The sequence below is a fragment of the Thalassolituus sp. ST750PaO-4 genome, from assembly GCF_020320405.1.
In the GTDB taxonomy this organism is placed as follows: Bacteria; Pseudomonadota; Gammaproteobacteria; order Pseudomonadales; family Oceanobacteraceae; genus Venatoribacter; species Venatoribacter alkanivorans.
Genome location: NZ_JABVCB010000008.1, coordinates 87,662 through 187,027, shown reverse-complemented (window position 1 = coordinate 187,027; position 99,366 = coordinate 87,662). Strand labels below are relative to the sequence as shown.

Sequence of the window (99,366 nt, the reverse complement as noted above, 5' to 3'; positions counted from 1 at the left end):
TCAGAACAAGGAGAGAGGAGTGATATTAGCGGGCTAAATGAATGACGAACGACGACGTTAATGGGGAACACTGGCCTCAGCCCGCAGGGTTATGGCTAAAATTCCCTCATACTGCGTTACTGTTCGTTCGCTTAACCCGTTACCAATCTGTCTGGAACAGATTGGCGTGCCAACCCCGAAGGGGTGAAGCACAGGGATGTGCTGAACATCCCACACTCTCAGCGCCTTGTCTGAGGAAATTTTAGCCAATAACAGGCCTGTTTAATTAGTGTTAACAGGCCCTAAGACTTCTGAATCCGTGAAACGGCCAACCAATTTGATCAAATCTGTTATCCGCCTGTTCGGCAAAAAGAAACCACGTACCGATGTGCAGCTGACCATCGTGCCACGTGACGAGCACAGCATCAGTCGCAGCAACATCAGCGAAAATGCCCTCAAAGTACTGTACCGGCTGAACAAAGCCGGACACCAGGCATTGCTGGTTGGCGGTGGCGTTCGTGACACCCTGCTGGGCCTGCATCCAAAAGATTTCGACGTAGCAACCGACGCCACCCCCGAGCAGGTTAATCAGCTATTCCGTAATTCCCGTCTTATCGGTCGTCGTTTCAAGCTGGTGCACGTGGTCTTTGGCCGCGACGTGATTGAAGTAGCCACATTCCGCGCCCCGCCCACGGAGGAACACTCCAGTAAGATTGCCGCCAAGGGCGATCAGGGCATGATTCTGCGTGATAACGTTTACGGCAACAAAGACGAAGACGCCGTACGCCGCGATTTCACCATCAACGCTCTCTATTACGATATTGCCGACTACAGCGTGCATGCTTATGCCGGCGGTTGGGATGACCTGCAAAACCGTCGTCTGCGCCTGATCGGCGATCCGGAAACCCGTTACCGCGAAGATCCGGTGCGTATGCTGCGCGCCATCCGTTTTGCCGCCAAACTGGATTTCAGCATTGAGGCGCATACTGCTGAGCCAATCCCGGTGATGGCCCCATTGCTGGAACAGATTCCGGCCGCACGTTTATTTGAAGAGATTCTCAAACTGTTTCTGCACGGCAAGGCGCTGGATACCCTGCGCCTGCTGCGTGAGTATCAGCTGTTTGGCCCGCTGTTCCCGGCTACTGAGCAATGCCTGCGCGATGACCCGCAGGCACTGACCATGGCAGAGAACACCATGCGTAACACCGATGAGCGCATCCGTGCGGGTAAATCGGTAACACCTTACTTCTTCCTCGCTGCCCTGCTCTGGCCACCACTGGTACGTATCCAGAAAGAATTCGAGGCCAAAGGCATGCCACCGCATCCGGCACTGCAGAAAGCGGCTGACCGGGTTCTCGCACAACAGATTCAGAGCACCGCCATTCCCAAGCGCTTTTCTATCCCGATGCGTGAAATCTGGGAGATGCAGTTACGTCTGGCACGTACCCAGAGCCGCAAGGCTGAAGACCTTCTGACCCACCCGCGCTTCCGTGCCGCTTACGATTTTGTACTGCTGCGCGAGCAGTCCGGTGAAAACCTGAATGGTATCGGTGGTTTCTGGACACGCCTGCAGCAGGAACATCCTGATCTGGTACAGAGCCGCCCGCCACGCGATTTCGAGCGCACAGGCGACGCTGACGGTCAGGGCGAGTACAAAAAACGCCGCCGCCGTTCACCGCGTAACCGCAACCGCCGTCCTCCCCAGGCGAACTGACGGCGGCCGTTCATTCTCATGATTCGCTGCTTTATTGGCCTCGGTGCCAACCTTGACGATCCTGCCGCGCAGATCACTATCGCTCTGCGCGCGCTGGCTTCATTACCGCACAGCCGCCTGCTGCGTTGCTCCTCACTGTACGGCAGCAAACCATTAGGGCCGCAGGATCAGCCGGATTACGTAAATGCCGTTGCTGAGCTGGAAACCAGTCTCGAACCGCTGGCCCTGCTGGATGCCCTGCAGGCTCAGGAGCGCGAACAGGGCCGCATCAAACGCCGCCACTGGGGAGAGCGCTGTATCGATCTTGATCTGCTGCTGTATGGTGATCTGACCATGTGCAGCGAACGCCTGAATATTCCCCATCACGAGATGCATAAGCGCAGTTTTGTACTGTTGCCGCTGACTGAAATTGCCGCCGATCTGCACCTGCCCGATGGCCGCGCCATTGCTGGGCTGACGCCGGAATTCGGTGGTGATCTGCAACGCATCGGGCCACCGCCACAGGTTTGTTGACTGCTCTGACAGTTGACTTATAAGCGCCAATCCGCACCATACGCCCCAGATTTGTTTCTAAACGAAACGCTGTAACCGGAGAATGACCATGAGTCCCATCAGTATCCGCTCACTGCAGGCAATGAAAGCCGGGCAGGAAAAATTTTCGGTCCTGACCGCCTACGACGCGACCTTTGCCCAACTGGCAGCCGATGCCGGTGTCGAAGTGCTGCTGGTCGGCGATTCCCTCGGCAATGTGATTCAGGGCCAGGACAGCACACTGCCGGTTACGGTTGAGCATATGGTCTATCACACCGAAGCCGTTGTGCGTGGTAACCGTCGCGCCAAGCGCCCGGCATTCATCATGACCGATCTGCCGTTTATGAGTTACGGCACGCTGGAACAGGGGCTGGAAAGCGCCCGTAAAGTGATGCAGGCCGGTGCGCATATGGTCAAGCTGGAAGGTGATGACTGGCTGATCCCGCTGGTTGAGTCTCTGGGTCGCCAGGGCGTGCCGGTGTGCGTACACCTCGGCCTGACACCGCAATCGGTCAACAAATTCGGCGGTTACCGCGTACAGGGCCGTGAAGACGATAAAGCCGAAGCCATGCTGGCCCACTGCATCGCGCTGGAAAAAGCCGGTACCGACCTGCTGCTGCTCGAATGTGTACCCAGCGCCCTTGCCGCCCGTATCAGCGCCGCGGTATCCATTCCGGTGATCGGCATCGGCGCCGGTGCCGGCACCGATGCACAGGTTCTGGTGATGCACGATATGCTGGGTCTGAATTCCGGTTTTACTCCTAAGTTTGTGAAAAACTTCCTCACCGATGGCCGCAACGTGCAGCAGGCCTTTGCCGCTTATGTTGAAGAAGTTAAATCCGGTCAGTTCCCGGCCGCCGAACACGGATTCAGCGCATGATTACCGTTCATACCATCCGCGAACTGCGCGAACATGTGCGCAATGCCCGCAACAGCGGCCGTCGTATCGGGTTTGTGCCAACCATGGGCAATCTGCACGAAGGCCATATCAGCCTGATTGAATGCTCTCTGGCGGCAGACTGCTTTACCGTTTCATCGGTATTCGTCAACCCGCTGCAGTTCAATGATAAGAGCGATCTGGCACGCTACCCGCGCACCCTGCCTGCCGATCAGGAAAAGCTCGCCGCCGCCGGCTGTGACCTGCTGTTTGCGCCCGATGTCGATGAAATGTACCCCAACGGCCAGGACGCACAGAGCATCGTGCATGTACCGGTCGTATCTGAGGGGCTGTGCGGCGGCAGTCGTCCTGGCCACTTTGATGGCGTATCGACGGTGGTCAGCAAACTGTTCAATCAGGTACTGCCGGATATGGCCTTTTTCGGTGAAAAAGATTTTCAGCAGGTAGCGGTAATCCGCAAGATGGTGAACGACCTGTGCATGCCGGTGGAAATCGTCCCGGTACCGACCAAACGCGCAGCTGATGGCCTCGCCTTAAGCTCCCGCAACGGTTATCTGAGCGCTGAAGAACGGGCGCTGGCCCCGGGCCTGTATCAGACCCTGAGCGAGATCGCTGACGACTTCAAAGCCGGAAAAGATCTTTCCGACAGCCTGAAAAATGCAGAAGAACGCCTGAATCAACGTGGTTTCCGTACCGATTATCTGGAAATCCGCCGTACTTCAGACCTGGCTCCGGCAACACTCAATGACCACTCTGTAGTCGTTTTAGGCGCGGCTTTCCTTGGCTCAGCACGCTTAATTGATAATCTTCAGGTGACATTGAATCAGGCGAATGATTGAGGCATACTTCGCCGCCTTGCGCCCATATGGGTGATAAGTGAACAATTCCGGCGCTGCAGGACCTGCTCCCACAGTGAAGAATCGTCCGAATAGTAAAGAAAGGGTTTACCATGCAATCCATCATGCTCAAAGCCAAGCTTCATCAGGCTCGGGTTACGCACTCGGTGCTGAACTATGAAGGCTCTTGTGCCATTGACGGCAAATTGCTGGATCTCGCGGGTATGCGTGAGTTTGAACAGATCCAGATCTATAACATCAATAATGGCAAACGCTTCACCACCTATATTATTCGTGGCGAAGATGGTTCAGGTATCATTTCCGTAAATGGTGCTGCAGCGCATATGGCTGATGTGGGCGACCGCATTATTATCTGTGCTTACGCTAACTATGACGAAAAAGAGCTGGCCACGTTCAAGCCTAAGATGGTGTACCTGAACGCCGATAACAGCGTCAGCCATACCAGCTTCGATATTCCGGTCCAGGTAGCCTGAGCCTGTCTCACTGCCAGACCAATAAACGCCGCTTTATGCGGCGTTTTTTTATGGCCATTGCCAACCCAGCCCTCAGCGCAAGTTTTTTGCCCGTTGTTGCCGCCTTCCGTATACTCGCCGCATCTGACTTGTCGTTGTCATCCGAACGTATTTAAGGAAAGTTCATGGCCGTAACAGGAAGCCTGACCCAGTCCGAAAGCTGGAAGTTGCTGCAGCAACATTATGCCGGACTCAAAGACCAGCATATGCGTGACTGGTTTACCGCAGACCCATACCGCTTCGAACGTTTTCACCTGCAGGCTGCCGGCCTGAATCTGGATTACTCCAAAAACCGCATTACTGAAGAGACCATGCGTCTGTTGGTACAGCTAGCACACGAGCGCGAGCTGCCGCTGCATATCGACAGTATGTTCAGCGGCGAAGCCATTAACCGCAGCGAAAAACGACCAGCCCTGCACACTGCCCTGCGTAACTTCAGCGACCGTCCGGTGCTGGTTAACGGCCAGGACATCATGCCGGAAATCAAAGACACCGTACGCCGCATGGAAGAGTTTTGCTGGAAAATCCGCCGCAACCAGTGGCGCGGTTATACCAACAAAGCCTTTACTGATGTGGTCTCCATCGGCATCGGTGGTTCTTTTCTGGGCCCCAAGCTGGCATCCGGTGCGTTAAAACCCTACTGGGACAGCCGCCTGACTATTCACTATCTGGCCAATATCGATGGCTCTCATATCACCGAGATCCTGAAGCGCCTCGACCCGGCCACCACGCTGTTTATCATCCAGTCGAAGTCATTCAGTACTCAGGAAACCCTGAAGAATGCCATGGCCTGCCGCCAGTGGTTCCTGGATAACGGTGGTAACGAAAGCGACCTGGCCAAGCACTTCACCGCGGTGTCTTCCAATATTGAGAAAGCGGTTGAGTTTGGCATTGCCGAAGAGAATATTTTCCCGATGTGGGACTGGGTCGGCGGCCGTTATTCGCTCTGGTCAGCCATTGGTTTACCGCTGGCACTGGCGATTGGTATCGACAACTTCCGCGACCTGCTGCGTGGCGCCTTTGAAATGGACGAGCACTTCCGCACCGCGCCGCTGGAGCAGAATATGCCGGTGATCATGGCATTACTGGGAATCTGGTATGTGAACTTCTTCGGGGTGAACTCCCACGCCATTCTGCCGTACGACCACTATCTGCGTACCCTGCCGGCCCACCTGCAGCAGCTCGATATGGAGAGTAATGGCAAGTCGGTCACCGCCGATGGTTATCAGGTCGATTATCAGACCGGCCCAATCATCTGGGGCGGCGTTGGCACCAATGGCCAGCATGCTTTCCACCAGCTGCTGCATCAGGGCACGCATTTCTCGCCCTGTGACTTCATCATGCCGATGTGCAGCCACAACCCGATCGACAATTTCCACGCTATGCTGGTCTCCAACTGCCTGAGCCAGAGCCAGGCGTTGCTGCAGGGCAAATCGGAAGACGAAGCCATCGAAGAACTGATCGCCGCCGGCATGAGCAAAGCTGAAGCTATCGTACTGGCACCGCAGAAGGTCATTCCCGGTAACCGTCCGAGCAATACCCTGTACTTCCCCAAATCCAAGCCACAGACCATTGGCGCACTGATCGCTCTGTACGAGCACAAGGTCGCGGCCCAGGGCATGCTCTGGGGCGTAAACTCCTTCGATCAGTGGGGCGTGGAACTGGGTAAACAGCTTGGTAATAAAGTACTGGAAGCACTGGAATCACAGCGTATTCCGCAGCATTTTGACGGTTCTACCAACGGCCTGGTGCGCGCTTACCAGCAAATGCAGGATATGCTCTGATCCTGTCTGATGCCGGGGTATGAGCCTCCATTCATACTCCGGCATGACTTCCGACTCTTGAGTGTGGGTGCTTTCAGTTATTCCCATAAGGACGTACTGACTATCAGGTCAGGCAACTTGTCGCATTCCGACTCCTAAGCTATTCCTAATCCTGAGTTTTCAATCAGGATGATGCTGAATGACGCTGTTTAACGGACTATCCCTGCGCTACAAAATTTTTGCCATTGCCCTCACCGGTGCCGCCGGTTTTCTCATTTACCTGGGTTATTCACTGCTCGCGCAGCAGCGCATAGAATCCAACCTGAAGCATATGGAGCAGGTTGCTTTCCCGTTAACCGAAAAAATCGACCGCAGCGGCCTGCTGCTGTTTAAAGTCCGCAATGAGCTGGCCAATGCCGTCGCCGATCTGGATGAAGACCGGATCGCCGAAGCCCGCCGTCATCATCAGGATATGCTGACAACACTGGATGCTATCCGCCAGCTGCTGCCTCAGAACCAGCAAATCCAGCAACTCAGCGATGCCTATAAACAGTACTGGCAAAGCGCCAGTCAGATGGCTGAGGGCATGATTAAAGGCTCTATAGAGCTGGCCCAACTGGCACAACGTGCTCAGCAGGCAAACCAGACTTACGATGCCTTCAGCACCATGCTGGAGCAGCTGCGCCAGCAGAATTACCAGAACTTTTCTGCAGAAATTCAGGCCACCAGCGATGAAAGCTCGCGCACCCTCAAGGTCGGCCTGATGATTGCGCTGATTATGATCGCCATGCTGCAATTCACCGCCTGGTACATATCCAGCCTGATTACCCGGCTGGTTAACCGTATTGTTCACTCACTGGGCTCAATGGCTACCGGCCACGGCGATCTGACCATCCGCCTGCAAACCCGCGCTACCGATGAAATCGGCAAACTGGTCACCAACTTCAATGGTTTTATCAGTCACCTGCAGCTGCTGGTACGGGTAATGGCTAACTTAAGCCTTGGTGTATCTGCCGGTTCAGAAAAGGTGCTGACCATCGCCACCGCCACCCGCCGTGGCATCCAGCATCAGCAGGATGAAATTGAACAGGTAGCCACTGCGGTCAACCAGATGTCCGCCACCGCCTCCGAAGTCGCCGAGAGCGCCGAATCCGCCGCCGATGCCACCCGCAAAGCCAGCGAAGAAACCAGCGCCTCGCAAAAAGTGATGGAAGCCAATATCCGCGCCATTACCGAGCTGGTGCAGGATGTACAGCGCGCCCGTGACGTTATCCAGACTCTGGCGAAAGAAAGCGAACAGATCGGCAATGCCTCCAAAACCATTCAGGGCATTGCCGAACAAACCAACCTGCTGGCACTGAACGCCGCCATTGAAGCCGCCCGCGCCGGCGAACAGGGCCGTGGTTTTGCCGTGGTCGCCGATGAAGTCCGTGCACTGGCCGCCCGCACCGAAGAAACCACCAGCGATATCCAGAGTGTTACCGAACGACTCAACCGCAATATGAAGGAAGCCGTTCAGGTGATGGAGCTCAGCCAGGGCAATGCCCAGAAAGCAGTGGAACAGTCACGTCAGGCCGAAAACTCACTCAACAGCATTATGCAGCACGTTGCCACCATCAATAATATGAACGCTCAGGTTGCCACTGCCGCGGAAGAACAAAGCCAGGTGGCGGCCGAAATCAGCGCCAATATCGTGCGTATCAATGAGGTGTCCGAGAATACCGTACGCGAGGCCAGCAACACCGCCAGCGCCTCCGAACAACTGGCCGAACAGGCCGAACAACTGCGCAGCATCGTAAACGAGTTTAAAGTTTAGGATCGGGTGTCATTCAGCTAGAATAGCCGCCTTATTTTAAGTGCGTGGCAGAGTGTTACCGCTGCCCGCACCTTGTTATCAGGACGGCCATCATGTCTGCACATTCTGCACCCGCACACGCTTCTTTCCATGCCATCGAATGGCGCCAGCAAAGCCTGCATCTGCTTGATCAGCGCGTACTCCCGCACGAACACCGTGTACTCGAATACACCACCGCCACCGAAGTCGCCGATGCCATCCGCGCCATGGTCGTACGCGGTGCCCCGGCCATTGGTATTGCCGCAGCCTATGGCTATGCCCTCGACGCTCTGGCCGGCCGCGATCTGCAGCAGGCTTACCATGTTCTGGCAGAATCCCGTCCGACTGCCGTTAACCTGTTCTGGGCACTTGAGCGCATGGCCGCGCTGAACAGCGCCGATGCGCACACCCTGGTGGCCGAAGCCCGCAAAATTCACGAAGAAGATATCGCCGCCAACCTCGCCATGGGCGAGTTCGGTGCCTCGGTGCTGCCGGAAAATGCCGTGATCTACACCCACTGCAACACCGGCGCACTGGCCACCGGTGGCCACGGTACTGCCCTTGGCATTATCCGCAGCGGTTACGCCGAAGGTAAGGTTACTCAGGTATACGCCGGGGAAACCCGCCCGTGGTTACAGGGCGCGCGTCTGACCGCCTGGGAACTGATGCAGGATCAGATTCCTGTCTCGCTGGTATGCGACGGTGCCGCCGCGCAGCTGTTCCGTCAGGGCAATGTCGACTGGGTGATTGTCGGCGCCGACCGTATTACCGCCAATGGCGATGTAGCCAACAAAATCGGCACTTACAGTCTGGCGGTACTGGCCAAACACCATGGGGTCAAAGTGATGGTTGCCGCCCCGACCACCACCTTCGACTTAACCCTCGAAAGCGGTGAGGATATTCCGATCGAGCAGCGACCGCAGGAAGAAGTGACCAGCCTCTTTGGTCAGCCGATTGCACCGGCCGGCTGTCAGGCCATTAACCCGTCATTTGATGTTACCCCGGCTGGCCTGATCGATGTCATCACCACCGAAAAGGGCCTGATTATGCAACCCGACCGCGACAGCGTTGCGCTGTTGCTGACACGCTGAGGAATGGCCATGTTTAATCAGCAGGATTTTGCCCGCGCCGCCCAGGCACTGTGCGATTATGGCCGCATCCTCTACAGCCGTGGCTGGTCACCGGCCACCAGTTCCAACTATTCCGTACGCCTGAATGAGCAGTACTGTGCACTGACCAGTTCCGGTAAGCACAAGGGCGAGCTGACACCGGCGGATATTCTGGTGGTCGACTGGAATGGCCACGCCCTGACTCCGGGCAAGCCTTCCGCCGAAACCCTGCTGCATACTCAGCTGTACGAACGTGATCCGGCTATTGGTGCCGTGCTGCATACCCACTCGCCGGTGGCGGTGGTGCTGTCGCAGATCTGGCCACAGGATCAGCTGCAGCTTAACGGCTGGGAACTGCAGAAAGCCTTCGCAGGGGAAACCACCCACGAAGACACCATAAGCTTTCCGCTGTTTGCCAACGATCAGGATATCGCCCGCCTGGCCGCTCTGGTCGAACAGCATATGAGCGCTCAGGGTCAGGGCCACGCCTACCTGATACGCGGTCACGGCGTGTACACCTGGGGCAAAGATCTGGCGGAATGTTTCCGTCATCTGGAAGCGCTGGAAAACCTGTTAGGCTACCAGCTCGAATTGCTGAAACTCCGTCAACTCTAAGGGACTGCCATGAGCATTATCCGCATCTATACCGACCACGACACAACGAATCTGTTGTTTACCAGTGATAACAGCAGCAAGATTCAGGCGCGACTGGCAGAGATTGGCGTACGCTTCGAACAGTGGCAGACCGGCAGCGATCTGAGCGCCGGCGCCCAACCGGAAGAAGTTATCAGCGCCTACCGCAAAGACATCGACCGCCTGATGCAGGAAGATGGCTATCAGACCGTTGATGTGGTCAGCCTCAGCGCCGATCATCCGCAGAAAGCCGAACTGCGGCAGAAATTTCTCAGCGAACACACCCACAGCGAAGACGAAGTGCGTTTCTTCGTCGCCGGTGAAGGTCTGTTCACCCTGCATGCCGACAACAAAGTGTTTGAAGTCCTGTGCAAGAAAGGCGACCTGATCAGTGTGCCGGCCAACACCCCCCACTGGTTTGATATGGGCCCGAATCCGGGCTTTATTGCCATCCGTCTGTTCAACAACCCTGACGGCTGGGTCGCCAACTTCACCGGCAGCGACATTGCCGAACGCTTTAACCGCCTGGAAAACTGAGCCGCCACCCTGATGACCGTAAAACTGATTCTGACCGATATTGAAGGCACTACGTCTTCCATCTCTTTTGTCAAAGACGTGCTCTTTCCGTACGCCGCACAGCACCTGCCGGATTACGTGCGCAGTCATCTGCAGGATGCTCAGGTGCAGCAGCAACTGACACAGACGGCGCAGCTGGCTGCCGCCGAAGGCATCGACGTTGACGCCAAAGATCATGAAGCACTGATCACTCTGTTACTGCAGTGGATCGCCGCCGACCGCAAAGTAACACCGCTGAAAGCCCTGCAGGGACTGATCTGGGAAGCCGGCTACAAAAACCGCGACTACGCCGCGCATATGTATGCCGATGCCACCGAATACCTGCAGCGCTGGCATGCCAGCGGCATTCCGCTGTATGTCTATTCTTCGGGCTCAGTACAGGCACAGAAACTGTTTTTCGGTTATTCACAGGACGGTGATCTGCTGCCGTTGTTCAGCGGTCATTTCGATACCCTGGTCGGCGGCAAACGGGAGGCCGGTTCCTACCGTACTATCCTCGCCGAACTGCAGAAGCAGCATGATATTCAGGCGGCGGATGTGCTGTTTCTGTCGGATATCGCTGAAGAACTGGATGCCGCGCGCGCAGCCGGACTGCAAACCTGCTGGCTGGTACGTGATGCCGCCCTACCGCAGAACCCCACTCATACCGCCGTCAGTAGCTTTGCGGATATTGTTTTAAACTGATCGCTTAAGACAAACATGGCATCTGGCCCGATACGCCAGATGTCAGAATTATCCCCCTCCGTTAAAGTGGTACGCTCTTACAATTATAACGAGCTCACCATGAAATCCGTTCTTCCTCTGTTGTTCCTGCTGTTGTTGGGCATGCCCGCTCAGGCCAGCTACAACGATCTGCGTGTTCTGACCCATAACGTGTATCTGCCGGTCTTCCTCTGGGGACTGGGCACCGGCCCGGGTACCGATCAGCGTGCAGCGCTGGTCGCCCAGGCAGACTATATCCGCGGCTACGATGTGGTCGCGCTGAATGAACTGTTCGAACTGAACTACGACGGCAGCGGCCCGGCCAATGTTATTCTGCAGGGGCTGGCAAACGACTATCCGTATCAGACGCCGGTGATCGCCTCCGACCTGAATGCCAGCCAGTGGGATGACAGCATTGGTTATATTGATCCGGTTAAAAAGAATGGCGGTGTTGCCATCCTCAGCCGCTGGCCGATTGAGTATCAGGCGCAGGTGATGTTTAACAACAGCTGCGGTGACGACTCTCTCGACAACAAGGGCTTTGCCTATGCGCGCATTCTGCGTAACGGTGAACGCCTGCACCTGATCGCCACTCACACCCAGTCAGAATCATCCAGCTGCGGCGGTACGCCAAAAGGCTCGGCGGAGCGTCTGGCACAGTTCGGAAAAATCCGCGATTTTATTGCTGCGCAGAATATCCCTGCACATGAACCCGTGATTATCGCCGGCGACCTGAATGTTAAAACCCAGGGTCCGGAATATCAGAACATGCTCAGCGCACTGAACGCCCGTGCTCCGCAATACCTGAATGATATCCCCAGCTGGAACCCTGAGCAGAACGACCTCGCGGCCAAACAATACCCCGGCTACGCCCCCGAACACCTGGATTACCTGTTGCTGTCGGACGCCCATGCAGACATCCCGGGCTGGGGCAACGCCACCCTGCCGGTTGCGGCAGCCAGCACCTGGCGGGATACCGTCATTATTCCCGACAGCTACCATTATGAATCGGATGAATATTCCGACCACTTCCCGGTGGTGGGTTTAGGCGCCGCTGCCAGTCAGCCGGACATCAGCCCGCGTCAGGTGCGTTATCGTCAGGTGCGCTTCAAAGCGCTGAACAGTGGCGGCTATCTGGGTCTGAGCAATAACAGCGACGGCTGGCTGACCACCAATCACAGCGCCAGCGATGCCAGCAGCAGTTTCCGTATTGAAGGCTGGGGAACTCAGTTTACCGACCTCTATTGCCTGACCAGTAATAACTATAAAGATGTCGGCGGCTGGCCCGGTGCCTATATCAAGCTGCGCAGCAACCAGAACGGCCGCTATATGAATTACTGGCGCGGCGGCGATGGCGACTACGGTTATTACGCCGCCAGCAGCCCGTCGGAGAACCTGTATTTACGTAAAGTCGGACCCGTCAGTGATGGTTGCCTGAAAGACGGCGATGAAGTGGTGTTCGGTGATTTCGGCGGCAGTTTCTGGTACTACGTACGCAACTGGCAGGGTGGTAACTGGCACAACCACCTGTTCCTGTGGGATCGCAGCTACGGTAACGATCACCGCTTCCGCGTTGAAATAGATTAAGCGCCAAACAGTGCCATGCGGTTATTCCGCATGGCACTGTTTTTTTAAGGCATGTTCTCTTTAAGATAAATTTCCCTTACGGAGCCTGCTCTTTACAGAACGCTCCCTCAGGAAGGAGCTTTTATCCCGGCTGCCAGATAAGGCTCCAGTGCCAGAATGCTGTCTGCCAGCCCCTGCGGGATATCACAGGGCTGTCCGGCCTTGTAATCAAAGAACACCAGCAGACTTTCACCTTTCGCCACCAGGCGTGAGGTTTCATGACTCCAGACCGCGTACTCCTGGGTAATACGCCCGCTTTCCAGACGCAGACTGCGGATACCGACACTCAGTGTATCCGGGTACTTTACCGGCGCCAGAAACTTAGCATTAGTGGAAGCCAGAATTGGCCCGCGGGCATAGTTGTTCATATAATCGAGAATCTTCAGATTATCGAAATACTGCACTCTGGCGCTTTCAAAATAGCGGAAGAACTGGGTGTTATTCACATGCTGAAAAGCATCCATTTCCCCCCAGGCTACCGGTACTTCAATGACGACCGGATATTCATACAAATCCTGCATAGCATTTTCCTGTAGTTAACGTGGTGACGACCGGCCTCTCTGTGCCGGTTTTCTGACAATCATCAATGTCTAAAAAGTCAGAAAAGACACTTTAGCAATAGACATGCCTTTATTGCCGTTAAATCATCGAAAATACTAAAAACAGGAAATTGATGAATATTATTCAGCTCATTTAAGGGCCGGTGACACCAATCATAAACAGCAGGTACAAAAAAAAACCCCGGAGCCTGAGCTGCGGGGTTTCTTTGCTGCACCAGATGCGGATTACAGCTCGAAGCTGTGACGCAGAACGATGGTTTCTACACGGTCAGGTCCGGTGGAGATAATATCGATCGGTGCATTAATAGCCTGCTCGACAAAACGCACGTAGGCACGGGCATTTTCCGGCAGATCATCAATGCTCTTGGCACCAAAGGTCGATTCAGTCCAGCCTGGCAGCTCTTTGTAGACCGGTTTGATCTTATCGAACTGATCAGCACTGGCCGGTACATTCACAGCATTGCCATCGGCATCTTCGTAACCAACACAGACTTTGATGGTTTCCAGACCGTCCAGCACGTCGAGCTTGGTCAGACAGATGGTGTTGATGGAGTTTACACGGATCGCGTGTTTCACCAGCATCGCATCGAACCAGCCACAACGGCGGTCACGGCCGGTGGTGGTACCTTTTTCTTTACCAACAGTCGCCAGGTGTACACCCACCTCGTCGAACAGTTCGGTCGGGAACGGGCCAGAACCTACACGGGTGGTGTAAGCCTTGGTGATACCCAGAATCTGATCCAGATACAGCGGACCAACACCGGAACCGGTCGCTACGCCACCGGCAGTGGTGTTGGACGAGGTTACGAACGGATAAGTACCGTGGTCGATATCCAGCAGAGTGCCCTGCGCACCTTCGAACATGATGTCGCCACCACTTTCGCGGATCTCGTGCACCAGGTTCACAGCGTCAACAACAACGTCTTTGATCTGTGCTGCCCAGTCCATGCAGGACGCCAGGGTTTCTTCGTAGCTGACTTCGTCAACGCCGTAGTAATTTTTCAGCGAGAAGTTATGGTATTCCATCACTTCTTTCAGTTTGTCGGCGAACTCCGGCTGATACAGATCGCCAACGCGCAGGCCGCGACGGGATACTTTATCTTCGTAAGCCGGGCCGATACCACGACCGGTGGTACCGATCTTGGCATTGCCACGCTTGATCTCACGAGCCTGATCCAGAGCGCAGTGGTACGGCAGAATCAGCGGACAGGCATGGGAGATACGCAGACGTTCCATTACCGGTACGCCACGCTCTTCCAGTGCCCGGATCTCTTTCAGCAGAGCATCCGGTGCCAGCACCACACCGTTACCGATGATACAGGTCACGCCATCACGCAGGATGCCGGACGGAATCAGGTGCAGTGCGGTTTTCTCACCGTTGATTACCAGTGTATGACCAGCATTGTGACCACCCTGAAAGCGCACTACAGCGGCGGCTTTTTCAGTCAGCAGGTCAACAATCTTACCCTTACCTTCGTCACCCCATTGGGTGCCCAGAACAACAACGCTTTTGCCCATCGCGGTATCAATCACTCTAAAAAATTAAGCTTCGACCAGCTGCCACTGGCCATCCAGTTTTTTCAGATACAGATCCGCCCGGATCGCATCATCGTTCAACGGCACCAGAACCCGTTTGCCCTGCTCGCGCAGTTGCGCAATCAGTTGCCATAAGGCCGGGTCATTATCATTGGGTGCAACTACTGTCTGTTTTGCTTCTGCCTGATAGGTTCCGAAACGGGCCAGTACCTTCAGATCAGCACTGAAGCCGGTTGCCGGACGGGCACGGCCGAACACCGCGCCGGTTTCGTCATAACGGCCACCCTGAGCGATGGCATCGCCATAGCCAGGAATATAAGCAGCAAACACCAGACCGGTGTGATAGTTATAGCCGCGCAGTTCGGTCAGGTCGAAATACAGCGACGTCTGCGGGAAACGCTGCGCCAGCTGCTCTGCAACCTGCTGAATATGCGCCAGCTCGGCGGAAGTTTCCGGTACCAGCTCTGCCATACGGCTGATGGCGGCATCCAGTTTCTGACGGTCGCCCTGCAGGCGGATCAGCAGTGCAAAGGCTTCAGCCAGTGCGGCATCCTGAATTTCGCGCGCGGCCCAGGCTTCAAGGTCGGTGGCGCATTTCAGTTTCAGCAGATCAAACAGCTCGCGCTGCTGTTCAGAACTGATACCGGCTTTGGCTGCCAGCGCACGGAATACGCCGACATGACCCAGATCCAGATGCACCTGTTGCACACCGGCGGACTCAAGCAGGGTCAGCATCAGGCTGATGATTTCAACGTCGGCGCCAACACCGGCTTCACCGTACAGTTCAGCACCAATCTGAGTCGGGGTGCGGCTGGCCAGCAGCGAGCTGGCCTTGGCATGGAATACGGTACGGCAGTAGCTCAGACGACTGATGCCTTCCGGAGCCAGACTGTGGGCGTCGATACGGGCAACCTGAGGCGTGGTATCGGCACTCAGTCCCATCAGACGGCCAGACAGCTGGTCGGTCACTTTAAAGGTACGCAAATCGAGATCTTTGCCAACACCGGTCAGCAATGAGTCCAGATATTCAAGCGCCGGTGGAATCACCAGGTCATAGCCACAGTTATCCAGCAGGTCGAGCAAACGGCGACGCAACTGTTCAATCCGCCGCGCCTGTGGCGGCAGCACTTCTTCAATACCATCCGGCAATAGCCAACGGTCAGCGCTAGTCATCGTCCAGCCTTTTAATTGATTACGTAAAGTAAACCCAGCCCGATCAGCATACTGATCAGACCGGTCATGCGCATCGTGCGATCATCGACTGTGGCCAGCTGAGCGACCAGCTTGCGCCACCGGGCGGGGTAGAGAAACGGCATTACCCCTTCAAGAATAAACACCAGGCAGAGGGCGATAGCGAATTCGCGCCATAAATCAGGCTGCACCGGAGGTCCTCAAAAGAAAATCGCACAAAAAAACCGGGCACCAGGCCCGGTTGCAGGATTCTACCAAAGCCGCTGCGCCTTGAACATGGTTAAGGCGCGGGCATTGGTTATTGCTTACTTGCCTTTTGCGTCCTTCATATAACGGAAGAAGTCGCTGTCCGGCTCCAGCAGCAGCACATCGCTCTGGCTGAAGGTCTGGGTGTAAGCTTTCAGACTACGGGTAAAGGCATAGAACTCAGGGTCTTTGTTGTAAGCAGACGCATAAATACGCGCAGCCTCAGCATCGCCCTCACCCTTGGTGCGTTCAGCATCACGGTAAGCTTCAGCTTCCAGAACGGTTTTCTGACGATCAGCATCGGCCTGAATACCTTCTGACAGCTCTTTACCCTGTGAGCGGTGTTCGCGCGCTTCACGCTCACGTTCCGCCGACATACGGTTATACACCGAGGCACTGAGGTCATCCGGCAGATCGACGGCTTTAACGCGCATATCAAGAATCTCAATACCCAGATCATCCTGAGTCTGAGTATTCAGCGCCGCAGTCAGCTTGGTCATCAGCTGATCACGCTCACCGGATACCACTTCATGCAGGGTACGGTTGGCGATTTCATCACGCAGACCTTTGTTGACCAGGTTAGCCAGCAGGTTAGATGCTTCCTGACGGTTACCGGAAGTGGCTTTGTAGTAGGAATTCACATCCTTGATACGCCACTTGGTGAACGAATCGACGATCACATATTTTTTACCGGAGGTCAGGAAGTGCGATGGATTGGTATCCAGCGTCAGTACCCGTGCATCAAAACGCTTAACGTTCTGCATAAAAGGCACTTTCCAGTGCAGACCCGGTTTGATGTCATTGTCGACCACTTCACCGAACTGCAGCTTGATCGCGCGTTCAGTTTCGTTGATGACGTACAGGCCCTGACTGGCGACCAGCAGCAGCACACCCAGAACGATCAGACTCAATAAAGCTTTCGGAGACATTAACGACCCTCCCTGCGAGTAGTGTTGCCAGTGCTGTTCTGACGGGTGCGGACTTCATTCAGTACCTGATCAGTCAGACGGGAAATATCACCGCTGCTCAGAGACGCGCCGTCGCCTTTGGCTGTCGGCAGGTTCTGCATCAGTTTATCCAGCGGCAGATACATCATGTTATTGCCGCCCTTAACATCCACCAGCACTTTGCTGGTATTGCTGTACACATCAGACAACGCTTCGATATACAGACGCTCGCGGGTAACCGCCGGCGCTTTTTTGTATTCGGAATAAAGATTGTTGAAACGGGCTGCCTCACCTTCTGCGCGGGCGATGATGCGGTCTTTATAAGCACTGGCTTCTTCCAGCTGACGCTGGGCGCGACCACGGGCTTCCGGTACAACCGCATTGGCGTAGGCTTCAGCTTCGTTGATAAAACGTTCTTTATCCTGTTTGGCTTTCTGTACGTCGTCGAATGCCGCTTTCACCTGAGCCGGTGGGCGGGCATCTTTAATGTTGACGTTGGTCAGCACCATACCGGTCTGGTAACGGTCGAGGTAATCCTGCAGACGGATCTGTACTTTCTCAGCCAATACCGCACGGCCGGTGGTCAGGATTGGGTCCATCGCCGCAGAACCGACTTCATGGCGCAGCGCACTTTCCGCCGCAGACAACAGGGTACGTTCCGGCAGCTCAACACGCAGGGCGAAAGCAATCGGGTCGGCCACACGGTATTGCGCGTTCAGTTCCACTTCGACGATGTTTTCGTCTTCGGTGAGCATGCGCTCTTTAATTTCGGCTTCACGCACCTTGGTGGTGTTTACAGGAATCACCTGATCAACCAGAGGCACTTTAAAGTGCAGACCCGGATTCTCAGTTTTCAGGTATTTACCCAAACGCAGTACAACACCACGCTCCTGTTCATCCAGGGTGTAGAAGGAGTTAAAAGCCAGCATAACAACCAGAATCGCCGCAGCAATACCAAAGAAACCGCCGGCACCACTACCGCTGTCACCGCCGTTATTGTTATTGCCATTTCCCTTGCCGAACAGACCATTAATCTTGTCCATCAGCTGTTTCAGGGCATCATCCAGATCCGGTGGCTGATTGCCGCGATTTTTATTACCGCGGTTGTTGTTACCCCAGGGATCATTGGGATTGCCCTTTCCGCCGGGCTCATTCCAGGCCATAAGTCACTCCAGTTAGGCAGACAATTCGATGCGCACGTCCGTATGACAACGCATCCTGAAAAATATCAGAACCGGTTGCATTGAGTAACATCGTCACTCAGTGCCAGGCTTCCTGTACCGGTTCAAGAAAACGGCTTTCGGCCATATCAGCGCGCGCCAGAGCACGTTTGAAATCCTGACGCTGCATTCTCAGGGTCAGTACCATATCACCGTTTTCAGCATAGTGTTCTTTCTGTATCGCACCCAATTCGTAAAGAATTGCACGTAACTTGGCTTCCGCCGGGTGCAGACAGATATCTTCATTGAAGACTTCCGTACTCAGCAGTTCGCCAATAGCCTGGTTCAACAGATCCAGTCCAAGGCGCTGCTGTGCCGATACCCACACCGCCACCGGTTTGCCCTGATCGTCGCGGTCAATACGGGCTTCGCCGTGTTCCAGCAGGTCAATTTTGTTGTAGACCCGCAGTTGCGGCACCACATCGGCTTCAATTTCTTTTAATACCAGCTCAACCTGCTGAATATTGCCTTCGCGTTCCTGTGCCGCACAGTCGATCACATGCACCAGCAGATCCGCTTCGGCCGCTTCCTGCAATGTGGCCTGAAAGGCCTCAACCAGTTTGTGTGGCAGGTGGCGAATAAATCCCACCGTATCGGCCAGTACCACTTCGCCGACGTTATCCACCGCAAAGCGGCGCAACGTTGGGTCAAGAGTGGCAAACAGCTGATTGGCCGCATACACATCGGCGGTGGTCAGGGTATTAAACAGGGTTGATTTACCAGCGTTGGTGTAACCGACAATGGCCACACTGGGAATCGATGAACGCTTACGCGCACGGCGGTTCTGATCGCGCTGGGCATGAACCTTTTCCAGCCGGGCGTTGATATTTTTTACCCGCTCACGCAGCAGACGACGGTCAGTCTCAAGCTGGGTTTCACCCGGCCCGCGCAGACCAATACCACCTTTCTGGCGTTCAAGGTGAGTCCAGCCACGGATCAGACGGGTCGACTGAAACTGCAGCTGCGCCAGTTCAACCTGCAGCTTACCTTCGTGGGTACGCGCACGCTGGGCAAAAATATCGAGAATCAGACCGGTACGGTCGAGAACACGGCACTGTAATGCCCGCTCCAGGTTGCGCTCCTGGCTGGGTGACAATGCGTGATTGAAAATAACCAGTTCTGCGCCATGCAGGCGCAGAGCCTGACCGATTTCCTCCACTTTACCTTTACCGATAAAGGTTTTGGGATCGGGGGTTGAGCGTTTGGTGGTTACCAGATCCACCGGATCGGCACCTGCCGAAATAACCAGTTCCCTGAACTCGTTAAGGTCCTCACGGTTGAGGCCCTCAGGAAAATCAATATGAACCAGTACTGCGGTTTCGCCGCCATTATCCGGGCGTTCAAAGAACAAATCAGCGGCTCCTGCGTTTACTCGTCGCTGCTGCCATCAACTTCGCCGGTATCTGCAGGCTGCAGACGCACATTGCGGGATGGTACAACAGTAGAAATTGCGTGTTTATAAACCATCTGACTGACCGTGTTTTTCAGCAGAATAACAAATTGGTCGAATGATTCGATCTGACCTTGCAGCTTGATGCCGTTTACCAGAAAGATAGACACTGGAATACGTTCTTTGCGCAGCTGATTGAGGTAAGGGTCTTGTAGAGAATGCCCTTTTGACATAATGGTCTCCTTAAATGAAGGTGTGCCGTCCAATGTGGGGACAGCCAAGAAAAATAATAAGCCCCAGTTCGTCCGGAGCGACGCGAATGCGATAAAGCTGCGAAATCAGGACGATGCGCTAAATATGGCGTTGGCATGCAGGATTTTCAAGGCGCTTTGCAGAAGATTACTATCCTCTGTCTCCAGCCAGTACAGATCGGGCCAGCTGCGCAACCAGGTTACCTGCCGCTTCGCCAACTGGCGCGTGGCTATAATGCCACGCTCAATCATTTCCTCATAATCATATTTGCCGTCCAGATAGTCCCATACCTGGCGGTATCCGACGGCCCGCACGGAAGGCATATTGACGTTCAGATCACCGCGCGCATGCAGCTTTTTTACTTCATCGATAAAGCCCTGCTCCACCATCTGGCGGAAACGCAGCGCAATGCGTTCATGCAGGGTACTGCGTTCACGCGGACATACGGCCAGATTGACCACATGATAAGGCAGTGGTTCGCTCTGCTGCTCAGCCCAGAACTCGGTCAGGGTTTTGCCCGATACTTCATACACTTCCAGTGCGCGCTGAATACGCTGTGAATCCATCGGTTTTAACCGCTCAGCCGATTGCGGATCGATGGCGGCGAGTTTTTCGTGCATATGCGGCCAGCCATATTGCAGCCCTTCGGCCAGCAGACGCTCACGCACGGCTTCATCGGCCTGTGGCAATTGCGCAGCGCCATCACGCAGAAATTTAAAGTACATCATGGTGCCGCCGGTCAGCAGTGGTACCTTGCCGCGGGCGGTGATATCAGCCATTTCGCGCAGCGCATCCTCACGGAAATTTGCCGCGGAATAACTCTCTGCCGGATCGATCAGATCAATTAACCGGTGCGGTGCACGCTTCTGCATTTCTGCGTCGGGTTTGGCGGTACCAATATCCATACCTTTGTACACCAGCGCCGAATCAACACTGATAATTTCGCACGGATATTTTTCCACCAGTTCCAGTGCCAGTGCGGTTTTGCCGGAAGCGGTCGGCCCCATCAGAAAAATGGCCGGCGGTAATTCATGCACAGTGCTCATCAGCGGCCCCGTAAAAACAGTTTATCCAGTTCACCCATGGTGAGCTGAGTCCAGGTCGGACGGCCATGATTGCACTGGCCACTGCGCTCAGTGGCTTCCATATCACGCAGTAATGCGTTCATTTCCGGAATACTGAGTTTGCGGTTTGCACGTACCGAGCCATGACAGGCCATGGTGCCGAGTAATTCGTTACGGTGCGCAAGAATACGGTCGGAGGTGCCGTGTTCAAGCAGGTCGCCCAGCATGTCAGTAATCAGCCGTGGAACTTCCGCCTGCTGCAGCAGCACCGGAATCTGGCGTACAACCACGCTTTCCGGCGCGACCCGCGCAAGCTCAACGCCGAGCAAGCGGAATTCATCGGCAAATTGCTCGGCGGCATCAGCTTCGCGCTCACTCACCGCCAGCGTCACCGGCACCAGCAGCGGCTGACTCTGCACCCCCTGCTGATCAACGGCGATCTTTAACCGCTCATAGGTAATACGCTCATGGGCCGCATGCATATCAACCACCACCATACCCTGTGCGTTCTGCGCCAGAATATAAATACCGTGCAGCTGCGCAATGGCATAACCCAGAGGCGGCATATCGGCGCTGGGCGTTTGTGGTAACGGCTGTGGCTGACCCTGCCGTACTTCCTGTCCCCAGGGCGCATCATCGAGCGGCTGACTGAGCGAGCGCAGGCCGTCCAGTTGCGCACTGACGGCCCCCTGTTGCGGCACTGCATTAAATGCAGGCTGATAGCTGCCGGCATTTTCCTGTACCGCCTGCGCCTGCCAGTCGAGGCGTGCCTGCTCCTGAAATTCACCGGCCTGCACTCCACTGAGCGGCGCCGTCTGTGGCACCAGCGTCGCCGGTGTGCTGCCCGCCAGACGATCATCCGGACGCACATCACCCAGCGCTTTATGCAGGGTACGGAACAGGAAATCGTGTACCAGCCGGCCATCGCGAAAACGCACTTCATGCTTGGTCGGATGCACGTTCACATCCACCAGTTTCGGGTCCAGCCAGAGGTAAAGTACAAAGGCCGGATGACGACCGTGATACAGCACATCGCGATAAGCTTGTTTAATCGCATGCACTACTAATTTATCGCGTACCACGCGGCCATTGACAAAGAAATACTGCATATCCGCCTGTGAGCGGGAAAAGGTCGGCAAGCCGACCCAGCCCTGCAGTTGCAGACCCACAGCTTCGGCATCGATATGCACCGCGCTGTCGATAAAGTCTTTATTAAGCAGGCTGGCAACGCGTTTTTCGCGATCAATAGTGCGCTCGGCACTGCGCAACTGATGAATCACCCGGCCATTATGGCGCAGCGAAAATGCCACATCGTAACGGCTTAACGCCAGCCGCTTAACGGTTTCTTCCAGATGGGAAAATTCGGTTTTTTCAGTGCGTAAAAACTTCCGCCGCGCCGGGGTATTAAAAAATAAATCACGTACCTCAAGCGTGGTGCCCACCGGATGCGCCGCCGGAGTGACACTGGCGGCCATATCACGGCCTTCGGCATGCACACTCCAGGCTTCTTCCGCATGTTGCGCTCTTGAAGTCAGGGTTAACCGTGTGACCGAGCTGATACTGGCCAGCGCTTCGCCGCGAAAACCAAGACTGGCAACCGCTTCCAGATCATCCAGCGTGGTGATTTTACTGGTGGCATGACGGCTCAGCGCCAGCGGCAGATCATCGTGTTCAATGCCATGACCATCGTCGCGGATGCGCAGCAGCTTGACCCCGCCCTGCTCAGCATCAATTTCGATGCGGGTTGCACCGGCATCCAGGGCGTTTTCCACCAGTTCTTTAACGATATTGGCAGGACGTTCGACTACCTCACCGGCGGCGATCTGGTTCGCCAGGCGCGGTGACAGCAGATGAATTCGACTCATAAAAATACAGCCCGGAAATCAGGTATTAGGAATTTTGATACGCTGGCCGATGCGCAGCTGATCATTTTTCAGTTCGTTGACGCGACGCAGCTCATTAATCGCCACACCATTTTTAACGGCAATATCCGACAGGGTATCGCCACTGCGGATTACATAGGTATTAAATACCGGCGCACTGCTTTTCTGCACGGCAAGCAAGGTTCCCCGTGGCGGATGCTCACGGAAATATTCGGTAATACCGGCAAAAATCGCCCGTGCCATTTTTTTCTGATAATTACTGGTGGCCAGCTTACGCGCTTCATCCGGGTTGGAAATAAAACCGGTTTCTACCAGCAGCGCTGGCATATCCGGAGCTTTTAACACCACGAAAGCCGCTTCTTCCACATGGTTTTTGTGCAGCCGGGAAACGTTACCAATATTGTCGAGAATATGGGTACCGAGTTTCACGCTTGAATTGCGTTTGGCGGTCATGGATAAATCCAGCAGTGTCATCGCCAGATGATCTTCTTTATCTTCCAGGCTGACACCACCGATAAGATCCGATTCATTTTCTTTATCGGCCAGCCAGCGCGCCGCCTCTGAGGTTGCGCCACGTTCCGACAGCACAAATACCGAGCTGCCATGGGCGCTCGGATGTTTGAACGCATCAGCATGAATCGACACAAAAAAGTCGGCATTGGCTTTACGTGCTTTTTCGGTACGTTCACGCAGGCCGATATAGTAATCGCCGGTACGTACCATAAAAGGGTGGAAACCGTGCTCTGCGATTAACAGTCGCTGTAATTCTTTGGCAATGGCCAATACCACATTTTTTTCCCGCGTGCGGCCATGACCAATCGCGCCCGGATCTTCGCCACCGTGACCGGCATCGATAGCAATAATAATGTCGCGTTTGTTGTCGGTATAAATATCGGCTTTTTTAACCGGCGCCACGACCTGAGCACCGACCTCACGCTCCAGATCAACCACCAAACGGTGATTGGCATACACATTATTCGGCGCCAGCGGAAAGCTTTTCGGGTTCAGCGGTTCCGTTACATCGAGCACGATGCGCACGTCATTACCATTGCGCTTGCCACTGCGGATACCGCGGATGGACGTGGACTGCAGATCAACTTTCGCCAGATCGTTCAGCACTTTGGAGTCGGCCAGATCGATCACGACCCGGTCAGGGTTGCTGAGGGTAAATATTTTATGTTCCGCCGGGCTGGATAAATCAAACACCAGACGGGTTTTATCCGGCGACTGCCAGACCCGCACATCTTTAACGTCGGCATGCAGTGCCGGGCTGAGCAACAGCGGCAATATCAGCCCCAACAGGAAAACAGGCAAAAAAACAGGTTTCATGTCTGCTCAAACTCCTGCGCCAGCGTATCCAGAGACTGCACCCAGCGTTGACCACGTTCACTGCCGGCCTGCCAGCTCAGTTCGCGGCTGTCGCCCAGATCATCAATATGCAGTACCAGATCGGCCGCAGGCAGAACACCGCGGCCTTTTTCGGCCCACTCAATTAAACACAGCGCCTGGCTATCGAGATAATCGCGGATGCCCATAAATTCCAGCTCTTCAGCATCGCCCAGACGATACAGATCGAAGTGGCAGACATGGCAGGCCGCCAGCGGATAATCCTCAACCAGAGTATACGTCGGGCTTTTCACCGCGCCCTGATGTCCCAGCGCCTGAATCAGGCCACGGCTGAAGGTGGTTTTACCCGCCCCCAGCGTACCTTCCAGAAACAGCAGGCCGCCTTCGCTTAATACCGGCGCACAGGCCGCCGCAAAGGCCGTCATGGCGGATTCTCCGCACAGGCGAATGGTCATCAGTTAATCAGCTCCCGCAACATCATCATTAAATCGCTGGCCAGTAAACCACGCTGACCGTAACGTGCCGCCACCATATCAGCCGCAGCACTGTGCAAACAAACGCCATAACGTGCCGCCGCCCAGGGAGTCATGCCCTGCGCCAGCAACGCGGCAATCACACCACTGAGCACGTCGCCCATGCCGCCGCTGCTCATACCCGGGTTGCCATCGGTACACAGCGCCAGACGACCATCAGGCGCGGCAATCAGCGAGCCCTGTCCTTTGAGCACCACCACCGCCTGATATTCCTGCGCCAGCTTGCGGGCCGCAGCAAAACGGTCGGCCTGCACTTCGGCAATGCTGCAGCCAAGCAGCCGTGCCGCTTCACCCGGATGCGGTGTGAGCACAGCATCACGTCCGGCAAAATCACAGCGCCAGCCCGGTGATGCAAGAATATTCAGGGCATCGGCATCCAGCAGCAGCGGTCGTTCATCACCTAAAACCTGCTGCAACAACAACTCTGACCAGCTGCTCTGCCCCAGCCCCGGCCCGACCGCCAGTACCGCGGCACGGCTGAGCAATGGCTGCAGTTCCAGACCGGATTCAACAGCACGTACCATCACTTCGGGACGACGCATCAGCAGTGGCGCCACATGTTCGGTACGGGTCGCACAACTGACCAGGCCGGCACCGCAGCGGACTGCCGCTTCCGATGCCATGGCCACCGCACCGCCCATACCCTGATCGCCACCGATCACCAGCACATGGCCGAACTCGCCTTTATGGGCATTGCCGAGCCGCGCCGGTAAGCGCTGACCCAGACGGTCCAGGCGATCCCAGCTGATACGTTCGGCATCGGCCGGCAACTGGCGGTACAGCAGCGGATCGACGGCCAGTGAAGCAAAGGCGATCGCGCCACAGACATCCGGTCCGGCCGCGGTCAGCATGCCGCGCTTCATACCGATAAAAGTCACCGTCAGGCTGGCTTCCACCGCATTACCCATAATGCGGCCAGTATCGGCATTCAGGCCGGAAGGCAGATCCAGCGCCAGTACATCAGCCCAGTGTTGGTTGATGGCGGCAATGGCCTGAGCATAATCACCACGAACTTCGGCATTCAGTCCGGTGCCCAACAGCCCATCAACAATGACCCGCCCTTCGTAATCCAGTTCCCCACTGAAGACCTGCGGCTGCACGCCGGCATCCAGTGCCATTGTCCGCGCCTGTTGCGCGCTGTCCGACTGCTGTTGCAGATCGCCCAGGGTATAAAAGCAAACATCCATGCCGTGGTAACAGGCCAGTGCCGCCAGCACCCAGGCATCACCACCGTTATTGCCCGGTCCGGCAAAGACGCAGATTTGCTGCTCATCCGGCCAGCGTTCCAGCAGGCAGGCAAACGCCGCTTCACCGGCACGCGACATCAGTTCAAAACCACTGATGTTTTCCTGTTCTGTTGCCAACCGGTCAAGCTCGCGCACCTGATCGGCGCGGTAGAGTTCACCCGGCAGATGATCCCTGGCGGTGTAAGGTCGATTCATCCCTTGGCTGCCTAATATGTTAAATTGCGCAAAATTATATAGAAGCTGAGCCTGAAGACGAACCCATGACAGAAAGATCGTCGGACAATGCACCGGATTGCACAGATTTATCGCCGTCATGGGCCACATTACGCGCCCAGCTGCACAGCTGGGCAGAAGAACTCGGCTTTCAGCAACTGGGCATTACCGGGGTCGATCTGGGCGAGCATGAACAGCGCCTGCAGCAATGGCTTGCCGCCGGTTATCACGGTGAAATGGGCTATATGGCCGACCATGGCAATATGCGCTCACGTCCGGCGGAGCTGTTGCCCGGTACCCTGAGGGTAATCAGCGTACGTATGGATTATCTGGCGCCGGATATCCGCATCACCGATCAGCTGAGCGATAAAAATCAGGCCTATATTTCGCGTTACGCCCTCGGCCGCGATTATCACAAGCTGGTGCGCAAGCGCCTGACCGAACTGGGAAAGCGCCTGCAACAGGCCGCTGGCGAGATGGGCTTCCGCGCCTTTGTCGACAGCGCGCCGGTACTGGAACGGGCGCTGGCCAACCGCGCCGGACTCGGCTGGATCGGCAAGAACACCATGCTGATCAACCGCAAAGCCGGCTCGTATTTTTTCCTGGGCGAAATCCTCACCGACCTGCCGCTCCCTCTGGACGAGCCCTACACACAGGATCATTGCGGACGCTGCACAGCCTGTCTGGATATCTGCCCGACCCAGGCTTTTGTCGGCCCCCACGTGCTGGATGCCCGGCGCTGTATTTCTTATCTGACCATCGAGCTGAACGGGCCGATTCCTGAAGACCTGCGATCCGGCATCGGCAACCGTATCTTCGGCTGTGATGACTGCCAGATCGGCTGCCCCTGGAACCGTTTCAGCAACGCCAGCAAAGAAGGCGATTTCAGCCCGCGCCACCAGCTCGACAAGGCCAGTCTGTTGCAGCTGTTCGCCTGGGATGAAGCCACTTTTTTAAAACGCACCGAAGGCATGCCCATCCGCCGCACCGGTTACGAAAACTGGCTGCGCAATATCGCCGTTGCCCTGGGTAACGCGCCGCGCAGTCTGGAAGTGGCCGACGCCCTGCAACGCCGGCGGCCGCAGGTCAGCGCTCTGGTGCAGGAACATATCGACTGGGCATTACAGCAACAGCAAACCCCATGATGAGCCACACAATAAACCCGTGGGCAAACAACACCTGTCTGATACCGTCAGACTGTCTAAACTTCAGAATTACCGGGCGATTTTGCAGACGCCTCAGCTGTTGGAGACCTTTATGACCGTTGCCTCACATCCGGCCCGCGAACATCAGCGCCTGCAGGCATTAAAGGAACTGGATATTCTCTACCTGCCGCTGGAAGACCGCTTTGATCGTATAACCCGTACACTGTGCCGGTTATTTGATGTCCCGGTTGCGTATCTGTCGCTGATTGATGACGAAACACAGTGGTTCAAGTCGATTCATGGCCTCGACCTGATCAGCACGCCGCGCTCTGATGCACTCTGCCAGCACACTCTGCTGGAAGACGAATATCTGATCTGTGAAGACATGACTCAGGACCCGCGCTTCGCCGACAACCCCTACGTTACAGGCGCGCCTTATGCGCGTTTTTATGCCGGTTACCTGCTCAAAAGCCGTGAACAAAATGTCGGCACGCTGTGCATTGTTGATACCAAACCACGAACTTTCAGCGAGGACGATCTGTCTGCCCTCGCCGATATCGCCAGCTGGGCGCAAACCGAACTTAACCTGACCCAGATAAGCGATGCTCAGGTACAGCTGATCAGCGAGCTGGACGAAGCCTATCAGCAGGCGCGGATCGACAGCCTGACCCGGCTGTGGAATCAGGGCACCATCAAACAGATTCTGCACCGTGCCTTTCAGCGCCACCTGCTGAATCTTACGCCGCTATCGGTGCTGATGATCGATGCCGATCACTTCAAAAAAGTGAACGACACCTACGGCCATACTACTGGCGATAAAGTTCTGCAGAACATCGCTTCAGCCTTGCGTCAGGCATTGCGGCCGCAGGATGCGATTGGCCGTTACGGCGGTGAAGAATTTCTGATTATTCTGGATGACTGCGAACCACGACAAGCCGCAGAGTTGGCCAAACGCATCCTCAGCCGGGTGCGTAACCTCCGCTTTCCCGATGTTGCTCCGGATCTGAAAATTACCCTCAGTATTGGTATTGCCGGCTCATCTGCACGCGGACTGGAGAGCGAAACCGATCTGATGGATCTGGCCGATCGGGCGTTATACCGGGCCAAAAATAATGGCCGGGATCAGATCTGCCTGCTGCATAGCACAGAGGCGCAAGACTGAGCGCTCCTGCCGGTTATAAAAAAGCCCCGCGATTGCGGGGCTTTTTTTTATTGCACAGGATCTGGCCTGCCAAGCTCTTACAACGCCAGAAAGTGCTCACGGTAGTGCTGCATTTCAGCAATCGACTCTTTGATATCATCCAGCGCCTGATGGCTGCCTTTCTTCTGGAAAGATGACACCGCCGACGGTTTCCAGCGCTTGGCCAGCTCTTTCAGCGTGGACACATCAATATTGCGATAGTGCATATAGGCTTCCAGCTCCGGCATATATTTCACCAGAAAGCGGCGATCCTGATGAATGCTGTTGCCGCACAACGGTGAAGTGCCCGGTTTCACATGCTGACGCAGGAATTCCAGCGTTAACCGTTCGGCTTCGCGGGCATTGGTACTGCTGTTGCGCACCCGCTCGGTCAGGCCAGAGTTGCCATGGGTTTTGGTATTCCACTCATCCATGGCATCGAGCAATACATCGGGCTGATGAACCGCCAGCACCGGGCCTTCGGCAATAATGTTGAGGTTGCTGTCGGTGACTATGGTCGCGATTTCGATAATCACATCCTGCTCTGGCTCCAGACCGGTCATTTCCAGATCCATCCAGACTAAATTTTCGTTTTGGCTCATAACGGCTTGCTCATAGATACATAGCGGCAGTTTAGCAACTTGCGCCAGCCCCGGCCAACACGGACAATGGCCGCCTTGCCCTCACTACAGCGAAGATTGATGAGCAAACGTAAACTGACCAAACGCCAGGCCTGGCGCGTGGAGAAAATCCAGGAAGAAAAAGCCAAGCGCGCCCAGCAGAAAGAAAGCGGAATTGCCGAGCAGCTGAACGCCGGCGAACTAGGCGATGAATGCGAAGGTCAGGTGATTGCGCACTTCGGCACTCAGGTGGAAATCGAAAGCCGCGCAGAAGGCGCTCAGCGTTATCGCTGCTACCTGCGCGCGAATCTGGGCTCTCTGGTCACCGGTGACCGCGTAGTATTCCGCCCGGGCGCTGAACATAACGGCGTACACTCCGGGGTTGTCGAAACGGTACTGAAGCGCAGCTCCGAATTATCCCGCCCCAACCCTTATAACGAAATTAAGCCGGTAGCGGCCAATATCGACTTTATTGTGCTGGTTGTGGCACCGGAACCTGAAGCACACAGTAACCTGATTGACCGCTATCTGGTGGCCGCCGAAAACTGCGATATCGAGCCCATTATTCTGCTCAATAAAACCGACCTGTTGAATGACAGTAACCGTGGTCATTTTGAGCAGCTGCTCGGTGCTTATGAAGATCTGGGCTACCGCACTCTGCGGGTATGCAGCAAAGACGACAGCAGTCTGGGCGAACTGAAAGAATTCCTGAATGGCCGCATCAGTGTTTTTGTCGGCCAGTCGGGGGTTGGTAAGTCTTCATTAATTGCCACCCTGCTGCCGGGTGAAGAATTAAAAGTCGGTGCCTTGTCAGAAAATACCCGCAAGGGGAAACACACCACCACCACCGCGCGCCTGTATCACTTTCCGGCTGGCGGTGATCTGATTGATTCCCCGGGAATCCGCGAGTTTGGTCTGTGGCATATGAGTGAAGATGAAGTTTTGTATGGCTTCCGCGAATTACGCCCACTGGCCGGTTATTGCCGCTTCCGCGACTGCGCCCATAATCAGGAGCCGGGCTGTGCGATCCGTACGGCGGTTGAAGAAGGTAAGGTAAAACCCGAACGTTTCCAGAGTTATCAGCGTATCCTGCAGACACTGACCGAACTCTGAGTATGCAATGCATATAAAAAACGGCAGCCTCAGGCTGCCGTTTTTTTATGTTGTTTCTGATGGATCGGTAACTACCAGAACGCCTCATTTTTATTCGGTGGATTATCGTAGGTATTATCTTTTGATTCGCGTTTTTTACGCAGCTCTTCCAGTAATGACCCCGCTTTATTAATAACCGGCTGACGGGCGTCACCCGGAGCCTGATTATTACTGTCGATAAATTCCACCTGTGGCTCACCACCGGAACGGTCACGCACAGTCTCTTCCGATTTTCTGTTCAGCAGTGTAATGGAAATACGACGATTCACTTCATTACCCGGATCATCCGGTTTCAGTGGTGCGGTATCCCCCATACCAATCACCTGCGCGATCTGCGATTTAGGTACGCCAGCTTCCATTAATGCCCGGCGTGCCGAATCTGCCCGCAGGGAGGATAAACCCCAGTTAGCATCATCCTCATCGCGGGTACCGCCGGCACGGGATGAATCGGTGTGACCGGCAATGGATAAACGGTGCTCCATGGTGGCCAGTAACGGCGCCAGTTCCCACAGAATATCTTCAGAATAATATTTAAGCCGTGCACTGCCGGGATCAAACATCGGACGTTTGGTCTGATCGACAATCTGCAGACGCAGACCTTCGGTGGTGATATCCAGCAGCAACTGATTTTTGAACGGACTGAGAGTAGGACTGGCGTTAATCTGCGCTTCAATCTGCGCTTTCATATCTTCCATCCGTTTTTTCTCAATCGCTTCGGCCAGACTTTCAATTTCTTCGGCCTGTAGAATATCTTCCGGATCGATGGTTTCCGATTCAGAGACGTTATCCGACACAGAAGGTGAACCACCCAGATCGATGACGTATTTAGACGGTACTTTTTTGCCATCTTCAAAGGCCTTCGGATCCTGAAAATACCCAGAGATAGCCGCGCGTTCCTGCTCATTGGACGAGTTAATTACCCACAGCACCAGAAACAGCGCCATCATCGCCAGAGCAAAGTCAGCCATAGCGACTTTCCAGGCGCCGCCATGGTCGTCATGCCGGCCCTTTTTCTTACGCCGGACAATAATATTCTGGTGAGGACCTAGATTTTCCATCAGCGACCACGAACCTTGCTTTCAACTTCGGTAAAGCTCGGACGGCCATGGGTAAACAATGACTTACGTCCAAACTCAACCGCAAGCTGTGGTGGCAAGCCGTTAAGAGAAGCAATGATGCAGGACTTACTGGCTTCGTAGAGCTTAATTTCTTCTTCTGCCAGATGACGCATCACCGCGCTCACCGGGCCAACAATACCGTACGCCAGAAATACCCCACTGAAGGTACCGACCAGTGCGGCGGCAACGTGCGCACCAATCTCACTGACCTCGCCACCAATGGCACCCATGGTGATTACAATACCCAGTACTGCCGCCACGATACCAAAGCCCGGTAACGCATCGGCAACTTTACCCACCGCATTACCCGGTAATTCCAGTTCGTGCAGACGGGCATCAATTTCCTGATCCATGAGAGCTTCCAGTTCAAATGAGGTCAGGTTGCCGGCCGCAATAATACGGAAATAATCGGCAATAAAATGTGCCAGTTCTTCGTTCGCCTGGATCGCCGGATAACGGGAGAACACTGCGCTGGACGCCGGGCTTTCAACATCAGCTTCAATCGCCATAATGCCTTCACGCCGGGCTTTATTCAGGATGTCATAAATCAGGCCGAGTACATCCATATACATCGCCTTATTGACCTTGCTGCCCATAATGACCTGTGGTGTCAGTTTGAAACACTGCAGCACCACATGCCACGGATTCGATAGCAAAAAGGCTCCGAACGCGGAACCACAAATAATCAGAATTTCGAAGGGCTGCCATAGCGCCAGCAAATTGCCATGAGACATGACATAGCCGTACAGCACACTTCCGATTACGATAACCAGCCCAATTAAAAACAGCATTCACTAGAGTCCTTGGTGCAACAACTCCCGGAGGGAAGGATTAAGACTACAGGAGTCTCTGAATAACCCGGAAAGACTCGTACACGACGGCAGAGATACAGGATGCCGAGCAAAGCCGAATGCCAGAGCCGAGAGCTGTGCAGGTTTATTCAGACACTTCTATAGTTAAGTAAAGGCTACAAACGGCTGTTACACAAACAGGGTCATGACACACTTATCGATAGCAAAACCACCGGCAACACTCTGGCAGACGCTCGCAGACTGTCATGACTTTCCCGTTCTGGAGGAATCGCGTGAGCGTATCCGCCAGCAAATGCATAACCGCAGCGTCAGCTTTGAAGACCTCGCCAGCTCAATTGAGCGTGATCCGGCGCTTTGCCTGCATTTATTACGCCTTAGCGTGGAGCGCCATCCCGGCTGCAACGAACAGATTTCAGGGGCTGCCAGCTGCCTGTCTCTGCTGGGTATGCAGGAACTGGTTAAGCTGATGAAGCAGCTGCCTGTCGTCTCAGCGGAGACTGAAGACCCCGCCGCTCAGCTTTACCGCAATGCACTGTTAACGGCCCAGCTGGCGGGCAATCTGGCCGCGGTATGGGCCGCCAGTAAAGGTAATACCTCCGTCAGCTATGCCCGCTGGAGCACCATGCTGACCTCTGCTCCGCTATGGCTGGCACTGCTGAACTACAAACCGGCGCAGAACTGGCTGCACCTGCTAAGTCGTGGCTGTGAGCTGGCCGAAAGTACCCGGGCTATTTTCGGCAGCCAGCTTTCTGCCATACAGAAACTGAATAAACAGCTGTCGCTACCCGTTATGGCCACGGCAGTATTCAACAAAGAAAACTGGCCAGATGCCGAACAATGGCGGGTTTTGCGTCATCATGACCCTCGCGATCTGGACAATCAGCGCCCGCTGCTGCATCACTGCCAACAACCAGCGATGATCAGCCTGATGGCAAACAGCCTCGCCTGGCATTGGCATATTGCCCCTGACGGTCGTCACAGCAAACGCTGGCAAACTCTGGTCAGCCATTGGCTTGGCAAACCGCAGCACATGCTGCAACCGGAACTGCGCCAGCTGCAGGTGCAAACCAGCAAGCAACAGCACAGCGGTATTTCTACCGGCCTGCAGCTGCTGCTCAGCCCGCAACCAGCCGTCCACGAATACCCCTGGATTGATACAGAAAATGCCGCACCTAAGCAGCCAGTGCACGAGGAGCAGGCACAGCCTTATCATGAGCGCAGGGCAACACCAGCGGTTAATGCAGAGCCGGAAGAGCGCCACAGCGACGATAAATATATGAAGAAGCTGCTGCGCCAGCTGCAGCAGGAACCGGACAGCTTCGGCGACTGGCACTATCTGATGCGTGGCATGCTGAAAGGAGTTTGCGAAGGTATCGGTCTGTCGGCGGCCTGCATTGCTTTGCTGAATAAAGACAAAACCGTGCTGAAGGTGTTTTATGCTGAAGGCATGAGCGAACAGGCGCCGATGCGGCGTTTTGTGGTCGACCTGCGTAAGCCTTCGTTGTTCAACAAATTGCTGGAAAAACAATCCAGCCTGTTGCTTAACAGCGACAACCGCCAACGTTTTCTGCAGCATCTGCCAGCAGCCACCAGCGAGCTGATTCCACAGCAGACCATGATGATGTCGATTGACGCCGGCGCAGCTCCGATAGGTCTGGTAATGGGTTTTGCCGCCGAACATCAGCCGGAATTATCCCAGGCGGAATACATCAGCTTTAAAAACCTCTGTCAGGTTACCAGCCAGAGTCTGGCAACCCTGAAAGCCAACACCGAAAAACGGCGCCGCGCAGCCGCAAACCACGGTCAGCCATAAGCGCTGACGCAAGCGGCGCCTGACATCCGTCCCCGGCTTGGATAAACTCTCGCCTTTATTATTCACACTGGCGGAGTTTTCCATGGCAGATTTTCCTCTGTTGCTGGAACCGGAAGCGCTGGCGGCGCAATTACCCCTGACGCCGGCCCAGGGCAAAGTACTGATTATTGAGCAGGCGAAATACGAAGATTACCTGCAGCAGCACATCCCCGGTGCCGTGCATCTGGATTTCAAACGTCTGCAATGCAGCGGCCAGCCGATTCCCGGCAAGTTACCACCGGTTGAGCAGCTGTCCGAAGTATTCAGTGAACTGGGGCTGACCCCGGATACCCATGTTATCTGCTCCGACGATGAAGGCGGCGGCTGGGCCGGACGTCTGATCTGGGTACTGGATATGATTGGCCACCAGCACTATTCCTATCTCAACGGCGGCATTGTTGCCTGGCGTGAAGCCGGTCTGCCGACCGAAAGTGGTGAGCATAAAGTACAGGCGTCCGGCTATCAGGTGGGCGCACTGCACCATGAATTTGCACTGGACAAAGATCAGATTATTGCCCGTATCGGCCAGCCGGATTTTGCTATCTGGGATGCCCGCTCTGCAGCGGAATACAGCGGCGAAAAAGTAATATCACAACGCGGCGGACATATCCCCGGCGCGGTGAACTACGAGTGGACGCTGGGAATGAATAAATCCCGCGGTCTGCGCATTAACGAACTGAACGGCTTCCGTCAGTTGCTGGCAGAGATGGGCATCGATAGCAGCAAAGAAATCGCCACCCACTGTCAGACCCATCACCGTTCCGGCTTTACCTATCTGGTCGGAAAAATTCTTGGCCTGAACATCAAAGGCTATGCCGGCTCCTGGTCCGAATGGGGCAACGACCCGGCCACTCCTGTCAGCACTGGCAGCCAACCCTGAGGAATCCCATGTCATTTAAAGATCAAGCCTTTATCGGCGCCCAGTATCTGTTACCACAACACCTGTTATCCCGTGCTGTTGGCTGGCTGGCCAGCTGCGAAACCAGCTGGATCAAAAATCCGCTGATCCGTGCCTTTATCGATCAGTACGACGTCAACATGAACGAAGCGCAGCGTAAAACCGCCGAGGAATTCCGCTGCTTTAACGACTTCTTTACGCGCGAACTGGAAGACGGCGCACGCACCATCGCCAGCGGTGATGATGTGATCGTTTCTCCGGCCGATGGTGCGGTGTCCCAGCTGGGGCCAATTGAAAACGGCCGTATTTTCCAGGCCAAAGGTCAGGACTACTCGCTGATCGAACTGCTCGGTGGTGACACCCAGCGTGCAGAACCCTTTATGGGCGGTGAGTTCGCGACTATTTACCTGTCGCCAAAGGATTATCACCGCGTGCATATGCCGGTGACCGGCACCCTGCGTGAAGTGGTTTATGTGCCGGGCGACCTGTTTTCAGTGAACAAAACCACCGCCGAAAATGTTCCGCGTCTGTTTGCCCGTAATGAGCGTCTGGTTGCCATCTTCGATACCGAGCATGGCCCGATGGCTATGGTTCTGGTTGGTGCCATGATTGTGGCCGCGATTGAAACCGTCTGGGCCGGACTGATTACCCCGCCGAAACGTCAGCTGAAAGTCACCGACTTCACTAACCCGCAGCCTGTTACCCTGCAGAAAGGTGAAGAAATGGGTCGCTTCCTGCTCGGTTCGACCGTTGTTCTCTGCTTCGGCAAGGATAAAATCGACTGGCTGGATCAGCTCAAAGCCGACTCGCCGCTGCGCATGGGCGAAGCCATCGCCAAAGCCGACTGATATATCTGTCAGCTCCGGGTTGCATAAAACCCGGAGCTCCCTGACAATTCCTTACATTGCCGGATGCCGGCATATCCTTCCAGCCGTGGTTAACACCGCCGAAATGGATCTTCTGACTTTAACTATCTCCGTGTAAGGAAATACGATGTTTAACCGTCTGCTTGCCAGTATCGTACTGCTGGCTGTATCCCTGTTTGTCTGCGCTGAAGAAGAAAGCGGCATGACTGCCCAGCAATTCTGGGACTCCCTTAACCGCCAGCAAGGCGACATTCCTCTCTATGGCACCGGCGCCACCCTGCATGTACCGGAAGGTTTCTACTTTCTTGATGGCAATGACAGTGAGCGTGTACTGGTAGATGTCTGGGGCAATATTCCGGGCCAGAATGTTCTCGGCATGCTGTTCCCTGCGGATCAGACGCCGTTTGATGACAATTCCTGGGCAGTAACCATTGAATATGAAGAAGAAGGCTACGTTTCTGACGAAGACGCTGCCGACATCGACTACAGCGAACTGCTGCAACAGATGAAGGATGATATCCGCGCAGAAAACAAAGAACGCGCCGCTATGGGTTATGAATCCATTGAGCTGATCGGCTGGGCTGCCACGCCTTATTACGATGCCAGCGCAAAGAAACTGCACTGGGCCAAAGAGCTGCGCTTTGGTGATGAAGAGCTGCACACGCTGAACTACAACATCCGCGTGCTGGGCCGTAAGGGCGTTCTGGTTCTGAACTTTATTGCCGGCGTTGACCAGCTGACAACCATCGAAAGCAATCTGAACAATGTGCTGAATATTGCCGAATTCGATCAGGGCTCAACCTATGCCGACTTTAATCCGGATATGGATAAGGTAGCGGCCTACGGTCTTGGCGCCCTGATCACCGGCAAGGTGCTGGCAAAAACAGGCTTCCTCGCACTGGCACTGGTATTCCTGAAAAAATTTGGTGTCTTTATCGTGCTCGGCCTTGCCGTTCTGGGCCGCAAGATGTTCAGCCGCAATAAAGAAGCCTGATGCTTTCCGGGTAGCGCTTCTGTGCGCTGCCCTTAACCTCCTGGCCCGGTTGGACAAATTGCGAAGTTCAGCACGGCTTCTCCAATATCACCGCGATATTATGACCAACGGCAACAATGCCTACACATTTATCAGCAATTGTCTGGGCAAGCACCTTTTATCCGGGGTAAGCTTCTGCATTCCTGATCAGTTTATGAATTACTGCAGCGGTGGGTAGACGATGTATATCGATACGGCTTCAACTTCAGATATATCTGCACTTTGTGACCTGGCGTCGCTGCTGGAAACACAGGAAGGTGACTTTTTTGGCCGCCGCCATCAGCAGGTACGCCGTCTGGGTAATCTGCTGCTGGCAAAAGAACATGCCCTGGTACTCTGCATCCGCGATCAGGAAGAAGTCATTGCCATGCTGACCCTGAGCAGCCTCAATCCCGGCAGCGACCAACCGGCCATTATGCGGCTGAATGATATGGCGGTACTGCCGGCGTATCAGGGTCAGGGAGCAGGCAGTATGCTGTTACAGGCCGCGATCAATCAGGCACGCCAGGCTGGCTGGAGCAAAATTGTTGTCCATCAGACCGATATAAACCCCACCATACAGCAGCAGCTGTCACGCTTTGGCTTTACTCCGGCCGGTCAACAGATACAACTGAGCCTGAGAGCCGATAAAGCTTCTCTCTCTGTTGCCTGATTCAGGCACGGCTCCAGTCAAAACTCAGCACATCAGCAATATTGCCGCTGTCCTGAACCAGCATTAATAAACGGTCGAGCCCCATTGCCACGCCGGCACAGTCTGGTAAGCCATGCTCCAGTGCCGCCAGTAAATATTCATCAATCGGACGGCCACCGGCTTCCTGCACAAAACGCCGCCGCTGCTCTTCTGCATCGGTCAGTTCGTGATAACCATTAGCCAGCTCAGCACCGTTGAAATACAACTCGAAACGCTGTGCCACCGCGACACCCTCAGTGTTGTTACTGACCCGCGCCAATGCCGCCTGTGAGGCCGGAAAATCATCGATAAACACCAGAGTATCTGCCGGCAGGGACGGTTCGACCTGATGACTCATAATCACATCCAGCCAGCCATCGCGGCTGAGCTGCAGATCCTGCCCCGCTAACTGCTGGCCCAGAACAGCGATCTGCTCATCGCTGGCAGAATGAACTTCCAGCCCGGCATAACGGCTCATGGCATCGCCATAGCTCAGGTTAAGCCGTGGCAGTTGCGGGTAACGGGCTGACAATAACTGCGTCACAAGCTCAGCAACTTCATCCATCAGCCGGCGATGATCAAAGCCTACCCGGTACCATTCCAGCATGCTGAATTCCGGATTATGACGCCGCCCGGCTTCACCACGGCGAAACACCCGCGCAATCTGAAAAATATCGCCACTGCCGGCACACAGCAGGCGCTTCATCGCATATTCAGGGGAAGTCTGCAGCCAGCGCTGTTCGCTGGTGCACATGGGCTCGATATTCGGATCAGAGACCGGTGCTGAGGCCAGTACCGGGGTTTCGACTTCGAGTACATCGCGGGCAGCAAAAAACTGCCGGATTTGCTGATTCATCCGGGCACGGGCACGCAGCGCATGCATTTCGGCAGAAGGTTGCCAGTTCATGGGTTACCTGTTGATGTCGGTATAAAAAAGACACAAAAAAGGGAGCCGTAAGCTCCCCTGTAACAGCGCCGAGGACTCAGGCGCGGCTGACGTAGTCGCCGCTGCGGGTGTCGATACGCAGCTTGTCACCGATATTAATAAACAGCGGCACTTTAACCACAGCACCGGTGGTCAGCGTGGCAGGCTTGTTACCGCCCTGAGCGGTATCGCCTTTCAGACCCGGATCGGTTTCCACCACTTCCAGCTCAACAAAGTTTGGCGGAGCGACGGTCAGTACAGCACCGTTGAACAGAGTGATGGTGTAGATTTCCTGTTCTTTCAGCCACTTCACCGTATCGCCCAGCGCTTCCTGAGAGGCGGCATGCTGTTCAAAAGAACCGTCGGTGGCCATGAAATGCCAAAATTCACCGTCGTTGTAGAGATATTCCATCTCCAGTTCCATCACATCGGCGCCTTCCAGCGAATCACCCGACTTGAAGGTTTTTTCCACCACACGGCCATTACGCAGGTTGCGCAATTTAACGCGGTTAAACGCCTGGCCTTTACCCGGCTTAACGTATTCGTTATCCAGAATGGAGCAGGGCTCGCCATCCAGCATGACTTTAAGACCTGATTTAAATTCGTTGGTAGAATAATTCGCCATGTAATAACCCGTTTTAAATTAATCGCTTCTTAGGAATTCATATCAAGTTGCCTATCATAACGCGATCTGCCGCCGCTGTTGAGGGCGAAGACTGGCAGCAGATTCTGGCTCAGGCATTCCGCCGTCCTCAAGAACTGCTGGAATACCTCGATTTGCCACTGTCAGAGATGCCTGAACGCCTGCAGGCCTGTCAGGAATTCGGCATGCTGGTACCCCGGACTTATGCCGCACTGATGCAGAGGGGCGACGCCGCCGATCCCCTGTTATTGCAGGTGCTGCCGCAGGCAACGGAAAACGAACACCGGCCAGGCTATATCACCGACCCACTGGCGGAAAAAGACACCAATATCCAGCCAGGGATTATTCACAAATACCGCGGCCGGGTACTGCTGCTGGCCACCAGCGGTTGTGCCGTTAACTGCCGCTATTGTTTCCGCCGCCACTTTGCCTATGGCGACAACCGCATCAGCCGCAAGCAGTGGGCAGAAGCGCTGAATTATGTCGCGACGGATAGCAGCATCAGCGAAGTGATCCTCAGTGGCGGCGATCCTTTACTGCTGCAGGATGATGCTCTGCAGGAACTGGTTACCCTGATAGAAGCCATTCCACATGTGCGTCGCCTGCGCATTCACAGTCGCCTTCCAGTCGTGATTCCGCAGCGTCTGACCCCGGCACTGCAAAGCCTGCTGAGCAACAGCCGTCTGCAGGTCAGCATGGTTCTGCATATCAACCATCCAACCGAACTCAGTGACGCCCTGCGCCTGCCATTACAGGCACTGCGTCAGAGCGGTATTACCCTGCTGAACCAAGCCGTATTGCTGAGAAAAGTGAACAACACGCTCGGTATTCTGTCTGATTTAAGCGAACGGTTGTTTGAATTTGGGGTGCTGCCTTATTACCTTCACCTGCTTGATTCAGTCCGGGGGGCTCATCATTTTGATATCAGCGAGCAGGAGGCCGTGTTTTTGTACCGGCAACTACTGGCTGAATTACCCGGATACCTGGTTCCACGCCTGGTTCGCGAGGAAGCAGGCAAAGCGAACAAGTCCCCAATCAACCTCGACAGGTAAACGGATATTGCCTATAAGGAAGTAGGCTTTTGCTATGAATCACATGCACTTACGGCAAAGTCGCTATACTGTGTATGAGGTTCGGCAAAAATCCGCCGGATGAAAAACTTTGGTTTAATCACAGCAGGATTGCATGGAAAGCCCGAAAACACCGATAAAACTGCACATACCGACAACGCCTCTCGCGCAGCCATCATTTTGTGCGGGCAATGTTGAGGGCGTTACCCAGTGGGCCAAAGAATTACCTATGGCCAACACCGGTGAAGCTGCACGTCAGTTATATCAGGCTATCCGCGAGCTGAATCAATGGAACACCGACCCGTTGCTGCGCTTTAAAGTGCTGGAAGTGGTGCGTCCTTACATCTATTCCATCTGCACCCTGCTGAATAAACACTTTCTGCAATCGTCTATATCACTGAACGATAAACAGCTGAAAATCGCCAATCTCAGTCAGGCGCTGCAGGGACATCTGGCCACCGGTTATAAGATGGTTGTGGCGCACAGCATCAGCCGTGTTGCACCGGCAGACAAGCCCTCCAAAGTGGTTACGCTGGCTATCCACCGCGCGATTTCCGATACCAATCAAACCATACTGCGTGCTTTCCAGCTGTATTGTCAGCCGCCGGAGCACGCCTGGCTGGAGATTAATCAGCTTTATCTGCTGGCAGAAATGCACAAATTGCTGACCTATAAAGTCAGTGACCGCCAGACCCGTTTCTTATCCACATCCACTATTCAGGATGTGTATATCCGCGCTCACCTGCTAGGAACCGCCAAGCCTAATAACCTGCGCCAGCAGGATCTGGCTCAACTGTACGATGCCAGCGAGCTGTGGGCGGAATCTGCTTCTCTGTCTGCCGCCGACGATGAGAGCGCTCTGTTTATTATTAATCTGCACCGTGATCGTCCGGGACAGTACCGCCAGCACCTGCGTGATGCACAAAAGCCGTTGTTCCGCAGCCTGAATACCGCGCAGCTGGTGCAAGCACTGAAACACTGGGCAGCCAATCCTAATGGCACCCATCAGATTACCGTTCCCGGCAAGCTCAGCGACAACCTGCTGTCCCACGCCATTCAGTCCTGGGGAATCCACTGGCAGCGCTCCTTCCGCCGTGCACATACCGAAGGCCAGCTGCGTATTTGCATCGGGCTTTCTGCAACCCACTATTACAGCGGTGGTCAGCAGGATTTCGAAAAGATGCTGGCCTCAGTTAAACCCAAGACTCTGGAAGGCGAGGTTGAGCGCAGCGTTGATGTCGGCAAAGCCAGCAGCGAAGGCGATGTCTGGGCTAATGCCTTCGATGCCGGCGGTGCCCGTATTGCCGAAAATACCGCACTGAATATTGATGCCATTGAGTTCATCAATAAACACAAGGCGCAGGAAGAAAGCAGTGACGAAGTCACCACAAAATACCCTGCACATCAGGTTGATCTGATTAATACCAGCCCGGGCGGTTACTGTATTCACTGGAACGGAGAAGTGCCGGCCAGTATTCAGGCCGGAGAATTATTAGGCATTCAGGAGCGCGGAGTTAAACACTGGTCCATCGGTGTGATCCGCTGGATTCGTCACCTGCGCGATCAGGGTACACAGCTCGGCGTTGAACTGTTAGCCCCAAAAGCCGAGGTCGGCGCAGCGCGGTTACTGCAGAAAACCGGCAGCAACGGTCCCTATATGAGAGCGTTGCTGTTGCCCGCAATCAAGGCCATTGCTCAGCCTGCAACACTGCTTCTGCCGCGCATCCCCTTCCGCACAGGCAATAAGGTCGAATTAATGTATCCTGAATTACAGGGTCGTTATCAGCTGACCAAGCGACTGACATCAACCAGCAGTTTCAGTCAGTTTCAGTTCCGCAGTGCCGGTGCAGCCAGTCAGGCTCAGTCATCAGGGATGCAGCAAACGCCGGGACTGGGTGAAGATGACTTTGATTCCATCTGGAACAAACTCTGATCCTATATACCACCATCTGATCGTTTTAAAATGCCCTTCTGACCGTTTTGTCACACCCGGTCATTTTTTTTTTACTCACGGGCTCTATAATCGCTTTTTTATTTACCAGAGGTTGGCATGTCGACAAGTCGGGACACATTGCATCTGCTGTTGCTCACAGAAACCCAGAATGATGCCGAAAGCCTGGTGAGTCTGATGCGTAATTCCGGCAGCGCCACCCGGGCGCATCAGATTACCTCACTGGCAGACCTGAACGAACAGCTTCAGGAAAAATCCTGGGATCTTCTGGTTGCTCAGCCAGACGTTAATGGCATCAGCTATGATGATTTGCTGAAGCAGATCAAGCGACTGAATAAAGACCTGCCCGTCATTCTGATCACTGAAGATGTCGATGCCATGATTATGGAAGCGGCCATCAAACGTGGCGCCTGTACCGTGGTTCCCATTGACGAAAGCAATCTGCTGCTGCTGGTTATCCAGCGGGAATTACGCCATTTGCGCACCCGTCGTGAACTGCGGACACTGGAAGTTCGTATCCGTGATGCCGAAAAGCGCTGCCAGAATCTGCTCGAAAGTTCAAAAGATGCGGTGGCCTATATTCACGACGGTATGCACGTCTACGCCAATCAGGCCTATCTCGAACTCTTTGGTTATGCGTCAGTAGAAGAGCTGGAAGGTATGCCGATCATGGATATGGTCGACAGCTCAGGTCAGGCCGGATTTAAAAGCTTTCTGAAAACCTATCATGCCGAACAGGGCAGCAGTCAGGAGCTGAAAACCACCGGCATCAACGACAAGGGCCACACCTTTCCGATGCTGATGACCTTCTCTGCGGCCACTTATGGTGATGAACGCTGTACTCAGGTCGTTATCCGCACTAATGCCGATAACAGCGAACTGGAAGCCAAACTGAAAGAAATCAGCAGCCGTGATCTGATGACAGGCTTGTACAACAAGCCCTACTTCAATGCCCGTCTGGAAGAAGCCGTCGACAGCGCTGTATTAAAAGGTGCTAAAGGTGCAGTGCTGTATATCAACATTGACCATTTCGGCAAAATCAAAAGCGAAATTGGCATCAGCAACGCCGATACCGTGATCAGTGAAATTGGTAACTGCCTCAAAGCACAGATCAATGAGAAAGACGTACTGGCCCGTATTGGTGAGGATATTTTCACCTGCATGCGTATGGGCGCCGATGCCGAATCCGCATTGCAGTTTGGCGAGCGCCTGCGCGATAAGATTGAGCATCTCTTAATTGATATCGGCAACCGCACCGTTACAGTGACCGCCAGTATCGGCCTGTCACTGATTACCGAAAACAGTTCACGGCCGGAAGATATTCTGCAGCAATCGCATCATGCATCCGATGATGTGCGTAAGCAGGCTGGCCATGAGCGTGGCAATGGCGTTCATCTCTTCCTGCCAAAAGAAATGGACGAGCCGCAACAGAGCAGCAACCTGCAGCAAACGCTGACTGACGCCATCCGCAATAACAGCTTCCGCCTGCTGTTCCAGCCGATGATCAGCCTGCGCGGCGAAGAAACCGAACACTATGAAACCTTACTGCGTCTGCATCATCCGAATGGCGATGAGTTGTCTGGCGGTGATTTCCTGAACAACACTGATATCAGCGATGATCTGAAGCGCAAGATTGACCGCTGGGTTATTCTGCACACCACTAAATTACTGGGTGAACATCGGGCGAAGGGGCATAACACCCGGATGTTTATCAACCTGTCAGCCGCATCCCTGGCCGATGACACTCTGCCCGGCTGGATTGGTGTCGCAATCAACGCCGCCAAGCTGCCAAAAGGTTCGGTGATCTTCCAGTTCAATGAAGAAGACGCCAGCCGTCTGCTGAAACAAACTCAGCAATTCAGCCACTCGCTGATGGAAAAAGGCATTCCGGCGGCACTCAGCCGTTTCGGCTGCGCGCTGAATCCGATGCAGACCCTGAAACACCTGGCGGTTGATTACGTTAAAGTTGATGGTTCCTTTACTCAGGAACTGGGACAAAACCCTGAAGCGCAGAAACACCTGAAAGCCCTGCTTGAAGGTCTGCACGAAGAAGAAAAACGCACCATTGTGCCATTGGTTGAAAGCGCAAACTCTGTTGCTTCACTCTGGCAGCTGGGGGTTCACTTTATTCAGGGCTACTACGTTCAGCCACCACAGAGCGCAATGAGCTACAACTTCAGTGACGAAAATGAAGAGTAATCACTGAGTCACAAAAAAGCCCGGCAAGTACCATGATACTGAGCCGGGCTTTTTTTGTGGCTGTTGCGGAGTGTTTTACTCAAGAATATCGCGGTCGCGATAGCCCAGCAGGTACAGAATACCATCCAGCCCAAGCGTCGAAATCGCATTCTTAGCGTTTTCCCGCACCAGAGGTTTGGCGCGGAATGCAATGCCCAGACCAGCAATGCTGAGCATCGGCAGGTCGTTGGCACCGTCGCCGACAGCGATGGTCTGCTCCAGACGAATGCCTTCTTTCTCCGCCAGCTCACGCAGTAACTCGGCCTTACGCTGACCATCCACCACACGCCCGGTCACCCGGCCGGTGACTACACCATCTTCCATTTCCAGCTCATTGGCATACACATAGTCGATGCCCAGCTTGTCCTGCAGATAACGGCCAAAGTAATTAAAGCCACCCGACAGAATGGCGGTTTTATAACCCAGCGCTTTCAGATTACGGATCAGGCGCTCAGCGCCTTCGGTAACCGGCAGTTGTTCGGCAATTCCCTGCAGCACATCGCCACTCAGGCCTTTGAGCAGCGCCACACGCTGTTCGAAGCTCTGGATAAAGTCCAGTTCCCCCTGCATGGCACGCTCGGTGATTTCCGCCACCTGCTCACCCACACCGGCCGCCCGGGCCAGCTCATCAATCACTTCTGCTTCAATCAGGGTTGAATCCATATCGAAGCAAACCAGACGACGGGTACGACGGTAAACGTTGTCTTCCTGGAAGGCGATATCCACGCCCAGTTCATTGGCAACCTGCAGAAACTGAGCGCGCATCACGCTTTGTTCAGCATCTCCACGCACCGAGAACTCGACGCAGGCACGGGTGTTCTGCTCAGTCTGCACCAGAGGAACACGCCCGGACAGACGGTTAATCTGATCAATATTCAGACCATGCTCAGCCACAATCGCCGTAATACGGGCAATAGCATCGGCTTCAATGGCACGGGCCAGCAGCGTAATAATATGACGCGGCTTGCCCTGACCATTAACCCAATGCTCGTAGCTTTCCGGTGTAACCGGCGTAAAACGGACAGACAGGCCCAGCTCGTGAGCCTTAAAGAGCACATCTTTTAATACCGGTGCCGATTCGGCACGGGAAGGAATGGCGGCCAGGATCCCCAGCGACAAGGTGTCGTGGATTTCGGCCTGGCCAATATCAAGAATGGTGACATCATATTGCGCCAGAATGGCGCTGATGCTTGAGGTTAACCCGGGCTTATCGGCCCCAGTCACTCGGATTAGAACCAATTCAGTCACGGACGTTACACCTGCAGGCAGATCAGTTTGATGCAATTACAGTTTGCCGGCGTCAGCTTTGGCAGCAGCAACAACCGCACGCAGCTCTTCGATCAGCTCAACGGTTTCATGTACAGACAGCGCGCGTACGCGGTCAACGCTCATCAGGTACAGACCTTTTTCCAGTTGTTGCAGCTTATCTTGCAGAGACTGTTTCACGTCGCTCATGGTGAATCCCCATTCATCAAAATTATAAATTCGGTTTACAGCATGCCGGATGATCATCCGCTGTCCTCAAATAAGAGGACTGACAATTGCCGTTTCGCCCTAGCGTTACTGCAGGCGGCGCATATAATACCACCAATGTTGAGGAAATCTTCGTTTGTTTGAGTAATGTGATGCGGATCGCCAGCCTGATTGGGCAAAAGTTGAATACAAGTCAAATTTGCGGCCTGCTCGCAGCCTTTCTGATTTTACTGACAGGCCTGTTGATCAGCAGCCTGACATACACCCATCTGGAAACTCAGCTGTCTGCAAAGCTGCGTCAGGATGCACAGCGCCAGTTACAGCGTCTGACCGTTGCCCTCGCACCCAGCCTGCTGCGTCAGGACCGCATCAGTATCAGCCTTACCCTGAGCGACTGGAGTAAGGGACCCGAAATCGATGCCATCCGTGTACTCAATGCCAGCCAGCAGGTCATCGCCGAAAGTGGCCGGCCATCACCGGACAGCATTGAGATCAGCCAGCCGGTTACTCAGGACAATCTGTCCATTGGGCTACTGCGCGCCGACATCAATCTCAGCAGCGCGGAACAAACTGCCCGCCGCTATTTTGCCCTCGGATTAATTGCCAGCGCATTGGCAGCACTGTTGGCAGCTCTTGTCGTGTATCAGCTGAGCGAACGCTATCTCCATTATTTACGCCAGTTACAACAACGCCTGTCTAACTGGCAGGAAGGCAAAGACCTGCTGCACCTGCCACCACCACCGCTTTTGTCCGACCTGAAACAGCTGCACAGCACCCTGAATAACATTGCCATTAAAGAGCAACAGCAACGTGCGATGCAGGAAGCGCTGGGACGTTTTATTTCTGCTCCGCCGGCCACAGGTGAGCTGCTGCGTTACCATGAATGCGCACTGCTGTTTATTGAGATTCAGGATCTCGAAATTCTGCAGAACCGTCTGAGTGCTGAGCAACTGAGTAAAACCCTCAACCAATATCACCGGCTTTTGTCCCATGCGGCCAAACTTTATAACGGCAAGCTGGATCGTTATCTGGGAGATGGTGTTGTAATGCTGTTCGGTATGTCACGCGACCCGCAATCAGGACACGGTAATGAAGCCCTGCACTGCCTTTATGCCGCGCAATTATTCCTCGGCCTGATCGCTCATCTTCGCGATCACGACAGCAAAACACTGCCGGTCGAATTCCGCGTTGCTGCCCACTGGGGCCCGGTACTGATGGCACCATTAAGTGATGATGAGCAAATCCAGTGCAGCCTGATCGGCGATACAGTGCACTGGGCTTCCCATCTTGCTACCAGTGGTGAAGAACGTCGCCTGCTGGTCAGTCAGGAGCTGCTCAGCCATATCCCTCAGGATGCAGGTATTGCCTGGGAAGAAGGGCCGATGGTATCCGATTTACACGGACGTGAGCAGGCCAGCTATTGGCTTAACAGTCTGGCCGAAAAGAACCAATTGTTAATTCAGCGGCAGATCAAACATATCACCGCAATGACAGAAAATGCCTGAAGATCTTTTATTCCCCAAAACACAAAAGAAAATAAAAACATTGCCAATTTGAACTATTCCAGACCTCTACTAAGGTTATCTGTGAAACCAACAGTAGAGGATACTATCCATGGTTCTTCGCAAATCTGGCCTGGCAGCGGCAGTGCTGCTGGCCTGCAGCCCCGCTGCTTTTTCTGACGATTTAAATATTAATGGCTTCATGAATGTAACCGCCGGCAATCTGTCCACCGAAGATATTTCACTGGATGGTTACGATGACGGCGTTTCATTCGATGTCGGCACAGTGGTTGGGCTACAGATGTCCAAGCAGGTCAACGACACAACATCAGCCACCGTCCAGTTAATATCCCGCGGCAGCGATAACTACAGTACTGAAGCATCCTGGGCATATGTTACTTACGCAGCCAATGAAAATACCGACATCCGTATGGGTCGTCTGCGTACACCATTTTTCTATTATTCAGACTTCCTTGAAGTAGGCTACGCCTATAACTGGGTGCGTCCGCCTTCAATTGTTTATCGTCTGGATGCATTTTCATCCATCAGTGGTGTTGATGTGACACACCGCTTCGCCATCGGCGGCATGGACGGTTCTATCCAGGCTTACACCGGTCGCTACAATGACGACTTTACGCTGAGCGGCGACACCTACCACATTGAACTGCGCCGCGCGGCGGGCTTGGTTTTCAGTCTGAATTCCGGTGATTTCGGTGCCCGTCTGAGTTATCACCAGGCAGATCTGACTTTAGATGTAGATCCTACTGGTGGTCGTGCACTGGATAACCTTGCAGCAGGCGGTGCTCTTGCTGGCGTCGGTGATGAGTTCACTGCCGATGAAGATAAAGCCAAGTTCTATCAGGCATCCGTGTCATACGATAACGGCAGTACTGCGGTAATTGCTGAATGGACTGCATTGGACCAGACCACCGCATTACTCAACGATGACAGCGCCTATCTGATCAGTGCTGCCCAGCGCTTCGGTGATGCAACAGTGCACCTGACCTATACCGTTGCAGAAGATGATCTTGAGTCTGGTGTTGTCGGTCAGGTCCAGAAAAATGCAGAGTCCAAAGAAAACAGTATTATCCTCGGGATGCGTTATGACTACGACAGCAGTACAGCGTTTAAAGTCGATATTCAACAGCATGACGAAGAACTGGTTAATGGTGCAAAAGGTGAATCCGGCCTGCTCTACAATGTCGGTATGAGTCTGGTATTTTAAGGAGAGAGTATATGAATATGTTTAAAGTGATCTCCCGACTTGCCATTGCCATGACGTTCTTTGTCACTGCTCTGGCCAATGCCGAAGTTGCTGTGATTGTCAGTGCTTCCAACGCCAACTCTGCACTGGATCAGGATACCATTTCACGGGTTTTTCTGGGAAAGACGTCGAACTTCCCCGATGGCAGCCAGGCGATTCCCGTCGATCAGAACGAAGGTTCTGCCAGCCGTGAAGCCTTTAACGATAAAGTGCTGGGCAAAAGCTCCAGCCAGTTAAAAGCCTACTGGTCACGACTGATCTTTACCGGTAAAGGTACTCCGCCAAAAGAATCTGGCTCAGATGCCGACATCAAAAATCTGGTCGCTAAAAACCCTAACCTTATCGGTTATGTCGACTCATCTGTCGTGGATAGCTCGGTTAAGGTTGTCTTTAAATTCTGATTTTATTCAGAAGTTAAAGACACTAAAAAGGCGCTTCGGCGCCTTTTTTATGTCCGTAAATAAAAACCAGGAATATTCGCTGCACTTTCAGCCCTTATGACCGAAACCCTGCTGAACTTCGACCATTCTGTTCAATACCCGTAAAACAGGCTGATAATCCTGCGACGGATCAAGCCATTGCAATGCACTGACACCGGCCTCAATAGTCGACAACCCACCACGTTGCTGTGATGCACGTATTGCATAACCACTGGGTTGCTGTGGTGTTAAAGCGATATGAGGTAAATCATTCAGCCAGGGATTCAGGTGCAATAAACGCCGGACTTTACGCCAGGTTCCATCCAATATCAGTAATTGCCGAATTTGAATACGCGCGTCTTCTGCCAATGCGGGTTTATGTGTAAACGGATACAGCAGAGCTGTTGCACTCTGCTCACCTGCAGCAAAAATATCCTGTGGTTGCAGACAATCAGCCACCAGTAAACGACTGCCGGCAATGCTTTTATGCAGTAAGGGGGCGGTTGATAAAGGATGACGCGCCTCGGTAGGATCCTGCCAGATAATCAGTTCTACCGGACTGGACAAAACGTGGATGTACGGACACAGACAAACCGACAGAGGACGCCGGCACTGTTCACAGTGCCGGCGCTTCTGAACAAACTCTGAGCTCATTTTTTCCGCGGTTTAAGCAACGATTTAAGAAAGTGACCGGTGTGTGAAGCTTTATTCTTCACCACCTCTTCCGGCGTTCCTTCGGCAATAATATAACCACCTTTGGAACCACCTTCAGGGCCAAGATCAACAATCCAGTCGGCGGTTTTAATCACATCCAGATTATGCTCAATCACCACAATGGTATTGCCGTCATCGCGCAGGCGATGCAATACCGCCAGCAGCTGCTCGATATCATGGAAGTGCAGGCCGGTGGTCGGCTCATCCAGAATATACAGCGTTTTACCGGTATCGCGTTTCGATAATTCCTTCGCCAGTTTTACCCGCTGAGCTTCACCACCAGACAAGGTTGTCGCTGCCTGGCCAAGGCGGATATAACTCAGGCCAACATCCATCAGCGTCTGTAATTTACGCGCCACCGCCGGAATAGCGTCGAAGAATTCACGTGCATCTTCAACCGTCATATCCAGCACTTCGTGGATATTTTTACCTTTATAACGGATATCCAGCGTCTCGCGGTTGTAGCGCTTGCCTTTACAGATATCACAGGGAACGTAGATATCAGCCAGGAAGTGCATTTCTACCTTAATAACGCCATCACCCTGACAGGCTTCACAACGGCCACCTTTCACGTTGAATGAAAAACGTCCGGCTTTATAACCACGGGAACGGGATTCCTGCGTACCGGCAAATAATTCCCGTACCGGGGTAAAAATACCGGTGTAGGTTGCCGGGTTGGAACGTGGTGTCCGTCCGATCGGGCTCTGATCAATATCGACAACTTTATCCAGCTGCTTCAGGCCAACGATCGAATCGTACTCAGCGGCTTTCAGGGTCGTGGCACCATTTAACGCTGTTGAAGCCAACGGGAATAATGTGCGGTTAATCAGAGTGGATTTACCTGAACCCGATACTCCGGTCACGCAGGTCATCAGTCCCAGCGGAATGGTCAGGTCGACATTATTCAGGTTATTACCACGGGCGCCTTTTAACTGCAGAACCTTATTCTGATCATAAGGCGTACGTTTTTCCGGTACATGGATAGAACGCTTGCCGGATAAGAACTGTCCGGTAACCGAGTTCGGATTAGCAAACACCTGCTCCGGCGTGCCCTGCGCAATCACTTCGCCACCATGCACACCAGCCCCGGGACCGATATCAATTAAATAATCGGCGCTGCGGATGGCATCTTCATCGTGCTCAACCACCAGTACGGTATTTCCCAGATCGCGCAGGTGAAACAGGGTCTTCAGCAGGCGGTCATTATCGCGCTGATGCAGACCGATAGAAGGTTCATCGAGAATATACATAACGCCAACCAGACCGGCACCAATCTGCGACGCCAGACGGATACGCTGCGCTTCACCACCGGATAACGTATCCGAGCTGCGGTTCAGCGTCAGGTATTCGAGTCCGACGTTAACCAGAAAACGCAGGCGCTCGCGGATTTCTTTCAGGATTTTTTCGGCAATTTCACCACGATGGCCAGCCAGGTGAAGCTCCGTAAAATAATCAAATGCCTGCTCAACCGGCATCGCTGTACAGGCATGAATGGTTTTATCGCCGACAAACACATTACGTGCTTCAACCCGCAGACGTGAGCCTTCACAGGATGGGCATGGCTGTACACTGAGATATTTACTCAGTTCTTCGCGCACCATCTGCGAATCGGTTTCGCGGTAGCGACGTTCGAGGTTTGGCAGCACACCTTCAAAAGGATGCGCCTTGATAATCTGGTCGCCACGGGAATTGACGTAATTAAAATTCACCGCTTCATCGCCACTGCCGTAGAGCAGCAGGTCGCGTTGTTTAGCGGTTAATTTGCCGAAGTTTTTCTCAATATCAAAACCATAGTGCTCAGCCACCGAACTCAGCATCTGATAATAGTAAATGCTGCGTCTGTCCCAGCCGCGGATCGCACCTTCGCCAATGCTCAGATTCTGATCGTGCACCACCAGCTCCGGATCAAAATACTGTTTTACACCCAGACCATCACAGCTGGTACAGGCACCGGCCGGATTGTTAAAGGAGAACAGACGCGGTTCCAGCTCGGATAAGCTATAACCACAGTGCGGACAGGAAAATTGTGACGAAAACAGCAGAGGCTCGGCTTTGTCGTCATCCATCGAGGCCACAAGAGCCAGGCCACCGCTCAGCTCCAGACAGGTCTCCAGCGACTCTGACAAACGCTGTTCAATACCTTCTTTCACCTTAAAACGGTCAACCACAACTTCTACGCTGTGCTTACGGCGTTTATCCAGCTCCGGCGTATCGTCCAGGTCGCACACCAGACCATTCACCCGTACGCGGATAAAACCCTGCGAGCGCAGGCTGTCGAATACGTGCAGATGCTCACCTTTACGGTCACGCACCACCGGCGCCAGAATCATATGCTTACTGTCATCCGGCAAATCCATAATGCTGTCGACCATCTGACTGACAGTCTGAGCTTCCAGCGCAACTTCGTGATCAGGGCAACGCGGCACACCGACACGGGCAAACAGCAAACGCAGGTAATCGTAGATTTCGGTAACCGTACCAACGGTCGAGCGGGGGTTGTGTGAAGTGGACTTCTGTTCGATGGAGATAGCCGGTGACAGACCTTCAATCAGATCAACATCGGGCTTTTCCATCATCGACAGGAACTGACGGGCATAGGTCGACAGAGACTCAACGTAACGGCGCTGCCCTTCGGCGTAGAGCGTATCAAATGCCAGAGAGGATTTGCCCGAGCCACTCAGCCCCGTAATAACAACCAGCTTGTCACGGGGAATATCCAGATCGATATTTTTGAGATTGTGGGTACGGGCCCCTCTCACCTGAATCTTATCCATAGACGGCTCATCACATCAGAGAAAAGCCGCCATTGTAGTTCAGGCAGAGGTTGAGTTCAGCCGCTTATTCAACTGATTCGTGCAACAGCTCTTCCATATACTCTTTAGCCCAGTTCACAGCCTGAATACGGTTGCCCGCACCAATCTTTTTGAACAGGTTATAAATATGGGTTTTAACTGTATGCATGCTGACGTTGAGCTTGTCCGCAATTTCGATATTAGTCGCGCCAGTCGCAGTTAAACGCAGGATCTGCTTCTCGCGCTTGGTCAGTACCGTGGTGGTGGTGGTCATTTTACGCGGCTTATGGCGGGTGCGTTCCAGATACTGCCCAACCAGCTGACGCGGCAGCCAGTATTCGCCTTCAAACAGGCCAACAATGCCTTTGCTCAGCTGTTGTTGTGAACACTCACGATAGAACAGACCATTGACCATTGGCCAGGCCATCAGGCGTTCAACCGGATGATTATGCGGAGTATTGAAGAAAGCCACCTTGATATCCACCGGCTGCTCGTACACCTGCTCCAGTAAATCATGCAGTTTTTCCGGGCGTGCGCATTCAGCGTCAACCAGCACAAGCGTTTTACAGGGGTAACGATTCCAGTCTTCACGCCATTCAGGCACGCTGACCAGCTGGCAGTCGATATTTGTACGCTGGTGAATGTAACCAATGAGAATGGAATTCTGCAGATTTTGTTGGCCGAATAAGATAATGCGACGACCTGGGAGGCTTGCCTGACGATCCATAACATAACTCCTTTATGCCTGTTGCTGATCCTTAACCGGTCTTCCAAAACCAGTGCTAAGAGTGTACGCAATCCAATGCAAATTGCCACTTGAGCATGACTTTTTTTCGTAGTTTTACGGATTGACCCACGGCTTTTTGAAGAACTTCCGTACCATTCCCGGGTCTGTCCGAAGCAACCGTAAACAAGCAATCTGCAGATAACCGTGCTTAAGACTTAATCCACAGACGGCATTGCTGTTAAACTGGCGCACTTTTTAGCTGTACCAACCGGAATACCAGTGAGTATGTCGAGTTCTACCTCTCCAGAAACTGAGCACAGCGGCATTTCTGCCGTCGAACAGCGTGCAGTCGTCTCCCTCGCGTCACTCTATGCCCTGCGTATGCTGGGGCTGTTTATGGTGCTGCCGGTGATGATGATCGAAGGACAGAAGCTCGATGGCGCTACGCCACAACTGCTTGGTCTGGCGATGGGGGTCTATGGCCTCACTCAGGCGCTGCTGCAGATTCCCGCCGGAACCCTGTCGGACCGCTTTGGCCGTAAACCTATTATTATTGGTGGCCTGCTGATTTTTGCTCTTGGCAGTCTGATCGCCGCCAGCGCCGACAGCGTGTACGGTGTTATTCTTGGCCGCGCGCTACAGGGTGGTGGCGCCATTGCCAGTGCGATTATGGCACTGGTTACGGATCTGACCCGCGAAGAGAACCGCATGAAAGCGATGGCGTCTATTGGCGCCAGCATCGGCCTGTCTTTTTCTGTCGCATTGGTACTGGGGCCATGGCTTGCCGGATTAGGCGGTCTGAGCCTGATTTTTGGCCTGACCGGCGTACTTGCCCTGCTGGGCATTCTGGTAACGCTGTTTGTTATTCCAACACCACCCGTTTTGCCCCATCGCGATGCCTCAGCGGTACTGAGCGAAGTCGGTGTTCAGCTGCGTAATACCCAGCTGTGGCCGCTCAATCTGGGAATATTCCTGCTGCACGCCTTAATGGTGGCTATTTTTATCGCCATTCCCGGACAATTGCTGAAGCTGGACTTACCGGCAGAGCATCACAGCTGGCTGTATTTACCGGTACTTCTCAGTGCCTTTGTATTAATGGTGCCCTTTATCATCATCGCCGAGAAACGCCGCAAAATGAAAAGCGTAGTGATTACCGGTGCCTGTGTTATTGCCCTCAGCCTGTTTGGTATGTCAGCCGCCGCTGAAATGTGGCATTGGGTGGTGCTGCTGTTGCTGTATTTCTGGGGATTTAATCTGATGGAGGCCAGTCTGCCATCCTGGCTGAGCAAGATTGCTCCGGCCGGCGCCAAGGGCAGCGCCATGGGCATTTATTCCAGCATGCAGTTCCTCGGCGCCTTTGCCGGCGGCAGCCTCGGCGGCTGGCTGATGAGCCAGTACGGCAGCAGTGCATTATTTGTCGGACTGGGGGCATTAGTGATACTTTGGGTGCTGCTTATGTCACAGTCTTCCGCCCCGCAACACCTTACCAGTGTTCGTCTGGACAGCACGGATGGCTGCAGCGAACAACAACTTGCACAATTGATGGCACTGGCCGGAGTCTCGGAAGTCAGTCTGCTTGCCAGTGAAGGCGCAATCTATTTAAAAGTCAGTGCTGATGCCTTTGATCGAACACAGGCATTGGCCATCATTCATTCCACAGGAGAAGAGCATGGGTCGCAGCGTTAATAAAGTGACACTCATTGGTACTCTGGGTCGTGACCCTGAAGTTCGTTATATGCCGAATGGCAACGCCGTGGCCAATCTGACACTGGCCACCGACGAAAGCTACAACGACAAACAGACCGGCCAGAAAGTAGAATCCACCGAATGGCACCGTATTACGGTATACGGCAAGCTGGCAGAAATTATTCAGCAATACCTGAAAAAAGGCTCAAAAGCCTACTTCGAAGGTAAACTGCGTACCCGCGAATGGGAAAAAGACGGCGTTAAACGCTACACCACCGAAATCATCGCCAACGATATGATGATGCTCGATGGCCGTGGCGACAATATGGGGTCTTATTCAGCGCCATCGCAGACAATGAGCCAGCCTATGGGCATGAATGCACCACAGGGTTATCAGCAGGCTCCTCAGGCAGCACCACAGCAAGCTCCGATGGCCGCACCTCAGGCTCCGCGTGGCTATCAGCAAGCTCCGCAACAGGCACCGCAGCATGTTCCGCAACAGGCTCCACAGCATGCTCCGCAACAGCCGGCCTATCAGGGTGGTTACCAGCAGCCAGCTCAGGCTCCGGTGCAACAGCCGCAGCACGCACCACAGCCAAGCAACAGCTTTGACGATTTTGATGACGATATCCCGTTCTGATTAACCGCCCCGGCGGTTATAAGAGCAATAAAAAACCCTGCCAATGCAGGGTTTTTTATTGTCTGTCAGCGGGGCCGTCCGGTTATGGCCGTTGCAACTCAGCCGGCATGGGCGCAGTAACCGCCTGCAGGAAGGTCTGAATGGCCTGATTATCATCGTCACTCAGCGTTCGCCCTAACTGCACTTTTGCCATGATGTCGATGGCGTCCTTCAGCTCTGCCACAGAACCATCGTGAAAATAAGGTGCGGTCTGTACCACATGACGTAACGGTGGCACTTTGAATACCCGGCGGTCGCTTTCCTTACCGGTAAATGCCATACGGCCAATGTCTTCCTGCGAGCCGGTATGCTGCGTGTAGTCGGCCACAATGCCAAACTTCTGGTAAGAGGTTCCGCCCAACAAACGGCCATTATGGCAGCCTGCACAGCCGGTATTGATAAAGGTTTTTAACCCCTCTTTCTGTGCTGCGTTCAGAGCCTGAGCGTCGCCCTGCAGATAGCGGTCGAAAGCCGAGGTGGTTACCAGATGCTCCTGATATGCGCTTAACGCTTTACCCCAGTTGGCGGCGGTGACGCCATCATCGTACAGCGCATTAAAACCTTCGTTCAGATCTGACAGAGCCTTAATAACCGCCAGCGCTTCATCGGTCGAAGCATGAGCATAGGCCGGTGGCGCCGTCAGTGCGCGTATCGCCTGATCCGCCAGAGATTCCCGGTCGCCGGTCCAGTGCATGCTGATCTGCGGCACGATATCGACAATGGTCGGCGTATTCCGCTTACCTTGCCGGCCGAAGGCTCCCAGCGCGGTTTTGCGTCCATCGGCCCCGCCTTTACTCTGTTCATGACAGGTACCACAGTTAGTGCCATCGCGACCGATACGGGTATCAAAGAACAGCACCCGGCCCAATGCTGCTTCGGCTTTTGAAAAATGCGGTTTGGGCGCTTCTCCTGAGCCAAATACAGCCTGAGCCTGCTGTTGCAGAGCATCTGCACTGGCAGGTGCCGATAACATGGCGCTCAAAGCAGCAAAAGCCATCAGGCCCACTGTGAAAGGGGTCGCTGCGACCCGGCGGATTGTCGGGATCATAAATTACTCTTCATCAGGTTAAGTGCAGTAAGCGGCGTAGGACGGAGACGACTCATGAGAGTTCCACCGGCTGCTGAACAACACTATCCCAGTAAAGCATCAAAAGGCTCGATCATAACGCTCTCACCTTCTTCGACCCGGCCACGCATCTGCTCCAATACGATGTAGCAATTAGCCTGACTCATCGAACTGAGCACACCGGAGCTTTGCCCACCGGTTGGCCGCACCACTATCTGGCCCTGTTCATTCAGTTGCCAGATACCACGCTGAAAGTCCGTACGTCCCGGACTTTTGCGGATAACACTGGCGGCAACTGCCGGCAGACGCAGCGCTGCTGTCTGTGTTTCACCGACCAGTTTGCGCAGCATCGGCACCGCCAGCTGATGCATGGTCACCAGTGCCGATACCGGATTACCGGGCAAGCCGATAAATACGCTGTTGGGCAGACGGCCGCTGGCAAAGGGCTTACCCGGTTTAATCGCCAGCTTCCAGAAACTGATTTCGCCAAGCTCGGCGAGAATATCTTTGGTGTAGTCGGCTTCACCCACCGATACACCACCAGAGGTAATGACCACATCGGCCTGACGATCGGCCTGAATAAAGGCCTGACGCAGTGCTTCGGGGTTGTCATCCACTTTGCCCAGATCCAGCAGGTCACAGCCAAGGCGTCTGGCAACAGCCGCCACGGTAAAGCTGTTGCTCTGATAAATCTGCCCATCTGCCAAAGGCTCACCCGGCATCACCAGCTCATCACCGGTCGCCAGCAATGCAACTTTCAGTCGCGGCCGCACACTGACCCCGGCAATGCCAATACTGGCCAGCAGGCCAACGTCCGCCGCACGCAGACGCCGCCCGGCATGCAGAATCACCTGCCCTGCACGGATATCCTCGCCGCAATAGCGCACGTTATCGCCCTGTGGCGCTGAGGCCTGAAACTGCACCCGGCCGTTTTCCAGCACGGTGGCATTTTCCTGCATGACCACGGTGTCGGCTCCGGCAGGCAGCAGTGCGCCGGTCATAATACGGACACACTCCCCCTGACCAACGCTGCCGCTGAAGGGATGACCAGCCATACTTTTACCCAACAGGGTTAATTCGCAACCGGCATTTAAATCGGCAGCCCGCACGGCATAACCATCCATTGCGGAGTTATCTGCCGGGGGAACATTCAGTGTGCTGCAGACATCATCAGCCAGCACCCGACCCAGCGCCTCCTCCAGCCTGATGAGCTCTTTATCGCTCCGTGTTTCGATACCGCCCAGTAAGCTTTCCAGTGCCTGATCCAGCGGTGTCAGACCCGGCATATCACAGGATGCCATCAGCCCATCTCCTCAACACTGCAGTGCACACTGAGCCAGTCCTGCAAACGGGCTTCCAGCTGATCGCCGGGCAACAGAGGTCCAACACCAGCCGGGGTACCGGTCATAATGATATCGCCCGGATTCAGCGTGAAAATCCGGCTCATATGGGCAATCAGCGGCAGCAAAGGGAACAGCATATCGGCACTGTTCCCCTGCTGTTGCACCTGACCATTACGCACCAGGGTCAGACTCAGCTGCTGCCAGTCTTCCACCCGCGAGGCGGCAACAAAATCACTCAGCGGACAGGCGCCATCAAAGCCCTTGGCGATTTCCCAGGGTTGGCCTTTCGCTTTCAGTCCGTCCTGCACATCACGCAGGGTCAGATCCAGGCCAAGGCCCACACCAGCAATAGCGGCCGGAACGTCATCTTCAGCGGCATGACATAAGCGCTGACCAATCAACACCGCGATTTCCAGTTCGTGATGCACAGCCCCCTGCCCCTGTGGGATACGGAACGATGGCGCCATAGACACCGCAGCGTCAGCGGGTTTGATAAACAGAATCGGCTGGCTGGGAATGGGGTTATTCAGTTCACGGGCGTGTTCAGCATAGTTACGTCCGACACAGACAATTTTGCCGGTTAAATGGGTAAAGGGCTGACCTTCGAGGATGGGGAAATACATAAAAAAACGGCCTGATCAGGATCACAGGCCGTTACTATCCCTTGTCACCCGGCTCGCCGGGAGAAGGATCTAGTCCGCAGGACTCGGGCGCACCAGTTCGGCCAGCTCGCGATGTACAGCCTGCGGATCGGCCAGATTAAGCTCCAACAGACGGCGCAATGCGGTCATGCTGTCGAGATCCATCGAATCACAGGCACAGCCGACAACGTCATCGTCGATATGCACCAGCGAGCAGCGCATTTCGATGGTTTCCTGCGGTGACAAAACCAGGGTTACCACCAGTTGCTGCTCCAGGCGCCAGTTAACATTTTCCGGACGCACCAGTAACACACCACGCAAACTGATATCCAGACAATGGGTTTCAAGCCGCTCCCCATCGGTTTCAACCTGAACCCGCTGAAGGAAATGCACACGTTTGAACTGCCGAGAATCCATGACTTACCTCTGTCATATTCCGGGGCATTATGCCCACAGATGTATAAAGGTTTAGTCCGTATTGCTGAGATCGCAAACCGCTGAGGCTGACGTTTATGACAGAAAAGAAAGAGAACGCCGGAAGCCAGATGCTGACAGCAGCTGGCTTCCGGCAACGATTTACGCCAGACGCTTGTACTTCATACGCTTAGGCGCGGCATCGTTACCCAGACGCTTCTTACGGTCGGCTTCATACTCGGTGTAGTTACCTTCAAAGAAAGTTACTTTGGAGTCGCCTTCGTAAGCCAGAATATGGGTGGCAATACGGTCGAGGAACCAGCGATCGTGGGAAACCACCATCACTGCACCCGGGAAGGCCAGTACCGCTTCTTCCAGCGCACGCAGGGTTTCTACGTCGAGGTCGTTGGACGGTTCGTCCAGCAGCAACACGTTGGCGCCCTGCTTCAGGGTATAGGCCAGCTGCAGACGACCACGCTCACCACCGGACAGTTCACCAACACGCTTCTGCTGATCGCCGCCTTTGAAGTTAAAGCGGCCGATGTAAGAGCGGCTTGGGTAGTCTTTACCGTTAATGTTGATCATATCCAGACCGTCGGAAATGGATTCCCATACGGTTTTCTTGTCGTCCAGTTCATCACGCAGCTGTTCAACAAAGGCCAGCTTCACGGTTTCACCGATCACCACTGAGCCGGAATCCGGCTGTTCAGTACCGGCAATCATGCGGAACAGGGTCGATTTACCGGCACCGTTACCACCGATAATGCCGACGATGGCACCCGGCGGTACGGTAAAGCTCAGGTCATCGATCAGCACCCGGTCGCCATAGGCTTTGGTAACGTTATGGAATTCAATCACCTTATCGCCCAGACGCGGGCCGGGTGGAATGTAGATTTCGTTGGTTTCGTTACGGGTCTGGAATTCGCGAGAGTTCATTTCCTCAAACGCAGCCAGACGCGCCTTGCTCTTCGCCTGACGGCCCTTAGCCCCCTGACGAACCCACTCCAGCTCATGTTTGATGGCTTTGGAGTGTGCTTCTTCCTGTTTCTTTTCCTGCTCTAAGCGTTTTTCTTTCGCTTCCAGCCAGGTGGTGTAATTGCCCTGATACGGAATGCCGTGGCCACGGTCCAGTTCCAGAATCCATTCCGCACAGTTATCGAGGAAGTAACGGTCGTGGGTAATGGCCACCACGGTGCCCGGATACTCTTCCAGGAACTGCTCCAGCCAGCCCACGGATTCGGCATCCAGGTGGTTGGTGGGTTCGTCTAATAACAGCATATCCGGCTTGGACATCAGCAGACGGCACAATGCCACGCGGCGGCGCTCACCACCGGACAGTTTGGTCACATCGGCGTCCCAGGGTGGCAGACGCAGCGCATCGGCGGCGACTTCCATATGGCGCTCCATATCATGACCACCAGCCGCTTCAATAAAGGCTTCCAGCTGCCCCTGTTTTTTCGCCAGCGCATCGAAGTCGGCATCCGGCTCGGCGTAAGCGGCATACACGGCATCCAGTGCTGCGCGGGCATCAATCAGCTCACGCAGGCCATCTTCGACGTTACCTTTAACGTCTTTGGCCGGATCAAGCTCCGGTTCCTGCGGCAGGTAGCCGATTTTCAGATCAGGTTGCGGACGTGCCTCACCGATAATGTCGGTATCCAGACCTGCCATAATTTTCAGCAGGGTGGATTTACCGGAACCATTCAGACCCAGCACGCCGATTTTGGCGCCAGGAAAGAACGAAAGGGAAATATCACGCAGAATCTGGCGTTTGGGCGGAACAATCTTGCCCAGACGGTTCATGGTGAATACATACTGTGCCATGGAAAAATACCTCGTATCAGATGGCGGCAAAGCTACTGAAAAGCGTCGCCAATGGCAACATAACAGGCCGTTCTCCGGGCTTTTTCTGCCTGTACACGCGATTTGCTGCGGGCAAAGTCACAGAAATGTCATCAGCGCCATATTAAGTCGCCTATCCCACCTTAAGCTGTCTATACTTCGGCCATGATGATTAATAAAGATAAGATTCATTAACCATGCTGTTTCGCCTGTTACAGCGGGCCGGCCAGGACGACCTGCGCCGTTCAACGCTGATTAACTTCCCGCTGTTTCTGCTCAGTTTTGTCTTTCTGGCACTGGTGTTGGCCGGTAACGGCTATCGTCAGTGGCACCATGATCAGCAGGCATTCAGTAAAGAAGTGGCGCTGACGCTGGAAAACTACGTCCAGCAATCCGGGCTGCTGGCACAGGCCGGTCTGGCCGCAAACACCATGTTCAGCCATGGCTATGCCGCTTTGCTGGAACAGTCGGCCAGTGGCAACGAAGCGGCTGCCGTCCGGCTCTGGCAAGAGATGAAGCAATCCTTCTTCAACCTGACCGGCTTTGTGCTGTTTGATGATGATGGCCATTATCTGATGCATCAGGGCGCGCCGCTGCACGCCGATGAAACCCGCGACATCTATGCCAATATTCAGAGTCTGGGTGGCGAAAAAGGCATGTTTTCCCTGCGCTATGGTGGCAAAGGCGGCTATTACTTTTACACCCGTTTTCAGGCCCCCAGCGGCCATCACTATATGTTTGTCAGTCGCCGTTCCTACAGCAAGCTGTCGAGCATTATTTACAATGGCGAATTTCCCGGCTTCGAGATGTTGCTGCTGGATACCCGCGATAATTCCATTGGTATCCGTGAACACTACTACGCCGACTCATCCCATCAGCCCAGGCTGACTAAAACCGAAGAACAACAGATTCTGTACCGTACCAACATCCCCTTCACTCACTGGGATGTTATTGCCCTGCCGGTTGCTAAAGACGCCCGGGCCCAGTTATGGAGCCGCATTCATCCTCCTCTGGTGGTACTGGCAACTTTCTCGGTGCTGGCCGGCATACTGTGGATATTCCTGCGCCGTCAGGAGCGCCGTGCCGCCGAGCTGGAAATTATCCGCCGTCAGACCGAACAACGCGCCGACCGGGTGCTGATGTCAATCGATGATGCCCTGATCTCCACCGATGCTTTTGGCCTGATCAACTACGTTAACCCCAAAGGGGCTGCACTGCTGATTGAGAACGGCCAGCGCGACTTTATTGGCGAAAGTCTGGCTGATGTCTGGCCTGACAAACAGGCGCTCTGGAACCGTGGCCTGACCGCCGATGAACTGGAGCTGTTGCAGGATAACGGCCGCCAGCTGACCGTCCGCATTGGTGAAGAACAGCGCATTCTTGAGCAGGGATATAACCCGCTGTACGAAGGCCGGCGCATTACCGGCATCGTCTGGCTGCTGCGCGATATTACCGATGCCGTACATGCCACCAGCGCGCTGGAAGAAAGCCGTTCACGCTATAAAGCCCTGTTTGAAGAAGCCGGCGTTGCCCATTGTCTGCTGGATATCTCTCACTTTGATGGTCAGCTGGAAAGCGTCCGTCTGGTGAATATCAATGATGCCGCCGTGCGCATGACCAAAGCCCGCGACCGCCAGCAACTGCTGCAGGATTACAGCCACTTACTGGTACAGGGCAGCCGCGAACTGCGCTCTGCTCTGCAACGTGCGGTTGATCTGAAACTGAACACCACCGAATTTGAATTACCGCTGCGCATCTTCAGCGGCGAGCAGCGTGATTTCTGGGTCAACCTCAGCCTGCGCTCCGGCACTCCGGGTCAGGCCCTGATGACCGTTCTGGATGTCACCGAACGCAAAAAAGCCAACGAAAAAACCCGTGAGCGTGAAGCCTTCTGGTCAAAGGTGATGGCCGCCATGCCGGATCTGGTTTACGTCGTAGAGCTGACTCCGGAACTCACTCATAAAGTCATTTACCACAACCGCACAATCGGTGAAGTGCTGGGTTATCCGCCCGATCTGCAACTTGAAGCTGACGACTGGATTCGTTATGCCGAACCGGAAGAAGAAAGCCAGCTGGCTATTGCTCTGAATAAAAACCGCACGCTGGAAATGGGCACTACGCGCGAAGCTACCGCCCGTTTCCGCCACTACGACGGCAGCCTGCGAATTCTCAAATTCCGTGATACCCCGTTCGCACTGGATAAAAACGGTAAAGTTGTACGCTATATCGGTACCGCCCGCGACGTAACCGGCGATATTGAGAAACAGGAACGCATTGTCGAATCCGAACGCCGCTACCGCCTGCTGGCAGAAAATATGAGCGACGTTATCTGGGCCACCGATATTGATCTGAATTTTAATTTCGTCAGCTCGTCGGTAGAACGTATTCTTGGTTATAAACCGGATGAATTATTACGTGAAGGCGTCGGTGCTATTTTTAAACGCCGGGATATCCGTACCCTGTTCCGGGCCATGCACCACGAGATACAACAGGCATTGCTCGATCCGGCCAATGCCCAATCGCGTAATGTGATGATCCGTAAAGACGCAGTCGCTACCAGCAAAAATGGTAAAGAGATTTTACTCGAGTTGCAGGCCAGCCCGTTATGGAATGACAAAGGTGAACTGCAGGGCATGCTCGGCATCTCGCGTGATGTCGGCGAAGCACGCAAAATCGAGCGCGAATTACAGTTAGCGGGGGAAGTATTTGCCAACAGTAACGAAGCCATCTTAATTACCGACCGTACGCTGAACATTGCCAATATCAACCGCGCTTTCAGTTCCATTACCGGTTACAAAAATGAAGAAGTCATCGGCCGCACACCGGATTTTCTTATTTCACCGGAACGCCATGGCATCACCTTCTTTGAAGAAATCGGCGAAGCTCTGGTTACTGAAGGCTACTGGCAGGGCGAGATTTTTTATCAGCGAGCCAGCGGAGAAATACGTACCGGCTGGGCCGGCGTCAGTGCGATCCGCGACCACGACCATGAAGTTCAGAGTCTGATTATTATTATGTCTGACATCACCGAACGTAAGGTGATTGAAGAACGCATCCATAAGCTGGCTTATTTCGATCCGCTCACCGGCCTGCCCAACCGCAGCCAGATGCATGAACGTCTGGACGTATTACTGAAAACCGCCGCACGCCATGATCAGTGTGTTGCACTGTTATTTATCGACCTCGACCGTTTTAAACCGATTAATGACTCTATGGGACACCCGGCCGGTGATCAGGTATTAAAACAGGTCGCTCAACGCCTGCGGAACTGCACCAAGAAGCAGGATCTGGTCTGCCGCATCGGTGGGGATGAATTTACGGTTGCCCTTGGCGAGCAGACGGATAACGAAAAAGCAGCAGATACCGCCGTTAAAGTGGCCGAGCGCATTCTGCATGCATTAAACCGTCCTTATATTCTTGGTCAGCGCGAAGTCTTTATCAGCGCCAGCATTGGTATTTCTATTTATCCGCATGATGGCGTCAGTGTTATTGAACTGCTGAAAAACTCCGATATGGCGATGTATCACGCCAAAGATCTGGGACGTGACAACGTGCAGTTCTTTAACGAAAAAATGAATCAGAAAGCGGTGGAGTTGCTGGAGCTGGAAAACGATCTGCGCCATGCCTTAAACCGCAACGAACTGGAGCTTTATTACCAGCCGCAATACCAGTCGGGCACAGGAACGGCCGTCGCTGCCGAAGCTTTATTACGCTGGAATCATCCGACCAAGGGACTTATATCCCCCGGATTATTTATTCCCATTATTGAAGATACCGGCCTGATTGTTCCTATCGGCCAGTGGGTGCTGGAACAGGCTTGTCAGCATTTCTCAGACTGGCAGAAAAACGGACTGGAACTGCAACGCATCGCCGTCAACGTTTCCGCCCGCCAGTTTAAACAGGACGATTTCCTGCAGATTGTGAAAGATGCAATTTTCAAAGCCGGTATACGCCCCGACCAGCTGGAACTGGAGCTGACCGAAAGTATCCTGATCGATGATATTGAACACACGCTGGAAGCACTCGATGGTTTACGCAAACTCGGCGTACGCACAGCTATCGACGATTTCGGTACCGGCTATTCTTCACTGAATTACCTGAAGCAGTTCCCGGTCGATACCCTGAAAATTGACCGCAGTTTTATTCAGAATTTACCCGACAACTCCGATGATGCTCAGATTACCCGCACTATTATTGCCATGGCGCACAACCTGGGTATGGGCATTATTGCCGAAGGGGTAGAAACCCGTGAGCAACTGGATTTTTTAATTTCTGCCCGCTGTGAAGAGGTTCAGGGTTTCCTGTTCAGTAAACCGCTTCCCCAACAACAATTCCTGCAACTACTGCAACCTTATGAAACCCAGAGCTAAAAGCGCACTTCTGGCTCTGGCCGCAGTGGCACCTGTTCATGCACTTGCACCGCCACAGGAAGCACAGCTGCAATACCGCGTGAGCCAGTATCAGGAAAACGATATGCCTGCTAACCGGGTGGCCAGCGGTTCCACAGAACGCTATCAGATTTCTGTGCAGCAACTGCAATGGCAAACCCCCGTCGCCGGCCAGTGGCTGCTGAATATGCAGGGCAGCTACGAAACGCTGAGCGGTGCCTCACCTCTGCAGACCTTTGAAAACAGCAGCGGTCAGAGCGAAGTGATCATGAGCGGCGCCTCCATCGACGAAAGCAGACAGGATGCACAACTGCAGCTGACCCGTTATTTCAGCAACAGCACGCTCGGTGGCGGACTCTATTATTCCAGCGAAAATGACTATCAGGCGCTGGCCTGGAATCTGGCCGGCAGCCTTGAGCTCTGGTCAGGAATGACGACCCTCAATGCCGGTATCAGCCAGTCTGATGACCGCCTGAACCCCAGCGACAGCAGCCTCTCGGTCAACCGCCAACTGGCGGATGACCAGAGCCGAAAGCGTCAGGAAGGTTATCTGGGCATCAGCCAGATTCTGAATAAATACGAACTGCTGCAACTGACCCTGGGCTACAGTCAGAGCAGCGGCTATTTATCCGACCCATACCGCAATATCGATCTGCGCCCGGATAACCGCGATGCCCAGACCCTGAGCCTGATGTACCGGTTTTTTATGAAGCCCTGGGATGGTGCGGCTCACTGGAATTACCGCTTTTATCACGACAGCTGGGGCGTGGATTCCCACACGCTGGAGCTGCGCTGGTATCAGAACCTCGGACGCTATTGGCGCGCCACGCTGGGCAGCCGCCTTTACCGCCAGCAGGCCGCTGACTTCTACTCTCTGGCCAGTACCGCCAGTGGCAATGCGCAAAGTAATGATGCGCGTTTATCCGCTTACGGCGCCATAACCCTTGAACTGGGTGTAGACCTGCTCTGGTCTCAGGCACTGCAATTCAGCATCAGCGGACAGAATTACCGCAGCCGTGAATCCTGGGGACCGGATGGCAGCAAAGCGCCTGAAGCACCGGCACTGGTGAATTATCAGCTGCTCAGTGCCGGTATTCTTTACCGTTACTAAGGGCCTGGCCTGCTACATCTGTCACGGAACAAATAAACGCCAGACATTACTGGCTGTCAGCCGTTGTCTATACTGCTCTCCAGCGCCTGCAAACACGCAGAGGTCTGCTCTATGAACAGCCAGATCAACGACCTTCTTTACCGCCTGCTGGATGAAACACCCAACGCTTTTGGTGTCTTCGACAGCAACAATCAACTGCTCTACTGCAACGCCAATATGGCTAATGTGTTCGGTCTCAGCCGTCAGCAGGCCACGGGACTGACGCACCGGGAGCTGATGCGTAATGCCTACAACAACGGCCTTGGCGTCCGTACAGACAGCGAAGACTTCGAACAGTGGATCAGCGATGTGGAAAGCCGCCAGCGTCTGGACCCGGTTCGCACTTTTGAATCCGACCTGTTCAATGGTGAGTGGCTGAAAATTACCCAGGTCACCATCGATGATCATCTGGTCCTTATCGGCACCAATATCACCGAGCTGAAAGATACCGAAGCGCGCCTGCGCACCGCACTGGAAGAACTCAACGACGTCGCCAATACCGATGTGCTGACCAGCGTCGCCAACCGTCGCCACTTTTTTGCCCGCGCCGGAGAAGAACTGGCGCGCGCCCAGCGCTATCAGCATCCGCTGTGCCTGATGTTGCTCGACATTGACTACTTCAAACAGGTAAACGACCAGTTTGGCCATCACGCCGGCGATCAGGTGCTGCAGTTTTTTGCCCGTTTCTATGAAAGCGGCCTGCGTAAAATCGACTTTTTTGCCCGGCTGGGCGGTGAGGAGTTTGTAGTTCTGCTGCCGGAAACCCGCCTGCCCGACGCCATGAATCTGGGTAACCGCCTGCGCGAACAGCTAACCCGGCAAAGCATTTACACCATGCCGGAAGAGCAGCAGCTGCGCATCACAGTCTCGGCTGGTATCAGTCAGTTTGAAGGTAGCGGTGATTCGGTTCAGACCTTACTGAGCCGCGCCGACGAAGCCTTATACCGCGCCAAAGCCCACGGTCGTAACTGCTGCGAGGCAGCCGCCCCCTGGCCAGCTGTCGGTTAAACCTGCCGTCGTCAGAGCAGACCAAACAGATTGACCGACTCCGCATTCAGCGGAAAACGCTGGCTCAGCTCGTGCCCGGCAATTCCCGCCAGCTCGCGCATTGCCTGCTGTATATGCTTGGGCTGCAGCAAAATGCCGTTGCTGTCCGGAGCCAGTGTTTGGGCATTAACGGTCTGAGCTTCATGCGTGGCAGTGGTTAAGCCGACACTGCGGTTTGCCCAGCTGGCATTCTTACTCATAAAAATCGTGCTGCCGATTGGCCAGTGGTCTTTACCATTACCGTCGTTATAGCCCGGTGTACGGGCAAAGTCAGAGCTGATCATCACCACCAGCTTATCGTCGATACCCAGCCGCCCGGCTTCCGCCCAGAGGTATTCCACACCATTCTGCAGACGCATCAGTGCCGCCGCATGATCAGCATCGTGATTAGCGTGAGTATCAAACCCCCAGGCCACCAGATCGGTGCTGACACATAACCCCGACTGATACGCCGCCAGTGCAATCTGCGCCTGGCGTAACAAGGGGTTCCAGTAACCATCGGCATCGGTGTAATCGACCAGCGTCTGGGGCACGTACTGCGCCAGCAACTCCAGCAATTGCTGGCCATCTTTGGCCGCCGCAAACTGATTCAGCGCCGCCTGCATTCGCGACGCCATATGCGGCTGTGCGGCCTGCAACCGCGCCAGACGTTCCGCACGGTGGCGGTTGATGATGTCGCGTGTGCTCTGACGATGAAAATACTTTGCCGCATCCCAACCGCTGCCGCCGTCGAGAAACTGATCCTGATACACCAGCTTATTAAGCGCACCGGGGTCCTGCATCAGGGTGTAATTAATAATGCCTGCCGTCTGGTTGTAACCGCCATTACTGAGATATGCCAGCGGCAGTCCGGCGCCATACACCGCCGCTGCCAGCGCCGCAAACGACGGATAACCTTCCGCCAGCCGGCCACTCCAGTTGTAACGCTGGCCGGCCTGATGCGCGTTGGTCTGGGCATCAATACCGTTGACCACCAGCATGTGGGGATGCAGGTTGCTGAAGAAGCGCTGATTGTGGGCAAAGGGCGCATAGGTAACAGAGCTGCCGCTGATGGTTTGCACGCCCTGAGTACTGGCCCAGTGATTGATCGCCGGATTGGCTTTCGGATCGCAGAAACTGGTGACATCCCAGCCGCCGCCAGCCTCGATACTGACAAAAAACGGGCCGCTGTAAGGCGTGAAATTACCCTCTGCCGCACGCGCGCGCAGTGACACCGGAAGACCGGCAGCCAGACCGGAAGCAACCAGCAACTGCAGGAAACGGCGGCGATTCATCCCATTATTCATAAAGCATCCTGAAATCACTGAGCAGATACGTCAGCACAGCCATCCAGCTGCGCAGGGTGTGGTTCGGGTCCTGTTTCAGGGCCGCATCGTTGTCCCAGTCGAGCAGACAGAACTCGTCCTGCTGATCATCGCTGGTGTCGTTGTGGTAAAGCCAGTCGCTGGGCGCATTGGCCACCCGCTCGCTCCAGACTTCGTTAAACAGGTTGTAGGTACTGTTCTGCTCCACCGCCAGATCGGTCAGCGGATCGCCCCAGATCACCTCAATCAGCCGGTTAACCTGCGCCTGTACCTGTGCCGGAGCGTTGGCCGGGGTATCGGTCATCTCCACCAGCGTAAACAGTGTGCGCTGTGCTTTAGGTAATTCAAATTCGGCCACCACCCGCTGGCACACCATTTCCTGCGACATACGACCGGCCACGGCATACATCAGGGTGTTCAGGCTTTGCCCGCGCTGCACCACGGTATCGCTGTCGATGCCGCCATACAGGCCATAATAATCCCGCGCCAGCAGGTCATAGTTTTCATCCCAGGTGTGATGCCAGAGGCCACCACTCACCGCCTGAATCTTACGGCTCAGCTGCTCAGCACTGAGCAACTGACCGGCGCCCATATCACCGTAATACGCCGTTGCCGGTGCATGCGAGGCGCGGAACACCGGGCTCATTGCCATATCGGCCAGCAGATCTTTCAGCTGATAGCCGCCGCTGCGGAAGGCAGTCGCCAGTTCACCAAGCATGCGCTGCTGTTCGCTGTAACGGGCCAGCTTGTCGGCGTAATCAACGTCGCTCGGTTCGGTTGGTTGCGGCAACAACTCACGCCCAAAGACCGCCGGCCACCAGAAGGCGACCGTACCTGAAGCAAAGCGCTCATCGGCCACCATCTGCTGCGCCAGCCACTGCAGGCTGTTGTCGTTACTGGCTGTCGGCAGTGTCTGCCCGGCAAAGCCCGGTGCGCGCATATCGCGGTACCAGAGATCACCCTGCTGATAGAGACTGCCGGCTTTGTAGGTGTCCGGCAGTGAGTCATCACCATCCCAGGCATCACGGTAATGGCCGTTGTCGCCATAGTTCTGAAAGGCTCCGGCCACCGGGTCCATCATTTCGTGGCAGACCGCGCAGGATGGGTTATTCAGCGTCGGGTTGTTGGTATCCGCCAGATCAGCCGGGTCCATAGAGCGCAGCGCCAGCCCTTCGATATCCACATTCAGGAAAAAGTAATACGCCCAACGCGCCCGCGCGCGGTTGCGGTTGGTATCGGTTGAGGGATAACGCGCCAGAAACATCTGTGAGCTGAGCAGACCGGCCTGGGGCAATGGCCCACCGGCATAGCCATCGATAATCTGTGCCGGGCGCCAGTCGTCCGGATCATTGGCATCCGGGAAACTGATACCGGTGTGATACACGTCGTTGGAAAATGGGTTCACCATCAGATAGGTGGCGGTCAGCACTTCGCTGTAGGGGCGGTCGTGGGTGACGACATAATTAATCAGCTGTAGCGGTGCGGTGGCCACGGCCCTGTTGGTATTGGCCCAGGCAAAACCAAAGGCTTCATTGGCGGCCTGACGCTGTTCATCAGTGGTGGCATCGTTGATCGCCTGCTGCAGCGGTGCCAGACGGGATTCGATATAGGTGAAGCGTCCGCCTTCATACAGCAGATCCAGCCCCGGCGTGCGGTTGTTGGCGAATTTATTGGTGAGTAAGCGGTCATTCGCGCTTTCCATCAGGAAATTACTGAAGTGCTCACCGCTCATTAAGTAGCGGATCGCATTGCGCAGGCTGACTTCGGTACCATCAGCAATCGAAGCCTGCTCTGCGGCTGTTGGCAGGCGTCCGGCAAACAGCAGTGCCGCCTTACGCAGTGTGGCGTTGTTATCCAGCAAGACGGCCTCGTCCCAGAACGCCGACAGACTGACACTGCCATCGCTGCCATCACCGTCACTGCAGCTGGCAACCGGGCCGGCCAGCCAGCCCTGCAGCGCCTGATGAGCGGCCGACCCCGCAGCAAACACACGCCCGCCACCGTGCACGACCTGCGCCAGTGGCTTGGCTTCTATATTGGCCAGACCAGACTCAGAGGCGATGTAAGTATTTACTGCGCTGAGATTATCAGCCAGATAAGAGCTCACGGAGGCGGGCTTCAGCACCAGTCCGGACTCTGCCGCAATGCCACCAGTCTGGTGGCACTGCATACAGGATGGCGCCAGTACGGGCGCCCATAATTCAGCATTGAAACGTTCCAGCTCAGCCGCACAGGCCGCAGCCCCATTACCATCTGTCGGAGTTTTATCCGGGGTATTGTTCTGTGGATTGCTGTCGCTGACCAGTTCGCCGGCGTATTCATTACCGGGACCGGAGCAGGCGCTCAGCAGCCAACAAAGCAGAATCAGGGGGAAACCAGCACGCATCAGAGATGTACCATGATCAGTGAAGCCTTGAGTATGGAGCAGCCGCGAAGCTTTTCCGTTAAACGATGTAATAAGTTGTTGTAACCGCGTTGTTAGCGCGTTGTTAGCGCGTTTTTCTGACCATATGGTCACATTTTTCCTTCCTCAGATGAGCGCAGTTCACGCCGATAATGACACCTTCTCAAGTGCCAGACGGCGCAGTTTGCGCTAGAATGCCGCCCTTCTGATTTTAACCCCCTTTTCTACCACCCTGTGTGAGGAAGCTCTGATGTTTAGCCGTGATATGAACATAGCGGATTTTGACCCGGAACTGTGGTCAGCGATGAAAGCCGAAGATGCCCGTCAGGAGCATCACATTGAGCTGATCGCCTCCGAAAACTACACCAGCCCACGGGTAATGGAAGCTCAGGGCTCCCAGCTGACCAACAAGTACGCAGAAGGTTATCCGGGCAAGCGTTACTACGGTGGTTGTGAGCACGTTGATGTGATCGAACAACTGGCCATCGACCGCGCCAAAGAACTGTTCGGTGCAGGCTACGCTAACGTACAGCCACACTCCGGTTCTCAGGCCAACGCGGCGGTTTACTTCGCCCTGTGTCAGCCTGGCGATACCATTCTGGGTATGAGCCTGGCACACGGTGGTCACCTGACTCACGGTGCATCTGTATCTTTCTCGGGCCGCGTTTATAACGCTGTTCAGTACGGTCTGAACCCGGAAACCGGCGAAATCGATTACGCCGAAGTTGAGCGTCTGGCGCGTGAACACAAGCCAAAAATGATCGTTGCCGGCTTCTCTGCTTACAGCCGCGTGGTTGATTGGGCGCGTTTCCGCACCATCGCCGACGAAGTGGGCGCTTACCTGTTCGTTGATATGGCCCACGTTGCCGGTCTGATCGCCGCTGGCGTTTACCCGTCTCCCGTTGGCATTGCCGACGTGGTAACCACCACCACTCACAAAACCCTGCGCGGTCCGCGTGGTGGTCTGATTCTGGCCAACGAAGACGAAGAGCTGAACAAGAAGCTGAACTTCGCGGTATTCCCTGAATCCCAGGGCGGCCCGCTGATGCACGTTATCGCTGCCAAAGCTGTGTGCTTCAAAGAAGCGATGTCTGACGAGTACAAAGCCTATCAGGCGCAGGTAGTTAAGAACGCTCAGGCCATGGCCAAAACCTTTATCGAACGCGGTATCAATGTGGTATCCGGTGGCACCGATGACCACCTGTTCCTGGTTGACCTGATCGGTAAAGAGTACACAGGTAAAGACGCTGACGCCGCTCTGGGTCGCGCCAACATCACTGTGAACAAAAACTCAGTACCGAACGACCCACGCTCTCCGTTCGTAACCTCTGGTCTGCGTATCGGTTCTCCGGCCATCACCAGCCGCGGCTTCAAAGAAGCTCAGGCAACGGAACTGGCTGGCTGGATCTGTGATGTACTGAACGGTCTGGAAAACGGCAACTCCGACGCCGTTGAAGCCGAAGTAAAAGCCAAGGTTGTTGCCCTGTGCGAACAGTTCCCGGTGTACAAATAAGCCCCGACTGATACTTCCGCTGTAAACAAACCGCCCGGTGCCTGCGCCCGGCGGTTTTTTTATTCTGCCGTTATGCCTCTTCTGCCCTGAGTACGGGGTGCCATATGTGACTTTTATAAAACAAAACCGCTCTTTACCGACAACAGAAACGGCACGGGTAACAGCCTGACCTAAGCTTAAAGTACGAATTCAGATTACGAGACATCCATGCCATGCCACTACCGGCTCTGATCCCCTGCCTGTTGCTGCTGTTGCTCTGTGGTCATCCGGCGCAGGCCCGTCCGTTAACCCTGGCGATGCCGCACTTCCCTCCCTATACCTACATCAATGCTGAGGGCCAGGCTGACGGCATAGCGCTTGCCCGCCTGCAACAGCTGCTGACCCGCGCCGGAGTGGAATTTCGCATTGTGCCCGTTCCCAATTACGGTCGTGCGCTGGCGGAGCTGGAGGCTGGTGATGTCGACGGTTTTTTTCTCGCCTCGCCAAACAATAAGCGCAGCGAACACGCACACTTTTTCGGACCATTGATGTTCAACCGCTGGAGCTGGTTTTACTTTGCCGGCAAAAAGCCCGGACTGTGCCAAAGCCCGACAGCGACCATCATTAATACCAACACCCAGTATTGGCTGGAACAGCAGGGATGCGGTCCGCTGCATACCGTGCATCAGGCCGCTGACCTGATCAGCCTGCTTACTGACGGGCGCGTCAGTGCCGCCTTTGTTGCGCGCCGGGTGATGCTGGAAGAAATCCGCCGCCAGGGGCTGCCGGTCACGCTGTTTACGGAGCAGCCCGAATTGGTACAGCCTTTCGGTCTGTATATCGCCTATACCCTGTTGCAGGAGCAACCGGCGCTGGCCCGGCAAATCAATGATGCCCTGCTGCAGTTACCTCCGCTGGATACCGATTAAGCACATAACACTGTCATCTGTCTGTCACAGCTTTGTCATAGGGTGCTACATAAGCAGGCAGCACCTTGCTGTATCCGTTATCCACAGAGAGATGCCATATCATGAGCAAGCACTGGACTCCGGTAACCGAACGGCACCTGGCCGCCATGCTTCGTCATGCCGAGCAACAGATGGACCCCGCCCTGCACCAGATCTGGCAACTGATCCGGCTGCCATTACCGGAACTCTGGCAACAGCATCCCTGGGGCGATGAAGGCTGTGGTTTCTGGGTGGTGGCGGTGTTTGGCAAAACCTGTGTCTATTTCAACGACATCAGTCAGGGCTTTAACTCCAGTATATTTATGAGCTGGGGCCATATCGAAGACTACCAGACCCATACCGACGCTCTGGACGTCCATCTGGAACGCCTGTTTCAAAGCCACCCCGACCTGACCTCCGCCGCTAACTGATAAAACAGGAGGCGGGGCGTTTGTGCCGTATCTCGGTCAAAACCGTCATTGGCTGATTTGAACCCGGGAACAATCCAGACAGCTGTACCAGAAGATGGTGTAAATAACGCTGAAAAGAGCCGTTCTGCGCCTTTCATCCACAGCCCGGACAACTCAGGGTGATTTTCTGCCAGAACAGCCAAATATCCTGTCTGACCCGCACCAGCCCCCCCTGTTAAATATTGACCGATTGCTACCTTCAACCCTCCGACCCGCAGGCGTTTAATACGCTGACATTGATCAGGGCCTGCCGACAGGCCCGAACATCCGAACAACAATAAAAGTATCAAAGGAATCAGTTATGACTCATGCAAGCACTGCCGATGCTGGCACTGTCCGTCAGACTGCCGGAGCCAAGGCTAACATCCCGCCACGTCGTATGGACTTCGAATTCGCAGATGACACCAAACGCTACTGGTACAAAGACAGCCCGTTTCTGACCACCTTCTGGTCAACGCTGTCGACCCTGTTTCCGGAAGGTGAAACCTTCTTCGTTGACTCTGTGCGCAACTACCGCAAAGACATCACCGACCCGCTGCTGAAAGCCCAGGTATCCGGCTTTATCGGTCAGGAAGCAATGCACAGCAAAGAACACAAAGCCTTTAACGATCTGGCCGAAAAACACGGTTTCCCGGCCAACAATCTCGACCGCGACCTCGGTATTCTGCTGCGCTTTGCGCGTAAAACCCTGCCAAAGAAAATCCAGCTGGCCATTACCGTGGCGCTGGAGCACTACACCGCGATTCTGGCTGAACAGCTGCTGCGTGACCCATCGCATCAGGCCAACATTCAGGACCCGGAAGCCCTGAAGCTGTGGATGTGGCACGCGCTGGAAGAAAACGAACACAAAATCGTGGCCTACGATGTGTACAACCTGGTTGGTGGTGGCTACTTCACCCGCGTACTGACCATGCTGATTGTTACCTTCTTCTTCTTTACCGTGGTGGGCATCGGCCATATCCGTATGCTCTGGGCCGACCGCAAGCTGTTTGATGTCTGGAACAACCTGAAGGGTTTCTGGTATCTGTGGAGCCCGAAAGGCCTGTTCCCGAAACTGCTGCCGCAGTATCTGGACTTCTTTAAGCCAGGCTTCCACCCAAATGATCACGATACCGTGCAGCTGCTGGACGACTGGCGCGAGAAACTGCTGGGTAAAGACGGCATGCTCGCCGATCAGATCAAAAACCCACAGCGCGCTTAAGCCCTGCCTTAAGCGTTGCCACAGACAGCCGCCGTTAACCCGGTGGCTGTCTGTGTATCCGGAAAGCGCCCGGCCTCTGGCGCCGCCAGCGCAAATCCTTTAGAATCCGCCCTCTTTAAGCTCACCTGAGTCGCTCTTTACCAGTTATGTATTGCCCGTTCTGTACTCACCCGGAAACCAAAGTTATTGATTCACGCCTGGTTGCCGATGGTGAGCAAATCCGACGCCGACGGGAATGCATCAGCTGTGGTGAACGCTTTACCACCTTCGAAAGTGCCGAACTGGTGATGCCACGCATCATCAAACAAGACGGTACCCGCGAACCCTTCAACGAAGACAAACTCCGTTCCGGTATCCACCGCGCGCTGGAAAAGCGCCCGGTCAGTGTCGAAGACGTTGAAGCCGCCATCGTCCGTATCAAACAAAAACTGCGCGCCACCGGCGAACGTGAAGTCCCCAGCCGTATTCTGGGCGAATGCGTGATGGCCGAACTGCGTCAGCTCGATCAGGTGGCCTATGTACGCTTTGCCTCGGTATACCGCAGCTTCCAGGATCTGGATGAATTCCGCGCCGAAATCGAGCGCATCTCCTCACCGTTAAGCCCTCTCGCTGACAGTAAGGAAGAAGAAGCATGAACCACGAATTTTATATGGCCCGTGCTCTGCAGCTGGCCGAACTCGGGCGTTACTCCACCAGCCCGAATCCGCGCGTCGGCTGTGTGATTGTGAATAACGGCGAAATCGTCGGCGAAGGCTGGCATCAGAAGGCCGGCGAGCCCCATGCCGAAGTGCATGCCCTGCGCATGGCCGGCGATAACGCCCGCGGTGCCACCGCCTACGTCACCCTCGAACCCTGCAGCCACCATGGCCGCACCCCGCCCTGCGCCGAAGGCCTGATTAAGGCCGGTGTGGCACGGGTAGTCGGCGCCTGTTCTGACCCTAACCCACTGGTTGCCGGACGCGGCTACAACCTGCTGCGCGATGCCGGTATCGAGGTGATTACTCCCTGCCTTGAAGCTCAGGCCATCGACCTGAACAAAGGTTTTATGCAGCGTATGCGCAGCGGTATGCCCTGGGTTCGCGCCAAATTAGCGCAAAGCCTGGATGGCCGCACCGCCATGGCCAGTGGTGAAAGCCAGTGGATCACAGGCGCTGCAGCCCGTGCCGATGTCCAGCGCCTGCGCGCGCAAAGCTGCGCGGTGATTACCGGCGCAGGTTCCGTATTAACCGATAACCCATCGATGACCGTACGCCCGGCTGAGACCGGCATCGAACAGGAAGAGCGCCTGTGGCGCCAGCCATTACGGGTGATCATTGACGGACAGCAACGGCTGAGCGGCAACGAACAGATATTCTCCCTGCCAGGCGATATCCTGCTGGCTGTCAGCAATGCTGCGAGCTGTAAGGTGCGCCGCGATGAGTCGCTGGGCACACTCAGCATCTGGCAGGCACCGCTGACCATGGCGAATAAAGTCGATCTGCCGGCACTGCTGGCGGAACTGGGCGAGCGTGGCTGCAACGAAGTATTGCTGGAAAGCGGCGCCCAGCTGGCGGGGGCCTTTGCCGCCGCCGGACTGATCAACGAGCTGGTGCTCTACTGCGCACCGACTATCCTCGGGAGTGAGGCGCGACCACTGCTATCCTTAGGGCTTGAGCGTATGGAGCAGCAGCTGCGCTGGCGCTGGCAGGATGTACGCATGGTCGGCGGCGATTTAAAACTGGTGCTGACACCAGACGCATAACAGAGCCCTGCCGCGAGCCGGCAGCGCATTAAGAGAGTGACGGAAAGTCCATGTTTACCGGAATTATTGAAGCCATCGGCACCGTAGCCGCGGTTAAAAACCAACAGGGCGACCTGACGCTGCAGATCAACAGCGGCACACTCGATCTGGCCGATGTAAAACTCGGCGACAGCATTGCCACCAACGGCGTCTGTCTGACCGTGGTTGGCCTGCCCGGTAATGGCTTTATTGCCGATGTGTCGCGCGAATCACTGGCGCACACCCACATTGAGCGCTGGAGCGCAGGCACCAAAGTCAATCTGGAAAAAGCCATGCTGCCGACCACGCGCATGGGTGGCCATCTGGTTACCGGCCATGTTGACGGCGTCGGCATCGTGAAAAAACGCAGCGCCGATGCACGCTCGATCCGCTTTACCATTGAAGCACCGGCGGCACTGCGTAAATACATCGCCGCCAAAGGCTCGGTCACGGTTGATGGCGTCAGCCTCACCGCCAACGCGTTAAGCGCCGAAGGCTTTGAACTGAATATCGTGCCGCACACCGCCCAGCAGACCACGTTAATCGGTCTGCAACCCGGCAGTGAGGTACACCTGGAAGTCGATATTATTGCGCGTTATCTGGAGCAGTTACTGCGCCCGGACAACAGCGCCGAACAGGCACCGGACACTGGCATCAGCCAGGCGTTTCTGGCGCAAAACGGATTCTGGAAATAACAGGCTGAACACATGGCACTGAATAAAATCGAAGACATTATCGCCGATATCCGCCAGGGAAAAATGGTCATCCTGATGGATGATGAAGACCGCGAAAACGAAGGCGACATTATTGTTGCCGCCGAAAAAGTAACGCCGGAAATCATCAACTTTATGGCCAGCGAAGCGCGCGGTTTAATCTGCCTGACCTTAACCGGTGAGCGTTGTGATTACCTCGGCCTGCCGGCCATGGTAACCGGTAACGGTGCAAAATTTTCCACGCCTTTTACCGTCTCTATTGAAGCGGCCGAAGGTGTGACCACCGGTATTTCCGCGGCTGACCGTGCGCACACTATCCGTGTCGCCGTTGACTCCTACACCAAGCCGGAAGATATCGTGCAGCCTGGCCATATATTCCCGCTGCGCGCCCGTCCCGGCGGTGTATTAAGCCGTGCCGGTCATACCGAAGCCGGTTGCGATCTGGCGCGTCTCGCGGGCCTGATTCCGGCGGCAGCCATCGTCGAAGTGATGAATGCCGACGGCACCATGGCCCGCCGTCCGGATCTGGAAGTGTTTGCCGCCAAACATAACCTGAAAATCGGCACCATCGCCGATCTGATTCACTACCGCATCGCCAACGAAAAAACCGTGGAAGTAATCAGCCGTGACAGCGTACACACCGAATTCGGTGAATTCACCCTGCACACTTTCCGCGACACGATTCAGAACGAAACGCACCTGGCACTGACCATGGGCGATATCCGCGCTGATGAGCCCACCCTGATCCGCGTGCAGACCAACAATATGCTGCGCGACGTACTGGGTCTGCGCAAACCGGAATCCGACAGTTGGTCATCGACCCAGGCACTGAGCCGTATTGCCGAAGAAGGCAAAGGTGCACTGGTGCTGTTGTCCGCCGGTCAGAGCGAATGCGTGAGCGACAGTCTGGATGATTTCTTCGGCCGTGCGCGTCCGCTGCGCAGCCCGAATAAAGACAGCTCCGGCGCCTTTTTAACCATTGGTACCGGCTCACAGATTCTGCGTGAACTGGGCGTGCAGAAAATGCGCCTGCTCAGCTCCGAAATGAAATACAGCGGCATTTCCGGCTTCGATCTGGAAATTGTCGAGTACATCCCTTTTAACGAATGAATGGATAAAAACCATGAAACACATTAATACCATTGAGGGGAACCTGACCCCGAACGACGGCAAATACGCCATCGTAGTTGGCCGCTGGAATGCCTTTGTTGTTGAAAGCCTGCTGGAAGGTGCGGTGGATTCGCTGCTGCGTCACGGCGTGGACGAAGAAAACATCACCATCATCCGTGCGCCGGGTGCTTTTGAGATTCCACTGGTTGTGCAGAAAGCCGCAGCGACCGATAAATTCGACGCCATCATCGCACTGGGTGCGGTTATCCGTGGCGGTACGCCGCATTTCGAATACGTGGCCGGTGAATGTGTGAAAGGTCTGAGCTCTGTATCTCTGGAATTCGGTATTCCGGTTTCCTTCGGTGTACTGACCGTCGATACCATCGAACAGGCGATCGAACGTTCCGGTACCAAAGCCGGTAACAAGGGCGAAGAAGCAGCCATGTCTGCCTTCGAAATGGTTGCCCTGCTGAAAGCCATGGAGGCCTGATTTTCATGTCCCGCACTTCCGGCAATCAGAAAGCCAGCCCGGCAGCCCGTCGCAAGGCTCGCCATTACGCTGTTCAGGCTCTGTACCAGTGGCAACTGGCAGGCGCGGATCTGTCTCAGATTGAGGCCGAATTCCGCACCGATAACGACATGAGCAAGGTGGATCTGGAATATTTCCACGACATTCTGCACGGAGTGCCCCGCGAGAAAACCCTGCTCGACGAAAAAGTAGCACCGCTGCTCGACCGCCGCATGGACGAAATGACACCGGTCGAACTGGCGATTGTGCGCCTTGGTGCTTTCGAAATGCTGCGCCGCATCGACGTGCCTTATAAAGTCGTGATTAACGAAGCGATTGAGCTGGCCAAAACCTTCGGTGCTACCGACGGTCATAAGTTTATCAACGGTGTTCTGGATAAACTGGCCCAGCGTGAACGCAGCGTTGAAATCCGCGGACCACGCGCTGCCCGCGACTGATCGTTAAACGGAGGCTGCCATGAGCAAAGCAACTGGCTCCGGTGAATTCGCACTTATCCGCGAATTTTTTGCCTCCGGTTTTCCGCGTAATCAATACACCCGTCTGGGCGTGGGTGACGATGCCTCCATCGTTATGCCGCCCGCCGGTTGTGACCTGCTGCAAAGCATCGACACCCAGGTGGCCGATGTGCACTTTCCGGCGACCGCTCCTGCCCATTTAATTGCCCAGCGCGCGCTGCGTTGTGCCGCCTCCGATCTGGCTGCCATGGGCGCTGAGCCGCAGGGATTTCATCTGGCGCTCACCTTACCTAATGCAGAGCATAAATGGCTGGCTGATTTTGCCAGCGGTTTGCGCGATGCTGCCCACGTACTGGATCTCGATTTACTCGGTGGCGACACCACCTCCGGCCCCTGTCTTGTTATTACCATTCAGGTTCAGGGCTGGGCGCCGGCAGGTGCCGCACTTACACGCGCAAGTGCACAGGCAGGCGATGATGTCTGGGTGTCCGATACCATCGGCCGTGCCGCTCTGGCCCTGCCACAGGTGTTGGAAAATCCGGCGCAATTCAGCGGTCTGGCACGGCATTATTATTTTCCGCAGGTGCAGACGCCGCTGGGGATTAAACTGCGTGACCTGGCCAGCAGCTGCATGGATATTTCCGACGGTTTATTACAAGACGCCGGGCATATTGCCCGCGCCTCCGGCGTCACCCTGGAATTAGATGCCGCTGCCATTCCGACCATTGCCGAACGCACTGACAGCCGCTGGCTGCAGTGCATTACCGGTGGCGATGATTACCAGTTGTTATTCACCATACCGGCGGAGCGGCGTAAAGAAGCGGAAGCGTTACGTGATGAGTTTTCCGGTATTGCCCGTATAGGTAAAGTCATTACCCATAACGGAGAGGATGTACTGGTGCAGGAAAATGATCATATATTAACGCTGCCGGAGCACGCCGGTTTTCAACATTTCTGATCCTGATAAGAACGAAAGGGAATTTTTATGGGTTATGAACGCGTAATGGGACTTCACGTTACTGACGACGTGGGCTATCAGCAATACCGCGATGCCATGCTGCCGATCCTGACGGCCTACGGCGGATCTTTTGGTTACGATTTCCGTATCGCTGAAGTGCTGAAAACGAAAACAGCCGATAATATCAACCGGGTTTTTACCATTGAATTTCCCGACCAGAAAACTATGGAAGCTTTTTTTGCTGACCCCGAGTATCTGGCAATAAAAAGTCGCCATCTTGACCACTCAGTCGCCAGCCGGACCATAATCGCAATGTATAACAATGCGACCGAACTGTAATTTCAGAGTGTTGCTACATAGTAAAAAGCCCGGAAAAATCCGGGCTTTTATTATGAACGAACCATTACTGATCTGGACGTTTCTGCCGTTTACGCTCATTAAGAATGCGCTTATGCAGCTTACCAATTTCCCGCTCACCGGCACGGCGTTGTGCCAGGGTTGCGCTGTTCAGCTGCTGCTCACGCTGCAGTTTTTCATAATGGCGTAAACGCCGCTCATCCAGTACGCCGTTGTGCAGCGCCTGACGTACCGCACAACCGGGTTCATTGCTGTGTCCACAATCGGCAAAACGGCATTGTCCGGCCAGCTCTTCAATATCTGCGAAGGTCTGTGCCAGACCATCGGCGCAATCAGCCAGCTGCAACTCACGCATGCCCGGTGTATCCAGAATCATCGCCCCACCCGCCATACTCAGTAATGAACGCCGGGTCGTGGTATGGCGGCCCTTACTGTCGTCCTCGCGGATAGCCGCAGTAGCCTGTATCTCCTGCCCCAATAACTGATTACTGAGGGTCGATTTACCGGCACCGGATGAACCCAGTAAGGCAACGGTTTTACCACAACCACACCAGGGCATTAATTGCTGAATACTGTCCTGCGCAAACGCACTGACACTGACCACCGCCAGCAGAGGGTCAAGCTTTTGTACCTGCTGACGATAGTCTTCTGCCTGTTCACACAGGTCTGCCTTGCTGAGCACCACCACGGCTTCCGCACCACTTTCGTGGACAATGCTGAGGTAACGTTCAATACGGTTCAGATTAAAATCATCATTTAATGAGCAGACGATAAACGCCGTATCCACATTAGCGGCAATTAACTGCATTCCGGCTTTAATGCCTGCTGCACGGCGCTGAAAACAACTGAGCCGTTCAAGCCGGCGGATAATCTGTGGTTGCTCACTGTTATCCAGCAGCAACCAGTCACCGACACACACAGCGCCATGCTGACTGAACGCCGCGGGTGTAAAAGGCAGACGAACAATGCCCTGCCCGCCACTGACTTCCAGCAATGTTTTATGTTGCTCCAGCACCCGCACTGGATGGCCATGCTGCCATTCTTCGAGGCTGAGTTGTTGTTGAAAAAATGCCTGCCAGCCAAGACCGGCAAGAGAAGGTTGAGATGTCATATGAACCCCTGACGCCAGGCGTCATCATGCTCTGCAGGTCTGCGCCGGATAACAGGCAGCATAAAGCCTTGCAGAGAAGCATGTAAAAAATACAGGGGGGCATTTTTGCCCCGGTTTAAAAGTTCAGTAAACCGGGCGGGGAAAGCAGAAAACAGCGTTGATGCGAAGCATCAGATTGTGCGGATTAAGCTGCAATACAGGCCCGGTCAGAAGTTACGACAATCATCAAATATTCTCCTGACGGTTAAAAAAGGTGGTTCACTATATTACGTAATAAACAACGCAACAAGCCTGCGACATCGTTTACACTGAGTGCTTTGCCATCGTTATGGAGACATTTATGACACCCGACCAGCAAACCGCCATTGAAGCTGCCGTGCTGCGCCGCCTGCTTAAGCATCTGGACGAGCGTAAGGATGTACAGAATATCGACTTAATGAACCTCGCCGGTTTTTGCCGTAACTGTCTCGCCAAATGGACCGTCAGTGCCGCGGAGGAGCAGGGAGCAGAGATGGATTATGACGCCGCCCGGGAAAAAATTTATGGCATGCCTTACAGCGAGTGGAAAGAAAAGTACCAGCAGGAAGCGACAGCCGAACAATTAGCAGCCTTTAATGCCGGCCAGGAAAACAAGTCATAATGTTTCCCCTGTACCTTATCCTGTAACACTGCGGCGTAAAGATCAGGCAAAGACCCGCCATCTACCGAACCGCTGGCAATATGCTGTATCGAATACGCCTAATAAACCGTCCTTCAGGAAATAACCATGAAACTGAACACCGCTTCTGCCGCTTTACTGTTTTCTGTCTGTGCTTTATTCAGCGCTCAGCCTGCACTTGCCGGTGACGACCGCTATATCGATGTTACCGGTCAGGGCGAAGTGGCAGCTTACCCCGATTATCTGCAGCTTAATCTGACCGTCAGTGACACCCAGCCGACTGCTAAAGCGGCCAAGGCCAAAGTAGATACGGCGATGAACAATGTACTCGCCATCAGCAAAAAGCTCGGTATTAAAAAAGAGGATATCGACGCCGCACACATCAGCAACCAGCCGGTATTTGAGTACGACTACAGCGTTGGCCGGAATAAGCGTGAATATAAAGGTGAACAGGTCAGCCGTAATGTCAGCCTGACGCTGCGTGATATGGAGCAATACGGTGTACTGGTACATGAGTTGCTGCAGAATTCGCTGGTAAAGCTCCATAACACCGAACTGCGCTTTAACGACCGCGCCGCTCTGGAACAGCAGGCGATGACGCTGGCACTGACCAACGCCCGCAATAAAGCCAGCAGCATGGCCAAAGCTCTGGATAATAAACTGGGTAAAGTCCTGCACATCGAAGAACAGGGTGGCGGTGGCCAGCCAATGTTTGAAATGCGCGCTATGAGTATGGCTAAATCGGATTCAGCGCCTGCTCCGATGCTGATCCAGAAGCAAAGCATTAACGCCAGTGCCGGCGTACGCTTTGAACTGAAATAATTATTTACAAGGGATACCAATGAGCGCACAAGCCGCAGCCCCGCAGATTACTCCGGGAATTTACCGCCATTACAAAGGTAACGATTATCAGGTGCTGGGACTGGTGCGCCACAGTGAAAATGAAGAGTGGCTGGTGCTGTACAAAACGCTGTATGGCGATTTTTCCAGCTGGGTGCGGCCGTATGCGATGTTTGTTGAAAACATAGAGCACAACGGCGTACTCCAGCCTCGTTTTCAGCTGATCAGCCCGGAGGCTTGCTGATGACACCCGCGATTAATTGCGCCAAAAAAGCCGGTATTACTTTTAATGTGCATGAATATCAGCACGACCCCGCGGCCGAATCCTACGGCGAAGAAGCCGCCGAAGCGCTGGGGCTTGATCCTTCACTGGTATTCAAAACCCTGCTGGTCAGCTTAACCGGTCATAAAAGTACGCTGGCCGTCGCGGTGCTGCCGGTAACCCATATGCTCAGCCTGAAAGCCATTGCCAAAGCACTGGGCGCCAAAAAAGCCGAAATGGCCGACCCTAAACTGGCCGAACGCACCACCGGCTATATTGTCGGTGGCATCAGCCCTATCGGTCAGAAGAAAGCCCTGCCAACAGTGATCGACAGCAGCGCAGAAGCCTTAACAGCGCTCAACGTCAGCGCCGGTCGTCGTGGTCTGGAAATTGAACTGGCTCCGGAAGATCTGGCTAAGCTCACGCGCGCAGTCTTCGCTCCTATTACCAGCGAATAGCCGCTGCCAGCGACTAATAACCAGCAACTGACGACCTCCCCTCAACATATCGCCAGCGCACATCAGGTGCTGGCGGTGATCCCTCCCGGCCAGCAGGGCCACTGCCACTGTTATTCTGTCGACTGCAACACAGCTTTGCACGTTTATGGCAGAACTTTTGTCGCGGGCCGCTGGACGTGAGCGGCAAGGCTGTGCAGAATTCCTCCCCTTGCGGCCAACAGGCCGGATAGCACCAGACTAAAGCACCCTGACCACCAACCACAGATCAGCCAATCACAGACCAGCCAGCATGAACGAGCCGAACCACTCCGTTTTACATCCAGTCACAGCCCTGCGCTCAGTCATCGCCTTAAGCCTGACCACACTGCTGGCTGCCTGCAGTCCTGTCGCTTATAAGCCGGTACTGAACGATGGTGTGGAACAGCAGAATGGTTATCTGGATAAAGAAATTGCTCCTGGCGTCTATGTGATTGAAGTGCGCCAGATCGGCGGTTATCAGTTTATTCTGAATTACGACGACACCATCACGACGTTTAAACAACACTGGCGCCGCCGCGCGACCGAACTCTGCAGCGCAGGCTATGTTGGCGAGCCCGAAGTGCTGTTGCCCGCAGAGGCGCGCCTCGAAGAGTTTCATTGCAACCTGCGCTACTGCCAGGATTACCCCATCGTCTCTGGCGTAGCCTACTGCCACCAGCGCTACTCTCTGTAATCTGTTCCGGCCCTGACCTGCCCGGCCTCTGATCCGCCCTGACGCCAATCCACGTCTATACTTCGGACACTCAGGTGGGAGAGGGACCCATGCGCCATTCCATTATTCATTTTTTGATCGCAACTCTGAGCTATGCCATTGCCGCCCGCTTTGGTCTGGCACTGGCAATTCCGCCAGGCTTTGCCTCTGCCGTCTGGCCGGCGGCCGGCATTGCTCTGGCAGCAGTAACAGCCCTGCGCCTTTGGCCTGCATTGCTGGGAATTGGCTGCGGTTCATTTCTGATTAATCTGGCAATCATCAGCGGTGATTACCACAACCTGACGGCCACAGCCCTTATTGCACCGTTATGCATTGCCAGTGGTGCAATGTCACAGGCGGCTGGCGGTTATCTGTTACAGAATCGTTTTATTGGTAAAGCCCGACTGCTGGAATCGCCCCGCACCATTCTGTTATTTACCCTGATCATCGCACTCGGTGGCTGCCTGATTGCCAGCACTATTGGTGTAACAACGCTGCTCTTTAATGGCATCATTACTGCCGACCAGTATTTTTTCACCTGGTTAACCTGGTGGATTGGCGACGCCATCGGTGTATTGCTGTTTACCCCGCTGCTGCTCAATATTTTTTATTACCGTAAGCAGCTGACACGCAGTCGTCTGTTGCAAAGTACGGTGCCAACCACAGTGATTTTTCTTCTGGTATGGGGAATTTTTTATATTTCGATTGGGCACCGGCACTATGAAAATCAGCAAGTTATTTCCGGAAAATCAGACAACATCGCCCGCGAGCTTGATGCTCTCCTGACCACCGCGGAGCATAAGCTCGTTGCTTATGCAGCCCTGTTCAATGCATCTGAACATGTCTCTTTCACTGAATTCAACGCTTTTTCTAAAGTCATTCTGGATGATGACCCGGTGTTCTATGGTGTCGGCTGGACACCCGTTGTGGCACAGACAGAGCGCCAGGAGCTGGTTAACGACATGCGTCAGCAAGGATACCCTGATTTTGAACTGACTGAGTTCAAAGCCGATGGATCATTAGCAAAAGCTGCAGACCGTGACGAGTATTACCCTGTGTATTACCTCTATCCGCTGGAGCAAAACCGCCGGGCATTTGGCCTTAATCTCGCTGCGAATCCGGAGCGGCGGGAAGCTTTGATGAACGCCCGCAAGCTGCGCCATCCTGTTGCTACAGCCCCTATTGTTCTGGCGCAGGAATCAGGAGAGAAAAAAGCCACCATTATTTACATGCCGATATTCGATACAACAGCAGCGCTGCGCGATAGCAAAAAAGAGAATTATTCTGAATTTATTGGTTTTGCCAGCGGAGTACTGAAAATTCACGGGCTGCTGGAAAACATCTGGCAGGAAGCCCTGCGACTTGGCTTATCGATTCAGATAACCGACGTCACTGACAAAGAAAGACCACAGGAACTTTTTACCGCCAATACTGAACCATTGCCAGGTTATCAGAAGAAGAGTTACCTCAATTATTTTTCCGGACGTACTTACCACATACAGATATATGCCAACAAAGACTACGTTATCGATGATAAAGACTGGGCCAGCTGGGTTATTTTAACCGGCGGTTTCTTGCTGGCTGCTATTATGCAAATGTTTATTCTGGTCGTTACGGGATCGCTGGAATACATCAGGGATCAGGTACGGATAAAAACCGAAGATCTGACCATCGCCATGCAAAAGGCCAACGCCGCTAACAAAGCAAAGTCACAATTTCTGGCCAACATGAGCCATGAGTTCCGCACACCGTTAAATGCCATCATTGGCTTTACTCAGTTATGTCTGAAAACCCTGTTAAACGATAAACAGAAAGACTATCTGACAAAGGTACAGCTGTCTTCTCAAACATTATTGGCTCTGATTAATCAATCCCTGGATTATGCCAAGATAGAATCCGGAAGAATGGAGCTGGATAACGCCAGATTTTCACTGGAAAATATCCTGAAAAAAATCGGCGCACTGTTTTTATTGCCAACCAGAGATAAAAATCTGGAATTCAGTATCATTCTGGAAACAGACATTCCGGCCTTTTTTATGGGAGACGAACTGCGGGTTGAACAAATATTAATAAACTTACTCAGTAACGCATTCAAATTTACATCCACAGGCAATATCTGTTTACGCCTGAATTACGATGACAGGAAGCAGTGCCTGCATGCCAGGGTCAGTGATACCGGCATAGGCATCAGCGCCAATCAGATAGAGTTTTTATTTGAGGCTTTCCGCCAGGCTGACGCATCAACCAGCCGCCGTTTTGGCGGTACCGGCTTAGGACTGAGCATCAGCAAAGAACTCGCTGTACAGATGGGTGGGGATATCACCATCAGCAGTCAGGAAGGTGTTGGCAGCGAATTTCATCTGTGGTTGCAATTACCGCCGGCACAACCCGAAGGAGCGCTGCTCAGTAGCGGAATTTTTCCATGCACAGAAAGCAATGACTCCGAACCAGCCGGCCCGGCAGAAGTTCCGGCAGATGTTCCGGCTGAATCTGCCCTGAATCTGCCTCTGCAGGGTAAGCATATCCTGCTGGCAGAAGATGCTCTGATGAATCAGTTACTGGCGCAGGAGCTGCTTGAAAGCTTTGGTGCCCGGGTAACCATTGCCAACCATGGCCAGGAAGCACTGGACCTTCTGCAGCAGGAACTGAACCCTGATCTGATTCTGATGGATATTCAGATGCCGGTTATGGATGGACTGCAAACCAGCCGCACCATCCGTCAGCAGCCACAGTATTCCCATATTCCTATCATCGCGATGACCGCCAATGCCATGGAAAACGATGTGACTGACTGTCTGGACGCCGGTATGCAGGCCCATATTGCCAAACCGATTGATGCTGAAAAACTGCAGGCGTTATTACTCTACCACCTGCATCTTCACTGATTACTCAGCGGGATGCCGTACGTTCCGCAGAACCAAACAACTGTTGTAACCAGCGGCGCCAGACCGGTTGCGCTGAACCCGGTTGAGTCTGTTTATCCTCGCTGTCACTGCCGCTGCGAACCTGCAGCTGATGGAAAAACTGCACCAACAGATCAAGATCATCCTGACTTAATTCAAACGGATTGAAGTAGTCGTAGCCACGGGAGCGCAGGAAAGTGCGTACACTTTTTTCAGCCGGAATATATTTCATCGACCAGTTGCGGAATAAGCGCTTTTCAATAGTGCTACGGCTGAGAATAACCTGATTATGATGGCGACTGTCTTCACAGATACGCTGATACAAAGCATCAACAGCATCAGCCTCCCCTTCCAGGCACTGCAGAAAAAAGCCATCGCCAAGGTACAGAACGCCTCCGATCTCGCGCCGCGCGTTATTACTGCGCGATTGCGTCAGAATCCGCCCCAGACGGGGATCAATCCGGTCGTTACCAACAGAGAAGGATGCGTGGCTGGCATATACAAGTCGGATCAACATACAACTGTCCCACAAAAAAATGTCAGACTATTTTCTTCATCCCTCCCGATCGGCACCAATAACAATTACCGATACAGGCTATAGGCGAAATTAATCACCCGGAAAAGGAGCCTCACCCGGCCTAATCCGTTCGCTGCTAAGCCGGCAGCTGCTCATTAACAGCCTCCTGCAAGGCCATCACCAGGGTATCAATCTGTTCGCGCGAAATGGTTAAGGGCGGCGAGATTGCCAGGGTTGCCACGCTGGGCAAAGGCCGCACAATCACACCCCGTTCGCGTACGGCATTACTGACCTTAAGCGGCCATTTTTCACCGGCATCCGGCAATATTTTCTGCGCTTTATCGGCCACCAGCTGCACCCCGGCGAGTAAACCGCGACCGCGGATTTCACCGACATAGGGGTTGCTGTCTAACACCGCATGCAACCGCTGATGCAGGTAAGCACCGTTTTCCCGCGCTTTCTCCACCAACCCTTCGCGCTCCAGCAACTCAATATTCGCCAATGCTACCGCCGCGCCGACCGGATGACCGGAGTAGGTATAGCCGTGGGAAAAGGCGCCGAGTTTATCGGAGCCCTGTTTCAGCACCTGCCAGATATCATTGGTAATAAAAGCCGCCGACATCGGAAAATAGCCACTGGTCAGACCTTTGGCCGTGGCCATCATATCCGGCTCCAGCCCCAGCTGGGGCGAACCGAACCAGCTTCCCAGCCGGCCATAACCGCACACCACCTCATCGGCGACCAGTAAAATATCGTGATCGGCCAGCAAGGTTTTCAGCTTTTGATAATAACCGGCAGGCGGCTCGATAATGCCACCGGCGGCATGAATCGGCTCGGCAAAAAAGGCGGCGATATTCTCAGCCCCGGTGGTGTTGATTAACTGCCGTACTTCGTCGATTAAACGCTCACAGAATTGCGCTTCGTTTTCACCGGGCAAAGCGCGGGTGTAAAAATGCGGACACTCGACCCGCAACACAAAATCCAGCGGCAGCGGAAATTCTTTATGGAAACCACCCAGCCCTGTCAGGCTGGCGGTGCTGACCGAGGTACCGTGATACGCCTGCTGACGGGCGATGACTTTGATTTTTTTATGCTGGCCGCGCAGCGCATGATAATGCCAGGCGATTTTAATCAGCGTGTCGTTGGCATCGCTGCCACCACTGCCAAAAAATACTTTACCCAGGCCGGCCGGCGCGATACTCAGCAGTTTTTCCGCCAGTTGCACCTGCCAGGGGTTCGAGGCGTTGCTGAAGGTGTGGTAATAGCTGAGTTTTTCTGCGGCCTCTTTCATAGCCTGCGCCAGCTCGGCACGGCCATAGCCGGCATTCACACACCAGAGTCCGCCGACCGCATCCAGATATCGCCGCCCCTGCGCGTCTTCAATCATGCAGCCATCGGCGGCGCAGATCATCTGCGGGCCATTGCTGAGCAACGCGCTGATGGATGATGCCGGGTGCAAGATGACGTCCGCATCTTCAGCGATCAGCTTTTTCAGGTCAGAATCGTCCATAAGGCACTCCTTTAATTTTTAAAGCGCATAAAAACAGACAAACCGGTCAGGCTGTATTTTCAGTGTAATCCGCTTCTGAGAAAGTAAACGGATTGCGGTAATGGTCATTGCCGATGCGTTAATGCTATACCTGTCACAGGACGAATGAAGGAGGCGTATATGCCCCTCACAGGCAATGCTGAGCGGCAAGCGCTGCTGGCCGCACTGGAAGCCCGCACCGGCAGTATGGTTGATACTTTGCGGGCGTTATGTGAAATCAACTCCGGCAGCCGCCATCTGAGCGGCATCCGCCAGGTACAGGCTGGCCTGCATCAGCTGTTTGCACCGCTATCCGATACGGTGGAATACCGTGAACTGGCGCCCCTCAGCCAGATTGCCGATAACGGCAGCCTGCTCAAATCCCCCTGCGCACCAATGCAGATCTTCCGCGCCCGCCCCGACGCCGCGCTGCAGATTCTGTTTACCGGCCACAGCGACACCGTCTTTCCGGCCAACAGCGCGTTTAACCAATGCGAAATCCGCGCTGACCGCCTGCACGGCCCCGGTACCGCCGATATGAAAGGCGGACTGGTCATGCTGGCCGAAGCCCTGCACTGGCTGCAGCAGTCGCCATTAAAAGAACATTTTGGTTTTACCCTCGCCATATCTCCCGACGAAGAAATCGGCTCACCCTCGTCCGCGCCGGTATTGGCCGAACTGGCCACGCAGGCCCATGTCGGCATGACCTACGAACCGGCGCTGGAAGACGGCACGCTGGCCGGAGCGCGCAAAGGCAGCGGCAACTTTACCCTCAGCGCCCGTGGCCACAGCACCCATGCCGGACGCGATTTCTTTTCCGGCCGCAATGCCGTGCTGGCCATTGCCGACGCCGCACGGCTGCTGGCACAGCTCAGCGATCAGCAACAGGGCATCACCGTCAACATTGGCCAGATCAGCGGTGGCGGCGCGGTGAATGTGGTACCGGATCAGTGCATCTGCCGGTTTAATGTCCGCATGGATGAAGCCTCACAGATGGCCGTGCTTGAACAACAGATGCAGCAGATCGTGCAAAAAGTGCAGGCCAGCAGTGGCTGCGAGCTGACCCTGCACGGCCACTTTAACCGCCCGCCCAAGCCGATGAACGAGCGCCAGCAGGCGCTGTTCAGCCTGCTGCATGAATGCGGTGCTGAGCTCGGGCTGGAGATCCGCTGGGTCGCCACCGGCGGTTGCTGCGAAGGCAATAATCTCGCCGCCGCCGGTCTCGCTAATATTGATACCCTCGGGGTGCGCGGTGCCAATATTCATACCGAACAGGAATACGCCTGCACCGACAGCTTTGCCGAACGCGCGGCGCTGACGGTGGTCTTTATCGAAAAGCTGATTCAAACAAACAAGGAGAACCCCGCCTTATGCTGATTGTCCGGCCGGCCATCGCCGCTGATGTACACGACCTGCTGGAACTGGCAGAAAAAGCCGGTGAAGGTATGACCTCACTGCCGCAGGACGAAGGCGCCCTGCTCGACCGGATTCAGCTGTCCTGTGACAGCTTCGAACGTCAGGACAAACACCGCGACGACTTCTTTTTCCTGGTAATGGAAGACAGCCGCCACAACAAGGTGGTCGGTACCGCCGGCGTACACGCCATGACCGGTGCGCGTCAGGCGTTCTATGCCTACCGTCTGATGAGCCTGACCCACCATTCCCACTCGCTGAATAAGCAGGTCCGCAGCCAGCTGCTGCACCTGACCAACGACTACACCGACTGCTCCGAAGTCGGCGCACTGTTTCTTGACCCCGCCTACCGTGGCAACGGCCACTGGCTGGCACGCTCGCGTTATCTGCTGATGGGTCTGTTTGCCGGACGCTTCGCCGAGTCGGTTATCGCCGAGCTGCGCGGCTGGACCGACGAACAGGGCAACAGCCCGTTCTGGGATGCCATCGGCCGCCACTTTTTTCAGATGGAATTCGATGAGGCCGACACCCTGTGTGGCATCGGCTCTAATCAGTTTATTACCGAGCTGATGCCCAAATACCCGATCTATACCAGCCTGCTGCCGGAAGCGGCACAGGCGGTGATCGGCAAACCTGCCGACGCCGGCCGGCGCGCCAAACAACTGCTGGAACTGGAAGGTTTCAGCTACGACCGGGTGGTGGATATCTTCGACGCCGGGCCATTGATGCGCGCCGAGCTGAGCAATATCCGCAGCGTACGCGCTATCCGCCAGCTGAGCAGTGCACTCTGCGCCGACACCACCGACGATGAAGACGCCGATGACAGCCAGTCGCTAATCATCGCCAACCCCAGCTGGCAGCAGTTCCGCGTGATCTGTACCGAAGCGCAACTGATAGCGCAAAACGGCCAGCAGCGGCTGGCTCTGAGCGCCAGCGCTCTGGGTCATCTCGGCGTACAACCCGGCCAGCCATTGGCCTTTATCCCGGAACAACTGGGGGCATGATGAGCCTGTTAATCAATGGCCAGTGGCTTGCCGGTGAAGGCCCGGAATTTGAATCCTTAAACCCGGCCGACGCTACACCGGTCTGGCGTAAGGCCAGCGCCAGCGCCGCTCAGGTTGCTGCTGCCGTTGCCGCCGCCCGCACCGCCCAACCGGCCTGGGCCGCTCTGGGTTTTGAGCCGCGCCTGCAGATACTGCAGGCCTTCGCCACACAGCTACAACAACAGCAGGAGGCTTTGGCCGGCACCATCAGCCTCGAAACCGGCAAACCGCACTGGGAAGCCCTGACCGAAGTCAGCGCCATGATCAACAAGGTTGATATCAGCATCCGCGCCTATCAGCAGCGCACCGGCAACAACCAGCCCGGTCTGCAGCATCATGCCCACGGCGTCATGGCCGTATTCGGCCCTTATAATTTTCCCGGCCACCTGCCCAATGGCCATATTGTTCCGGCGCTGCTGGCGGGCAACACCCTGGTCTTTAAACCCAGCGAAGAGACGCCGTTATGCGCCGAAAAAACCGCAGAACTGTGGCAGGCCGCCGGTCTTCCGGCCGGCGTACTGAATCTTCTGCAGGGCGGGCGTGAGGTTGGCGAAGCTCTGGCGCAGCAGCCTATTGATGGCCTGCTGTTTACCGGTTCATCGAATACCGGGCGCCTGCTGCACCAGCAGTTTGGCGGCCGTCCGGAAGTGCTTTTGGCGCTGGAGATGGGTGGCAACAATCCGTTAATTGTCGATGGCAACGTGCATGCGCAACACGCCGCCGAGCTGATTGTGCGCAGCGCTTTTATCAGCGCCGGACAACGCTGCACCTGCGCCCGACGCCTGATTCTGACGGGCACAGCCGCGCAGTGCGACGCCATCGTAAAGGCACTGCAGGGACTCTGTGCGCGGCTGATTCTGCAACCAAAGGGCGATGAGCAGGCGTTTTACGGGCCGCTAATCAGCGCCCGCGCGCAGCAGCAATTGCTGGCCGCGCAACAACAGTTAATCAGCCTCGGCGGTAAAGCATTACTGAGTATGAGCGCCCTTGGCAGCGCCGGTTTTTTACTGTCGCCGGGACTGATCGATATGACCGGCGCCCAGCCCGCGCCGGATGAAGAATGGTTCGGCCCGCTGCTGCAGCTGTACCGCACGCCCCACTTTGACGACGCTATCAGACTGGCCAACAACAGCCGCTTTGGTCTGGCCGCTGGTTTAATCAGCGATGATCCACAACAGCAACAACAGTTCCGCGCGCAGATCCGCGCCGGGGTGATCAGCATCAACGCACCGACCGCCGGAGCCTCCAGCGCACTGCCCTTCGGCGGTATCGGTGCCAGTGGCAACCACCGCCCCAGCGCCTTCTATGCCGCCGATTACTGCGCCTGGCCACAGGCCATCAGCACAGGCCCGTTAACCCACGATTACGTTTCCCCTTCAGGTACAGGTTTCCGTCCATGAACACCCAGACTGCCCAGACTGCCCAGGAACAACAGGAACAACAGACCGTACAGGAAGTTAACTTTGACGGACTGATCGGCCCGACTCATCATTACGGCGGTCTTGCCAGCGGTAACCTGGCCTCCAGCCGCAATGCCCTGAGCCGTTCCAGTCCGAAACAGGCGGCATTGCAGGGGCTGGAGAAAATGCGCACGCTGCTGAACATGGGTTATCCACAGGGCTTTATGCCACCGCAGATGCGCCCCGACCTGAGCGTGCTGCGCCGCCTTGGCTTCAGCGGCAGCGATCACCAGCTGCTGAACCGCGCTGCGAAAGAAGCTCCGGCGCTGTTGTCGATGGTGTATTCCGCCTCCTCCATGTGGGCTGCCAATGCCGCTACCGTCACACCATCCGCCGACAGCAACGACGGCCGGGTGCACTTTACCCCGGCCAACCTGCTCACCACCGCCCACCGCGCCATCGAACATGAACAAACCTTCGTTACTTTAAATGCCATGTTCCCTGATAAAGAACGCTTTGCCGTGCATCCGGCGTTACCGGCGATTCACCGCTTTGCCGACGAAGGTGCGGCCAACCACACCCGCCTGAGTGCCGATTATCAGAGCCCCGGGGTAGGCTTATTTGTTTATGGCCGTGATACCAATACCGATCTCGCCGCGCTGACGTTTCCGGCACGACAAAGCCGTGAAGCCTGCGAAGCCATCGCCCGCCAGCACGGGCTGCGCCATGCCGTTTTTTTACAGCAGAGCCGTCATGCGATTAATGCTGGTGCGTTTCATAACGATGTAGTGGCCGTCGGTAACGGGCCGCTGCTGTTTTTTCATGAGCAGGCCTACGAAGACAAAGCACGCGACCGCGCCTTCAGTGAATTAAATCAGTGGCTGCCACTGCAAAGCCTGTGCGTACCGGCCAGCAAAGTCAGCCTCAGTGACGCCATCAGCAGTTATTTATTTAACAGCCAGCTGCTGGCCGCCATTAACACTGACGGCAGCGCCGATATGAACAACATGTGTTTAATAGCCCCTTCAGAATGCGCCGGTAATCAGGCCGTAAAAACCTATCTGAATGAACTGCTGACCGATCACAGCCAGCCTATCCGTCAGGTGCAGTTTGTTGATGTACGCCAGAGTATGAGCAACGGTGGCGGTCCGGCCTGCCTACGTCTGCGGGTGATATTAACGGCCCGCGAACAGGCGGCGGTAAATCCGGCCTTTATGCTCAGCGACGAAAAAATCAATACCTTACAGGATTGGGTAAAACGCCATTACCGCGACGAATTAGTGCCTGCGGATCTGGCCGACCCTGCCCTGTTTGATGAATCACAGAATGCTCTGGATGAGCTGACGCAGATGCTCGGACTGGGAAGTTTTTATGGTTTTCAGCAAGCATAAAAAACGCTGAAAATAACTGGCGAGGCTATGAATATGCCGCGCAGATTTAAACTCTCATCTGCCTGTTAACAGCTTCGGATCGAGCAAACGCTCCAGCTCTTCCCGGCTGAAATCGGTATGTTCCAGTGCCACATCAATCACCGGACGGTTTTCTTTATACGCCTGCTTGGCGATGTCGGCGGCTTTCAAATAACCGATTACCGGATTTAATGCGGTTACCAGAATCGGATTGCGTGCCAGCGCTTTATTCAGATTATCTTCATTTACCTTAAAACCGCTGATGGCGTTATCAGCCAATAAACGGCTGACGTTGGCCAGCAGGCTCAGACTTTCACACAGATTACGCGCCACCAGCGGCAGCATGACATTTAACTCGAAATTACCGGACTGACCGGCAATGGTAATCGCGCTGTCGTTACCGATCACCTGCGCACAGACCATCGCCACCGCTTCCGGAATCACCGGGTTTACCTTGCCCGGCATAATAGACGAGCCGGGCTGCAATGCCGGTAATTCAATTTCGCCCAATCCTGCCAATGGCCCGGAATTCATCCAGCGTAAATCATTGGCGATTTTCATTAATGAAACCGCACAGGTTTTTAACTGGCCCGACAAGGCCACGGCAATATCCTGGGTCGCAATATGAGTAAAGGGATTGTCTGCCGGGGTAAAAATCGTACCGGTTAATACCGATAATTCGGCACAGAACGCACCGGCAAACTGTGCATGGGCATTCACCCCGGTACCGATGGCGGTACCGCCCTGTGCCAGTGACTGAATCGCCGGCTGCTGCATTTTTAAGGCGTGAATATTCTGCGCAATCTGTGTAGCCCAGCTGTTCAGGCTCTGATCCATACGCAACGGCATGGCATCCATTAAATGGGTGCGACCGGTTTTAACAATATGCGCAAGACTCACGGCTTTGCGTTCGATACTTTGCTGCAGATGCTCCAGCGCCGGTAATAATTGCTGCTGCAACAATAAAGCGGCACTGATATGAATCGCCGAGGGAATGCTGTCGTTACTGCTCTGTCCGGCATTAACGTGATCGTTCGGGCTGACCGTTTTCTGTAGAGTGCGGGCAGCCAGCGTGGCCAGCACTTCGTTGGCATTCATATTGGAGCTGGTGCCGGAACCGGTCTGAAATACGTCCAGCGGAAAGTGCTGCATCATGTCAGGACTCTGCAGCAACGACTGCACCGCCTGTTCAATGGCGGCGGCGATATCCTGATCCAGTTCGCCCAGCTTACTGTTGGCGCGCGCTGCGGCGGCTTTTACCAGTAACAGTGCACGGATAAATGGCTCGGGCAGAGTCTGACCACTGACCGGAAAATTATTGATCGCCCGCTGGGTCTGGGCACCGTAGAGAGCATCAGCCGGTACCTGTAACTCGCCCATGCTGTCGCGTTCGCTGCGGAAGTCACTCATGCTGTATTCCTCTGTCATTAATACGGTCTGTATCCTTTGACCATAAAGAAGCAGAGCCTGTTCGGCCAATACTGATTGGTTATCAGCCCGATAAGAATAACGCTGAGCCGCGTTGCCATACCCACAGAACAATCAGCCCCACAGAACGATCAGGGCCGCAACACATCCTGCTGCCAGTGCTCCGCAGCAAAATCAATAAAGGCACGGATAACCGGCTGCTGATAACTGCGCGATAAATACACCGCCCACAAAGCATGCTGCGGCAGCGGATAGTCTTCCAGCAACGGTTCTAATGCCCCACTGACCAGCAACGGATTGCCGAGATCACAGGGCAGCCGGGCAATGCCCATACCCTTGCAGGCGGCACGCACCAGCACGCCCATATCGTTAGCGAACAGGCTGCCGTTCACCTCCTGCTCCAGCAGCTGACCGTTATGCAGAAACTGCCAGCGCTGCTGCACCAGATGAATCAGGCAGTTGTGGCTGGCCAGATCCGCCGGTGTTACCGGCTTGCCGTAACGGGCCAGATAGTCCGGGCTGGCACAGAGCATGGAATCCACCGCCATCAGCCGCCGGGCAATCAGGCTGTCATCCGGCTGCACGGTATAACGCAGGGCAATATCGACCCGCTCGTCCACCAGTTGGGCATTTTTATCCGACAGCAACAGGTGAAAACGCACCTGCGGATGCTGGGCGCTGAAGCGTTCAATCAGATCAAGCAGCAGGTTCTGACCCAGACCAATCGGGCTGGCTATGCGGATATCGCCCACCAGCTCGGCCGTATGCAGGCGCGCGCGGCTCTCCAGTTCGGCGGCTTCGCTGAGAATGCGCTCGCAGTAACGCAAGGCTTCTTCGCCGGCACCGGTCAGACTGACCCTGCGCGTGGTGCGGTGCAGCAGGCGCAGTTGCAGCCAGTCTTCCAGCTCCTGTACATCGCGGCTGACACGCAGCCGGCTCTGGCCAAGCTGCTCAGCCGCTGCGGTAAAACTGCCGCAGGCGGCGACTTCAACAAAACTGCGCATGGCATTGAGTTTATCCACAGCCGCCCCTTATTTGATCAGTATCAGATACAAACACGATCATATACGAATATTTATCGCCACACACCGAACCAATAGACTGGTCGCATTCAAACACAGATAACCGCTTTCAAACACACGAGGACAGATTATGAAACTTGCCATTATTGGTGCGACCGGCTGGATTGGTTCAACTCTGGTAGCAGAGGCACAAAGCCGCGGCCACGACGTCATCGCCATTGCCCGTGACAGCAGCAACATTGCGGCGACGGGTGTGGAAAAACGCAGCCTCGACCTGACAGCCGGCGACAGCGCCAGCATCGCTGCGGCAGTTGCCGGTGCCGATCTGGTCATCGCCAGCATCGGTGGCCGCGCCGCCGGTAACCATGAGATTGTTGCGGCGTCAGCTCAGCGTCTGCTCAATGAATTACCGGCAGCCGGGGTTAATCGTCTGCTCTGGGTCGGCGGTGCCGGCAGTCTGGAAGTTGCGCCTGGCGTCACTCTGTTATCGCTGCCGGAATTCCCACAAGCGTATAAAGATGAAGCTGCAGCTCAGGGTGAAGCGCTGGCGGTATTCCGCAACAGCCACAGCGCCGTGAACTGGACCTTTATCAGCCCGGCGGCAGAAATTTTCCCCGGTGAGCGCAGCGGCAACTACCGCACCGGCGGTGACAGTCTGGTCAGCGATGCTGAAGGTAACAGCCGTATTTCAGTACAGGATTATGCCGTGGCAATGATTGATGAAGCCGAAAATAATGCTCATCCAAAACAGCGGATTGGTGTTGCTTACTGAGAGTCGTAACCAAAATAAAAGGAGGCTTTGCCTCCTTTTATTTTTCCATTAATTACTTGCGGTTTGTCTGAAAAAAATCCGTAAAAAACACCTCATAACCCACTGCTGTCCCACAGTTTTTAATCAGCACCATAGCTGACAAAACAGCATTTTTTAACATCAAGGCCTGCAGCCTCCCAGGGGAACTTATCCCCTTGCCGGCGGGCTTTATACCTGACCGCCATGGATGGCGGAAATGCATGTTTTGCAGGAGCAAAAACAGGCCCAGCTTCGCGCTTTCTGGGCCGTCACCCTTGAAACCTTGATATTTACTGGCCGCGTGCCTCATCGGCCATCCATGGCCGGAGCCACTTGTCCGCATCCCTGCGGACAGACCAGACATATCAGCAGTTTCTGCGGCGGCCCCAGAGGCGCAGAAAACCGTCACCGCAATGCCGCGTTTCAGATCAAACGTTTTCTTTTAAATATCATGTCTCAAGCACGGTTTCTA

The 99,366-nt window shown here is 54.7% G+C and carries 90 protein-coding genes; 55 read left to right on the top strand and 35 right to left on the bottom strand.

What is annotated here, in order from left to right:
* Positions 1-316 precede the first annotated feature (316 nt).
* The 12 genes from pcnB to sph all read left to right on the top strand — a co-directional run bounded on the left by pcnB (position 317) and on the right by sph (position 12,695).
* Positions 317-1,693 (top strand): polynucleotide adenylyltransferase PcnB, encoded by a 1,377-nt coding sequence (gene pcnB, locus HUF18_RS10275; protein ID WP_255606067.1) that lies wholly within the window; start codon positions 317-319, stop codon positions 1,691-1,693.
* Positions 1,694-1,711: 18 nt separating this feature from the next.
* Positions 1,712-2,206, top strand: coding sequence for a 2-amino-4-hydroxy-6-hydroxymethyldihydropteridine diphosphokinase (gene folK, locus HUF18_RS10270; RefSeq protein ID WP_225692129.1), 495 nt, complete (start codon positions 1,712-1,714; stop codon positions 2,204-2,206).
* An 88-nt stretch (positions 2,207-2,294) separates the two neighbouring features.
* Complete coding sequence (gene panB, locus HUF18_RS10265) at positions 2,295-3,104, top strand: 3-methyl-2-oxobutanoate hydroxymethyltransferase (RefSeq protein ID WP_145469846.1); 810 nt, start codon at positions 2,295-2,297, stop codon at positions 3,102-3,104.
* Positions 3,101-3,961 carry a pantoate--beta-alanine ligase gene (gene panC, locus HUF18_RS10260; RefSeq protein WP_225692128.1) on the top strand — a complete coding sequence of 287 codons (861 nt, stop codon included), beginning with the start codon at positions 3,101-3,103 and terminating at the stop codon, positions 3,959-3,961. The genes panB and panC overlap by 4 nt, the downstream gene beginning before the upstream one ends.
* Before the next feature lie 110 nt (positions 3,962-4,071).
* Entirely contained in the window at positions 4,072-4,452 is a 381-nt protein-coding gene (panD, locus tag HUF18_RS10255; protein ID WP_145469848.1) for an aspartate 1-decarboxylase, read from the top strand.
* Between the two features lie 164 nt (positions 4,453-4,616).
* Positions 4,617-6,275, top strand: a complete 1,659-nt coding sequence (pgi, locus tag HUF18_RS10250; RefSeq protein WP_225692127.1) for a glucose-6-phosphate isomerase — start codon at positions 4,617-4,619, stop codon at positions 6,273-6,275.
* A gap of 178 nt (positions 6,276-6,453) precedes the next feature.
* Positions 6,454-8,070, top strand: a complete 1,617-nt coding sequence (locus HUF18_RS10245) for a methyl-accepting chemotaxis protein (protein ID WP_225692126.1) — start codon at positions 6,454-6,456, stop codon at positions 8,068-8,070.
* 92 nt (positions 8,071-8,162) lie between these two features.
* The gene (gene mtnA, locus HUF18_RS10240; RefSeq protein ID WP_225692125.1) at positions 8,163-9,179 is read left to right on the top strand and encodes an S-methyl-5-thioribose-1-phosphate isomerase; all 1,017 of its coding nucleotides are present in this window, start codon (positions 8,163-8,165) and stop codon (positions 9,177-9,179) included.
* A 9-nt stretch (positions 9,180-9,188) separates the two neighbouring features.
* Positions 9,189-9,812 carry a methylthioribulose 1-phosphate dehydratase gene (locus HUF18_RS10235; protein ID WP_225692124.1) on the top strand — a complete coding sequence of 208 codons (624 nt, stop codon included), beginning with the start codon at positions 9,189-9,191 and terminating at the stop codon, positions 9,810-9,812.
* A gap of 9 nt (positions 9,813-9,821) precedes the next feature.
* Positions 9,822-10,367, top strand: coding sequence for a 1,2-dihydroxy-3-keto-5-methylthiopentene dioxygenase (locus HUF18_RS10230; protein ID WP_145469853.1), 546 nt, complete (start codon positions 9,822-9,824; stop codon positions 10,365-10,367).
* A 12-nt stretch (positions 10,368-10,379) separates the two neighbouring features.
* Positions 10,380-11,090, top strand: a complete 711-nt coding sequence (gene mtnC / locus HUF18_RS10225; RefSeq protein ID WP_225692123.1) for an acireductone synthase — start codon at positions 10,380-10,382, stop codon at positions 11,088-11,090.
* Positions 11,091-11,189: 99 nt separating this feature from the next.
* The gene (gene sph, locus HUF18_RS10220) at positions 11,190-12,695 is read left to right on the top strand and encodes a sphingomyelin phosphodiesterase (RefSeq protein ID WP_225692122.1); all 1,506 of its coding nucleotides are present in this window, start codon (positions 11,190-11,192) and stop codon (positions 12,693-12,695) included.
* A gap of 107 nt (positions 12,696-12,802) precedes the next feature.
* Here the strand turns inward: sph and HUF18_RS10215 are convergent, their stop codons facing one another.
* The 13 genes from HUF18_RS10215 to HUF18_RS10155 form a co-directional block, all read right to left on the bottom strand.
* Positions 12,803-13,255 carry an acyl-CoA thioesterase gene (locus HUF18_RS10215; RefSeq protein ID WP_225692121.1) on the bottom strand — a complete coding sequence of 151 codons (453 nt, stop codon included), beginning with the start codon at positions 13,253-13,255 and terminating at the stop codon, positions 12,803-12,805.
* A 264-nt stretch (positions 13,256-13,519) separates the two neighbouring features.
* Positions 13,520-14,812 (bottom strand): adenylosuccinate synthase, encoded by a 1,293-nt coding sequence (locus HUF18_RS10210; RefSeq protein ID WP_225692120.1) that lies wholly within the window; start codon positions 14,810-14,812, stop codon positions 13,520-13,522.
* Between the two features lie 24 nt (positions 14,813-14,836).
* Positions 14,837-16,003: an ATP phosphoribosyltransferase regulatory subunit gene (locus HUF18_RS10205; RefSeq protein WP_225692119.1), complete on the bottom strand. Its 1,167-nt coding sequence runs from the start codon at positions 16,001-16,003 to the stop codon at positions 14,837-14,839.
* Between the two features lie 11 nt (positions 16,004-16,014).
* Positions 16,015-16,212 carry a DUF2065 domain-containing protein gene (locus HUF18_RS10200; protein WP_145469859.1) on the bottom strand — a complete coding sequence of 66 codons (198 nt, stop codon included), beginning with the start codon at positions 16,210-16,212 and terminating at the stop codon, positions 16,015-16,017.
* Between the two features lie 114 nt (positions 16,213-16,326).
* Positions 16,327-17,196 (bottom strand): protease modulator HflC, encoded by an 870-nt coding sequence (gene hflC / locus HUF18_RS10195; RefSeq protein ID WP_225692118.1) that lies wholly within the window; start codon positions 17,194-17,196, stop codon positions 16,327-16,329.
* Positions 17,196-18,377, bottom strand: a complete 1,182-nt coding sequence (gene hflK, locus HUF18_RS10190) for an FtsH protease activity modulator HflK (RefSeq protein WP_225692117.1) — start codon at positions 18,375-18,377, stop codon at positions 17,196-17,198. Before hflK ends, hflC begins: the two co-directional genes overlap by 1 nt.
* A 97-nt stretch (positions 18,378-18,474) precedes the next feature.
* Positions 18,475-19,785: a ribosome rescue GTPase HflX gene (gene hflX, locus HUF18_RS10185; protein WP_225692116.1), complete on the bottom strand. Its 1,311-nt coding sequence runs from the start codon at positions 19,783-19,785 to the stop codon at positions 18,475-18,477.
* Between the two features lie 17 nt (positions 19,786-19,802).
* A complete protein-coding gene (hfq, locus tag HUF18_RS10180) occupies positions 19,803-20,057 on the bottom strand; it encodes an RNA chaperone Hfq (RefSeq protein ID WP_145469863.1) in 255 nt (84 codons plus the stop codon).
* Positions 20,058-20,162: 105 nt separating this feature from the next.
* Positions 20,163-21,122, bottom strand: coding sequence for a tRNA (adenosine(37)-N6)-dimethylallyltransferase MiaA (gene miaA, locus HUF18_RS10175; RefSeq protein ID WP_225692115.1), 960 nt, complete (start codon positions 21,120-21,122; stop codon positions 20,163-20,165).
* A complete protein-coding gene (mutL, locus tag HUF18_RS10170) occupies positions 21,122-23,005 on the bottom strand; it encodes a DNA mismatch repair endonuclease MutL (protein ID WP_145469865.1) in 1,884 nt (627 codons plus the stop codon). Before mutL ends, miaA begins: the two co-directional genes overlap by 1 nt.
* An 18-nt stretch (positions 23,006-23,023) precedes the next feature.
* Entirely contained in the window at positions 23,024-24,352 is a 1,329-nt protein-coding gene (locus HUF18_RS10165; RefSeq protein ID WP_145469866.1) for an N-acetylmuramoyl-L-alanine amidase, read from the bottom strand.
* On the bottom strand, positions 24,349-24,825 hold the full coding sequence (tsaE, locus tag HUF18_RS10160; RefSeq protein WP_225692114.1) for a tRNA (adenosine(37)-N6)-threonylcarbamoyltransferase complex ATPase subunit type 1 TsaE: 477 nt from the start codon (positions 24,823-24,825) through the stop codon (positions 24,349-24,351). The genes HUF18_RS10165 and tsaE overlap by 4 nt, the downstream gene beginning before the upstream one ends.
* On the bottom strand, positions 24,825-26,345 hold the full coding sequence (locus tag HUF18_RS10155) for an NAD(P)H-hydrate dehydratase (protein ID WP_225692113.1): 1,521 nt from the start codon (positions 26,343-26,345) through the stop codon (positions 24,825-24,827). Before HUF18_RS10155 ends, tsaE begins: the two co-directional genes overlap by 1 nt.
* Positions 26,346-26,410: 65 nt before the next feature.
* Between HUF18_RS10155 and queG the strand changes: the two genes are divergently transcribed.
* Both queG and HUF18_RS10145 read left to right on the top strand, forming a co-directional pair.
* Positions 26,411-27,508 carry a tRNA epoxyqueuosine(34) reductase QueG gene (queG, locus tag HUF18_RS10150; protein ID WP_225692112.1) on the top strand — a complete coding sequence of 366 codons (1,098 nt, stop codon included), beginning with the start codon at positions 26,411-26,413 and terminating at the stop codon, positions 27,506-27,508.
* 112 nt (positions 27,509-27,620) lie between these two features.
* Positions 27,621-28,670: a sensor domain-containing diguanylate cyclase gene (locus HUF18_RS10145; RefSeq protein WP_145469870.1), complete on the top strand. Its 1,050-nt coding sequence runs from the start codon at positions 27,621-27,623 to the stop codon at positions 28,668-28,670.
* A 77-nt stretch (positions 28,671-28,747) separates the two neighbouring features.
* Here the strand turns inward: HUF18_RS10145 and orn are convergent, their stop codons facing one another.
* The gene (gene orn, locus HUF18_RS10140; protein WP_145469871.1) at positions 28,748-29,290 is read right to left on the bottom strand and encodes an oligoribonuclease; all 543 of its coding nucleotides are present in this window, start codon (positions 29,288-29,290) and stop codon (positions 28,748-28,750) included.
* Positions 29,291-29,389: 99 nt separating this feature from the next.
* Between orn and rsgA (HUF18_RS10135) the strand changes: the two genes are divergently transcribed.
* A complete protein-coding gene (gene rsgA, locus HUF18_RS10135; protein WP_225692111.1) occupies positions 29,390-30,421 on the top strand; it encodes a small ribosomal subunit biogenesis GTPase RsgA in 1,032 nt (343 codons plus the stop codon).
* A gap of 71 nt (positions 30,422-30,492) precedes the next feature.
* Here rsgA (HUF18_RS10135) and motB read toward each other — a convergent pair whose 3' ends face one another.
* Together motB and motA are read right to left on the bottom strand one after the other, a co-directional pair.
* Entirely contained in the window at positions 30,493-31,518 is a 1,026-nt protein-coding gene (gene motB / locus HUF18_RS10130; RefSeq protein ID WP_145469873.1) for a flagellar motor protein MotB, read from the bottom strand.
* On the bottom strand, positions 31,518-32,369 hold the full coding sequence (motA, locus tag HUF18_RS10125) for a flagellar motor stator protein MotA (protein WP_145469874.1): 852 nt from the start codon (positions 32,367-32,369) through the stop codon (positions 31,518-31,520). Before motA ends, motB begins: the two co-directional genes overlap by 1 nt.
* A gap of 205 nt (positions 32,370-32,574) precedes the next feature.
* Between motA and HUF18_RS10120 the strand changes: the two genes are divergently transcribed.
* From HUF18_RS10120 to HUF18_RS10100, 5 genes are all read left to right on the top strand, one after another.
* Positions 32,575-34,203, top strand: coding sequence for an HDOD domain-containing protein (locus HUF18_RS10120; protein ID WP_145469875.1), 1,629 nt, complete (start codon positions 32,575-32,577; stop codon positions 34,201-34,203).
* 82 nt (positions 34,204-34,285) lie between these two features.
* Positions 34,286-35,122, top strand: coding sequence for a sulfurtransferase (locus tag HUF18_RS10115; protein ID WP_145469876.1), 837 nt, complete (start codon positions 34,286-34,288; stop codon positions 35,120-35,122).
* Between the two features lie 8 nt (positions 35,123-35,130).
* The gene (asd, locus tag HUF18_RS10110; protein ID WP_145469877.1) at positions 35,131-35,988 is read left to right on the top strand and encodes an archaetidylserine decarboxylase; all 858 of its coding nucleotides are present in this window, start codon (positions 35,131-35,133) and stop codon (positions 35,986-35,988) included.
* Positions 35,989-36,133: 145 nt separating this feature from the next.
* Positions 36,134-37,000 carry a DUF2167 domain-containing protein gene (locus HUF18_RS10105; RefSeq protein ID WP_225692110.1) on the top strand — a complete coding sequence of 289 codons (867 nt, stop codon included), beginning with the start codon at positions 36,134-36,136 and terminating at the stop codon, positions 36,998-37,000.
* A gap of 220 nt (positions 37,001-37,220) precedes the next feature.
* A complete protein-coding gene (locus HUF18_RS10100) occupies positions 37,221-37,691 on the top strand; it encodes a GNAT family N-acetyltransferase (protein WP_145469879.1) in 471 nt (156 codons plus the stop codon).
* A 1-nt stretch (position 37,692) separates the two neighbouring features.
* On the opposite strand, the gene epmA is transcribed toward HUF18_RS10100, so the two are convergent.
* Together epmA and efp are read right to left on the bottom strand one after the other, a co-directional pair.
* Positions 37,693-38,616, bottom strand: coding sequence for an EF-P lysine aminoacylase EpmA (gene epmA / locus HUF18_RS10095; RefSeq protein WP_225692109.1), 924 nt, complete (start codon positions 38,614-38,616; stop codon positions 37,693-37,695).
* Positions 38,617-38,692: 76 nt separating this feature from the next.
* Positions 38,693-39,259: an elongation factor P gene (gene efp / locus HUF18_RS10090; protein WP_145469881.1), complete on the bottom strand. Its 567-nt coding sequence runs from the start codon at positions 39,257-39,259 to the stop codon at positions 38,693-38,695.
* A 47-nt stretch (positions 39,260-39,306) separates the two neighbouring features.
* Here efp and epmB point away from each other — a divergent pair, with 47 nt between their 5' ends.
* The 3 genes from epmB to HUF18_RS10075 all read left to right on the top strand — a co-directional run bounded on the left by epmB (position 39,307) and on the right by HUF18_RS10075 (position 44,497).
* On the top strand, positions 39,307-40,329 hold the full coding sequence (gene epmB, locus HUF18_RS10085; protein ID WP_225692108.1) for an EF-P beta-lysylation protein EpmB: 1,023 nt from the start codon (positions 39,307-39,309) through the stop codon (positions 40,327-40,329).
* Positions 40,330-40,462: 133 nt separating this feature from the next.
* Positions 40,463-42,280: a GTPase gene (locus tag HUF18_RS10080; protein WP_145469883.1), complete on the top strand. Its 1,818-nt coding sequence runs from the start codon at positions 40,463-40,465 to the stop codon at positions 42,278-42,280.
* Between the two features lie 117 nt (positions 42,281-42,397).
* Positions 42,398-44,497 carry an EAL domain-containing response regulator gene (locus HUF18_RS10075; protein WP_225692107.1) on the top strand — a complete coding sequence of 700 codons (2,100 nt, stop codon included), beginning with the start codon at positions 42,398-42,400 and terminating at the stop codon, positions 44,495-44,497.
* A 75-nt stretch (positions 44,498-44,572) separates the two neighbouring features.
* On the opposite strand, the gene serB is transcribed toward HUF18_RS10075, so the two are convergent.
* Together serB and HUF18_RS10065 are read right to left on the bottom strand one after the other, a co-directional pair.
* On the bottom strand, positions 44,573-45,784 hold the full coding sequence (gene serB, locus HUF18_RS10070; protein WP_145469885.1) for a phosphoserine phosphatase SerB: 1,212 nt from the start codon (positions 45,782-45,784) through the stop codon (positions 44,573-44,575).
* 36 nt (positions 45,785-45,820) lie between these two features.
* Complete coding sequence (locus HUF18_RS10065) at positions 45,821-45,991, bottom strand: hypothetical protein (RefSeq protein ID WP_186435978.1); 171 nt, start codon at positions 45,989-45,991, stop codon at positions 45,821-45,823.
* Between the two features lie 260 nt (positions 45,992-46,251).
* On the opposite strand from HUF18_RS10065, the gene HUF18_RS10060 reads away from it, so the two are divergent.
* The 3 genes from HUF18_RS10060 to HUF18_RS10050 all read left to right on the top strand — a co-directional run bounded on the left by HUF18_RS10060 (position 46,252) and on the right by HUF18_RS10050 (position 49,176).
* A complete protein-coding gene (locus HUF18_RS10060) occupies positions 46,252-47,514 on the top strand; it encodes an adenylate/guanylate cyclase domain-containing protein (protein ID WP_225692106.1) in 1,263 nt (420 codons plus the stop codon).
* Between the two features lie 109 nt (positions 47,515-47,623).
* Positions 47,624-48,736: a porin gene (locus HUF18_RS10055; protein ID WP_225692105.1), complete on the top strand. Its 1,113-nt coding sequence runs from the start codon at positions 47,624-47,626 to the stop codon at positions 48,734-48,736.
* A gap of 11 nt (positions 48,737-48,747) precedes the next feature.
* Positions 48,748-49,176, top strand: coding sequence for a phosphate ABC transporter substrate-binding protein (locus tag HUF18_RS10050; RefSeq protein WP_225692104.1), 429 nt, complete (start codon positions 48,748-48,750; stop codon positions 49,174-49,176).
* An 87-nt stretch (positions 49,177-49,263) separates the two neighbouring features.
* On the opposite strand, the gene HUF18_RS10045 is transcribed toward HUF18_RS10050, so the two are convergent.
* The 3 genes from HUF18_RS10045 to HUF18_RS10035 form a co-directional block, all read right to left on the bottom strand.
* The gene (locus HUF18_RS10045; RefSeq protein WP_225692103.1) at positions 49,264-49,848 is read right to left on the bottom strand and encodes a tRNA-uridine aminocarboxypropyltransferase; all 585 of its coding nucleotides are present in this window, start codon (positions 49,846-49,848) and stop codon (positions 49,264-49,266) included.
* The gene (gene uvrA / locus HUF18_RS10040) at positions 49,845-52,682 is read right to left on the bottom strand and encodes an excinuclease ABC subunit UvrA (protein WP_225692102.1); all 2,838 of its coding nucleotides are present in this window, start codon (positions 52,680-52,682) and stop codon (positions 49,845-49,847) included. The genes HUF18_RS10045 and uvrA overlap by 4 nt, the downstream gene beginning before the upstream one ends.
* 64 nt (positions 52,683-52,746) lie before the next feature.
* A complete protein-coding gene (locus tag HUF18_RS10035) occupies positions 52,747-53,427 on the bottom strand; it encodes a LuxR C-terminal-related transcriptional regulator (RefSeq protein WP_145469890.1) in 681 nt (226 codons plus the stop codon).
* A gap of 285 nt (positions 53,428-53,712) precedes the next feature.
* Between HUF18_RS10035 and HUF18_RS10030 the strand changes: the two genes are divergently transcribed.
* Complete coding sequence (locus HUF18_RS10030) at positions 53,713-55,113, top strand: MFS transporter (protein WP_225692101.1); 1,401 nt, start codon at positions 53,713-53,715, stop codon at positions 55,111-55,113.
* A complete protein-coding gene (gene ssb, locus HUF18_RS10025; RefSeq protein WP_225692100.1) occupies positions 55,097-55,753 on the top strand; it encodes a single-stranded DNA-binding protein in 657 nt (218 codons plus the stop codon). Before HUF18_RS10030 ends, ssb begins: the two co-directional genes overlap by 17 nt.
* Positions 55,754-55,835: 82 nt before the next feature.
* Here ssb and HUF18_RS10020 read toward each other — a convergent pair whose 3' ends face one another.
* From HUF18_RS10020 to ettA, 5 genes are all read right to left on the bottom strand, one after another.
* Positions 55,836-56,840, bottom strand: coding sequence for a cytochrome-c peroxidase (locus HUF18_RS10020; RefSeq protein ID WP_225692099.1), 1,005 nt, complete (start codon positions 56,838-56,840; stop codon positions 55,836-55,838).
* A gap of 83 nt (positions 56,841-56,923) precedes the next feature.
* Positions 56,924-58,159 carry a molybdopterin molybdotransferase MoeA gene (gene moeA / locus HUF18_RS10015; protein WP_225692098.1) on the bottom strand — a complete coding sequence of 412 codons (1,236 nt, stop codon included), beginning with the start codon at positions 58,157-58,159 and terminating at the stop codon, positions 56,924-56,926.
* A complete protein-coding gene (locus tag HUF18_RS10010; RefSeq protein WP_225692097.1) occupies positions 58,159-58,824 on the bottom strand; it encodes a fumarylacetoacetate hydrolase family protein in 666 nt (221 codons plus the stop codon). The genes moeA and HUF18_RS10010 overlap by 1 nt, the downstream gene beginning before the upstream one ends.
* Before the next feature lie 69 nt (positions 58,825-58,893).
* The gene (locus tag HUF18_RS10005) at positions 58,894-59,259 is read right to left on the bottom strand and encodes a PilZ domain-containing protein (RefSeq protein ID WP_145469896.1); all 366 of its coding nucleotides are present in this window, start codon (positions 59,257-59,259) and stop codon (positions 58,894-58,896) included.
* A 159-nt stretch (positions 59,260-59,418) separates the two neighbouring features.
* On the bottom strand, positions 59,419-61,080 hold the full coding sequence (gene ettA / locus HUF18_RS10000; RefSeq protein ID WP_145469897.1) for an energy-dependent translational throttle protein EttA: 1,662 nt from the start codon (positions 61,078-61,080) through the stop codon (positions 59,419-59,421).
* Positions 61,081-61,295: 215 nt separating this feature from the next.
* On the opposite strand from ettA, the gene HUF18_RS09995 reads away from it, so the two are divergent.
* The 3 genes from HUF18_RS09995 to HUF18_RS09985 all read left to right on the top strand — a co-directional run bounded on the left by HUF18_RS09995 (position 61,296) and on the right by HUF18_RS09985 (position 67,644).
* The gene (locus HUF18_RS09995; protein ID WP_225692096.1) at positions 61,296-65,468 is read left to right on the top strand and encodes a sensor domain-containing protein; all 4,173 of its coding nucleotides are present in this window, start codon (positions 61,296-61,298) and stop codon (positions 65,466-65,468) included.
* On the top strand, positions 65,452-66,597 hold the full coding sequence (locus HUF18_RS09990; protein WP_225692095.1) for a DUF3570 domain-containing protein: 1,146 nt from the start codon (positions 65,452-65,454) through the stop codon (positions 66,595-66,597). The genes HUF18_RS09995 and HUF18_RS09990 overlap by 17 nt, the downstream gene beginning before the upstream one ends.
* 111 nt (positions 66,598-66,708) lie before the next feature.
* Entirely contained in the window at positions 66,709-67,644 is a 936-nt protein-coding gene (locus tag HUF18_RS09985; RefSeq protein ID WP_145469900.1) for a sensor domain-containing diguanylate cyclase, read from the top strand.
* Between the two features lie 11 nt (positions 67,645-67,655).
* Here HUF18_RS09985 and HUF18_RS09980 read toward each other — a convergent pair whose 3' ends face one another.
* Both HUF18_RS09980 and HUF18_RS09975 read right to left on the bottom strand, forming a co-directional pair.
* Positions 67,656-68,969: a DUF1501 domain-containing protein gene (locus HUF18_RS09980; RefSeq protein WP_225692094.1), complete on the bottom strand. Its 1,314-nt coding sequence runs from the start codon at positions 68,967-68,969 to the stop codon at positions 67,656-67,658.
* Positions 68,962-71,373, bottom strand: a complete 2,412-nt coding sequence (locus HUF18_RS09975) for a DUF1588 domain-containing protein (RefSeq protein WP_225692093.1) — start codon at positions 71,371-71,373, stop codon at positions 68,962-68,964. Before HUF18_RS09975 ends, HUF18_RS09980 begins: the two co-directional genes overlap by 8 nt.
* Before the next feature lie 268 nt (positions 71,374-71,641).
* Between HUF18_RS09975 and glyA the strand changes: the two genes are divergently transcribed.
* The 12 genes from glyA (at position 71,642) to HUF18_RS09915 (ending at position 81,364) form a co-directional block, all read left to right on the top strand.
* Positions 71,642-72,904 (top strand): serine hydroxymethyltransferase, encoded by a 1,263-nt coding sequence (gene glyA / locus HUF18_RS09970; protein WP_145469903.1) that lies wholly within the window; start codon positions 71,642-71,644, stop codon positions 72,902-72,904.
* Between the two features lie 212 nt (positions 72,905-73,116).
* Positions 73,117-73,812 (top strand): substrate-binding periplasmic protein, encoded by a 696-nt coding sequence (locus HUF18_RS09965; RefSeq protein ID WP_225692092.1) that lies wholly within the window; start codon positions 73,117-73,119, stop codon positions 73,810-73,812.
* A 101-nt stretch (positions 73,813-73,913) separates the two neighbouring features.
* Positions 73,914-74,261, top strand: a complete 348-nt coding sequence (locus tag HUF18_RS09960; protein ID WP_145469905.1) for a hypothetical protein — start codon at positions 73,914-73,916, stop codon at positions 74,259-74,261.
* Between the two features lie 340 nt (positions 74,262-74,601).
* Positions 74,602-75,501, top strand: coding sequence for a metal-dependent hydrolase (locus HUF18_RS09955; protein WP_145469907.1), 900 nt, complete (start codon positions 74,602-74,604; stop codon positions 75,499-75,501).
* Between the two features lie 146 nt (positions 75,502-75,647).
* Positions 75,648-76,136: a transcriptional regulator NrdR gene (gene nrdR / locus HUF18_RS09950; protein ID WP_145469908.1), complete on the top strand. Its 489-nt coding sequence runs from the start codon at positions 75,648-75,650 to the stop codon at positions 76,134-76,136.
* On the top strand, positions 76,133-77,242 hold the full coding sequence (ribD, locus tag HUF18_RS09945; RefSeq protein WP_225692091.1) for a bifunctional diaminohydroxyphosphoribosylaminopyrimidine deaminase/5-amino-6-(5-phosphoribosylamino)uracil reductase RibD: 1,110 nt from the start codon (positions 76,133-76,135) through the stop codon (positions 77,240-77,242). Before nrdR ends, ribD begins: the two co-directional genes overlap by 4 nt.
* Positions 77,243-77,292: 50 nt before the next feature.
* Positions 77,293-77,955, top strand: a complete 663-nt coding sequence (locus tag HUF18_RS09940) for a riboflavin synthase (RefSeq protein ID WP_225692090.1) — start codon at positions 77,293-77,295, stop codon at positions 77,953-77,955.
* Between the two features lie 12 nt (positions 77,956-77,967).
* A complete protein-coding gene (gene ribBA, locus HUF18_RS09935; protein WP_145469911.1) occupies positions 77,968-79,083 on the top strand; it encodes a bifunctional 3,4-dihydroxy-2-butanone-4-phosphate synthase/GTP cyclohydrolase II in 1,116 nt (371 codons plus the stop codon).
* A 13-nt stretch (positions 79,084-79,096) separates the two neighbouring features.
* Positions 79,097-79,573 carry a 6,7-dimethyl-8-ribityllumazine synthase gene (gene ribH, locus HUF18_RS09930; protein WP_225692089.1) on the top strand — a complete coding sequence of 159 codons (477 nt, stop codon included), beginning with the start codon at positions 79,097-79,099 and terminating at the stop codon, positions 79,571-79,573.
* Positions 79,574-79,578: 5 nt separating this feature from the next.
* A complete protein-coding gene (gene nusB, locus HUF18_RS09925; protein WP_145469913.1) occupies positions 79,579-80,049 on the top strand; it encodes a transcription antitermination factor NusB in 471 nt (156 codons plus the stop codon).
* 19 nt (positions 80,050-80,068) lie between these two features.
* Positions 80,069-81,025, top strand: coding sequence for a thiamine-phosphate kinase (gene thiL, locus HUF18_RS09920; protein ID WP_225692088.1), 957 nt, complete (start codon positions 80,069-80,071; stop codon positions 81,023-81,025).
* Between the two features lie 27 nt (positions 81,026-81,052).
* Entirely contained in the window at positions 81,053-81,364 is a 312-nt protein-coding gene (locus tag HUF18_RS09915) for a DUF1330 domain-containing protein (protein ID WP_225692087.1), read from the top strand.
* Between the two features lie 64 nt (positions 81,365-81,428).
* Here the strand turns inward: HUF18_RS09915 and rsgA (HUF18_RS09910) are convergent, their stop codons facing one another.
* Complete coding sequence (gene rsgA / locus HUF18_RS09910; RefSeq protein ID WP_225692086.1) at positions 81,429-82,493, bottom strand: ribosome small subunit-dependent GTPase A; 1,065 nt, start codon at positions 82,491-82,493, stop codon at positions 81,429-81,431.
* A 340-nt stretch (positions 82,494-82,833) separates the two neighbouring features.
* Between rsgA (HUF18_RS09910) and HUF18_RS09905 the strand changes: the two genes are divergently transcribed.
* The 6 genes from HUF18_RS09905 to HUF18_RS09880 all read left to right on the top strand — a co-directional run bounded on the left by HUF18_RS09905 (position 82,834) and on the right by HUF18_RS09880 (position 88,326).
* Positions 82,834-83,133: a DUF1244 domain-containing protein gene (locus HUF18_RS09905; protein WP_225692085.1), complete on the top strand. Its 300-nt coding sequence runs from the start codon at positions 82,834-82,836 to the stop codon at positions 83,131-83,133.
* Between the two features lie 126 nt (positions 83,134-83,259).
* Positions 83,260-83,973, top strand: coding sequence for an SIMPL domain-containing protein (locus HUF18_RS09900; RefSeq protein WP_225692084.1), 714 nt, complete (start codon positions 83,260-83,262; stop codon positions 83,971-83,973).
* 19 nt (positions 83,974-83,992) lie between these two features.
* Positions 83,993-84,235 carry a DUF1653 domain-containing protein gene (locus tag HUF18_RS09895; RefSeq protein WP_145469919.1) on the top strand — a complete coding sequence of 81 codons (243 nt, stop codon included), beginning with the start codon at positions 83,993-83,995 and terminating at the stop codon, positions 84,233-84,235.
* Positions 84,235-84,711, top strand: a complete 477-nt coding sequence (gene ybaK / locus HUF18_RS09890; protein ID WP_225692083.1) for a Cys-tRNA(Pro) deacylase — start codon at positions 84,235-84,237, stop codon at positions 84,709-84,711. The genes HUF18_RS09895 and ybaK overlap by 1 nt, the downstream gene beginning before the upstream one ends.
* A gap of 289 nt (positions 84,712-85,000) precedes the next feature.
* Positions 85,001-85,423, top strand: a complete 423-nt coding sequence (locus HUF18_RS09885) for a hypothetical protein (protein ID WP_225692082.1) — start codon at positions 85,001-85,003, stop codon at positions 85,421-85,423.
* A gap of 89 nt (positions 85,424-85,512) precedes the next feature.
* Positions 85,513-88,326: a CHASE domain-containing protein gene (locus tag HUF18_RS09880; protein WP_225692081.1), complete on the top strand. Its 2,814-nt coding sequence runs from the start codon at positions 85,513-85,515 to the stop codon at positions 88,324-88,326.
* Positions 88,327-88,330: 4 nt separating this feature from the next.
* On the opposite strand, the gene HUF18_RS09875 is transcribed toward HUF18_RS09880, so the two are convergent.
* Complete coding sequence (locus HUF18_RS09875; protein ID WP_225692080.1) at positions 88,331-88,861, bottom strand: BLUF domain-containing protein; 531 nt, start codon at positions 88,859-88,861, stop codon at positions 88,331-88,333.
* A gap of 136 nt (positions 88,862-88,997) precedes the next feature.
* Positions 88,998-90,371: an aminotransferase family protein gene (locus HUF18_RS09870; RefSeq protein ID WP_225692079.1), complete on the bottom strand. Its 1,374-nt coding sequence runs from the start codon at positions 90,369-90,371 to the stop codon at positions 88,998-89,000.
* A 159-nt stretch (positions 90,372-90,530) separates the two neighbouring features.
* On the opposite strand from HUF18_RS09870, the gene HUF18_RS09865 reads away from it, so the two are divergent.
* From HUF18_RS09865 to astB, 4 genes are read left to right on the top strand one after another with little or no spacing between them, the layout of a single operon-like run.
* Positions 90,531-91,766: a hydrolase gene (locus tag HUF18_RS09865; RefSeq protein ID WP_225692078.1), complete on the top strand. Its 1,236-nt coding sequence runs from the start codon at positions 90,531-90,533 to the stop codon at positions 91,764-91,766.
* On the top strand, positions 91,760-92,806 hold the full coding sequence (locus HUF18_RS09860; RefSeq protein WP_225692077.1) for an arginine N-succinyltransferase: 1,047 nt from the start codon (positions 91,760-91,762) through the stop codon (positions 92,804-92,806). Before HUF18_RS09865 ends, HUF18_RS09860 begins: the two co-directional genes overlap by 7 nt.
* Positions 92,803-94,245 (top strand): succinylglutamate-semialdehyde dehydrogenase, encoded by a 1,443-nt coding sequence (astD, locus tag HUF18_RS09855; RefSeq protein WP_225692076.1) that lies wholly within the window; start codon positions 92,803-92,805, stop codon positions 94,243-94,245. The genes HUF18_RS09860 and astD overlap by 4 nt, the downstream gene beginning before the upstream one ends.
* Entirely contained in the window at positions 94,242-95,636 is a 1,395-nt protein-coding gene (gene astB / locus HUF18_RS09850; protein ID WP_225692075.1) for an N-succinylarginine dihydrolase, read from the top strand. Before astD ends, astB begins: the two co-directional genes overlap by 4 nt.
* 54 nt (positions 95,637-95,690) lie before the next feature.
* Here the strand turns inward: astB and HUF18_RS09845 are convergent, their stop codons facing one another.
* Positions 95,691-97,064 (bottom strand): class II fumarate hydratase, encoded by a 1,374-nt coding sequence (locus HUF18_RS09845; RefSeq protein ID WP_225692074.1) that lies wholly within the window; start codon positions 97,062-97,064, stop codon positions 95,691-95,693.
* A gap of 149 nt (positions 97,065-97,213) precedes the next feature.
* Positions 97,214-98,104: a LysR family transcriptional regulator gene (locus HUF18_RS09840; protein ID WP_145469929.1), complete on the bottom strand. Its 891-nt coding sequence runs from the start codon at positions 98,102-98,104 to the stop codon at positions 97,214-97,216.
* Between the two features lie 130 nt (positions 98,105-98,234).
* Between HUF18_RS09840 and HUF18_RS09835 the strand changes: the two genes are divergently transcribed.
* Together HUF18_RS09835 and HUF18_RS09830 are read left to right on the top strand one after the other, a co-directional pair.
* Positions 98,235-98,876 (top strand): NAD(P)-dependent oxidoreductase, encoded by a 642-nt coding sequence (locus tag HUF18_RS09835; protein ID WP_225692073.1) that lies wholly within the window; start codon positions 98,235-98,237, stop codon positions 98,874-98,876.
* Positions 98,877-99,102: 226 nt separating this feature from the next.
* On the top strand, positions 99,103-99,366 hold a 264-nt coding region (locus tag HUF18_RS09830; protein WP_225692072.1), incomplete at its 3' end, for a hypothetical protein.

Bases quoted from the DNA above. Each gene is read 5' to 3' on its own strand.
- ssb (WP_225692100.1), top strand. From the start codon at position 55,097: ATGGGTCGCAGCGTTAATAAAGTGACACTCATTGGTACTCTGGGTCGT.
- panB (WP_145469846.1), top strand. From the start codon at position 2,295: ATGAGTCCCATCAGTATCCGCTCACTGCAGGCAATGAAAGCCGGGCAG.
- thiL (WP_225692088.1), top strand. From the start codon at position 80,069: ATGAGCAAAGCAACTGGCTCCGGTGAATTCGCACTTATCCGCGAATTT.
- HUF18_RS10210 (WP_225692120.1), bottom strand. From the start codon at position 14,812: ATGGGCAAAAGCGTTGTTGTTCTGGGCACCCAATGGGGTGACGAAGGT.
- HUF18_RS09915 (WP_225692087.1), top strand. From the start codon at position 81,053: ATGGGTTATGAACGCGTAATGGGACTTCACGTTACTGACGACGTGGGC.
- HUF18_RS10155 (WP_225692113.1), bottom strand. From the start codon at position 26,345: ATGAATCGACCTTACACCGCCAGGGATCATCTGCCGGGTGAACTCTAC.
- queG (WP_225692112.1), top strand. From the start codon at position 26,411: ATGACAGAAAGATCGTCGGACAATGCACCGGATTGCACAGATTTATCG.
- glyA (WP_145469903.1), top strand. From the start codon at position 71,642: ATGTTTAGCCGTGATATGAACATAGCGGATTTTGACCCGGAACTGTGG.
- ettA (WP_145469897.1), bottom strand. From the start codon at position 61,080: ATGGCACAGTATGTATTCACCATGAACCGTCTGGGCAAGATTGTTCCG.
- HUF18_RS10050 (WP_225692104.1), top strand. From the start codon at position 48,748: ATGAATATGTTTAAAGTGATCTCCCGACTTGCCATTGCCATGACGTTC.
- HUF18_RS10030 (WP_225692101.1), top strand. From the start codon at position 53,713: ATGTCGAGTTCTACCTCTCCAGAAACTGAGCACAGCGGCATTTCTGCC.
- HUF18_RS10105 (WP_225692110.1), top strand. From the start codon at position 36,134: ATGTTTAACCGTCTGCTTGCCAGTATCGTACTGCTGGCTGTATCCCTG.
- HUF18_RS10205 (WP_225692119.1), bottom strand. From the start codon at position 16,003: ATGACTAGCGCTGACCGTTGGCTATTGCCGGATGGTATTGAAGAAGTG.
- HUF18_RS09870 (WP_225692079.1), bottom strand. From the start codon at position 90,371: ATGGACGATTCTGACCTGAAAAAGCTGATCGCTGAAGATGCGGACGTC.
- ribD (WP_225692091.1), top strand. From the start codon at position 76,133: ATGAACCACGAATTTTATATGGCCCGTGCTCTGCAGCTGGCCGAACTC.
- mtnC (WP_225692123.1), top strand. From the start codon at position 10,380: ATGACCGTAAAACTGATTCTGACCGATATTGAAGGCACTACGTCTTCC.
- uvrA (WP_225692102.1), bottom strand. From the start codon at position 52,682: ATGGATAAGATTCAGGTGAGAGGGGCCCGTACCCACAATCTCAAAAAT.
- mtnA (WP_225692125.1), top strand. From the start codon at position 8,163: ATGTCTGCACATTCTGCACCCGCACACGCTTCTTTCCATGCCATCGAA.
- HUF18_RS09900 (WP_225692084.1), top strand. From the start codon at position 83,260: ATGAAACTGAACACCGCTTCTGCCGCTTTACTGTTTTCTGTCTGTGCT.
- HUF18_RS10035 (WP_145469890.1), bottom strand. From the start codon at position 53,427: ATGGATCGTCAGGCAAGCCTCCCAGGTCGTCGCATTATCTTATTCGGC.
- HUF18_RS09955 (WP_145469907.1), top strand. From the start codon at position 74,602: ATGACTCATGCAAGCACTGCCGATGCTGGCACTGTCCGTCAGACTGCC.
- HUF18_RS10005 (WP_145469896.1), bottom strand. From the start codon at position 59,259: ATGGATTCTCGGCAGTTCAAACGTGTGCATTTCCTTCAGCGGGTTCAG.
- rsgA (WP_225692086.1), bottom strand. From the start codon at position 82,493: ATGACATCTCAACCTTCTCTTGCCGGTCTTGGCTGGCAGGCATTTTTT.
- HUF18_RS09875 (WP_225692080.1), bottom strand. From the start codon at position 88,861: ATGTTGATCCGACTTGTATATGCCAGCCACGCATCCTTCTCTGTTGGT.
- HUF18_RS10065 (WP_186435978.1), bottom strand. From the start codon at position 45,991: ATGAGCGACGTGAAACAGTCTCTGCAAGATAAGCTGCAACAACTGGAA.
- HUF18_RS09845 (WP_225692074.1), bottom strand. From the start codon at position 97,064: ATGAGTGACTTCCGCAGCGAACGCGACAGCATGGGCGAGTTACAGGTA.
- panD (WP_145469848.1), top strand. From the start codon at position 4,072: ATGCAATCCATCATGCTCAAAGCCAAGCTTCATCAGGCTCGGGTTACG.
- HUF18_RS09835 (WP_225692073.1), top strand. From the start codon at position 98,235: ATGAAACTTGCCATTATTGGTGCGACCGGCTGGATTGGTTCAACTCTG.
- HUF18_RS10080 (WP_145469883.1), top strand. From the start codon at position 40,463: ATGGAAAGCCCGAAAACACCGATAAAACTGCACATACCGACAACGCCT.
- hflC (WP_225692118.1), bottom strand. From the start codon at position 17,196: ATGTCTCCGAAAGCTTTATTGAGTCTGATCGTTCTGGGTGTGCTGCTG.
- astD (WP_225692076.1), top strand. From the start codon at position 92,803: ATGATGAGCCTGTTAATCAATGGCCAGTGGCTTGCCGGTGAAGGCCCG.
- miaA (WP_225692115.1), bottom strand. From the start codon at position 21,122: ATGAGCACTGTGCATGAATTACCGCCGGCCATTTTTCTGATGGGGCCG.
- HUF18_RS09860 (WP_225692077.1), top strand. From the start codon at position 91,760: ATGCTGATTGTCCGGCCGGCCATCGCCGCTGATGTACACGACCTGCTG.
- moeA (WP_225692098.1), bottom strand. From the start codon at position 58,159: ATGGCATCCTGTGATATGCCGGGTCTGACACCGCTGGATCAGGCACTG.
- epmA (WP_225692109.1), bottom strand. From the start codon at position 38,616: ATGAACTGGCAACCTTCTGCCGAAATGCATGCGCTGCGTGCCCGTGCC.
- HUF18_RS10215 (WP_225692121.1), bottom strand. From the start codon at position 13,255: ATGCAGGATTTGTATGAATATCCGGTCGTCATTGAAGTACCGGTAGCC.
- hfq (WP_145469863.1), bottom strand. From the start codon at position 20,057: ATGTCAAAAGGGCATTCTCTACAAGACCCTTACCTCAATCAGCTGCGC.
- HUF18_RS09990 (WP_225692095.1), top strand. From the start codon at position 65,452: ATGAAACCCAGAGCTAAAAGCGCACTTCTGGCTCTGGCCGCAGTGGCA.
- HUF18_RS09895 (WP_145469919.1), top strand. From the start codon at position 83,993: ATGAGCGCACAAGCCGCAGCCCCGCAGATTACTCCGGGAATTTACCGC.
- hflK (WP_225692117.1), bottom strand. From the start codon at position 18,377: ATGGCCTGGAATGAGCCCGGCGGAAAGGGCAATCCCAATGATCCCTGG.
- HUF18_RS10075 (WP_225692107.1), top strand. From the start codon at position 42,398: ATGTCGACAAGTCGGGACACATTGCATCTGCTGTTGCTCACAGAAACC.
- astB (WP_225692075.1), top strand. From the start codon at position 94,242: ATGAACACCCAGACTGCCCAGACTGCCCAGGAACAACAGGAACAACAG.
- mutL (WP_145469865.1), bottom strand. From the start codon at position 23,005: ATGAGTCGAATTCATCTGCTGTCACCGCGCCTGGCGAACCAGATCGCC.
- HUF18_RS09995 (WP_225692096.1), top strand. From the start codon at position 61,296: ATGCTGTTTCGCCTGTTACAGCGGGCCGGCCAGGACGACCTGCGCCGT.
- HUF18_RS09985 (WP_145469900.1), top strand. From the start codon at position 66,709: ATGAACAGCCAGATCAACGACCTTCTTTACCGCCTGCTGGATGAAACA.
- HUF18_RS09865 (WP_225692078.1), top strand. From the start codon at position 90,531: ATGCCCCTCACAGGCAATGCTGAGCGGCAAGCGCTGCTGGCCGCACTG.
- HUF18_RS09880 (WP_225692081.1), top strand. From the start codon at position 85,513: ATGCGCCATTCCATTATTCATTTTTTGATCGCAACTCTGAGCTATGCC.
- HUF18_RS10010 (WP_225692097.1), bottom strand. From the start codon at position 58,824: ATGTATTTCCCCATCCTCGAAGGTCAGCCCTTTACCCATTTAACCGGC.
- HUF18_RS09905 (WP_225692085.1), top strand. From the start codon at position 82,834: ATGACACCCGACCAGCAAACCGCCATTGAAGCTGCCGTGCTGCGCCGC.
- ribBA (WP_145469911.1), top strand. From the start codon at position 77,968: ATGGCACTGAATAAAATCGAAGACATTATCGCCGATATCCGCCAGGGA.
- HUF18_RS09885 (WP_225692082.1), top strand. From the start codon at position 85,001: ATGAACGAGCCGAACCACTCCGTTTTACATCCAGTCACAGCCCTGCGC.
- efp (WP_145469881.1), bottom strand. From the start codon at position 39,259: ATGGCGAATTATTCTACCAACGAATTTAAATCAGGTCTTAAAGTCATG.
- HUF18_RS10230 (WP_145469853.1), top strand. From the start codon at position 9,822: ATGAGCATTATCCGCATCTATACCGACCACGACACAACGAATCTGTTG.
- HUF18_RS09980 (WP_225692094.1), bottom strand. From the start codon at position 68,969: ATGAATAATGGGATGAATCGCCGCCGTTTCCTGCAGTTGCTGGTTGCT.
- HUF18_RS09965 (WP_225692092.1), top strand. From the start codon at position 73,117: ATGCCACTACCGGCTCTGATCCCCTGCCTGTTGCTGCTGTTGCTCTGT.
- HUF18_RS09975 (WP_225692093.1), bottom strand. From the start codon at position 71,373: ATGCGTGCTGGTTTCCCCCTGATTCTGCTTTGTTGGCTGCTGAGCGCC.
- folK (WP_225692129.1), top strand. From the start codon at position 1,712: ATGATTCGCTGCTTTATTGGCCTCGGTGCCAACCTTGACGATCCTGCC.
- HUF18_RS10045 (WP_225692103.1), bottom strand. From the start codon at position 49,848: ATGAGCTCAGAGTTTGTTCAGAAGCGCCGGCACTGTGAACAGTGCCGG.
- HUF18_RS09940 (WP_225692090.1), top strand. From the start codon at position 77,293: ATGTTTACCGGAATTATTGAAGCCATCGGCACCGTAGCCGCGGTTAAA.
- ribH (WP_225692089.1), top strand. From the start codon at position 79,097: ATGAAACACATTAATACCATTGAGGGGAACCTGACCCCGAACGACGGC.
- nrdR (WP_145469908.1), top strand. From the start codon at position 75,648: ATGTATTGCCCGTTCTGTACTCACCCGGAAACCAAAGTTATTGATTCA.
- pgi (WP_225692127.1), top strand. From the start codon at position 4,617: ATGGCCGTAACAGGAAGCCTGACCCAGTCCGAAAGCTGGAAGTTGCTG.
- tsaE (WP_225692114.1), bottom strand. From the start codon at position 24,825: ATGACCATTCGCCTGTGCGGAGAATCCGCCATGACGGCCTTTGCGGCG.
- HUF18_RS10145 (WP_145469870.1), top strand. From the start codon at position 27,621: ATGACCGTTGCCTCACATCCGGCCCGCGAACATCAGCGCCTGCAGGCA.
- HUF18_RS09960 (WP_145469905.1), top strand. From the start codon at position 73,914: ATGAGCAAGCACTGGACTCCGGTAACCGAACGGCACCTGGCCGCCATG.
- HUF18_RS10165 (WP_145469866.1), bottom strand. From the start codon at position 24,352: ATGAAACCTGTTTTTTTGCCTGTTTTCCTGTTGGGGCTGATATTGCCG.
- ybaK (WP_225692083.1), top strand. From the start codon at position 84,235: ATGACACCCGCGATTAATTGCGCCAAAAAAGCCGGTATTACTTTTAAT.
- motB (WP_145469873.1), bottom strand. From the start codon at position 31,518: ATGGAAAATCTAGGTCCTCACCAGAATATTATTGTCCGGCGTAAGAAA.
- HUF18_RS10235 (WP_225692124.1), top strand. From the start codon at position 9,189: ATGTTTAATCAGCAGGATTTTGCCCGCGCCGCCCAGGCACTGTGCGAT.
- HUF18_RS10020 (WP_225692099.1), bottom strand. From the start codon at position 56,840: ATGATCCCGACAATCCGCCGGGTCGCAGCGACCCCTTTCACAGTGGGC.
- rsgA (WP_225692111.1), top strand. From the start codon at position 29,390: ATGAGCAAACGTAAACTGACCAAACGCCAGGCCTGGCGCGTGGAGAAA.
- HUF18_RS10245 (WP_225692126.1), top strand. From the start codon at position 6,454: ATGACGCTGTTTAACGGACTATCCCTGCGCTACAAAATTTTTGCCATT.
- orn (WP_145469871.1), bottom strand. From the start codon at position 29,290: ATGAGCCAAAACGAAAATTTAGTCTGGATGGATCTGGAAATGACCGGT.
- sph (WP_225692122.1), top strand. From the start codon at position 11,190: ATGAAATCCGTTCTTCCTCTGTTGTTCCTGCTGTTGTTGGGCATGCCC.
- HUF18_RS10115 (WP_145469876.1), top strand. From the start codon at position 34,286: ATGGCAGATTTTCCTCTGTTGCTGGAACCGGAAGCGCTGGCGGCGCAA.
- asd (WP_145469877.1), top strand. From the start codon at position 35,131: ATGTCATTTAAAGATCAAGCCTTTATCGGCGCCCAGTATCTGTTACCA.
- motA (WP_145469874.1), bottom strand. From the start codon at position 32,369: ATGCTGTTTTTAATTGGGCTGGTTATCGTAATCGGAAGTGTGCTGTAC.
- nusB (WP_145469913.1), top strand. From the start codon at position 79,579: ATGTCCCGCACTTCCGGCAATCAGAAAGCCAGCCCGGCAGCCCGTCGC.
- HUF18_RS10100 (WP_145469879.1), top strand. From the start codon at position 37,221: ATGTATATCGATACGGCTTCAACTTCAGATATATCTGCACTTTGTGAC.
- HUF18_RS10120 (WP_145469875.1), top strand. From the start codon at position 32,575: ATGACACACTTATCGATAGCAAAACCACCGGCAACACTCTGGCAGACG.
- panC (WP_225692128.1), top strand. From the start codon at position 3,101: ATGATTACCGTTCATACCATCCGCGAACTGCGCGAACATGTGCGCAAT.
- HUF18_RS10055 (WP_225692105.1), top strand. From the start codon at position 47,624: ATGGTTCTTCGCAAATCTGGCCTGGCAGCGGCAGTGCTGCTGGCCTGC.